Annotated in this window: 92 protein-coding genes and 3 tRNA genes; 28 read left to right on the forward strand and 67 right to left on the reverse strand. The window is 57.5% G+C overall.

Features of this window, described 5'->3' with window-relative positions:
- The coding region (locus BGLCM_RS00875; RefSeq protein ID WP_044084516.1) for an RNA-guided endonuclease InsQ/TnpB family protein at nucleotides 1-422 on the reverse strand (422 nt) is incomplete at its 3' end.
- 260 nt (nucleotides 423-682) lie between these two features.
- Here BGLCM_RS00875 and BGLCM_RS00880 point away from each other — a divergent pair.
- The 4 genes from BGLCM_RS00880 (at nucleotide 683) to BGLCM_RS00895 (ending at nucleotide 3353) form a co-directional block, all read left to right on the forward strand.
- Nucleotides 683-985, forward strand: coding sequence for a hypothetical protein (locus BGLCM_RS00880; protein ID WP_006294982.1), 303 nt, complete (start codon nucleotides 683-685; stop codon nucleotides 983-985).
- 262 nt (nucleotides 986-1247) lie between these two features.
- Nucleotides 1248-1574 (forward strand): putative quinol monooxygenase, encoded by a 327-nt coding sequence (locus BGLCM_RS00885; RefSeq protein ID WP_044084517.1) that lies wholly within the window; start codon nucleotides 1248-1250, stop codon nucleotides 1572-1574.
- Between the two features lie 328 nt (nucleotides 1575-1902).
- Nucleotides 1903-2580, forward strand: coding sequence for a Pr6Pr family membrane protein (locus tag BGLCM_RS00890; protein WP_006294985.1), 678 nt, complete (start codon nucleotides 1903-1905; stop codon nucleotides 2578-2580).
- Between the two features lie 248 nt (nucleotides 2581-2828).
- Nucleotides 2829-3353 (forward strand): NAD(P)H-dependent oxidoreductase, encoded by a 525-nt coding sequence (locus tag BGLCM_RS00895; RefSeq protein WP_006294986.1) that lies wholly within the window; start codon nucleotides 2829-2831, stop codon nucleotides 3351-3353.
- Between the two features lie 111 nt (nucleotides 3354-3464).
- On the opposite strand, the gene tuf is transcribed toward BGLCM_RS00895, so the two are convergent.
- The 8 genes from tuf to BGLCM_RS00935 form a co-directional block, all read right to left on the reverse strand.
- Nucleotides 3465-4664, reverse strand: a complete 1200-nt coding sequence (gene tuf / locus BGLCM_RS00900; RefSeq protein WP_006294987.1) for an elongation factor Tu — start codon at nucleotides 4662-4664, stop codon at nucleotides 3465-3467.
- Between the two features lie 241 nt (nucleotides 4665-4905).
- Nucleotides 4906-7035, reverse strand: a complete 2130-nt coding sequence (gene fusA / locus BGLCM_RS00905; protein ID WP_006294988.1) for an elongation factor G — start codon at nucleotides 7033-7035, stop codon at nucleotides 4906-4908.
- A 43-nt stretch (nucleotides 7036-7078) separates the two neighbouring features.
- A complete protein-coding gene (gene rpsG, locus BGLCM_RS00910; RefSeq protein WP_006294989.1) occupies nucleotides 7079-7549 on the reverse strand; it encodes a 30S ribosomal protein S7 in 471 nt (156 codons plus the stop codon).
- Between the two features lie 5 nt (nucleotides 7550-7554).
- Nucleotides 7555-7926 carry a 30S ribosomal protein S12 gene (rpsL, locus tag BGLCM_RS00915; protein WP_006294990.1) on the reverse strand — a complete coding sequence of 124 codons (372 nt, stop codon included), beginning with the start codon at nucleotides 7924-7926 and terminating at the stop codon, nucleotides 7555-7557.
- A gap of 352 nt (nucleotides 7927-8278) precedes the next feature.
- On the reverse strand, nucleotides 8279-8605 hold the full coding sequence (locus BGLCM_RS08395) for a hypothetical protein (RefSeq protein ID WP_006294991.1): 327 nt from the start codon (nucleotides 8603-8605) through the stop codon (nucleotides 8279-8281).
- A 371-nt stretch (nucleotides 8606-8976) separates the two neighbouring features.
- Nucleotides 8977-10146 carry an MFS transporter gene (locus BGLCM_RS00925; RefSeq protein ID WP_044084519.1) on the reverse strand — a complete coding sequence of 390 codons (1170 nt, stop codon included), beginning with the start codon at nucleotides 10144-10146 and terminating at the stop codon, nucleotides 8977-8979.
- Between the two features lie 332 nt (nucleotides 10147-10478).
- Nucleotides 10479-11390, reverse strand: coding sequence for a carbohydrate kinase family protein (locus BGLCM_RS00930; protein WP_044084521.1), 912 nt, complete (start codon nucleotides 11388-11390; stop codon nucleotides 10479-10481).
- A gap of 522 nt (nucleotides 11391-11912) precedes the next feature.
- A complete protein-coding gene (locus tag BGLCM_RS00935) occupies nucleotides 11913-13112 on the reverse strand; it encodes an ROK family transcriptional regulator (protein ID WP_044084432.1) in 1200 nt (399 codons plus the stop codon).
- Nucleotides 13113-13922: 810 nt separating this feature from the next.
- Here BGLCM_RS00935 and BGLCM_RS00940 point away from each other — a divergent pair.
- The 3 genes from BGLCM_RS00940 to BGLCM_RS00950 all read left to right on the forward strand — a co-directional run bounded on the left by BGLCM_RS00940 (nucleotide 13923) and on the right by BGLCM_RS00950 (nucleotide 17010).
- Nucleotides 13923-13995 (forward strand) — tRNA-His (locus BGLCM_RS00940).
- A 195-nt stretch (nucleotides 13996-14190) separates the two neighbouring features.
- Nucleotides 14191-15888, forward strand: coding sequence for an MFS transporter (locus tag BGLCM_RS00945; RefSeq protein ID WP_148401437.1), 1698 nt, complete (start codon nucleotides 14191-14193; stop codon nucleotides 15886-15888).
- A gap of 96 nt (nucleotides 15889-15984) precedes the next feature.
- Nucleotides 15985-17010, forward strand: a complete 1026-nt coding sequence (locus BGLCM_RS00950) for a threonine aldolase family protein (protein ID WP_044084435.1) — start codon at nucleotides 15985-15987, stop codon at nucleotides 17008-17010.
- 127 nt (nucleotides 17011-17137) lie between these two features.
- Here the strand turns inward: BGLCM_RS00950 and BGLCM_RS00955 are convergent, their stop codons facing one another.
- Nucleotides 17138-18406: a glycosyltransferase gene (locus tag BGLCM_RS00955; protein ID WP_006294999.1), complete on the reverse strand. Its 1269-nt coding sequence runs from the start codon at nucleotides 18404-18406 to the stop codon at nucleotides 17138-17140.
- A 103-nt stretch (nucleotides 18407-18509) separates the two neighbouring features.
- Between BGLCM_RS00955 and purT the strand changes: the two genes are divergently transcribed.
- The 3 genes from purT to BGLCM_RS00970 all read left to right on the forward strand — a co-directional run bounded on the left by purT (nucleotide 18510) and on the right by BGLCM_RS00970 (nucleotide 24835).
- Nucleotides 18510-19931 (forward strand): formate-dependent phosphoribosylglycinamide formyltransferase, encoded by a 1422-nt coding sequence (gene purT / locus BGLCM_RS00960; protein WP_238548605.1) that lies wholly within the window; start codon nucleotides 18510-18512, stop codon nucleotides 19929-19931.
- A gap of 223 nt (nucleotides 19932-20154) precedes the next feature.
- Nucleotides 20155-20904, forward strand: a complete 750-nt coding sequence (gene purC / locus BGLCM_RS00965) for a phosphoribosylaminoimidazolesuccinocarboxamide synthase (RefSeq protein ID WP_006295001.1) — start codon at nucleotides 20155-20157, stop codon at nucleotides 20902-20904.
- A gap of 181 nt (nucleotides 20905-21085) precedes the next feature.
- On the forward strand, nucleotides 21086-24835 hold the full coding sequence (locus tag BGLCM_RS00970; protein WP_044084439.1) for a phosphoribosylformylglycinamidine synthase: 3750 nt from the start codon (nucleotides 21086-21088) through the stop codon (nucleotides 24833-24835).
- 370 nt (nucleotides 24836-25205) lie between these two features.
- Here BGLCM_RS00970 and BGLCM_RS00975 read toward each other — a convergent pair whose 3' ends face one another.
- Nucleotides 25206-25850: a DUF6591 domain-containing protein gene (locus BGLCM_RS00975; RefSeq protein ID WP_006295004.1), complete on the reverse strand. Its 645-nt coding sequence runs from the start codon at nucleotides 25848-25850 to the stop codon at nucleotides 25206-25208.
- A gap of 450 nt (nucleotides 25851-26300) precedes the next feature.
- On the opposite strand from BGLCM_RS00975, the gene BGLCM_RS00980 reads away from it, so the two are divergent.
- From BGLCM_RS00980 to BGLCM_RS00995, 4 genes are all read left to right on the forward strand, one after another.
- Nucleotides 26301-27908, forward strand: a complete 1608-nt coding sequence (locus BGLCM_RS00980; RefSeq protein WP_052295109.1) for an alpha/beta hydrolase — start codon at nucleotides 26301-26303, stop codon at nucleotides 27906-27908.
- Nucleotides 27881-29332: a phthiocerol/phthiodiolone dimycocerosyl transferase family protein gene (locus tag BGLCM_RS00985; RefSeq protein ID WP_006295006.1), complete on the forward strand. Its 1452-nt coding sequence runs from the start codon at nucleotides 27881-27883 to the stop codon at nucleotides 29330-29332. The genes BGLCM_RS00980 and BGLCM_RS00985 overlap by 28 nt, the downstream gene beginning before the upstream one ends.
- 8 nt (nucleotides 29333-29340) lie before the next feature.
- Entirely contained in the window at nucleotides 29341-29988 is a 648-nt protein-coding gene (locus BGLCM_RS00990) for a DUF6320 domain-containing protein (RefSeq protein WP_148401439.1), read from the forward strand.
- Between the two features lie 253 nt (nucleotides 29989-30241).
- Nucleotides 30242-30499, forward strand: coding sequence for an ATP-binding protein (locus tag BGLCM_RS00995; protein ID WP_148401440.1), 258 nt, complete (start codon nucleotides 30242-30244; stop codon nucleotides 30497-30499).
- On the opposite strand, the gene BGLCM_RS01000 is transcribed toward BGLCM_RS00995, so the two are convergent.
- The 4 genes from BGLCM_RS01000 to BGLCM_RS01015 all read right to left on the reverse strand — a co-directional run bounded on the left by BGLCM_RS01000 (nucleotide 30490) and on the right by BGLCM_RS01015 (nucleotide 33786).
- Nucleotides 30490-30903: a hypothetical protein gene (locus BGLCM_RS01000; RefSeq protein ID WP_006295009.1), complete on the reverse strand. Its 414-nt coding sequence runs from the start codon at nucleotides 30901-30903 to the stop codon at nucleotides 30490-30492. The genes BGLCM_RS00995 and BGLCM_RS01000 overlap by 10 nt on opposite strands.
- Nucleotides 30900-32552, reverse strand: a complete 1653-nt coding sequence (locus tag BGLCM_RS01005; RefSeq protein ID WP_044084442.1) for a Y-family DNA polymerase — start codon at nucleotides 32550-32552, stop codon at nucleotides 30900-30902. Before BGLCM_RS01005 ends, BGLCM_RS01000 begins: the two co-directional genes overlap by 4 nt.
- A gap of 149 nt (nucleotides 32553-32701) precedes the next feature.
- A complete protein-coding gene (locus tag BGLCM_RS01010; RefSeq protein ID WP_006295011.1) occupies nucleotides 32702-33424 on the reverse strand; it encodes an Ltp family lipoprotein in 723 nt (240 codons plus the stop codon).
- A 122-nt stretch (nucleotides 33425-33546) separates the two neighbouring features.
- A complete protein-coding gene (locus tag BGLCM_RS01015) occupies nucleotides 33547-33786 on the reverse strand; it encodes a hypothetical protein (RefSeq protein ID WP_148401441.1) in 240 nt (79 codons plus the stop codon).
- Nucleotides 33787-34107: 321 nt separating this feature from the next.
- Here BGLCM_RS01015 and purF point away from each other — a divergent pair, with 321 nt between their 5' ends.
- The 3 genes from purF to purD all read left to right on the forward strand — a co-directional run bounded on the left by purF (nucleotide 34108) and on the right by purD (nucleotide 38218).
- The gene (gene purF / locus BGLCM_RS01020; protein WP_006295014.1) at nucleotides 34108-35646 is read left to right on the forward strand and encodes an amidophosphoribosyltransferase; all 1539 of its coding nucleotides are present in this window, start codon (nucleotides 34108-34110) and stop codon (nucleotides 35644-35646) included.
- 101 nt (nucleotides 35647-35747) lie between these two features.
- Nucleotides 35748-36785 carry a phosphoribosylformylglycinamidine cyclo-ligase gene (purM, locus tag BGLCM_RS01025; protein ID WP_006295015.1) on the forward strand — a complete coding sequence of 346 codons (1038 nt, stop codon included), beginning with the start codon at nucleotides 35748-35750 and terminating at the stop codon, nucleotides 36783-36785.
- Nucleotides 36786-36937: 152 nt separating this feature from the next.
- On the forward strand, nucleotides 36938-38218 hold the full coding sequence (purD, locus tag BGLCM_RS01030) for a phosphoribosylamine--glycine ligase (RefSeq protein WP_006295016.1): 1281 nt from the start codon (nucleotides 36938-36940) through the stop codon (nucleotides 38216-38218).
- Between the two features lie 92 nt (nucleotides 38219-38310).
- Here purD and BGLCM_RS01035 read toward each other — a convergent pair whose 3' ends face one another.
- On the reverse strand, nucleotides 38311-39888 hold the full coding sequence (locus tag BGLCM_RS01035; protein WP_238548606.1) for a basic amino acid/polyamine antiporter: 1578 nt from the start codon (nucleotides 39886-39888) through the stop codon (nucleotides 38311-38313).
- A gap of 117 nt (nucleotides 39889-40005) precedes the next feature.
- Nucleotides 40006-40956 carry a histidine decarboxylase, pyruvoyl type gene (gene hdcA, locus BGLCM_RS01040; RefSeq protein WP_006295018.1) on the reverse strand — a complete coding sequence of 317 codons (951 nt, stop codon included), beginning with the start codon at nucleotides 40954-40956 and terminating at the stop codon, nucleotides 40006-40008.
- A 283-nt stretch (nucleotides 40957-41239) separates the two neighbouring features.
- Between hdcA and BGLCM_RS01045 the strand changes: the two genes are divergently transcribed.
- Nucleotides 41240-42151, forward strand: a complete 912-nt coding sequence (locus tag BGLCM_RS01045) for an SPFH domain-containing protein (RefSeq protein ID WP_006295019.1) — start codon at nucleotides 41240-41242, stop codon at nucleotides 42149-42151.
- A gap of 94 nt (nucleotides 42152-42245) precedes the next feature.
- Here BGLCM_RS01045 and BGLCM_RS01050 read toward each other — a convergent pair whose 3' ends face one another.
- Both BGLCM_RS01050 and uriH read right to left on the reverse strand, forming a co-directional pair.
- Entirely contained in the window at nucleotides 42246-42563 is a 318-nt protein-coding gene (locus BGLCM_RS01050; protein ID WP_148401442.1) for a hypothetical protein, read from the reverse strand.
- A gap of 226 nt (nucleotides 42564-42789) precedes the next feature.
- Entirely contained in the window at nucleotides 42790-43734 is a 945-nt protein-coding gene (uriH, locus tag BGLCM_RS01055) for a uridine-preferring nucleoside hydrolase UriH (protein ID WP_044084447.1), read from the reverse strand.
- 516 nt (nucleotides 43735-44250) lie between these two features.
- Here uriH and BGLCM_RS01060 point away from each other — a divergent pair.
- The 4 genes from BGLCM_RS01060 (at nucleotide 44251) to BGLCM_RS01075 (ending at nucleotide 52259) form a co-directional block, all read left to right on the forward strand.
- A complete protein-coding gene (locus BGLCM_RS01060) occupies nucleotides 44251-46359 on the forward strand; it encodes an alkaline phosphatase family protein (protein ID WP_006295023.1) in 2109 nt (702 codons plus the stop codon).
- 202 nt (nucleotides 46360-46561) lie between these two features.
- Nucleotides 46562-47920: an alpha/beta hydrolase gene (locus BGLCM_RS01065; RefSeq protein WP_006295024.1), complete on the forward strand. Its 1359-nt coding sequence runs from the start codon at nucleotides 46562-46564 to the stop codon at nucleotides 47918-47920.
- On the forward strand, nucleotides 47917-50709 hold the full coding sequence (locus BGLCM_RS01070; RefSeq protein ID WP_006295025.1) for a bifunctional lysylphosphatidylglycerol flippase/synthetase MprF: 2793 nt from the start codon (nucleotides 47917-47919) through the stop codon (nucleotides 50707-50709). Before BGLCM_RS01065 ends, BGLCM_RS01070 begins: the two co-directional genes overlap by 4 nt.
- Nucleotides 50710-51104: 395 nt before the next feature.
- Nucleotides 51105-52259: a zinc-ribbon domain-containing protein gene (locus BGLCM_RS01075; RefSeq protein WP_081450396.1), complete on the forward strand. Its 1155-nt coding sequence runs from the start codon at nucleotides 51105-51107 to the stop codon at nucleotides 52257-52259.
- A 98-nt stretch (nucleotides 52260-52357) separates the two neighbouring features.
- Here the strand turns inward: BGLCM_RS01075 and BGLCM_RS01080 are convergent, their stop codons facing one another.
- From BGLCM_RS01080 to purE, 3 genes are all read right to left on the reverse strand, one after another.
- A complete protein-coding gene (locus BGLCM_RS01080) occupies nucleotides 52358-52768 on the reverse strand; it encodes a Fur family transcriptional regulator (RefSeq protein ID WP_006295028.1) in 411 nt (136 codons plus the stop codon).
- Between the two features lie 73 nt (nucleotides 52769-52841).
- Complete coding sequence (gene purK / locus BGLCM_RS01085) at nucleotides 52842-53990, reverse strand: 5-(carboxyamino)imidazole ribonucleotide synthase (protein ID WP_006295029.1); 1149 nt, start codon at nucleotides 53988-53990, stop codon at nucleotides 52842-52844.
- The gene (gene purE, locus BGLCM_RS01090) at nucleotides 53974-54468 is read right to left on the reverse strand and encodes a 5-(carboxyamino)imidazole ribonucleotide mutase (protein ID WP_006295030.1); all 495 of its coding nucleotides are present in this window, start codon (nucleotides 54466-54468) and stop codon (nucleotides 53974-53976) included. Before purE ends, purK begins: the two co-directional genes overlap by 17 nt.
- Before the next feature lie 303 nt (nucleotides 54469-54771).
- Here purE and BGLCM_RS01095 point away from each other — a divergent pair, with 303 nt between their 5' ends.
- Together BGLCM_RS01095 and BGLCM_RS01100 are read left to right on the forward strand one after the other, a co-directional pair.
- Nucleotides 54772-56691: a 1-deoxy-D-xylulose-5-phosphate synthase gene (locus BGLCM_RS01095; RefSeq protein ID WP_006295032.1), complete on the forward strand. Its 1920-nt coding sequence runs from the start codon at nucleotides 54772-54774 to the stop codon at nucleotides 56689-56691.
- 14 nt (nucleotides 56692-56705) lie between these two features.
- A tRNA-Arg gene (locus BGLCM_RS01100) sits at nucleotides 56706-56778 on the forward strand.
- Between the two features lie 50 nt (nucleotides 56779-56828).
- On the opposite strand, the gene BGLCM_RS01105 is transcribed toward BGLCM_RS01100, so the two are convergent.
- The 13 genes from BGLCM_RS01105 to BGLCM_RS01165 form a co-directional block, all read right to left on the reverse strand.
- On the reverse strand, nucleotides 56829-58022 hold the full coding sequence (locus BGLCM_RS01105; protein ID WP_006295033.1) for an SLC13 family permease: 1194 nt from the start codon (nucleotides 58020-58022) through the stop codon (nucleotides 56829-56831).
- 169 nt (nucleotides 58023-58191) lie between these two features.
- A complete protein-coding gene (locus BGLCM_RS01110; protein ID WP_006295034.1) occupies nucleotides 58192-58857 on the reverse strand; it encodes a hypothetical protein in 666 nt (221 codons plus the stop codon).
- A 193-nt stretch (nucleotides 58858-59050) separates the two neighbouring features.
- A complete protein-coding gene (gene dnaG / locus BGLCM_RS01115) occupies nucleotides 59051-61132 on the reverse strand; it encodes a DNA primase (protein WP_006295035.1) in 2082 nt (693 codons plus the stop codon).
- Between the two features lie 129 nt (nucleotides 61133-61261).
- Nucleotides 61262-62614 (reverse strand): deoxyguanosinetriphosphate triphosphohydrolase, encoded by a 1353-nt coding sequence (locus tag BGLCM_RS01120; RefSeq protein WP_044084451.1) that lies wholly within the window; start codon nucleotides 62612-62614, stop codon nucleotides 61262-61264.
- A gap of 121 nt (nucleotides 62615-62735) precedes the next feature.
- Nucleotides 62736-64127 (reverse strand): alanine racemase, encoded by a 1392-nt coding sequence (gene alr / locus BGLCM_RS01125; RefSeq protein WP_044084542.1) that lies wholly within the window; start codon nucleotides 64125-64127, stop codon nucleotides 62736-62738.
- 62 nt (nucleotides 64128-64189) lie between these two features.
- Entirely contained in the window at nucleotides 64190-64795 is a 606-nt protein-coding gene (locus BGLCM_RS01130) for an N-acetyltransferase (protein WP_006295038.1), read from the reverse strand.
- Entirely contained in the window at nucleotides 64785-65273 is a 489-nt protein-coding gene (locus tag BGLCM_RS01135; RefSeq protein WP_006295039.1) for an S-ribosylhomocysteine lyase, read from the reverse strand. Before BGLCM_RS01135 ends, BGLCM_RS01130 begins: the two co-directional genes overlap by 11 nt.
- Nucleotides 65274-65420: 147 nt before the next feature.
- Nucleotides 65421-67343, reverse strand: coding sequence for a DNA helicase RecQ (recQ, locus tag BGLCM_RS01140; RefSeq protein ID WP_006295040.1), 1923 nt, complete (start codon nucleotides 67341-67343; stop codon nucleotides 65421-65423).
- A 106-nt stretch (nucleotides 67344-67449) separates the two neighbouring features.
- A complete protein-coding gene (locus BGLCM_RS01145) occupies nucleotides 67450-68250 on the reverse strand; it encodes an ATP-binding cassette domain-containing protein (RefSeq protein WP_006295041.1) in 801 nt (266 codons plus the stop codon).
- A complete protein-coding gene (locus tag BGLCM_RS01150; protein ID WP_006295042.1) occupies nucleotides 68243-69067 on the reverse strand; it encodes an ABC transporter ATP-binding protein in 825 nt (274 codons plus the stop codon). The genes BGLCM_RS01145 and BGLCM_RS01150 overlap by 8 nt, the downstream gene beginning before the upstream one ends.
- Nucleotides 69064-69933: an ABC transporter permease gene (locus BGLCM_RS01155; RefSeq protein ID WP_006295043.1), complete on the reverse strand. Its 870-nt coding sequence runs from the start codon at nucleotides 69931-69933 to the stop codon at nucleotides 69064-69066. Before BGLCM_RS01155 ends, BGLCM_RS01150 begins: the two co-directional genes overlap by 4 nt.
- A gap of 78 nt (nucleotides 69934-70011) precedes the next feature.
- Nucleotides 70012-70962 carry an ABC transporter permease gene (locus BGLCM_RS01160; RefSeq protein ID WP_044084543.1) on the reverse strand — a complete coding sequence of 317 codons (951 nt, stop codon included), beginning with the start codon at nucleotides 70960-70962 and terminating at the stop codon, nucleotides 70012-70014.
- Nucleotides 70963-70980: 18 nt separating this feature from the next.
- Nucleotides 70981-72684: an ABC transporter substrate-binding protein gene (locus BGLCM_RS01165; RefSeq protein ID WP_044084454.1), complete on the reverse strand. Its 1704-nt coding sequence runs from the start codon at nucleotides 72682-72684 to the stop codon at nucleotides 70981-70983.
- Nucleotides 72685-73021: 337 nt separating this feature from the next.
- On the opposite strand from BGLCM_RS01165, the gene BGLCM_RS01170 reads away from it, so the two are divergent.
- On the forward strand, nucleotides 73022-73786 hold the full coding sequence (locus BGLCM_RS01170) for a type III pantothenate kinase (RefSeq protein WP_148401454.1): 765 nt from the start codon (nucleotides 73022-73024) through the stop codon (nucleotides 73784-73786).
- 243 nt (nucleotides 73787-74029) lie between these two features.
- On the opposite strand, the gene BGLCM_RS01175 is transcribed toward BGLCM_RS01170, so the two are convergent.
- From BGLCM_RS01175 to prfB, 15 genes are all read right to left on the reverse strand, one after another.
- Nucleotides 74030-75457: an ABC transporter substrate-binding protein gene (locus tag BGLCM_RS01175; protein ID WP_044084455.1), complete on the reverse strand. Its 1428-nt coding sequence runs from the start codon at nucleotides 75455-75457 to the stop codon at nucleotides 74030-74032.
- Nucleotides 75458-75561: 104 nt separating this feature from the next.
- Nucleotides 75562-76326, reverse strand: a complete 765-nt coding sequence (locus BGLCM_RS01180; protein ID WP_044084456.1) for a pseudouridine synthase — start codon at nucleotides 76324-76326, stop codon at nucleotides 75562-75564.
- A gap of 4 nt (nucleotides 76327-76330) precedes the next feature.
- Nucleotides 76331-78223 carry a glutamine--fructose-6-phosphate transaminase (isomerizing) gene (gene glmS, locus BGLCM_RS01185; RefSeq protein WP_044084457.1) on the reverse strand — a complete coding sequence of 631 codons (1893 nt, stop codon included), beginning with the start codon at nucleotides 78221-78223 and terminating at the stop codon, nucleotides 76331-76333.
- A gap of 5 nt (nucleotides 78224-78228) precedes the next feature.
- A complete protein-coding gene (locus BGLCM_RS08205) occupies nucleotides 78229-78576 on the reverse strand; it encodes an ATP-binding cassette domain-containing protein (RefSeq protein ID WP_006295050.1) in 348 nt (115 codons plus the stop codon).
- A 473-nt stretch (nucleotides 78577-79049) separates the two neighbouring features.
- Nucleotides 79050-79253 (reverse strand): hypothetical protein, encoded by a 204-nt coding sequence (locus BGLCM_RS01190; protein ID WP_006295053.1) that lies wholly within the window; start codon nucleotides 79251-79253, stop codon nucleotides 79050-79052.
- 33 nt (nucleotides 79254-79286) lie between these two features.
- Complete coding sequence (locus tag BGLCM_RS08400) at nucleotides 79287-79523, reverse strand: hypothetical protein (RefSeq protein WP_006295054.1); 237 nt, start codon at nucleotides 79521-79523, stop codon at nucleotides 79287-79289.
- A gap of 119 nt (nucleotides 79524-79642) precedes the next feature.
- Nucleotides 79643-80449 (reverse strand): amino acid ABC transporter ATP-binding protein, encoded by an 807-nt coding sequence (locus BGLCM_RS01195; protein ID WP_006295055.1) that lies wholly within the window; start codon nucleotides 80447-80449, stop codon nucleotides 79643-79645.
- Between the two features lie 129 nt (nucleotides 80450-80578).
- Nucleotides 80579-81562 carry an amino acid ABC transporter permease gene (locus BGLCM_RS01200; protein ID WP_148401444.1) on the reverse strand — a complete coding sequence of 328 codons (984 nt, stop codon included), beginning with the start codon at nucleotides 81560-81562 and terminating at the stop codon, nucleotides 80579-80581.
- Between the two features lie 160 nt (nucleotides 81563-81722).
- Nucleotides 81723-82646 (reverse strand): ABC transporter substrate-binding protein, encoded by a 924-nt coding sequence (locus BGLCM_RS01205; RefSeq protein ID WP_006295057.1) that lies wholly within the window; start codon nucleotides 82644-82646, stop codon nucleotides 81723-81725.
- Between the two features lie 689 nt (nucleotides 82647-83335).
- Nucleotides 83336-84271 carry an ABC transporter substrate-binding protein gene (locus BGLCM_RS01210; RefSeq protein WP_006295058.1) on the reverse strand — a complete coding sequence of 312 codons (936 nt, stop codon included), beginning with the start codon at nucleotides 84269-84271 and terminating at the stop codon, nucleotides 83336-83338.
- A 273-nt stretch (nucleotides 84272-84544) separates the two neighbouring features.
- Complete coding sequence (gene smpB, locus BGLCM_RS01215) at nucleotides 84545-85039, reverse strand: SsrA-binding protein SmpB (protein ID WP_006295059.1); 495 nt, start codon at nucleotides 85037-85039, stop codon at nucleotides 84545-84547.
- Nucleotides 85040-85064: 25 nt separating this feature from the next.
- Nucleotides 85065-86486, reverse strand: coding sequence for a CHAP domain-containing protein (locus BGLCM_RS08535; RefSeq protein ID WP_006295060.1), 1422 nt, complete (start codon nucleotides 86484-86486; stop codon nucleotides 85065-85067).
- Nucleotides 86487-86764: 278 nt separating this feature from the next.
- Entirely contained in the window at nucleotides 86765-87688 is a 924-nt protein-coding gene (gene ftsX / locus BGLCM_RS01225; protein ID WP_006295062.1) for a permease-like cell division protein FtsX, read from the reverse strand.
- Nucleotides 87685-89073: a cell division ATP-binding protein FtsE gene (gene ftsE / locus BGLCM_RS01230; protein WP_006295064.1), complete on the reverse strand. Its 1389-nt coding sequence runs from the start codon at nucleotides 89071-89073 to the stop codon at nucleotides 87685-87687. Before ftsE ends, ftsX begins: the two co-directional genes overlap by 4 nt.
- Before the next feature lie 43 nt (nucleotides 89074-89116).
- Nucleotides 89117-90247, reverse strand: a complete 1131-nt coding sequence (gene prfB / locus BGLCM_RS01235) for a peptide chain release factor 2 (protein WP_006295065.1) — start codon at nucleotides 90245-90247, stop codon at nucleotides 89117-89119.
- 608 nt (nucleotides 90248-90855) lie between these two features.
- Between prfB and dapD the strand changes: the two genes are divergently transcribed.
- Nucleotides 90856-91839: a 2,3,4,5-tetrahydropyridine-2,6-dicarboxylate N-succinyltransferase gene (gene dapD / locus BGLCM_RS01240; RefSeq protein ID WP_006295070.1), complete on the forward strand. Its 984-nt coding sequence runs from the start codon at nucleotides 90856-90858 to the stop codon at nucleotides 91837-91839.
- A 113-nt stretch (nucleotides 91840-91952) separates the two neighbouring features.
- Nucleotides 91953-92432 carry a 23S rRNA (pseudouridine(1915)-N(3))-methyltransferase RlmH gene (gene rlmH, locus BGLCM_RS01245; protein WP_006295072.1) on the forward strand — a complete coding sequence of 160 codons (480 nt, stop codon included), beginning with the start codon at nucleotides 91953-91955 and terminating at the stop codon, nucleotides 92430-92432.
- Between the two features lie 67 nt (nucleotides 92433-92499).
- Here the strand turns inward: rlmH and BGLCM_RS01250 are convergent, their stop codons facing one another.
- From BGLCM_RS01250 to BGLCM_RS01260, 3 genes are all read right to left on the reverse strand, one after another.
- Nucleotides 92500-93795: a citrate synthase gene (locus BGLCM_RS01250; RefSeq protein WP_044084461.1), complete on the reverse strand. Its 1296-nt coding sequence runs from the start codon at nucleotides 93793-93795 to the stop codon at nucleotides 92500-92502.
- 356 nt (nucleotides 93796-94151) lie between these two features.
- A complete protein-coding gene (map, locus tag BGLCM_RS01255) occupies nucleotides 94152-94928 on the reverse strand; it encodes a type I methionyl aminopeptidase (RefSeq protein WP_006295077.1) in 777 nt (258 codons plus the stop codon).
- A 203-nt stretch (nucleotides 94929-95131) separates the two neighbouring features.
- Nucleotides 95132-95761 (reverse strand): HdeD family acid-resistance protein, encoded by a 630-nt coding sequence (locus BGLCM_RS01260; RefSeq protein ID WP_044084462.1) that lies wholly within the window; start codon nucleotides 95759-95761, stop codon nucleotides 95132-95134.
- 274 nt (nucleotides 95762-96035) lie between these two features.
- On the opposite strand from BGLCM_RS01260, the gene BGLCM_RS01265 reads away from it, so the two are divergent.
- Entirely contained in the window at nucleotides 96036-98117 is a 2082-nt protein-coding gene (locus tag BGLCM_RS01265) for a M13 family metallopeptidase (RefSeq protein WP_006295080.1), read from the forward strand.
- Between the two features lie 151 nt (nucleotides 98118-98268).
- Here BGLCM_RS01265 and BGLCM_RS07905 read toward each other — a convergent pair whose 3' ends face one another.
- The 14 genes from BGLCM_RS07905 to BGLCM_RS01335 form a co-directional block, all read right to left on the reverse strand.
- Nucleotides 98269-99018 carry a single-stranded DNA-binding protein gene (locus tag BGLCM_RS07905; protein WP_006295081.1) on the reverse strand — a complete coding sequence of 250 codons (750 nt, stop codon included), beginning with the start codon at nucleotides 99016-99018 and terminating at the stop codon, nucleotides 98269-98271.
- 389 nt (nucleotides 99019-99407) lie between these two features.
- Nucleotides 99408-101216 (reverse strand): proline--tRNA ligase, encoded by a 1809-nt coding sequence (locus BGLCM_RS01275; RefSeq protein WP_006295082.1) that lies wholly within the window; start codon nucleotides 101214-101216, stop codon nucleotides 99408-99410.
- A 110-nt stretch (nucleotides 101217-101326) separates the two neighbouring features.
- Nucleotides 101327-101758: a hypothetical protein gene (locus BGLCM_RS01280; RefSeq protein ID WP_006295083.1), complete on the reverse strand. Its 432-nt coding sequence runs from the start codon at nucleotides 101756-101758 to the stop codon at nucleotides 101327-101329.
- A gap of 334 nt (nucleotides 101759-102092) precedes the next feature.
- On the reverse strand, nucleotides 102093-103586 hold the full coding sequence (locus BGLCM_RS01285) for a DEAD/DEAH box helicase (RefSeq protein WP_006295084.1): 1494 nt from the start codon (nucleotides 103584-103586) through the stop codon (nucleotides 102093-102095).
- Between the two features lie 90 nt (nucleotides 103587-103676).
- Nucleotides 103677-104573 (reverse strand): HAD-IIB family hydrolase, encoded by an 897-nt coding sequence (locus tag BGLCM_RS01290; protein ID WP_044084463.1) that lies wholly within the window; start codon nucleotides 104571-104573, stop codon nucleotides 103677-103679.
- Between the two features lie 159 nt (nucleotides 104574-104732).
- Nucleotides 104733-105392 (reverse strand): oligoribonuclease, encoded by a 660-nt coding sequence (gene orn, locus BGLCM_RS01295; protein ID WP_006295086.1) that lies wholly within the window; start codon nucleotides 105390-105392, stop codon nucleotides 104733-104735.
- A gap of 553 nt (nucleotides 105393-105945) precedes the next feature.
- Nucleotides 105946-107487 (reverse strand): IMP dehydrogenase, encoded by a 1542-nt coding sequence (guaB, locus tag BGLCM_RS01300; RefSeq protein ID WP_044084464.1) that lies wholly within the window; start codon nucleotides 107485-107487, stop codon nucleotides 105946-105948.
- Between the two features lie 180 nt (nucleotides 107488-107667).
- Nucleotides 107668-108825: an MraY family glycosyltransferase gene (locus BGLCM_RS01305; RefSeq protein WP_006295088.1), complete on the reverse strand. Its 1158-nt coding sequence runs from the start codon at nucleotides 108823-108825 to the stop codon at nucleotides 107668-107670.
- Between the two features lie 37 nt (nucleotides 108826-108862).
- Nucleotides 108863-109498, reverse strand: coding sequence for an L-threonylcarbamoyladenylate synthase (locus BGLCM_RS01310; protein WP_006295089.1), 636 nt, complete (start codon nucleotides 109496-109498; stop codon nucleotides 108863-108865).
- A 126-nt stretch (nucleotides 109499-109624) separates the two neighbouring features.
- Nucleotides 109625-110614, reverse strand: a complete 990-nt coding sequence (gene prmC, locus BGLCM_RS01315) for a peptide chain release factor N(5)-glutamine methyltransferase (RefSeq protein ID WP_044084551.1) — start codon at nucleotides 110612-110614, stop codon at nucleotides 109625-109627.
- A gap of 76 nt (nucleotides 110615-110690) precedes the next feature.
- Complete coding sequence (gene prfA, locus BGLCM_RS01320; protein WP_006295091.1) at nucleotides 110691-111779, reverse strand: peptide chain release factor 1; 1089 nt, start codon at nucleotides 111777-111779, stop codon at nucleotides 110691-110693.
- A gap of 743 nt (nucleotides 111780-112522) precedes the next feature.
- On the reverse strand, nucleotides 112523-112735 hold the full coding sequence (gene rpmE, locus BGLCM_RS01325) for a 50S ribosomal protein L31 (RefSeq protein ID WP_006295093.1): 213 nt from the start codon (nucleotides 112733-112735) through the stop codon (nucleotides 112523-112525).
- 211 nt (nucleotides 112736-112946) lie between these two features.
- Nucleotides 112947-114845 carry a bifunctional aspartate transaminase/aspartate 4-decarboxylase gene (locus BGLCM_RS01330; protein WP_202961056.1) on the reverse strand — a complete coding sequence of 633 codons (1899 nt, stop codon included), beginning with the start codon at nucleotides 114843-114845 and terminating at the stop codon, nucleotides 112947-112949.
- Nucleotides 114846-115158: 313 nt separating this feature from the next.
- Nucleotides 115159-115235 (reverse strand) — tRNA-Ile (locus BGLCM_RS01335).
- Nucleotides 115236-115343 lie beyond the last annotated feature (108 nt).

A 115343-nucleotide genomic window follows, 5' to 3' on the forward strand; every position in this document is an offset into this window, starting at 1 on the left:
ATGTCGAGCGGCTTGTCCATCTTGGCGAGCCTGAGAGTGCGGCCGTCCCATGTGAACGCGCTACGAACGAACGTGGCGGCTCCGCCACGGGACTTCTTCTTGAACCTCGGATAATCCGCAGTACCGTCGAAGAAATTGGAGAACGCCGCTTGCAAGTGGCGCAACGACTGCTGAAGCGCAACTGAAGACACTTCCCTGAGGAAGGCCAGCTCTTCGGTCTTCTTCCATCCGGTAAGCATGGTGCTGGTCTGGTTGTACGAGACACTTTCCCGACGCGCAGTCCACGCCTCGGTACGTGCCGCCAAAGCCTTGTTGTAGACCAGACGGCAACACCCGATGGTACGCCGCAGCAGGTTCTCCTGCCCGGGCGTTGGATAGAAGCGGTACTTGTAGGCCCGCTGGACCATACCATCGGCACCCATGCCTTACATTATAACATGAAAGAATGTAAAATATGGCCGTGCGCCTTACATCCCCCCCCCTGCGCTCCGCCAAGAGGCGGGGGTCTTACGGCGCAATCGATAAAAAATTCCCAAACCCAGCCAAGGCACAGATTCTTGAAAGAAAGCTGGGAAATTGCCTGAGCGAAAAACTCAGACTTTTTCAGGTTTCATGTGTTCCAATAATCGTAAAGCAGCCCAAGCGCGCGCTTGGTTGTACACATACGGGGAAAGGAACTGCGATGGCAGATCTGAAGGAACACATCGAAGAGATGGAAATTCGTCACGACGAGCACGTGGCCGAGCGTAAGGAAGATCGTGCTGACATCCGCGCCGAGCACATTGCCGACCAGATGCAGAAGGAAGAGGAAGACCTGAACAAGGCCGACGAAGCCAAGCACGAGTTCGAAGCCAAGCACGACGAGCACAAGGCTGAGCGTGAAGAGCGCCGCATCGAGCGCGAGGGCGAGCGCATCTTCAAGGATGACGCGAAGGCCGCTGAGGAAGACGAGAAGGCAGCAACCAAGGGCGTCTGCGGCTGCTGAGCCTGTCCATTGCGGTTGGTCAGCGTAGCCGACCGCAATCCACAAGAATGCCGGAATGGTGATTACACTGTTCCGGCATTCTTCTATATTGTTGGCAAGATTCTTTCCCCAAGATTGCCTGCCCAATATTCAACGCGGTTCATTGCGCTGCGTGGTGCGTATGGCACTGCACAGCACTACCCTCGCCACACGCAAAACCGGCGGACAGCACTCGGTGATTGCCGTAACGTCACGCATAACCAACTACAACAAAAGGATTGACATGAGTATCACGATCAACTTGTATTACATAGGTCGTGATGGCCAGGCGCAACAGTTTGTGCAGGCTATGGAGGAGTCGGGCATCGCCGATGCGATCCGCCAGGAGCCAGGTAACGAACGCTACGAATATTTCCAGCCGCTCGACCGGCCCGACACGGTGCTGCTGATTGATCAGTGGTCCGACCAGCAAGCGCTTGACGCCCACCATGCGAGCGCGATGATGGAGCAGCTTGCGCAGCTACGCGAGCGTTTTGACTTGCACATGCAGGTGCAACGCTTCACCGAACTGCCTGACGAGACGGCGGACGCGCAGTTCATCCGTTCATAACATGCTGTTGTGCCGGCGCTGCGGTTCCGGCACAGCAAGTTCTTCTTGGCGTGCGTTGTTGGACCAACATGTTCCCCGCCGTTCCCCAACCATTTTCAGCTCTTCTTGGCGCGCGTTTTGTTTTCTTCTCTCAACGGTCTCCTGTTGTATTGATTCCGCAATCCGGTTCCTAAGCGTGCTGTACTGTGCATAGGCACGCTCAATACAGCGAAACGTGCATTTGTGCAACACTGAAATTTGTGGAAAGCTCCAAAGCGCGCGCTCTCCTGCTCTCCTACGATGACTGCCTGACTGTATCAACACCATTCCAGTTCATTCAGGAGAGTCCATGTCCACGAATCGCACCGCACAGTTGATTGTGCAAAGCATGTATGTTGCGCTCGGCGTTGTCGCCATATTCGGCAGTTTCGGTCTGTATGATGCCGATTTCGACGGCACGTTTTACACGTATTTCACGAACCTGTCAAACTACTTGTGCGTCGGCGTGATGTTCGCCGAGCTTGTGCAGACGGCCCGCCGCAAGGGCAACGGATTCGTCACTCTCTCGCCGCTGCTCAAATTCATCTGCGTTATCGCAATCATGCTCACGTGCTGCGTGTTCAATTTCATTCTTGCCGGCGCGCCTGATCGCGATCCGCTTGACAATTACAAGGTCACGTGCATCCTGTTCCACACAGTGCTGCCGTTGCTGTTTGTGGCCGACTGGCTGGCGTTCTATCGCCATGGCGTAGTCAAGTGGACGTTCCCGCTGATTTCCACGATTTTCCCGCTGTTGTTTGTGGCGTTCGTGTTCATTCGTGCGGCGATCTTCCCATCCGCCGAGAATCTCTATCCATATTTCTTCCTTGATCCGGGGCAACAAGGCGTTGACGGTGTGATTCGTTGGATCGTGATCCTGCTTATCACCTTTATCGCGTTCGGTTACCTGCTCATGGCACTCGACCGTGCGCTGGATCGCCGCTCGGCTACCGTGGCCACCTCGCTGAAAGCTGCCGCGCTGGACTGAGACTGGGCGACTGCAAGCTCCAGTACCGGGTTTTCTTGCTTCACGCAAGAAGACCCTTTTTATTCCCGCATTTCGCTGCATGGCAATCCCACCATACTGTTCACTACGTTTCGTCGTGATGCGTTCACCGAGTCATCGGTAAATATACAGGCGCAACAATTAGGGTTGTAAGTACTGATGGCACCGGCGATTGCCGTTTGCCAGACAATCTGACTAATTGAACATCAAGTCCCAAGCAAAGGAACGTAATGCACACTGCTGTAATGGTATTCCACCCGAATATGGCCCAGTCCGTCGCCAACAAGGCGCTGATGCAGGCCGCACAATCCATTGGCGACCAGGTGACGGTGCGTGACATGTATGCGCTATACCCGGATTTCCACGTGGATGTGGCACACGAGCAGCAACTGGCGATGGCAAGCGACCGTATTGTTTTCCAGTTTCCGCTGTATTGGTACAGTTCCCCGGCGTTGCTTAAGCAATGGCAGGATGATGTGCTGGCCCCTGGCTGGGCTTACGCAGGCGGCCATGAACTGGCTGGCAAACATTTGATGCTGGCGGTAACAACCGGAGGCCCAGAAGAAACCTACCAGTTCGAAGGCCGCCAAGGCGTAACCATGGCGCAGCTGCTTACACCACTGCAAGCTGTGGCCAATCGCGTTGGCATGATCTATGATGAACCGTTCATCGTGCACGGCGCCATGGATGGCCTAATGACCGACACGCGCCTCGAAGAAGCCCGCACCGCCTACGTGCAGCGTCTCGGTGACTGAGTTCTCAGCCTCAATCTTTCACGCCACAACGCAAAGAACCCCGGCTCCCAAACAGGAACCGGGGTTCTTTTCTACGCTAGTTCAGCGTGTCAAATCGTCGCGTGATGAAAATCAGGCGAGGATCTTGGTGACACGGCCCGAGCCGACGGTGTGGCCGCCTTCGCGCACTGCGAAGGTCAGGCCTTCCTCCATAGCGATCGGCTGGATGAGCTCGACCGTGAAGGTGGCGTGATCGCCAGGCTGCACCATCTCGACGCCTTCCGGCAGCGTGATGACGCCGGTGACGTCGGTGGTACGGAAGTAGAACTGCGGACGGTAGTTCGAGAAGAACGGCGAGTGACGGCCACCCTCGTCCTTGGTGAGCACGTAGACTTCGCCTTCGAACTTGGTGTGAGGAGTCACGGAGCCCGGAGCAGCCACAACCTGGCCACGCTCGACGTCCGTACGGTTGATGCCGCGGAGCAGCAGGCCCGTGTTGTCGCCAGCCTCGCACTCATCCATCTGCTTGTGGAAGGTCTCGATGGAGGTGACGGTGGTGCTGGTGGTCGGACGGATGCCGACGATTTCGACAGCGGTGTTGATCGGCAGACGGCCACGCTCAACACGGCCGGTCACCACGGTGCCACGGCCGGAGATCGTGAAGACGTCCTCGATAGGCATCAGGAACGGCTTGTCGAGATCGTGGGTTGGGGTCGGGATGTACTCGTCGACGTCCTTCATGAGCTCCTTGACGGTCTCCACCCACTTGTCGTGGTCCGGAGCGTCGTCGTGCAGAGCGCCGTAAGCGGAGGTGTGCACGACCGGGCAGTCACGATCGAAGCCGTTTTCGTCGAGGAGGTCACGGACCTCTTCTTCGACGAGCTCGATGAGCTCTTCATCTTCGACCATATCGCACTTGTTCAGAGCGACGAGGATCTTCGGGACGCCCACCTGACGAGCGAGCAGCACGTGCTCGCGGGTCTGAGCCATCGGGCCGTCGGTGGCGGCCACAACGAGGATGGCGCCATCCATCTGGGCAGCACCGGTGATCATGTTCTTCACGAAGTCGGCGTGGCCAGGGCAGTCGACGTGAGCGTAGTGACGCTCAGCGGTCTGGTACTCGATGTGGGCGATGTTGATGGTGATACCACGCTGCTGCTCTTCCGGAGCGGCATCGATCTGGTTGAAGTCATAGGCCGGGTTGACATCCGGGTACTCTTCGTGGAGCACCTTGGAGATGGCTGCGGTCAGGGTCGTCTTGCCGTGATCGACGTGGCCGATGGTACCAATGTTAACGTGCGGCTTAGTACGCTCGTACTTTTCCTTTGCCATGTGTTTTTGTCCTCCTGGACGGTTCTCGTGTAGTGGTGCTCCCCTGCTGTTTGCCACAGCAGTGAAGCGCGTGCTACATATTACTGGGTTTCTGGGTTGTCGCCACTTGAAGAGCCCGAACCCAGTCAGCGCTTATGAATACTAGCGCTGACTGGAGACGTTGTCCACTTCGGCAGTGTCTGTGAAGAACACTTTCACACAAACCCCCCGTAAAGGGTCTATGCGGTGGCGGCCGACGACATTACTCGCCGCGCTGGGCCTTGATGATCTCGTCGGCAACAGCCTTCGGGACCTCGGCGTAGGAATCCATCTGCATGGTGAACATTGCGCGGCCCTGCGTCTTGGAACGCAGGTCGCCAATGTAGCCGAACATCTCGCTCAGCGGCACCTTGGCGTCGATGACCTTGACACCAGTGGCGTCGTTCATCGACTGGATGGAACCACGGCGGGAGTTCAGATCGCCCATGACGTCGCCCATGTACTCTTCCGGAGTACGCACCTCGACGGCCATGATCGGCTCGAGGATGACGGGCTTGGCCTTGGGGGCAGCTTCCTTGAAGCACATGGAGCCTGCAATCTTGAAGGCCATTTCCGAGGAGTCGACGTCGTGGACCTGACCGTCGACGACGGTCGCCTTGACGCCCACCACCGGGAAGCCGGCGAGGATGCCGGATTCCATGGCTTCCTGCACACCAGCATCGATCGAAGGGATGTATTCCTTCGTGATGTGGCCGCCGGTGACCTCGTTCGCGAACTCGTAAACTTCGCCGTTCTCGGTGTCGAGAGGCTCGAAGTTCATGAGCACCTTTGCGAACTGGCCGGAACCACCGGTCTGCTTCTTGTGCGTGTATTCCTGGTTCATGACGGCCTGGCGGATCGTCTCGCGGTAAGCCACCTGCGGCTTGCCGACGTTGCACTCCACCTTGAACTCGCGACGCATACGGTCAACGATGATGTCGAGCTGGAGCTCGCCCATGCCCGAGATCAGCGTCTGGCCCGACTCTTCGTCGGTCTTGACCTGGAACGTCGGATCCTCGTCAGACAGCTTGGCCAGAGCCAGGCTCATCTTCTCCTGATCAGCCTTGGTCTTCGGCTCCACGGCCACCTCGATCACAGGATCAGGGAAGGTCATGGACTCGAGGGAGATCGGGTGCTTCTCGTCGCACAGCGTGTCGCCCGTGGTCACGTTCTTCAAACCGACGAACGTGTAGATGTTGCCGGCCTCAGCCGAATCCACCGGGTTCTCCTTGTCGGCGTGCATCTGGAAGATCTTGCCGACGCGTTCCTTCTTGCCCTTCGTGGAATCGAGCACGGTGTCGCCGGGCTTGACAACGCCGGAGTACACGCGCACGAACACGAGCTTGCCGTAGAACGGGTGCGTCGAGATCTTGAAGACGAGGGCCGAGAACGGATCGTCCATGGTGGGCTTGCGGTCGATTTCGATGGACTCGTCGGACGGGTCGAAGCCCTTGATCGACGGCACATCTTCAGGCGACGGCAGGTAATCGACAACAGCGTCCAGCATCGGCTGCACACCCTTGTCCTTGAATGCCGAGCCGCACAGCACCGGGTATGCCTGACGAGCGATCGTCAGCGTACGGATGCCCTTGCGGATCTCCTCTTCCGACAGTTCGCCGGACTCGAGGTACTTCTCGAGCAGCTCTTCGTCGGACTCGGCAACCTGGTCGAGCAGTTCCGAACGGTACTCTTCAGCGCGATCCTTGAGGTCATCCGGGATGTCAACGGTGTCGTAGTGGGCACCCATGTCGTCCTTGACGTCGTTCCAGACGTAGGCCTTCATGCGGATCAGATCGACGACGCCAGCGAAGTCGTTCTCAGCGCCGATCGGCAGCTGCACGACGAGCGGGGTTGCACCCAGCTTTTCCTTGATCGTGTCGACCGAGTAGTAGAAGTCGGCGCCGAGCTTGTCCATCTTGTTGATGAAGCAGATACGCGGAACGCCATACTTGTCAGCCTGACGCCACACGGTTTCGGACTGCGGCTCCACGCCTTCCTTGCCGTCGAACACGGCGACAGCACCATCGAGCACACGCAGGGAGCGCTCCACCTCGGCCGTGAAGTCCACGTGGCCAGGGGTGTCGATGATGTTGATCTGGAACTTCTGATCCGTGTCATGGGTCTGGCGGTTCCAGAAGCAGGTGGTAGCAGCGGACTGAATGGTGATGCCGCGCTCCTGCTCCTGAGCCATGAAGTCCATCGTCGAAGCGCCATCATGCGTTTCGCCGATCTTGTAGTTCTTGCCGGTGTAGTACAGAATACGCTCGGTAGTGGTGGTCTTACCGGCATCGATGTGAGCCATGATGCCGATGTTACGGACCTGGTGAAGGTCAGTAAGCACGTCCTGTGCCATTGATGTTCCTTAACTCTTCGTTTCGAGTGATGTCCGGCTGAAATTACCAGCGGTAGTGAGCGAAAGCCTTGTTGGCTTCTGCCATCTTGTGGGTGTCCTCGCGACGCTTCACGGAAGCGCCCAGGCCATTGGAAGCATCGAGAATCTCGTTGGCGAGACGCTCAGCCATCGTCTTCTCACGACGAGCGCGCGAGAAGTCGGTCAGCCAACGCAGCGACAGCGTGTTGGCGCGGTTCGGCTTGACCTCGACAGGCACCTGGTAGGTAGCGCCACCGACGCGGCGGGAACGCACCTCGAGGGACGGGCGGATGTTGTCCAGAGCGCGCTTGAGCACGGCCACTGGCTCCTGATCCGTCTTCTCCTTGACCATATCGAGCGCCGAGTAGACGATGTCTTCAGCAATCGACTTCTTGCCGTCGAGCAGAATCTTGTTGATGAGCTGTGCCACCACGGTCGAGCCGTAGATCGGATCCGGCAGCAGCTGGTGTTTCTTAGCGGGTCCCTTGCGTGACATATCTCTTACTTCGCCTTCTTTGCTCCATACAGGGAACGACCCTGCTTGCGGTCCTTGACGCCCTGGGTATCGAGTGCACCACGCACGATGTGGTAACGCACACCAGGAAGATCCTTCACACGGCCACCGCGCACCAGCACGATGGAGTGCTCCTGAAGGTTGTGGCCTTCACCCGGGATGTAGGCCGTAACTTCGACGCCAGAGCTCAGACGCACACGAGCCACCTTACGCAATGCCGAGTTCGGCTTCTTCGGGGTGGTGGTGTAAACACGGGTGCACACGCCGCGACGCAGCGGGCTGCCCTTGAGAGCCAAAGTCTTGGACTTCTTCGGCTTTGCCTTGCGTCCCTTACGGACAAGCTGTTCAATAGTAGGCAACTTGAATTCTCCGATTCAGTGGTTTGTATTCCTCTTCGTGAGACCGCCGCACTGCAGCCCACTGTTCCCAACTGAATCGTTCCCGCGGATATTCCCGCTAGCTGTTCAAAGAAACTGGTTAGCCACTGTCCACCGGCCCGATGGCCCCCTCCCCTGACGCCGGACATTGCTGCCCCGCGCTGCAAACGGTTCAAGGGATATCCCAACGTGCGCTTCTGTTACATAAGATGCGCCGCTGGCACACACGAGTTATGAATGTACTACAGGGTGACGATAAACGACAGTTTGTGGAGACGTATACGGTGTGTCTTCACAAACCGACGTTCAACTACCCTGATCCAATAAGCGATAATCATGACTCTTCAAAACCGGAATTGTCCAGCTTGAGATTTGCGACATTGCCTTCAATGATTTGGACAACACATTCATCAAAACCGCTGGCATTATCAGCATGGATTTCCAAACTCAATGATATATCTGCTCCCACTAGCCGCAACTGGTCAAGTATGGCTTCGTTAATGCGCGCAATGTCACGATTCATTGAATCTGGATCAAGTTTCGCAGTGGCGTAGTACCGTGTCATACGTGCTGGAGCCACTACGCCCGGATTTCTCCGTTTGACCGCCCGGCAAGTCATCGCCCTGTTGTCTAGGATGCGTGGATTGATGGTCCTGTCCATCAATTTGTTCCACGCCGGCTCCAAGATGCGGTTCCAGCCGTACTGCCATCAGCTTTCGTGTAAATCACATTGATGGCATCACCTATCGGCATGACTGCGACCACTGTCACTGGTTGTTCTGCAACAACGCCAGCAATGGCAACGCCCGGTTGGATTCCATCAAGGTGCAAACTTCACGCCAATCAGGTACATGACAATCTGACCGTGGTAGTTCTATCGTTCAACTAGGAACACGGTATAACGAGAATATATTTATGAACTATAAAAAGGCTAGCGATTATTCCTTTGTGCAATCAATAACAATCCCGCCTCTGCGAAGCGAACATCGCAGAGGCGGGATTGCAGAGAAACAGGGAATAAGGAAGAGTGAGCTAGTTCTTATGGTGCTCAAGCATGCGGTAGCCCAAGCCCATCACGAGCACGTAGAGGCAGCCAACAGCCATGACGAGCACGGCGCCGATCTGGCCCATGCCGTCAGCGGCCAGACCCATGAGCGGCGGGAAGATGGCGCCGCCGATCAGACCCATGAGCATCAGGCCTGAGACCTCGTTCTGGCGGTCGGGGCGATACATCAGCGCATGCGACAGGAACAGCGAGAACACGTTCGAGTTGCCGAAGCCCACTAAGGCCACGGCCACCCAGAACAGCCATACGGGCGGATTGCTCGGCGTCATCGTGAAGATCGCGAAGCAGATGGCCGACACCACCATGATCGCACCGCAAATACGCAGGCCCAAACGGTTGCTGATGCGAGAAAGTGCGATACTACCCGTGAACGCGCCAATCATACGGGCGATGAAGTAGACCATTGTGGCCGAGGTGGCTGTGGCGAGCGCGATGTCGGTGTGCTCCATGAGGATGCGCGGCGCTTGCGCGTTGATGCCGACGTCGACGCCCACATGGGCCATGATGCCTAGGAAGCACAAGAATACGACGCGGTCCGAGAACAGCAGTTTGAAGCAGCGGCCGATGGTGGTTTCGCCTTGGTCGGGAGCCGGTTCCTCAATATGGTCGAACGACAGCCACAGGTACGATACGATGCCCACGACCAGATAGATCACGAACAGGATCCACCACATGCCATGCAGATGGCCGAAACCCCAGGCTGCGATGTATGGCGCGAACAGTGATGCGAACGCTTTGACGAACTGGCCTGTGGTCAGCGTCGAGGCCAGTTTCTTGCCACCGACAAACACGGTCAGCAACGGGTTGAGTGATACCTGCATCAGCGTGTTGCCGATACCGAGGAATGCGAATGATGCCACAATCAAGACCAGTCGCAGGTCGTCTGAGCACCACATGTAGGCCACAATTGGCAGCAGCATGGCCACGAGTGTGACGAGGATGGAAATCAGCACGGTGCGGCGACGTCCGATTTTGTTCATGAGCACGCCGGTGGGCACCGACAGGATCAGGAACCAGAAGAACACCATCGTGGTGAACAGGTTGGCTGTGGCGTCGGAGAGTTTGAATTCGCCCTGCACATAGTTCGTGGCCGTGCCTACGAGGTCCACGAATCCCATGACGAAGAACGCAAGCATGACGGGCGCGATTTTGCCGAAGCTTGCCTTGGTCTTGGCGGGTGCCGATCCTGATGGGGTCGGGTTGAGGTCTATGGATGATGCGGCGCCGGCAAGGTCCGGTTCCGTAAGTTGGTTGCTCATGATTGAGGTTCCTTCCAGAACATCGTTGTTCTACAATTTCCCAGTTGCCTTCAGCCGCTGGGGCTGATAGGAGCATGCATTGGTGTGTGTTGTGAGAGTGCAGGCGGTGCGTGTGAACGCCAGGTTGTGCTAGGGACGCACCACCTGTATGTCAGGAGTGGGATAGAAGGCCATTGGGCACACAGTCGAACTGTTATGCCACGTAACCGTTATGCCAGGTAATCGGGCATCACGTCGGGATACGTGGGCCATGCGCCGTTTTGCGTGCATACGTAGGCCGCTGTGTTCACGGCTTTGGCATGGGCATCAGCCAAGGAGTCACCTTGCAGGATGCGTGCTGTGAACGTGCCGGAGAACGAGTCGCCGGCACCGACCGTGTCGGCCACTTCCACATGGGGCGTGGCCAACGTGGACACTTCACCAGAACGCGAGAAAATTGTCGAGAAATCGGCACCTGCGGTCAGGATCACATAATCAAGGTCGTATTGCTTCATGAACCAGCGGCATGCTTCGTCATCGGACGCGTTGCGGATGCTGAACAAATCGCGCAGCAGCAGCAATTCAGCGTCGTTGATCTTGAACACGGTGGCGTAGCCGAGCAGCTCTTCAATGAGTTCCTTGGAATAGTGGTCGCCACGCAGATTGATGTCGAAGAATCGCATTGACGACGCTTTGGCATGCTTGAGCAGTTCCACAATCGTGTCGTGCGTTTCTGGCGAGCGCAATGCCAGTGTGCCATAGCAGATGGCGTCCGCTTGTTCCACGGCACGGATCAGTTCGTTGGTGAAGAGCAGATGATCCCAGGCTACGCCGCGCACGATTGTGTATTCGGGAATGCCTTCTTTGAGTGCCACTTCGACTGTGCCGGTGGGCCATGCGTTACGTTGCACGATTGCGTCGATGCCGGCTGTATGGGCTTGGCTCAGCAGTTCGTCGCCAAGGGCGTCCTCGCCTACGGCGCTGATGGCCGTACCATGTGTGCCGTTCATCATGGCGTGGTAGGCGAAGTTTACGGGTGCTCCGCCGGCTCGTTTGCCTGAGGGCAGCATGTCCCAGAGCAACTCGCCTAGTGCGAGCACATTGTGTTTGTTCGGTCCAGTGGCGTTGGCATCGGCCTGCATTGCAAGGTCTGGTGTCTGCATCGTTTCCATAGTGGTTTCAGCGGTCATCGCGCCGCACCTCCTTGTGTGGGGAGTATGAGGGACGCGACAGCGATAGGTATCGCCGTTTGGGGGTCGCGGCCACAGCTCCATGCTTCGACTGTTCCGGCTGTGTCGATATTGCGTCGTTGCGTCCGGAACTCTGGCCACTCGTCAAGCAACGAGGGTTGGTCGTGCTCAATGAGTTAACTTAGTTTATATATTAACACAGTTAATCAATTAACTGAGTTAATCAGCGTGTCTGTTGTAATAGCAACGATATGGAGCCAATGAGGGTGCGCGGAAATCAAGAAGAGCTGCCAACAGCAGCCACCACGAGCGCAAGAAAGCGGCGACAACGGCTCAAGCATGCAGCAACGCAATCGATGAACCGGAAGACACCGATGAACTGAAAGAAGGGGCCGGAAACTATAGGCTGTCCCTACTGCGACTACTCACTATCGCAGCTACCGTACCTCTAGAAACTCCAAGAACTGCAAAGAACTACAGTCCGCGCACAAATGCCGACGGATTGGCGAGAAAATGCTCCACGGCCACACCGGCGGCACCCTTGGTGGAAGCGTCGGCTGAAGCGTCGGCCAGCACAATGGTGGTCCGGGCGTTGAGTTCCGGCAGAATGCGCGCGTCCACCACGCGCCGAATCGCGCTGAGCAGCAAATCGCCACCACCCGACACAATGTCGCCCACAATGATGCGCGACGGATTGAACGTATTGATAATCGTGACGGCGCCATAGCCCACATACGTGCCGATGCGCTGCACCATGGCCACAGCCTGGCTGTTGCCCGACGCGGCCAAACGGAACAACGCTTCGCAAGCCTCACGATGCGTCATCGACTCGGAATCGGCCACAATGCCCGACTCATTGAGCTCCTCATGAATGGACACGGCCGAACAGTACCGTTCCAAGCAGCCCACATTGCCACATTCGCAAGACCTGCCATTCACATCGATGCTGACATGACCGATCTCCGTGGCCGCGCCAAGCTCGCCGTTAATCGTCTCATCACCGTCAATGACACCCAAGCCAACGCCTTCGCCGAGCAAATAGTAAGCCAGATGACGGTCCGCATCCCCCTGGCCAAACAGACGGTACGACAGCACGCCGGCACGGGCGTCCTGCTCAATAAACACAGGCACGGACAGGCTGTGCGAGAATTCGTCGATGAAGTTCACCGCCCGCCACTCCTGCATTGACGAAACCATGGCCGTACGCCCCACGGCACGCAAGTACGGCCCCGGAACAGCCATGCCGATTGCGATGATGCGCCGATCCTTGGCCAGCAACTTCTCAAGCATGGAATGCACGGTGTCTAACGTTTCGGGAATCTGTGTATGCTCCACGGCCGTTATTTCTTGCATGCTCAACTGGTTGCCGGCCAAATCGTAGACTCCAATGCACACGAGCGTGCGCGCGAACTTGACACTGGCCACATGGAACGCCGACTTGTTCATGCGCAAGCCAATCGAACGGCGCCGCCCCTCGCCTTGCATGTCGCCCGTCTCCTCAAGCAAACCCGCCTCAATGAGTTTGGCTGTGATTTTGCTAATGGCGGCCGGAGTCAACTCCAACGCTTTGGCAATCGTCGCACGCGAAACGGGCCCATGATGGTACACATGGTGCAGCACGCGCGAACGGTTGTGTTCCGAAAGCGTCGCCCGCGAAACCTGCGTGCTTGTCATGATAAGCCTCCCGTGAATTGCGATGCCGTTATCGGCCCGAACTGTGCCCACCATAGTAGGCGGCGGCCGGTCGCGACACCAGTATCCACCCGCACCAGCCGACACCGCCCGCACCGCAACTTATGCACAGAAGTATGCACATCAGTGCACAGGCACACGCAGCCGCACGCATACTCCCACCAAACACGCAGCGCAGCCACACACACAACACAACCTAACCCAACACAAAAAGAGAGGGCGACCCGGCTGTCTAGGAAATTCCGGGCCGCCCTCCAGCCTACTTATGCGCCGAAGCTCGTGCACCTCGTTATGCACCCTGCGCATGCGCCTTGCATGCGGCCCCGGCGGCTGCGGCATATCCTGATGCCGCTCATCCACACAACATTCACCACACCACTCGCATCTCTTCGTCGGCCATGCCCTGGCATCGCGGACGAGGCAATCACAGCAACTGATTATTCAAATGCCTCGAACCCAATTTCCCATCCATGGCCCTTCTGTTTCCTCAACACGCATCCCGGTGATGCGCAGATATACAGGCATCCCATATGGATGCCTCCTACCGGATCCGTAGAACCTTTGAATGTGTTACCACCAACGCCACGTTGCGTCAGCTGCACCACCTTGGTGCGATGTACTCCTTAACCTCATTGCTGCATTGCACTTCCCAGTATAGTATCCCCTCGTTGGCACCGCCAACCCCAACACGCAGCGTGTCCACAATCGCACGACACGCCGGACGCACATGGTGGCCAGGATTCGTGTATAGTTTCCATTCGTTGCTTGCAGTCACTTACTGCGAACACCATGGTGGATATAGCTCAGTCGGTAGAGCATCTGATTGTGGTTCAGAAGGTCGCGCGTTCGAGCCGCGTTATCCACCCCCTCACAAGCCCGCTGGATTCCGGCGGGCTTGTTACGTACTACAGGCCGGTCACGTGCGCAGGCCTGTCCGTTGCGCAAGCCTGATGTGTGAAGTTACGCAAGCTCAATCATCGCGGACTCACGCCCGCCCCTCCCCCTCTCCCCCGTTTCGCTTCTCGCATACCTTCCAGCCTCGGGTTTTATAGTGCGCACTATGACTCAGAGTGCGACATCCCCCAGTCGTGCAGCTTCCAGCGCCACTGCACCCTCGTCCAGCGCCAACCAGCAGCAACAGCCACATGACGGCATGATGCACGGCGGCAAACTGGCGCTCGTGTTCATCGCACTCGCGTTGGCCGTGTTTGTCGGCTCACTGTCCGAGACGATCGCGGCCACGGCGCTGCCCACGATTGTGGGCGATTTGGGCGGCGTGGAAATCATGCAGTGGGTTTCCACAATGTACATTCTCACGAGCACGATCGTCATGCCGTTCTACGGCCGCATGGGTGACCGTATTGGTCGCAAGCATCTGATCATGGTCGCCATGGCGCTCTACGCAATCGGCAAGGTCATCTGCGCAATCGCGCCCAACATGGCGTTGTTGTTGACCGGCCGCGCCGTGTCCGGCTTGGGTGGTGGCGGCGTCATCATTTTGTCGCAAGCCATTTTGGCCGATATCGTCTCGGCTCGCGCACGTGGCAAATACATGGGTGCGATTGGCGCCGTGTTCGCCGTGTCCACCGTGCTCGGCCCTGTCATCGGCGGTTGGGTGGTCCAGGATTTCGGCTGGCGCATGGTGTTCTGGTGTACGATTCCGCTTGACATCATCGCCATCACGATGACGGGCCTGTTCCTGCGCAAGGACGCTCACAAGGCCTCCGGCAACAGCATCGACATGTGGGGCATCATCATGTCCACAGCGTTCACGGTCACGCTCGTATTGGCCGCATCCTGGGGTGGCAACCTGTACGCATGGGACTCCTGGCAGATTTTGGGCCTGTTTTTCATCTCACTGCTGTGCGCGATTGCGTTCGTCTGGATTGAACGGCGCGCGCAGGAACCGGTCATCCCAGTCCGTCTGTTCAAAAACCGCAACTTCGTGCTCGTCACCGTCACGGGCATGCTTGTCTACGGCGCCGTGGCCGGAGCCACGAATTATTTGCCCACGTTCCTGCAAATTGTGGAAGACAAGTCGCCGACCATCGCCGGCTTGATGATGACACCGATGATGGCCGGTTCGTTGATTACCTCCACGGTCACGGGTTTCCTCGCATCGATTACAGGCAAATACAAGTGGATGCCGATCGCGATGGGCGCCGTCATGACGTTCGGTTTCGTCATGCTCTCCTCGATTGGCGTGGGTACTCCCGCGATTTTGCTGATGACCTACTTCTTCCTGATCGGTTTCGGTCAGGGCTTGGGTTCGCAGATCCTCGTGCTGATTGTGCAAAACGAGTTTCCGCACACTATCGTTGGCACGGCCACGGCCGGCAACAATTTCTTCCGCCAGATTGGCACGACGCTCGGCACCGCCATTGTCGGCAGCGTGTTCACGTCACGTCTCGTCTCGATTGTCACTCCCGAAATACCATCGAACGTGCACATCAGTATCGCCGATGTCACGCCGCAAATGCTCAACAAGCTGCCCGAGTCGCTGCATGGCGTGATCGCACAGGGCTACAGTGAGGCGCTGACCCCGATTTTCCGCGTGTTCGTGCCGATTTTGGCCGTGGCCACCGTGCTCATGTTCTTCATCAAGCAGCATCCGCTCGCCACCACCATCAACAACAAAGGCACGGCCGCACTCGAAGCCGCGCAGAACCAGCCGTCAACTCAACAATCGCCTCAAGCTGGCTCCTCACCCAGCGCTGCCGCCAACTCGTCACCCGCTGCCGCTCACAACGCCGCCTGACGCTGTGGGCTTGTTTCCAGCGTTTTCTCACCCGAGCGACCATAATCGGTATTGATTATTGGTATTTCCGCGCAACCAACAGTAAGGATGGAACCGATGCTGTCTTTTGAAAATGACTATTCAAGCGCTGCCGCGCCGCAAATTCTCGACCGCATGCAGCAGATCGCCAACGAACAGCATCCAGGCTATGGCAATGACCAGTATTGCCAGATGGCCGGCGACAAAATCCGCGCGGCATGCCAAAACCCTGAAGCCGACATTTGGTTCCTGACGGGTGGCACACAAACGAACGCCACCGTGTTGTCGGCGATCACACCAGCCTATGCGGGCGTCGTATGCGCCGACAGCGGCCATATCAACACGCATGAAGCCGGCGCCGTGGAAGCCACAGGCCACAAGGTACTCACGTTGCCCGGCCAGGATGGCAAGATCACCGCCGAAGCGCTGGACGATTTCTGCGAGCGCTTCGAAGCCGACGCGAACCATACGCACATGGTCTATCCGGGCAGCGTGTATGTGTCGCAGTCCACCGAATACGGCACGGTCTATTCGCGTGACGAGTTGGCTGCAATCGCCCAGGTTGCGCATGACCATGGCATGCCGTTGTTTGTGGATGGCGCGCGGTTGGGCTATGCGCTTGAATCTGACGGCTGCGACATGACGTTGGCCGATGTGGCGATGATTGCCGACGTGTTCACGATTGGTGGCACGAAGGTGGGTGCGCTGTTTGGTGAAGCCGTCGTGTTTACGAAGCGCAATACTCCCAAGAATTTCACGACGATTGTCAAGCAGCATGGCGCGTTGCTCGCCAAGGGATTCCTGCTGGGGTTGCAGTTTGACACGTTGTTTACTGACGATTTGTATTTCAAGCTTGCCAAGCATGCCGACGCCGCTGCCGACCGCATTCGCGCGGCACTCGTGAGCAAGGGCTACGATGTGGCGTTCACGTCGGTCACGAACCAGATCATGATCACGGTGTCCAATGACAAGGCGGCCGCACTGGCCAAGCAGGTCAAGCTCGGATTCATCGAGCAGGTGGACGCCGGCCATGTGATGCTGCGCATTTGCACAAGCTGGGCCACCACTGACAAGCAAGTGGATGAATTGATCAGCCTGCTCTGATGTGCGCGGAACCATGCTCTTGAGGCATGCGATTCACCTTGTTGGTGGCGGGTGGCACCGGGAACCTTGTATGGACATGCAACCGGCAGGTGCCGCCCGCCACTATGCGTTGGCGTGGGCTTGGCTGTCAGGATTCGCGATGGTGACGCAGCACCTCATGTTCCATATCCAGGAACTTGTGTACGGAAATGGCCACGCGGTAGGTTTCCTGTGTGTGTTTGGCGTAGATGCGACGCCATTGCACCAGTTCGGCAGGATGTTCGAACCACCAGTCGATGCGTTCAGCCAGTGTCTGCGCGTCCTTGACGGGGAACGAGCAATGCGGGTCGAGCGCGAAGTCGCCGGCCGCGCTCAATGGTGAATCGGCGACGACGGGCACGAGACCGCACGCCATGCCCTCGATGACGGACAGCGATTCCAGGTCCACGATGGAAGGATGCACGAGCAGGTCCTGTGAGCGCAACAATTGCGGCATTGTCGAGTTGGCATGGAAACCGATGTCGGCGGGGTTCTTGAGCAACCGTTTGGCCATGCGGCGCAAGCGGTTGCCGATAGGGCCCGTACCGGCGATTGTCAATGTGATGTCGTCGGCATGCTTGCTCAACGATATGGCTTTGATCAGTGTGCGCTGGTCCTTTTCATTGCTCAACCGTCCTGAAGCGACTATGCGCATGGGTCGGTCCGGCCCAAAGTGGATTTCATCGGCTTCGATAAGCTCCTCATCGGTCAGCAGTGCGCCCATGGACTGCTCGTCCATGGCGAATGGAGGCGTGAACCGTGTGTCATACCCATTGGAAATGACATGGATCGGCTTGCGGTAATGGTGTTTGCGCAACAGCCGGGCCCCCATGTCGCTGGGCACGTGGATAGCATCCACTTTGCTGTACATCCAGTGCCGGAACAGCCAGTAGATGAATGTGGCCACACCGGGAATCCAACGCAACGGCCCCGCCGAATAGGTGATGTTTTCGGGTTGCACATGGAAGCCCGCGGTCACGGGCAATCCCATCGAACGCGCCACACGCATGGCATGGCGGCCGAAGTTGAACGGCATATAGATGTGCACGATGTCCGCGCCTTCAAATGCGCGGCGGAACAACGCGTCGGACGGTTTGGCGAAATGCATCTGCTGTTTGCGTGAGATCCAGGATACGAACGGGATCAGGTTTTCTTGCGCCGGATACTCGGGCGCGCCAATGCCCACGAGCCGCACATGGTGGCCTTCACGTTTGAGCTGTTGCGCCCATTGCAACGCCGAATTGGACGTGCCGTTGCCGCGGTTGCCCACGGCATCCAACACCATAACGATTGTCAATGGCTTGCGCCGCCCATCCCCCGGCTGCGTGTGAGACGTCTGCTGCGTAGCGTGATCGTGTCGCTCAGTCATGCCCTCCATCGTAGCGGGACAACGCGCAACCACATGCCGGCACGTCATGATGGTTTGTTCGCACAATGTGCACACGGGCCGCTACCAGCCCCAAGCATGGCACAATGGGGGCATGACTGATACGACGCATGAAGCAATGGATGCCATCGCGAACCCGGAAACCCCCATCACACCAGCGGCAACAGCCACCGACCAGCCAACGAGCCCGCTCGTGGCCACCACGGCTGTGGATATCACGGCTGACGCCGTGGAACCAGCACCCTCATCCTCAGCCACCACATCCCGCACGGTCGGCACGCCGTTGGGCCAGCATCCCACGCGCGTGCTGCTGCTCGGTTCAGGCGAACTCGGCAAGGAAGTCGCCATCGCACTGCAACGGTTGGGCGTGTATGTGGTGGCGGCCGACTCTTACGCAGGAGCGCCCGCGCAGCAAGTCGCCCATGCAGCCAAGGTGGTGGACATGGCGGATGCGCAGCAGCTCCAGGACCTTATTACGGAAGTCAAACCAAATATCATCGTGCCGGAAGTCGAAGCAATCGCAACACAGGAACTGACTGCGGCAGCACAGCACGGCATCCAGGTGGTGCCGAGCGCCAAAGTCGCCCAAATCTGCATGGACCGCGAGCAGCTACGCACGCTGGCCGCCGAAACGCTGGGACTGCCGACCACACCTTACCGTTTTGCCGGAAGCCTCGAAGAACTGCGTGCCGGAGCCGAACAAATCGGCTATCCGTGCGTAGTCAAGCCCGTCATGAGTTCGTCGGGCCACGGCCAGTCGGTCGTACGCAGCGCCGACCAGATTGACGCGGCCTGGAAGGAAGCGCAAGAAGGGCGCCGCGCGGCGTCGGAAGGCGACACGAGCCGTGTGATCGTGGAACAGCTCGTCGACCTGGACGCTGAACTGACGATGCTGACCGTGGCCTCGTCGGCCGGCATCGTGACGTGTGAACCGATCGGACAACGCCAGGAAGACGGCGACTACCGTGAATCCTGGCAGCCGGCCGACACGGGCATGCGTGAACTTGAAGAAGCACGCCGCATCGCCACAGCGGCCGTGCAAGGCCTCGTCGACGTCTCCACCCAAAACAACGAACACGGCTGGGGCGTGTACGGCGTCGAACTGTTCGTACTCAAGGACGGCACCGTGCTGTTCAACGAAGTCTCACCGCGTCCGCACGACACGGGCATGGTGACGATGATGAGCCAGCGTTTGAACGAATTCGAACTGCATGCGCGCGCCATCCTGGGTCTGCCGATCACAGCCGACCATGTGACGCTCGCACTGCCCAAGCACACGGCGGCCGCCAGCCATGCGATCGTGGTGGAAGGTGACGGTGAAGTCGAGTTCGGCAATCTGGACGTGGCGCTCGCACATGCGGGCACCGACTTGCGCGTGTTCGCCAAGCCGGTTGTGCATGGCCATCGCCGCATGGGTGTGGCGCTGGCCGCGGGCACCGATCCGCTCGAAGCGCGCGTCAAAGCCTCCCAAGTGGCGCAAGAGTTGGCCATCACCGTGGTGCCCGCCAACAACTAATCTGACTCCCGTGCCGTTGGGCCGGTTTGCCAAGCGCTGAAGGCCGCGCCAAGTCTTCATCCCCACGTTTGTGACACATAGTGGGAAAACCGGCCCTTTCCACTCCCCCTTGGGCTGTCAAATTGCTAGGCTCGTGACTTGTATCCATTCAATTTCAACCATCATCCCCACCCAGTCGGGCCGTGCATGGTCCGGCACCGAGAGAAGGCGAGATTCAAGGTTCATGGAGAAGCTGGAGAAGCTCTACGAGGGCAAGGCCAAGAAACTGTTCGCAACTGACGACCCCGAGGTGCTCTGGGTTGAATATATGAACCAGGCCACGGCCGGCAACGGCGCGAAGAAAGCGCAAATTGAAGGCAAAGGCAGCTTGAACAACCGCATTACGGCAGTCATTTTCGACTTGCTCAAGGCTCGTGGCGTGGACTCGCATTTCGTCTCCTCGCTGTCGGACACCGAACAGCTCGTGCGCAAGATGGACATGTTCCCGCTTGAGATCATCATGCGTAACACGGCCGCCGGTTCGTTCGCCAAGCGTTACGGCGTGGAAGAAGGCACGCCATTGAAGCAGCCGATCCTTGAGTTCTGCGTCAAGGATGATGCGCTGGGCGACCCGTTCATCAACAATGACGGCCTGATCGCGCTCGGCATTGTGACCGAGGAGGAACTCGACGAAATCTCGCGTCAGGCCCGCGCCGTCAACGAAGCGCTGCTTGATATTTTCTCGAAGATCGACGTGCGTCTCGTCGATTTCAAGATTGAGGAAGGCCGCACGGCTGACGGCCGCATCCTGTTGGCCGACGAAATCACGCCCGACACCTGCCGTCTGTGGGATGTCAAGGATGGTGGCGAGACGATCGAACATCTGGACAAGGACTTGTTCCGCCGCGATTTGGGCAATATCATTCCGGCCTACGAGCAGATTCTCGAGCGTCTCGAACAGCTTGCCGACGCCGAGGGTGTGACTCGCTCCTGAATTGACTTTGTATTTCCGCGCAAGGCCCCATGACATGCCCACCCGCATGCCTGTCGCCTCACGTACTTGAAGGCTTTGGCGAGTAGCGTGTGCAAGCTCGCCACCCGCCAAGGCCACATAACTGAACATTGAACAATCAAACGAGTGACCACTTACGACCCTGAAGAAGAGAGAGCAAACCGTGGTGTATCGCGTGCATGTGGAGAAGCGTTCCGGCTTTGATGTTGAAGCGCAGCAACTAACGCATGAATTGAAAACGATCCTGGGCGTGGATGCCTTGGATCGCGTCCGCATCATCAACCGTTACGACGTGGAAGGCATTGACGAGAACCTGTTTGAACGCGTGGTGCCGACCGTGTTCAGCGAACCGCAGGTTGATGCCGTCTCGAGCGACCTGCCTGAACTCGGTGATGCGCAAGTGTTCGCTGTGGAGTTTTTGCCGGGCCAGTTCGACCAGCGTGCCGATTCGGCCAGCGAATGCATCCAGCTCATTTCCCAGGGTGAGCGCCCCACCGTGCGTTCCGCACGCGTCTATGCGCTCGAAGGCGCGCTGAGCGACGCCGATGTGGCGGCGATCAAGCGTTATGTGATCAATCCTGTGGAAGCGCGCGAAGCCGGGTTGGAGCAGCCTGAAACGTTGGAAGCCAACGTGCCCGTACCCCAGCCCGTGGAAGTCATTGAAGGTTTCCGCGAAATGCCTGATGAGGCGTTGCAATCATTCATCGATGAACGCGGATTGGCCATGGATGTGGCTGATTTGCGGTTCTGCCGCGAGTATTTCACGCAGGAACAGCGTGATCCCACAATCACCGAAATCAAGGTGATTGACACGTATTGGTCGGATCATTGCCGTCATACGACGTTCGGCACGAACCTGACCGATATCACGATTGACGATGCCGTGGTACGTGAGGCGTTCGGCCGCTATTTGGCCATGCGTGAGGAATTGGGCCGTGGGGCCAAGCCGATCTGCCTGATGGACATGGGTACGATTGGTGCCAAGTGGCTCAAGAAGAACGGCATCCTGACCGGTCTCGACGAATCCGAAGAAATCAACGCGTGCACCGTGAAAGTCAAGGTGGACGTCAACGGTGAGGATGAGGACTGGTTGTTCCTGTTCAAGAATGAGACGCACAACCACCCCACCGAAATTGAACCGTTCGGTGGTGCGGCCACGTGTATTGGCGGTTGCATCCGCGATCCGCTGTCGGGCCGTTCCTATGTGTACCAGGCCATGCGTGTGACGGGTGCGGCCGATCCCACGGTGCCCGTGTCCGAAACGCTTGAAGGCAAGCTGCCGCAGCGCAAGCTCGTGACAACGGCCGCTTCGGGCTACGCGAGCTATGGCAACCAGATCGGTTTGGCCACGGGTCAGGTCAGTGAAATCTACCATCCGGGGTATGTAGCCAAGCGCATGGAAGTCGGCGCCGTGGTGGCTGCCACGCCTGCCGACCATGTGCGCCGTGAGACGCCGGCACCGGGCGACCGCATCATTTTGCTCGGTGGCCGCACGGGCCGTGACGGCATTGGTGGTGCAACGGGTTCGTCCAAGTCGCATACGGTCGAATCGATTGAACTTGATGGCGCTGAAGTGCAGAAGGGCAATGCTCCTGTGGAGCGCAAGCTGCAGCGTCTGTTCCGCCGTGGCGAAGCCTGCCGCCTGATCAAGCGTTGCAACGATTTTGGTGCTGGCGGCGTGTCAGTGGCCGTTGGCGAGATCGCTGATGGCCTTGATGTGGATTTGAACCGCGTGAGCAAGAAGTACGAAGGCTTGGACGGCACTGAACTGGCCATTTCCGAGTCGCAGGAACGTATGGCTGTGGACGTGGCGGCCGAAGACGTCGACGAGTTCCTCAAGTATGCGCGTGAAGAGAACCTTGAAGCCGAGGTCATCGCCACCGTGACCGAGGAACCGCGCATGGTCATGCGCTGGAACGGGGATGCGATTGTGGATTTGTCGCGCGCGTTCCTCGCCTCGAACGGCGCTCCCAAGCAGCAGGATGTGCATGTGGTTCAGCAGCAGGCTTATGTGGCACCGCTGGCCCAGGATGATGCTGGCACGTTGGAAGAGCGCATGCATACGTTGCTCGCCGACATCAACGTGGCGTCCAACAAGGGTCTGTCCGAGCGTTTCGACTCGACAATCGGCGCAGGTACCGTGCTCATGCCGTTCGGTGGCCGCACGCAATTGACGCCGACGCAGGCCATGGTGGCCAAGCTTCCCGTGTTCGGCGAAACAACTACGGCTTCAGCCATGGCATGGGGTTTCAACCCATACATCATGGAACGCAACCAGTTCACTGGCGCCTACCTGTCGGTGGTTGAATCATTGGCCAAGCTCGTGGCCGCCGGATTCCATCATGAAGACGCCTATTTGAGCTTCCAAGAGTATTTCGAGAAGCTGCGTGATGAGCCTACGCGTTGGGGTAAGCCGATGGCCGCTGTGCTCGGCGCGCTCATGGCGCAGGTCGATTTGGGTGTTGGCGCGATTGGCGGCAAGGATTCAATGTCGGGGTCGTTCGAAGACCTCGATGTGCCGCCAACGCTGATTTCATTCGCTGTGGCTGTGGGCGACATGCGTCATGCCACAAGCCCCGAATTCAAGGCCGCGAACCATCGTGTGGTGCGCATTGCGCCGCGTTACCTGGCAGATGGCTTGACGCCGGACGCCGAGTCGTTGCTCGAAGTGTTCTCACTCGTCGAATCGTTGACCGAGTTCGGCGATGCCGTGGCTGTGGCCACGCCAGGATATGGCGGTACGGCGCAGCAGCTGTTCTCGATGATGGTCGGCAACCGCATTGGTGTGGCGATTGATGATGCCATTGATACGAACGCGTTGTTCGCACCGGCATATGGTTCGTTCATTCTTGAATTGAGCGATGCCGCCGTCATTCCCACGGCGTCGAACCTCGTGGACATCAGTGTTATTGGCATGACCACGAAAATCTATAGTCTGCAAGCGGGCGGCACCACGCTGGATGGTGACGCGTTGCAGCAAACCTGGGAGTCGGGCATCGAAAGCGTGTACCCGTACCGCACGGCCGGTGACGCGGATACGGAAGCACAAACCGTGGAGCCGATTACGTTCCATGCGCCCAAGAAGACCGTGTATACGGGAACGGGCGTGGCCAAGCCGCGCGTAATTATCCCCGTGTTCCCAGGCAACAACTGCGAATACGACACAGCCGCCGCATTCGAACGCGCGGGTGCGGACGTGACGACGCTCGTGATCAACAACCTGACACCCAACGATGTGGCCGAGTCCACACACGAACTGGCCCAGCAAATTAGCCAAAGCCAGATTGTGATGATTCCGGGCGGATTCTCGGGCGGCGACGAGCCGGATGGATCGGCGAAGTTCATCACGGCGTTCTTCCGCGCGCCTGAAGTGACGGAAGCCGTGCGCGACCTGATCAAGAACCGTGACGGCCTGATGCTTGGCATCTGCAATGGCTTCCAGGCGCTGATCAAGCTTGGTCTCGTGCCGTTTGGCGACATTGTGGACATGGATGAGAACTGCCCGACGCTGACGTTCAACCGCATTGGCCGCCACCAGAGCCGACTTGTGCGCACGCGTGTGGCCTCGGACCTGTCGCCGTGGCTGGCGCGCACGCAGGTCGGTGACGTGCATACGGTAGCCATTTCGCATGGTGAGGGGCGTTTCGTGGCGTCGCCTGAAATGCTCTCCTCGCTCGTTGAGCATGGTCAGGTGGCCACGCAGTATGTGGACGAGCAGGGCGTGCCAGGCATGAGCCTCGACGTGAACCCGAACGGCTCGATGCTCGCGATTGAAGGCATCACGAGCCCTGACGGCCGCATCTTCGGCAAGATGGGCCACTCGGAACGCTCAGGCAACGGCCTGTACCTGAACGTGCCAGGCAACACCTACCAGCCACTGTTCGAAGCCGGCGTGGACTACTTCCGCGCCTAAACTCGCGCGCGCTTCGCCAAAGCCGCCCGATTCCACGCGGATTCGGGCGGTTTTTTGCATTGCCGGATAGCGGATTCCAGCGGATCCGTCACCAGATGACTCGCGTTTGTACCACGGTGGTACAGGCGCGATACGGATTCCGGATGAAAATGCACGCGTCTGTACCACGGTGGTACAGACGCGAGCAAAATTGGGCGAAATCCGTAGCGTGGTTGTACCACGGTGGTACAAAAACATACAATTCCACGCCTCGATGACTCGTGGTTGTACCACGGTGGTACAACCACGAGTCATCTTCAGCGTTCAAGAGGCAATCGAGCGGCAATCAAGCAGCTATCACGAAGTAATCACGAGCCACCCGCGGCGCGAATCACTTGGATTCCTGCGAGGAATCGGATGAATCAGCAGAATCGCCCGAATCGGAATCCTCGGCATCCTTCAGCGCATCAGTGAGCTGGTTGCGGGACTTTTCGGCTTCTTCCTCACGTTGGGCCTGCAGCTTCTCAGCCTCCTCGGCGGAACGCGGGATCGCCACAGCTGTCGTGCCTGTGGCTTCAATCATGCGTTTGTTGACGCGATCAATGACATCATCGAAATAGGCTTCCTGCTCAGGAGTGAGCTTCGTGTCCGAAACGGCATCGAACTGCGCCTGAATGTCATCAAAGCGCGCCAGCCACTGGGTATACCCTTCCAGCTTGTCGGCCGGAATGCCTTCCGCACTGTTGAGCATTTCGGCATAATCAGCGTAGTCCATCATGAACTGTTCGTAATTCTTGATGACTTCCATCGGCTCGGTCGTCGATGGCGTCACCGCAGACGTCGCAGCCGCTTCTCGCGCCCGCTGCTCAACAATGGCGGGATACCAGATTGTGGCAAACAGAATGCCTACAGTAACCAGCGCAGCGACCACCACTCCAATGATGACGGTAATGATCGTTTTCTTGCGCCGCTGGGCAATCTGGGCATCCACCGAGTAATAGTCTTGCTGCAATTCCTGCTCGTCGTTCTTCCGCATTAATGGATTCCTCACCATTTCACTACAGTCACCATAGGGGGTCGCGGGTCGTGCATCAGCCATCTTGCATCATCGAATAGTGCGTGCTTAATTCGCATGGCCGCCTCGCTCATGCGGCGCAACATCACTCGATTCATCCAAGGGCGATATCGTTCCTGATTGTATCGATATTCGAACTCACTACGCCAGCCGATTCCACACACGTGCACAATCCATTTGCAATTAACCGCGGTCCAGCTCGTCCCGACGGTACGCCCCGCATGACCCGCACACCCCCACATCCCCGCACGCCGCATGCCCCGTCACCCGCCGCATTTCAGTTCGCCGCAAGGGAACCGCCACCAGCAACCCCTGGCTCGCATGTCATAATGGCGGCACCCCCAGTCCGTCCGTTTTACGATGACCCTATGGCCCTGGCCTATGGCAGCAGGGACCGTGGAAGGTGGAACTATGCCCATCAACAAAGCAATATATGCGGCAATAAGCCATTTGATGCCCAATGCCAAGCACACGTATCGTCTGCAACGCGTCATGGAGGACGTCGGCGCAAAAATGGAACGGGGACTAGCGCATATTTGCGATTCGCAAGACATCAGCATCACACTCAACGACGGCTACGACTTGCAGTTGCGCGTGTTCACGCCATTGATCAGCAAGAACGAATACCGCTGGTCACAAGACTTGCAGGCAGACAAGAAGACGCTCAAAGAAAACGCCAAAAAGCTCAAAGAAGCCCGTAAAATAAGACTGCGCGAAGACGAAGAGGCCTTGCGCATTGACGAGGCGCAAGCCAAAGATGAGCATAAGCATGGCGAAACGCTTGAAGCCCGCGAATCCGACAATGAAGCCAAAATTCTTCGCGACGTCATCGCCATGGAACGCGCCGGACAGCCCATTGATTTGCAAGGCACCATCCTGTTCATGCATGGCGGCGGTTGGGCCACCGGCAGCGCCGAACTGTACACGGACGCTTGCGCCAATCTGGCATTGCAAACACAACGTCGCGTCATCTCAATCGATTACCGTCGCGCCCCCGACCACCGCTACCCCACGCCTGTCGAAGACTGCTATCAGGCCGCCGTGGCGTTGTATCAAGGCACAATGCCAATCCCGGCCGTGCCCGACCATCCTGAAGTAAGCCAGCACATCGACCCCGATGACATCGTGCTGTTCGGCGATTCCGCCGGTGGCAACCTTGCCGTGGCCATCACACTCATGGGCCGCGACCGTGGCACGTTCCAAGTCAAGCAGCTCATGGCCTTGTACCCATGCCTGAACAACGATTACAACCCCGCCACCTCACCATACGATTCAGTACGCGAGAACGGCCGTGACTACCTGCTGACCGCCCGCGACATGATGGACTATCTCGAGATGTATCGCAGCAACATCCCCGATTTGCTCGACCCGTATTTCGCCCCGCTCAACGAACAACACCTCGAGCACATGCCACGCACGCTGATCATCAGCGCCGAATACTGCCCGCTGCGCGACGAAGACGAACATTTCGCCCACCTGCTGCAAGACGCCGGCAACGACGTGCAGTGTTACCGCATGCGCGACGGCGTGCACGGCTACTTCCTGTATCCGCGCATCTCGCCGCTCGTCAGTCGTACTTACAAGGTCATCGACCATTTCCTGGACGGCGTTCCATTCTCCACAATGGAAACGGACAAGGAAGCCAAGGCTTCAGCCAAACAAGCCGCCAAGGAAGAGGCCCAGCAGGCTCGCGAAGCCGCCAAACAGGCCGCCCAACAGGAAGCCGAGCTCATCGAACGTGCCGAGGGTGCTGCCATCATCGGCACGGCAACGGGAGCCACCGCCGGCGTCAACGAGGCAGGCGTCAACGAGGCAGGCATCACCCAAGCAGACCTCACCAAGACAGGCGCCACCTCCCGCGACGTTACGGACGCGATTGAATCCGCGGTTCGCGCTACAACAGCATCAGGAGTCACACCAGCTGACACAACAGAAGGGATCGATGCGACCGATGAATCGGCTGCATCACACGCTAAGGAGCAGGATCAGGAATGGCAGATCATTCTTGGTACCGACTAGACAACGTCGGCAAATTCTATTCCTCCCAGGCCGGGCGCTCGCTGCAGACCGTGTTCCGTTACGCGGCCGGCTTGGTGGACGACATTGACGCGGATATCTTGCAGCACGCGCTCGACCGCGCCGTGCGCCGCTTCCCGAGTTTCAACGTGCGCTTGCGCAACGGCTTGTTCTGGCATTATCTGGAGCAATCCGACGAGCAACCGCAAGTCGAGCCTGAGCATCTGCCGATCTGCTCGCCGCTGCACCACGGCCCGATGAGCACGCTGTTCCGCGTCACTTACTACCGCGACCGCATCAATTTGGAAGTCTCGCACATGATTTCCGACGGCCGCGGCGCGTTGAACTTTTTCAAGGCGATTCTGCATGAATACATTGCCGAGCGTTACGACGTGCCGGACGTGCCCAGCGAGTATCTGGGTTCCGACTCCGACAAGGCCGAGAACAGTTTCGACAAGTTCTACGACCGCAACAAGAAAACCGGCCAGCCCACCACAAAAATTTTCCGCATTCCAGGGTTCAAGGACCGCTCGGCTCCCACGTTTTTGGAATATCACGTGAGCGTGGACGCCATACTCAACCATGCGCATTTGTGTGGGGCCTCGCTCACGTCGTTCCTCATTGCCGCAATCATCTGCTCGATTCGCAGCACAATGCCAACGCGCAGCCGCAACCGTGCGATCCGCGTTGACATTCCCGTGGATTTACGCAAGTTCTACAGTTCAGAGACCGTACGCAATTTCTATGGCATGACCTATGTAGCCGTCACTCCAGGCGACGACGACATGTCACTGGAAGACATGGCGCGCGAGGTGCAGCAGCAATTGCGTAGTGCTGCTGGCCGTGAGCGCGTTGAGGGCTACATGAATACGATGGTCGGTTTGGAGAAGAACGTGGCGTTGCGTTTAGCTCCTTCCCCAATCAAGGATTGGGCGTTGGAGGCCGCGCAGCATGTCACCGAGCATTCGACCACGACGACCGTGTCGAGTGTGGGCCGTTTTGAGCTTGACGAACGACTCCAGCCGTTTGTGCATACGGCCAACTTCCTGACGACTCCAGGTGGCTTGAATTTCACGATCATTTCGTGCAAGAACAACCTGTCGATTGGCGTTTCCTCGGTATATCACACGCTCGATATTGTCAAGAATCTCGTGCGTTTGTTTGCCACGCTCGGCATTGAGGGCTACATCAATATCGCGGGCGCCAATGTGGAGCAGACCTTCCCGGCTTCCCACAAAGGTTCCGACCACCGCGCTTTGGCTGCGGAAGACCGTGAGGAAGACGAGCTCATTGACACGTCCGGTTCCGTCAATGATATTGATTCCTCTGGCGCATCCAATCCCGTCCCCACCGCCGCCACCGCCCACGATGCTGGAGCCCTGAAGCCAGATATGCGATCCGACCACACTGAAGGGAGCGAGCAATGAGACGCTGCATGGCCTGCGATGTGGATTACACGGGACATATTGAACGTTGCCCGTTGTGCCAAAGTGATTTGGTCGGTGACGCCGTGCCGGGTGTGCTGCCACGTCAGATACCATTCTTGAAACCTCGGCGTTTGGCCACACAACTGTTGTTGTTCATCACTGGTGTGGTCATTGTGCTGATTGTGTTTTTCGCCTACCAGTTCCATTGGGATTGGCCTGATGTGATTGCGTCATTGTTCTCGTGGCTTGTGCTCATGCTGCTCGTCGTCAATGCCGTAGCGCATGATGTGCGGCCATTGCGCCTATGCTTCCGGCTGCCGTATTTAATCTTGCTGGCCAGTCTCGTTTGGCTGCTGTTCACGAGGAATCTGATCATTACGCAATTTGTGATCCCAATCACGTGGCTGGCCTCGTTCGCCTATGACGCCGTGGTGCTCGTAGTGCTGCGCGACCGTGCGATTGACCGCTATTTCAAGTATTTGATATTCGACATCATCATGGGTGCCGTGCTACTCGTCATGATTCCGCTCGGCTGGGCGCCTTGGCATCTGCTGGTCGTCATCAACGCCGCTGTGGCCGCAATCATGCTGTTGAGCCTCGTCATCTTCGCCCATCGCCAGATCGGCGACAACTTCCACCGCCAATTCAGCGCCTAACCACCCAGCAATCCCATCCATACCAAAACAAAGTCCCCATTGACTGCATGCCAATGGGGACTTCTCGTATCCACGCACCGCACTCAGACTATGTTCCAGCGCATGTACTCTCTCAAATATGCAATATACTTCATATCCATCCAGATTTCGAATGAGATATGAAGTATACTTCATATTTGACAGAGGCCAGCAGCTGGAAGGCATCGTTTTCATTGAGCTGCTCCGGCGCGGCTATCAGGTCCATGTGGGTCGCATGGGTTCAACGGAGATTGATTTTGTGGCCGAACGCGGGCAGCAGCGTTGGTATATCCAAGTGACGTGGAGCATGGCCAATGAGGTTACGCGGGAGCGTGAACTCGCGCCATTGCGCCAAATCACCGACGCGTTCCCGCGCTTGGTGCTCACGATGGACCGCACCGATGTGGGCACTGGTGTCACCGCTGACGGCATTCAGATTATGCACGCGGTGGATTGGCTGTTGGGAGAGGGGACGCTCCCGGGTCAGTACTGAATATCGACGATGTTGGTCAGGGCGATGCGGGAGTCGTCGTCCATGATCAGGACTTTGGCAGTTTGGTCAAAATGGTGGATGATGCCTTCGGTCACGAGATAGTCGCCGCCGTCTTTGCGGCCGTCAGGCTCGAAATGCGTGATCGTCACCCACGGCTGCGACGCCAACTGGCCGAGTACGGCGATAAGTTTCTCGTTGAGTTCAAGTTGCTCGTCAGGACCCAGCGTCACCCGCACTTTGGTACGGCGCGCGGTTTCGTCAATCGTGGCTTCGAATCCTTTGAGCGCGGCAAACGGCATGAATTGTGCCGCACGGTTGTGCATCGTCATATGTGGATGTTTGCGTGATTGGTGGTGGGGCAGATTGATGATGTCGTCATACCGGTCGCTATGTTCCAGGCTCATGCGTGGTGTCCTCCAATCTGCGTATTGCGTTCCTTCGTGCGTGCGGCTGCATCCAAATCCATGCCTTTGAGCACGGCGTTGGCGCCAAATCGTTGCTTGACGTCCAGCAGCGCACGCTGCACGCGCGTCTCAACTTCGTCTTGTTCGCGATGTTGGCGCTGCCGCTCAGCTTCGGCATCGTCGAGACCTTGAGCCGTGAACAGGTCGGGCTGTTCATACTCGGCGGTGGATAAGGGCTGCTCGACAACACGATCCGTAGGTGAGGCGGCGGCATGGTTGGGGTGGTGAGTTATGGAAGGTTCGCGGAACTCAGTATGGTCGCCCTGCTGCGGACGCGTACGCAACGCAACGAGACGCAGACGGCGAACCTGCAGATCGGGATCGGTGATGGAGCGGAAGATGCTGAGCATCGACTCGCGGATGGCCGACGCGGCCGCGGTGAACCGGCCCAAATTGAGTGAGCCGTGCACGCCTTTGGGGCGCAAACGGCCGTACCGGTCGCGAGACACGGCACCCGCTTCACCCCCTGAACCAGCCACGCGGAACGAGCCTTCCATGGCGATTCCCTCACCGGACCCTGCGAACGTTTCATAACCAATGGCCAGCTCCACACGGTCCGTAACCCAGCCTTTGTCGACCAATGACAACGCGAGTTCGTCGGCCATTTCGGCCACCACGAGGCGTGCCTCATCATGCGCGTATCCGCGCGGCAGCACCTGACCGACGCTCAGCGAGGAATCGGCGGGACGGTAGGCCTTGATATCAGCGATTGTGCACGGTTCCCACCCCCAGGCATGGTCGATCAGCAGTTCGGCGTTGACGCCGAACATGCGGTACAACAAGTCCTCGTTGTAGTAGTCGTTGGGCCCACCCAACGAACAGCGCGCAATATCGCCCATCGTACGCAAACCCAAGCGTGCCAAACGGCGTGCAATACCGTTGCCCACACGCCAAAAATCAGTCAACGGACGGTGGTCCCACAGCAGATGACGGTAGGAGGATTCATCGAGCTCGGCGATGCGCACGCCGTCTGCATCCGCCGGAATGTGTTTGGCCACAATGTCCATCGCGACTTTGGCCAGATACATGTTCGATCCCACGCCAGCCGTGGCTGTGATGCCTGTTTGACGCGCGATGTCGGCAACAATGCGTCGCGCCAGTTCATGCCCCGTGCACCGGAAATACGTCAGGTAACGCGTGGCGTCAATGAATACCTCATCAATCGAGTACACATGCACATCATCAGCTGACGCATAGTGCAAATAAATGTCGTAGATGCGTGCGCTCATCTGCATGTAATAGGCCATGCGCGGCTTGGCAATGATGAATGACTCACGCAACGTCGGGTCGGAAGCCAGCTCGGTGGCGTTCGCGGAAACGTTGGGGCTCAACCGCCTGGACGGCGCGCGCAGGCGGCGTTGCTCGTTGACGAGCTGCATGGCCTGCTCAACCTCAAACAGGCGTGCACGGCCTTTGATGCCATGGGCTTTGAGCGATGGTGAAACGGCCAGACAGATTGTTTTGCTCGTGCGGGCCGCGTCGGCCACCACAAGATTCGTATCAAGCGGGTCCAAACCCATGGCGACGCACTCGGCTGAAGCGTAAAACGACTTCAAATCGATAGCCAGATAGGTGCGTTCGCGTTGCATACCCTCCATCATACCCGCGTTATCGAACATATGTTCGACTCAGTGTGGCGGCCGCAAGCACACAAGTCCACATACACAGCACCCCATATGCGGCGCATATGCCACATATGGGGTGCGACGGATGGTTCACAAGCCTTTCGGTTGAACCGTCACTCGATCACGTCAAGCGGCTGCTCGTCCACATGCTCGATCGCGTAATCAGCTTGGGACTTCGTATACAAGTCGTTGCTGATCAGGTACTGCTTGATCTCATCATTCGTGTACGACGACCACTGCTTGTAGGACTGGGCGGCCCGCACGGCGTTCTTGTTCCAATCCACACTAATGTTCTTCATTGCGTAATCGGCGTCAGCACGCGAGAAGTGGTCGACGGTCACAAGCTGGTTATAGGTGCCGGCCTGGCTCAAATACAGCACGTTGGCATACAGCTGGGCGGCTTCAAGCGCCTGCTGCTTGTCGCTGGTTTGCGAGCGCACGTCCTTCTGCCGTTCCTGGCGGTCCAGGAACTGTTCGATGCGTTCACGCTCGATTTCAGTGTTTTGCGAGCGCTCCTGCAGTTTGTCATCGCGCTGTTGCGGCGTGAGCTGCGTGGTACCGTCCGCGTTCGGCATGTCATGCGCGTCACGTTCTTGCAAGTGGACGTTCAAAATGGTGGCCAGCACGAGGATGACGCACACCAATGCGACGATGATCCAGAACCACGGCGTCTTGTAGACTTTTTCGCCCGAACCTTCCGGCTTGGCGTTGTCCACAAACGACACGGGTGGTTGCGTATTGGCTGGCACAGGCTGCGTCGGCTGTGTTGCCGGCTGTGCGGGTTGTGCCGGTTGCTGCGACTGCGGCTGATTAGACTGCCCAACATTGTTTTCCATCGGGAAACCTTCCTTCAATCACGAATACTGCAATATCCCAACTATCCGAGGCTGATTGTAGGAAGCGAATCACAAGGAATGCTGATTACGCCTGCAAGCTAAAAATTGTGTGGCGTGCCGCCTCAGCCCGACTGGCGTGCCGAATGCGTGGCCAGTTCAAAGTCGCGCGTGAACTGCGGCACTTGCACATGTTCATCAAGTTCAGGCTGCACGTTTTCTTGTGACATTTCCGCTTCGGGTACGTAGACCGGCAAACCGTCTTCCACAGGGCACGGTTGCTCGTTTTGCGGATCTGAGGCCTGTCCCGCAACAGCTGCTGCCGCCTGCTTCATCTCGTCATCAGTATCGTGATCGATCATCACATCCCCGCTTCCCCTTGTAGAGCTATCCAGAAGCTATCCCGATAGGTACGCATGTGCGTGCACGCGTCACCTGCAGCGCCCCTCACGTTTGCCGGGTTCGCGCTGTTTGCGCCATGCCGCACACGTTGTTGCTTGCACGCTATGCCACCAAGTTGGGAAGTTCATGGGAACGCAAGCCGCGGCCGCACCCATCATGTGAGATATCTGTGCTGATTTGGCCCCCTAAATCAACAAATGTTGCTAGGGTTTATCTGGTAGCGAATCCCTTGACTCTCCAGTGAGACATCCGGTGAAATTCCGGTTGATGGAAGGAGCTTTGGCTTGTCGGCTGAACTCGAAGAGATCCATGAAGAGTGCGGCATCTTTGGCGTATGGGGTCACCCCGATGCGTCGCGCCTGACGTATTTTGGACTCCATGCTTTACAACACCGAGGTCAGGAGGGTGCAGGCATCGTCTCCAATGACCACGGCAATCTGATCGGCCATCGCGGCCTTGGTCTGCTCACACAAGTTTTCTCCGATGAGAAAGACATCACGAAACTCAAAGGCGACGCCGCCATCGGTCACGTGCGCTACGCCACGGCCGGTTCGGGCGGTCTTGACAACATTCAGCCGTTCGTCTTCCGTTTCCATGACGGCGACATTGCGCTGTGCCACAACGGCAATCTGACGAACTGCCCGTCCCTGCGCCGCGCACTCGAAGACGAAGGCGCCATTTTCCACTCGAACTCCGACACCGAGGTGCTCATGCATCTGGTGCGCCGTTCCGTACGCAAAACGCTGCTCGACAAGTTGCGTGAGGCGCTCAACACCGTGCACGGCGGTTTCGCCTACCTGTTGTTGACGGAAAACGAGATGATCGGCGCGCTCGACCCCAACGGCTTCCGTCCGCTCTCGCTGGGTCGCATGAAGAACGGCGCGTACGTGCTGGCTTCCGAAACCTGCGCGCTCGACGTGGTGGGCGCCGAACGCATCCGCGACATCCGCCCCGGTGAAATTGTCATCGTCAACGACGAAGGCTACCGCATCGTGCGTTACACGGGACTGACACAGCTGTCAATCTGCTCAATGGAGTTCATCTATTTCGCGCGCCCCGACTCCGACATTTACGGCGTCAACGTGCATTCGGCCCGCAAGCGCATGGGCATGCGTCTGGCTCAGGAGTCACCTGTCGAGGCCGACATGGTCATCGGCGTGCCCAACTCGAGCTTGTCCGCCGCAGCCGGGTACGCCGAGGTCTCCGGTTTGCCCAACGAAATGGGCCTGATCAAGAACCAGTACGTGGCCCGCACGTTCATCCAGCCCACGCAAGAGTTGCGTGAGCAAGGCGTGCGCATGAAACTGTCCGCCGTCAAGAGCGTCGTCAAAGGCAAGCGAGTCGTCGTGCTTGACGACTCGATCGTGCGCGGCACCACGTCACGTCACATCGTGCAACTGCTCAAGGAAGCCGGCGCTGCCGAAGTACACATGCGCATCAGCTCGCCGCCGCTCAAATACCCGTGCTTCTACGGCATTGATATTTCCACGACGCAGGAACTCATCGCGGCCACGAAGTCCGTGGAAGAAATCCGCGAGTTCATCGGCGCCGACTCGCTGGCCTACCTTTCGCTCGACGGTCTCGTCGAATCGATCGGCTTGCACGAGGACGCCCCGTACGGAGGCCTGTGCGTCGCCTACTTCAACGGCGACTATCCGACCGCGCTCGACGACTACGAAGAGGATTTCCTCGCCTCACTCTCCCCCGACGACCGTCTGCGTTTGGCCCGGTTCGCCGAGGAACACAGTGATTACATGGACAACGAGTTCCACACGGTGCAGATCCCGCGTCACGCCGCGAACATCGTGCCCGTCGACGGCTGATATTTTTTCTATTTCCGCCAACCCACCATCCGCTTTCAACCTTTGCAATACGAGCACCCCGGTGCCGAACAATTGGCAGGAAACTGCCGGAAAGGACCAACATGCCTCAGGCCTATGAAGACGCTGGCGTCAGCGTCGAAGCAGGATACGAAGTCGTGCAGCGCATCAAGCAGCACGTCGAACGCACGAACCGTCCCGGAGTGGTGGGCGGCATCGGCGGATTCGGCGGCCTGTTCGACCTCGCTTCGCTCGGCTACAAGGAACCGGTACTCATCTCGGGTACTGATGGCGTGGGTACCAAACTCGTCATCGCCAAGCTCATGGACAAGCACAACACGATCGGCGTGGACTGCGTGGCCATGTGTGTCAACGACATTGCGGCCCAAGGCGCACAGCCCCTGTTCTTCCTCGACTACATCGCCTGCGGCAAGAACGAACCGGCCGTACTGGAACAAGTCGTTGCCGGAGTGGCCGACGGCTGCGTGCAAGCCGAAGCCGCGTTGATTGGCGGCGAAACAGCCGAAATGCCAGGCATGTATGACGCCGACGAATACGATTTGGCGGGATTTGCGGTTGGTGTGGCCGAGCGTTCGCAGATTGTGGACGGTTCGGACATCACGGCCGGTGACGTGCTGATCGCGTTGCCGAGCACAGGCGTGCATTCCAACGGATTCTCACTCGTGCGCAAAGCGCTGTTCGAGCAGGCCGGATACACCGTGGACACCGAGCTGGAAGCGTTGGATGGCGCCAAGCTTGGTGATGTGCTGTTGACACCCACGAAGATTTACGTCAAAGCATTGAAGCCGTTGTTCGCCGCGGGCGCCGTCAAGGGTGTGGCCCACATCACGGGTGGCGGGTTCATTGAGAACATTCCGCGCATGATCCCGGACGGTTTGGCCGTGCGCATCGAACTCGGCACGTGGCCTGTGCCACCGATTTTCAAGGTGATCGAGCAAGCCGGTCAGATTGACCATATGGAAATGTTCAATATCTTCAACATGGGCGCCGGCATGGTTGTGGCTGTGCCAGCCGACCGCGCCGACGAAGTGTTGGCATTGCTCGAAGCCAATGGTGAGCAAGGCTACCGCATTGGTGAAGTCGTGGCCAAAACAGACGACGACGTGGAATTCACCGAGTAAGCGTTCCCTGCCATGCGCACGGACTGTATGCAGGTTTGTTGGCCTTGGCAACTCCTGTGCATGGCACACCTGCTGGCGTTGAGCCGGCAGTACGCAACCAATCCCCTACTATTCGGATCAACGCCAACAGTGGCAGAACGGAAGTCAATATCATGAAGATCCTCGTGATCGGTTCGGGAGCACGCGAGCACACGATAGCCAGCACGCTGCTGGCCTCGGACCACGTGAGTGAAGTGGCCGTGGTGCCCGGAAACCCGGGCATGGAGCGCGACGGACTGCGCGTGGTCAATCTCAACCCCAAAAATCAGGCCGGCATCATCGAGTTCGTGCAAAACAACGGATACGACTGGGTGTTTGTGGGGCCGGAAGTGCCGCTGATTGAAGGCATCGTCGACTCGCTGGCCGAAGCCGGCATCCCGGCGTTCGGACCGAGCAAGCAGGCCGCACAAATTGAGGGATCCAAAGATTTCGCCAAGCGTCTCATGGAACGCCACAACATTCCCACCGCAGCGTACGCGACGTTCTCCGAGCTGGAACCGGCCGTGGCCTACGTGCGCGAACATGGCGCGCCAATCGTGATCAAAGCCGATGGTCTGGCCGCAGGCAAGGGCGTGACTGTGGCGATGGACGAGCAGACGGCCATCGACGCACTCAACGACATTTTCCTCGACCACAAGTTCGGTATCGCCGGCGCCAAAGTCGTGATTGAGGAGTTCCTGGAAGGTCAGGAATTCTCACTCATGAGCTTTGTGCACGGTACGAAGTTCTGGCCGATGCCAATCTCACAGGATCACAAGCGCGCCTACGACAACGATGAAGGCCCGAACACGGGCGGCATGGGCGCCTACTCCCCCGTGCCGCAGATTCCACAAAGCGTGGTTGATGAAGCGATCGAGACGATTGTCAAGCCGACTGTTGAAGCGATGGATGCGGACGGCATCCCGTTCACTGGCATCCTGTACGCGGGTCTGATCGCGACCGCGGATGGTCCGAAAGTCATCGAGTTCAACGCGCGGTTCGGCGACCCGGAAACGGAAGTCGTGCTGCCGCTGCTCACAAGCGACCTGGCGATGGCGATCAACGATCTGCTCGTCGGTAAAGAGCCCGAGTTCACGTGGGACGAGTCGGCCGCAACGCTCGGCGTCGTGCTCGCGTCGGACGGCTACCCCGAGGACGTGATCAAGGGAGCCGCCGTGCCAGACATCGCCGTGGACGACGATTCGCATGTCTACTACGCGGGCGTGGCCGTGGCCGGCAAGGATGCACAAGAGAACGAAACGGGACTCGTTGGCAATTCGGGCCGCGTGATGTTTGTGCAGACGAAAGCCCCCACGTTGGCGCAAGCGCAGCGCAAAGTCTACGAGCTGATTCCCGAACAGGTGCCCGGCATGTTCTACCGTCACGACATTGGCGCCAAAGCGCTGAAGGGCTGAACGCAACAGTTCTGTTGATAGTTGAAAGGGGTCCCGCGATAAGCGCGGAACCCCTTTTCTGCTATCAACAGCACAGATACCAACAGTGCAGTTCAGTGGACAAAGTAGAGGATTGTCACGACGATGCCGGCCACTGCGGCCACGAGTACGATGACGACGAGAATCTTCTCCCATTTGGTAAACAGGTCAAGCAATTTCGTACCTTTGGCGTGTTCACGACGGCTCACGATGAACAGTGGCAGACCGATTGCGTACAGGATGCAGGCGATCATTAAATAATGCAGACCGGCTGAATACACAAGATACAACGCGAACACGGTGCCGAGGACGCCTGTGATCAGGCCGTTACGCTTGGAGAAGCGGATGGTGGTGGGCCATGGTTCCTTGAGCGCAATCTTCCAGAGGAACACGCAGCACAGCAAATAACATGGCATCGCCATGACTGAAGTGATGGAAATCAGCGTGTTCCAGGCACTGCCTTTGACGAACAGGCAGATCACAAAAATGACCTGCGTAATAATGGCCGTCCAAATCAACGCTGTGGACGGGGCGCCATGCTTGTTCTGCTTGGCGAACGACTCCGGGAAAATGCCGTCGCGGGCCGCATACATCGGCATCTGGCCGAGCATGATCATCCATACGAGCCAAGCCGACAACACGGAAATGATGATGCCTACATTGACCAAGTCGGATCCCCATTGGCCAACCTTCTGTGCCATGAGCACGGCCATCGACGGATTCTGCATCGCGCCAATGTCACGGTAGCCATCCACGCCCAACGGCAACAGTGAGACGAGCACATAGACGATGAGCACTGTCAAATACCCGATGGTGGTGGCTTTGGATACATCCTTTTGGCTGCGTGCCTCCCCCGAGATGACCACAGCGCCTTCAATGCCAAGGAACAGCCATAACGTGACGAGCATCGTGCTCGACACTTGCTTCATCACATTGCCGAATTCAAAATGCAGCGGCACGCCCGACTGGCTCACACCCCAAAACCCGATGACGAACTGTGAGAACTTGAACACCGTCATCATTGCCACAATGAACACGAGCACGGGCGCAATCTTGCAAACGGTGCCGATGAGGTTCAGGAATGCGCCTGATTTGGCGCCGCGCAATGCCAGCAACACCATGATCCACAGAATCAATGAGCCGCCAATGATTGATGCCAGGTTGTTGCCGCCTGTGAACTTGCCCGGGAAGAACAAGTCGAGTGTCGACATGATCAGCACGCCATAGGCCACCAACGAAAAACAGTTGCATAACCAGTAACCGTAGGAAATCAGGAAACCGACGTACTTGCCAAACCCGTGGTAGGCATAGGCGTACAAACCGTCTTTCATGTCTGGGCGTGCGGCCGACAGGATGCGGAACGTGTTGGCGATGAACCACATGCCAATGCCCGTAATCACCCAAGCGATGATCTGTCCGCCAGCCGATGCGTCCGCCGACATGTTTTGCGGCAGGTTGAAAATGCCACCACCGACCATGGCCGATATGACAATGCCCACCAACCCGATTAGGCCGACTTTCTTCGTCTGGCCAGGTTGGGCCGAAGCCTGGGTTTGCCGTGTGGCGGTCGGTGACGCTCCAGCGGCCTGTGTATGTGCGAGTTCGCCACTGGATGTGCTGGCATGTGATGCTGCGGATGATGGCATGGGCATGATCTGCCTTCCTATCTGCTGTCCAATGGACGAAAATATGGCGTGTGCGCATGGGTGGTGCGAGCGGTGCCTAGTGATGGTAACGCGATGGGCGACCATATGGTGCTGTGGCGGCGCTCACTGCAATCCGGTGAGCGATGCAAAACCTTGGGTCTGGAGCCATTCGTTGATTGTCATCGAGTTGAGTGCGCTGAAGCCTGCATCGGGTACGGCGTTGCGGGCCAATGTGACGTATGGGCCTACGGTGATTGCGTTGCCGATTTGGTTTGGTTTCATCATTTTGTAGCTGTAGCCCACATACGTACGTTCGAATAGCACGCCCGAGTCGCGGCCGCATTCGACGACCGACCAGACGATTTCTTTGCGATGCTGATCCAGATAGGCCTTGAGGTCGTCTTCGTTGTCGTTTTCGGTCCACACGCCAGCGTCCTCAATGAACAGGTCGGCGCAGTAGTCGCGGTCGTTTGACAGTGAAATCGCGATGAACGACCATACGCCATAGCCTTCGCCCTCTTCGAGCGCACGGTCGTTCTTCGGCCGGTAGGCCGTTACGCCTTTGTTGGCGCAAATGACATGGGCTCCGGGTGCCGGATGATAGCGGCGTTCCTGGTCCGTGCCAAACAGTTCGATGCCGGCGTCGATCAATGGTTTGGCGTCGTAGACGGGCAGTTCGGAACCGTTGAATTGGCGTGCGGTAAACAACGGCGTGATGCGGTTGTTGCGGATATCGTCATGCACGGCCAGGTCATGCCCCCAGATTTGGCCCATGATGCCGCAGAATGACGATGCCGTCAACATGTTGATTTGGCCCACATAGGCGTCGGCACATTCGGCTTTGTCATAGGTCACGATGCCGTCAATCAGCGCGTCATCGGTTTTGTCGACCACGCCGCTGCTGACTTTGAGGATGTTCACGTAACCGTTGCCATAGGCTCCTGGCATGCCGTAGCCGTCGCAATAGCAGTCGTAGGGACTGATGGCCGTGCGGTCAAGATGCGCATGGCGCAACGCCCCGTGGTGATGCGGGCCAATGGCGATCGTATGGCTGTCGCGGACCTCAGTATTCATTGCGCACTCTTTTCTGGTTCCATGCGTGGCGTCCGGCACTCTACCGGTGGCTGTTGCTATGCGGTGAGCGCTACGGATGGTGAATCATGATTGGTATGGCCAGTCTAAAGCGCTGAATCCTCTTGTGCCGTGCGCCAAATGGCGTTATGAAGCCGTTTGGAGGAACCGCGGTCCGGTTCCGGGAGCTGAGACACCATCACCCCGAACCTCCTCCTATCTCATATAGTGAACTTTTGTGAGTGTCTATTGTGGGCTCACGAGTTCTTCAGAAAGGAACCTCATCATGGTCGCCTCTGTGATTTATGTGGCCATCATTCTTCTACTGATTATCTGGCTTCTCGCCTCATCCATCTTTGTGGTCCAACAGCAAACAGTCGATATCATCGAACGTTTCGGCAAGTTCCACCGCATCGTTGGAGCGGGTATCCACGCGCGTATTCCGCTGATTGACCGCATTGTGAAACACGTCGAATTGCGCACGATGCAAGACAAATTTGATTTGTCGGCCAAGACCAAAGACAACGTCACAATCACGATGACCGTGGCCGTGCAGTATCGCGTGTCCCAGCAGCCGGGACGGCACATTATGGATAGCGGCATTTACCGCAGCTATTATGCGCTGGCTGATCCTGAAGATCAGATGAAAAGCTACATCGTTGACGCGCTGCGTTCCACAGTGCCGCAGTTCAATCTCGATTCGGTGTTCGATGAGAAAGACGCCATCGCCGAGAGTGTGCGCCGCCAAGTGGCCAACCATATGATCCAGTACGGCTATGAAGTGGTCGGCACACTGATCCAGTCGATCGGCTTGCCTGCGGATGTGGAAAACGCGATGAACTCGATCAATGCGGCTGAACGTGAGAAAATCGCGACACAATCGCGTGCCGAAGCGGAGAAAATCCGCGTGGTCACCGAAGCCACAGCCCGTGCCGACGCGATGAAGGAAGCGGGCCGCGGCATTGCCGAACAGCGCAAGGCCATCGCCCAAGGCATCAAGGATTCACTCTCGACAATCCAGGAAGCCGGGGTGACCTCGCAAGAAGCCAATGAGCTGTTCGCATTCACACAATGGACCGACATGATGGGCGAATTCGCGCATAACGGCAGGGCCTCCACTGTGGTGCTGCCCAGCGATTTCCAGCAGACGAGCTCCATGTTCGACCAGATGCTGGCGGCTGGTAAAGCCGTGAAATGACGGCATCATGGGCGTACGGGGCCCGACGTGATAACGCCACCCGATACCGTAAGCGTGCCGCCCAATTCAATTCCTAGCTTCCAGCGAACAGTTGTCACCGGATAGGCCGTTGAGGTGGGTAGCGGTTCAGCAGGTCGGCGCTTTCCTCGGCTACGCGCAGTATCCACTCTCGCGCGGGAGAATCCAGTCGTTGCAGATACTCGCCCACGGCATGCAACTGTTCTTCACTCCATTGTTGAGCGAGTTGGGCCTGTTGAGCGCTTGGTTCGACTTGCGCATATTGTGCGAGCGCCAGCCACAGTTGCATGCCATCGAGCACGGCGGCAAACTGCTGGTCGCCGATGAGCCCTTCGGGGCTTTCAATGTCAATCGATTCACGGTTATTCGCCGGCTGTTCTGCGTCCATATTCATCGCCCCTGCCAATGTCATGCATGCCACGGATGCATCACATGCTCATACCTACCTCTTCCACTGTATACAGTTACAACACATCTCGCATCGCATACAGCCCACGCTGAAAACGGCATCTGAAGCAGCAAACGGCAAAGCCCCGAGAAATGCGACAACAACAAAAGCCGGCCACGGGACTTTACCGTGGCCGGCGTATCAGGAGGGAAAGTAAGTGTGATGTTTATAATCAGCCGATGCGCTTCACGGCATCGATGACGAGGTTCCAGAACTTGTCAAAGTCAAGCTTGACGGCCACCTGCGTGTTGCATTCTTCCGGTGAAGGCTCGAGTCCACGCAAATCGGCCACGGTCATGCCCACTGTCAGGTCACCGCGCAGCTCGACTTCCACAGGAGCGCGACGCGTCGTGATTACCGACGGGTCAATCAGATAGGCCACCGTGCACGGATCATGCACAGGCGGATCAGTGAACTCTTCGGCGTCCTGGTACGACTTGCGGAAGAAGTCCATGAGCTCGGAGACAAACTTGGCTGTAGGCGTGCCAATTTCATCAATGCGGCCCTGCACCGCAGGTGTGCACAACGCTTGGTGTGTCAGGTCAAGGCCAATCATCGTAACTTTCCAACCCTTTTCGGCAAACACGATGTGCGCGGCCTCAGGATCAGTCTTCACGTTGAATTCGGCTACGGCGCTCCAGTTGCCCGTGTGGTAGCCGCCGCCCATAAGCACGACCTGCTTGACGCGTTCGACGATACGCGGTTCCATGCGCATGGCCATTGCGATGTTTGTCAGCGGTCCCGTCGGCACGAGCGTAATCGTGCCGGGCTCGTTGTTCATGATTGTGTCAATGATCCAGTTGACGGCATGGCCCTTGTCCAACGGACGCGTCGGCACAGGCAGTTCAGCACCGTCCAAGCCAGTCTCGCCATGCACGTAATCGGCGACCTCGAGCGGATGCACGAGCGGACGGTCGCAGCCGGCATGTACGGGCACATCGGTGGCGCCGTACTGCTGCAGGCAGGCGCGTGCGTTATACGTGCACTTCTCCAATGCAGCGTTGCCGCCAACTGTGGTCACGCCCAACAAATCAATGTTCGGGTTGGCAACAGCCAGCAAAATGGCGACCGCATCGTCGTGGCCCGGATCGCAATCGAGGATAATCTTCTCTGCCATGTCGTCCTCCTTTGGACTGTGCAAGTGGACTCGAAGGAAGTCTCTGTCGTGACACACTATAGGCTTCGCTATCTGGGAAACACGCCGCTCCATACCCCCGTCAAACAAAATTTCCACGATTCGCTAAAACGTTTTTGCAAACGGGTTTGATGCTATGATGTCCCCAACGGCAATCCGGGCGGCAGCCAGCCCAAGCAACCGCGCAGAACAGCAGGCAACGCGCCCGCCCAATCAAGGTTCATCATGTCACCCGTGCCATCGCCGTGCAGCTTCCAGCACCCGCAACCACACAACCACTGACCCGCTTTACCAGCGTTGCAGCTATGAGCCAATGTCGGCTTATGTAGGACAATGGTGTTGTTTGACCCTTTACGCTTTCCACCATACGGAAAAGCCCTCGCGCGGCATAGGCAAGCAGCCGTCGCACGAACCACACAAGGAACAAGACCGGTCATCCCCCGAGCATCCCGGCCCCACGAACTGATAGAGAACTGATAGAACACCAAGCAGGACGATATGCAACACCAGCCCACCGAGTCGAACACCTCGCACGAATCCAGCGGACGCCGCGCCGCGCAGTCGCAGTCGCAAGGCGCCAGCGCGCGTCGCCAGCGCCGCCCTTTCCCCGGCTGGCTCTATGCACTGTTGTTCATTGTTGTTGACCTCATCACGGTAGGCATTGTGCAATGGGGTGTGTCGGCAGCCGCCAGCAACGCGTCGCTCGACCGCGTCACGCTGTGGGACATGATTGCCAAAATGGGCAACGGCAACATGGTGTTCCTGTTCAACATCATTGTGGTCGCACTGATTTATCTGGTGTTGCTAATGGTCACGAACCGGTTCTGGATTGCCACACCCATACTGCTGTCGTTGGCCATCGTGCTGGCCGTGGTGGAGCGCATCAAAATCGAGGTGCGTACCGAACCGCTGATGCCGTCCGACTTGAGCTTCCTCAAATCCGACACGGGTTCGATCATGAGCTTCCTGCCGCCGGGATCAGGCTTGATGATCGGTATAGCCATCGCCCTGATTGCCGTCATTATTGCGGGTGCCATTGCGCTCAGCATCATTGACGGGCGCCATGGCTCCATGGTGCGCGGCCGCACCAAACGCACCAACGCGTTGGCCGCCATCACGCGCATTGTGCTGACCATCTTGCCCTTGGGTGCATTGTATGGGTATGCGATGCAAGTCGGTACTGTGGATTCCTGGGCCTACCATGTCTCGCGTGGCATGGGAGACACGCCAAGCATGTGGGATGCAGTCTACGATGCACAGCGTAACGGCCCCGTGATTTCGTTCCTACGTCAGATCAACCCGAAAGTCATGGATGAGCCCCAGGGGTATAGCGAGCAGACGATGCGCGACGTGGCGGCACGCTACAGCAACGTCGCCACGGAAATCAATAAAAACCGTGTCGCCAACCTCAACGATTCCACAGTGATTTACGTGCTCTCCGAATCATTCTCGGACCCGACGCGAGTGCCGGGCGTGCAGCTCAACGCGGACCCGATGCCGCAGATCCGCGCACTCAAGGGCGAAACCACAAGCGGACTGATGCTCTCGAGCGGATACGGCGGCGGCACGGCCAACCTCGAATACATGGGGCTAACGGGCATGTCGATGTGCAATTTCGACGCGTCGCTGACGAGCCCGTACCAGCAGCTCGTGCCGGGCGCAAGTTGGGTGCCGTCCGTCAACCAGTTGTGGGGTAAGCCCGTGGATTCGATTGGCTTGCACCCGTATGAAGCCTCGATGTATTCGCGCGCGCAGAACTACAAGAAGATGGGATTCTCGCACTTCTACACGCTGTCTGGGGAAAACGGTAAGGACATTATCGCCCACCAAAACAAGATCGACCACTCCCCGTACGTGTCGGACGAGGCCGCCTACCAGAGCACGATTGAACAGGTCAAGGACGTCAAGGGCGGCCAGTTCATCCAGCTGATCACAATGCAGAACCACATGCCGTATAACAACTGGTACAACAACAACACGTTCAAGGCCACGAACACGCCGGGCTCAGCCCAGCTGCCGGCCAGTGAACGCGAGTCGATCGAAACGTACGCCAAGGGCATGCAGCTGACAGACGACGCGACAATCGAGTTTTTGAAGCAGCTTGACTCGATTGACAAACCGATTACCGTCGTGTTTTACGGCGACCATCTGCCCGGCATTTACAAGACGGCCGGAGCGGACGAGAAGAACTCGATTGATTTGCATTTGACGGACTATTTTATTTGGTCAAACAAGGCCAGCGAAGTCAACGGCAAGCCAATCCAGGGCACGAAGCTGGATGACGCGGCCTACACGTCGCCGAACTATTTCATTGCACAAGTCGCAGCACAGACGGACGCGAAAGTGTCACCGTATTTGGCGTTCCTCACGCGCATGCACGCGCATATCGCCGCGATGGAACCGCCCGTCGTCAATAAAATCCAGGGATGGGACCGTATTCCTGAAGGGCAAGCAATCTATTTGAATGCCCAAGGTGAGCCGATGAGCGTGGCTGACATGAGCAAGTCCACGCAAGACATGCTGCATGATTACCAGCTGATCCAGTATGACATCACCGCCGGCAACCACTATCTCAGGGACACGGATTTCATGACGTTGCCGCGCTAACGTGCGCAAGTTGGGCGCAACTGAACGTCACTGGACGTCAGTTGCGCCCTTCCTTTTCTCCCCTGTTCCTCGCTCCTTCCCGGCGCGTTCTTACGCCGAGGGACCACTCGCCGACGAAACGCTATGGTAGGGACTGTAAACGTTTCGTCGCGCCTGTTCTTGCAAGCGGCGCGACGGTTGGGAGAGTATCCGGGAGGCGATCATGGTGGCTTGGCATGCCGTGCGCATTGTGGACGGTTGGCTGCCGATCACTGTGTATACCGTGTGCGTTGTGCTGATGATTGTACTGGCGGTCAGTCAGTTGTCCACGCAGCGGCGAGGCCGGCTGGGACGGCAGATTGTGGCGGCGCTGGTCACGGGAGTCGTCGCGTTCATCGCCGCGTATGTGGTCTCTGACGTGCGCATGTCGTTCGGCGTGAGCTTGGGATGGTATGTGATTTCGTCGTTCGCCGTGGGTATGGCCGTATTCGGCTGGGCCGTGGCCGCGTTGATCAGCGCGGCCGGGTGGCGCAAGATTGTGGCGGGACTGCTCGTGCCCGTCAGCTTGCTGTCGACGGCCGTCATGATCAACTCGTTGTACGGCGAGTATACGACGCTCGGTTCGGTGTTCGGCTACGACGATGATCTTAATTTCTCTTCCGTGCAACTTTCGCTCAGCCATACGATCAGCGTGGCCGAATGGAAACAGCAACAAGCCTCGGGCCATAGCCAGCGCATGCCCGATGAAGGACGCCAATACACCGTGGAAATTCCGGCCACCGATTCGGGATTCAAAGCGCGCCCGGCAATAGTGTGGTTGCCGCCGGCCGCATTCGCCAAGCATCCGCCAAAACTACCGGTCATGGTCATGCTGGCAGGAAACCCGGGCTCTCCAGGGCGCTATTTTGGCGCAAGCAACACGGTCGAGGTGTTGACGAAGTATGCCGAGCAGCACGGGGGTTTGGCACCGATTGTGGTCTCGCCCGACCAAAATGGCGCGGACGACATCAACGCGATGTGCGCGAACACAAAAACGCACGGGGCTGCCGAAACGTATCTGACCGTGGACGTGCCCCGTTGGATCCGCACACATTTGCCTGTCCAAACTGAGGCATCTCAATGGACGTTGGGCGGGTTCTCACAAGGCGGCACCTGCGCCGTATCGCTGGGCCCGAACCATGCGAACCTGTTTGGCACGTTGGTTTCCGTGGACGGTGAATTGCAGCAGACCAGCGGCAGCGTCGACAAAATGATCCGCGAAGACTTTGGCGGCGACCATGCAGCCTACGAGCGCCAAGTGCCGCTCAACGCGATGCGCGCCCACGCACCCTCGCATCAAACGCTGATTCTTGCCGCAGGCAGCCAAGACAAGGATGCCATACAAGTGCTCGACCCGTTGGCCCAAGCCGCGCGTGAAGCCGGCATGCACGTGACACGCATCATCTCCAAGGATGCAGGCCACAACTGGAAAGCCGTCAACCAAGTGTTTGAGTGGGCGTTGCCGTGGATCGCAGCACGGCAAGGGCTGTCCGACAACCCTCAACCTATCAGTGATTTTCCCGCTTTGGAGGTGGAACAATGAGCGACACGACACATGCAACCAGTGGGCCGGCGGAACATGACACGTCGGCAAACCGCGCGGACGCAACTACTGCGGCAGCCAATAGCGTGCAGGCCGCGGTGATGGCGGCCACCACCGATGATTTGCCGGCACAGGATGCCAAGCGGGAACAACACCAGGACCATTCCGCACGCACGTCGCAGGCCACACAGCATTCCACGCAGTCCAGGAGCCCTAGACAGCCTAGGCGCCCCAGGCGCGGCAAAAGTTTGAGCCCCGCGAGTTTGCAGCTGATCAGCGACCTCAAACAATGGGGTCACGAACAGGCGTTTGCGCTGTGGACCACGGCCGGGTTCATCCTGATCAACATCGTATGGTTCATGTCGTTTTCCATGCGGCATCGTGTCTTGCCATACCGCATGCTGTCCACCACGCTGAGCGATTTTGACATGGCGCGCTTGCTGCCGTCGTTGATACTGACGCGCACCGCGTTCCAGCTCGTAGTGGATGCGCTGCTCATTTTGCTCGTATTGTGCATTGCCGAACCATTGCTCGGCAAGATCCGTACCGTCGTGGTCGGCATTGTGGCCGCTGGCGTTGGCACCGTGCTGGGGTTGACATTGTGCGCCGGTATCAGCATGCTGCTGGGCGACACCAATTCAGTCAACGGCATCCACTTCACACTCAACCCCGTTGTGCTCGTCATTGGCACATTGATGGCCGCTTCCGCATTCGCAGGTCAATTGTGGCGCCGGCGCATCCGCATCATCGGCTACGTCGCCATCCTCGTGGTGTTGCTCTACGGCGGCAACCCCGGCGACTATTGCGCGTTGATGGCCGCCATTGTCGGCCAGATTTTGGGCCGCATCATGGCCGGGCCTCCCAAGGAACGCGACCAATGGCATTGGCAGCATTCGAGCAGCTACGAAGTGCGCCGCATCTTCTGCGCCATCGGCATCATCCTTTCGCTTGGCCCGATTGTGGCCACGACTTCACGCTCGCATGCCGGTCCGCTCACGGCCATGGCGTTGATCATGGATACTGATGACATCAGCCATACGTTGCTGCGCGAATGCTTGCTGGGCGAACGATTGCAAGGATGTATGACACAATTTGAAATTGTGCGCACCTCGATGCCTGGCAACATTGTGCATTCGTTCCTGCCACTCGTGGTGCTGTTGATACTGTCGTGGGGATTGCTCAAAGGGCGCCGCACCGCCGCGATTTTCACGATCACATTGTCATCGTGCGCGGCGCTGGCCACGTTGTATTACTATTTGCTCGCACCATTGTCAATGCAGCAGCCCGGAACGCCGGTCGATCTGCAATTGACGCCAACCGCAATCAGCAATTGTGTGATCAATACGATTGTGCCGTTGGCATTTGCCATCGCGTTGTGGATTGAACTGCGCCATTTCAACATTCGCACGGACCGCAAGGCATTGCGATCCGGCGCGTTGATCACCATAATCACGTTTGTGGTGTGTGCTGCCGTGTATCTCGTATATGGCGCGATTTGGAGCGATACGTTCTTCCCGCAACCCAGTTTCGCCCGATTGCTTGCGGATTTGCCGAGCCGTTTCATGCCGTTGGGATTCCTGACGCATTCACGCTTGAGCTTCATCCCGGTCACTTGGTTTGCCTCATTGCTGTATCAAGGCATTGGCGTGGTGTTCTGGGTTGTCATGGTCATTGCCGCCGCGCGCTGGATGCATACATCCGACGAATCCGACCGCAAGGCGCGCGACTTGGCTGAGTCGCTCGTGGAGCAAGGCGGCGAATCAATGAGCTTCATGACCACCTGGGAAGGCAATGACTACTGGCTTTCCCCGACGCGTCGCTCTGCTGTGGCCTACCATGCACTCAACGGCATTGCATTGACCTGCACCGGACCGTTTGGCGACCCGGAAGAATGGATGGATGACCTCGATGAATTCGCACGGTTCAGTTCAGACCATTCATGGGCTCCCGTGTTCTATTCGGTCCATCAAGAGGCCCGCGACCATTTGGCGTTGCAAGGCTGGCATTCGCTCAAAGTCGCTGAGGAAATGATCATTGACCCCACCACGTGGAAAACCACGGGCAAGAAATGGCAAGATATCCGCACGGCCATCAACAAGGCCAAGCGTGAGGGCATTGTCGATGAGTTCACCACATGGGATGAGTGCGATGCGGATGTGCAAGATCAGATTGTGGAAATTTCCGAGCAATGGAGTTCCGGCAAGGAACTGCCCGAAATGAAGTTCACGCTTGGCGGCGTTGAGGAGCTCAAGGATCCGCGCGTGCAAATCCTGTATTGCATTGATGCTGACGGCGTGGTGCAAGGTGTCACAAGCTGGCTGCCCACCTACCGTGATGGCCAAGTCATCGGGTGGACGTTGGACTTTATGCGCCATCGCACCGATTCACCCAATGGCATCATGGAATTCCTGATTGCACGCATGGCCCAGCGCATGCATGATTGGGATGAAGACAACCCCGATCAGCTCATTGAGTTCGTCAGTCTGTCTGGTGCCCCATTGACAGGGTTGGACTCCCCTGCCGATGCGACGAGCGACGACGATTCGAACATGACGGGTACCACGATGCTGCAGCATTCGTTGGCGTTTGTGGCCAACATGCTCGAACCGGCTTATGGGTTTAAATCACTGTATAACTTCAAAAAGAAGTTCCAGCCCATCAGCAAGCCCGTGTATTTGTGCTACGCCGATTCCGCCGCATTGGCCAATATCGGCATCGCCATTTTGCGCGCCTATCTGCCAGGGCTGAAAGCCAGCCAAATCCCCTCGATGCTCAGTTCGCTGAAATAGTGCAGCCAATAGCTACCGCATGCATGGCGCCCGATCCTGCGCCGATGACCGCTCTCACCATGTGGGCTGCCATGTAATTTGGCCGCCCACATGCAGAGCAATTGTCCCCTCGGCATGGCGAGGTTGGATACTGCTGCCTCAATTATGCATTGGCGCAACAGAACAGGATTATTCATGCGCACATTGAAGACAATAGCGTCCTCTTTGCTTACTGCAACACTACTTGCCGTAGCGGCACCTGCCGCACAAGCCCACACCGTCACCGAATCCGACGAAACACAAGCTGCACAGAGCGCACCATGTGCGTTATGGCATGCTACGACCGGTATGGAGCATCACAAGAACTAGGGAAAGCAACCACTACGGGTCCGTTGATTTTTCTACAATGAAAAATTATGAGCAGAGGACCACAGTTTTGTACGCAATGCGGCCAACCCGTCGAGGAAAACGCCCGGTTTTGCACAACATGCGGTGCTCGGCTCACCTATGACCACACTGTGGTAGCGCAAGCCTCATCCAATGAGCCGTATCCACCTGCTGATTGGCAAACCCAAACTGCACCGCCATCGACGCAGCCGTCATCGGTTCCCTCGTCATCGTTCCAACCGACAGCACCTTCGCCCGGTGCCAGCAAGCGCCTGCCTACGCGCATCATTGCTGTCATTATCGTGGCGGCGCTCGTAATCGTCGGCGCCATCGTTTGGGCTGTGGTGCAAACCACGCAAGCCCGCAAACATACGGAACAAATGACGGCTTGCACCACGGCGCTGCAGACGTATACGCAAACTTATAATGACAACGAGTCGCTGGTCAGCAAAGTCAATGACCTGCTCAATACCAAGTCGGCAGACAGCGCGCCCCAAGCATTTGCAGCGTTGCAATCCTCACTGGATTCCTACAATGATTCCGTGGCCGTGCCCACAAGTTTCCAATGCCTCGCCGACGAAACTACCGCACAATTGAGTCAGACTGCGTGCACACTTGACAATGAGCGTACGGTGCTCAACAACGCCCACGAGCAGTTGCAATCCGCATACACCACAGCAAAAAGCGCATACGACGACACCAAGAAGCAAGCCCGTGCCGAACGTCAAGAAGCCGAAGAGCAAGCGCGGCACAAAGAACAAGAAGAGGCTGCCCGCAACGCCAAACCATCGTCCACGACTACCACATACCGCAATACGAGCGACGGATATTCCATCGCCATTCCTGATGATTGTTCATGGGGAGTAGAAGATGCTGGCCTTATGTCATTCACAAACAGTGACCATGACGTGCTGATTACCGTGTCGGCCCGTACCACGCCACAGTCGCCCAAAGATATCTTGCATACATTGCAAGCGACCCACGCGGTGACATATTCGTATCTTGGGGACGACATTGCTGTCGCTTCCTGGAATGACGGCAATGACTGCGTGTATGAACGCACGCTGGTTCACAAGGGCACGGTCTACACGTGCATATTCCGTTATCCTCAAGACGAGTCGGAGTACGGCAGCGCTCTTGTTGATCAGGTGGCTCCCACCTTCAATTACGATGGCCGCAAGTAGTGCAACGGCCATATAAACAATAAACATATAAAGAAGTGCGCGCCACATGCATCCCTCACATGGCACGCACCCGTCACATGGCCGCCACAGTATCGTGGTTATGCAGCATTGGCTGCGTTGCCGCCACCATGCTGCTGGCATTCAGGGCATAGCCCGAACACTTCCAGCGTATGCGACTCGACTGTGTATCCCGTGCGTTGCGCAATCGTTTGCAGCCACGCTTCACTCGGCGGTTCAATCTGCACGGTGCGACCGCACCTCGTGCAAATGATGTGATGATGGTGTTCCTCACTTTGACATAGCCGGAACAGCTGTTCACCAGCCAATTGCACACTGTCCACATCCCCCGATTCCACGAGGTCATTGAGTTGGCGATACACCGTGGCCAGTCCGATTGTCTGACCAGCCTCCACGAGCTGGTCATGCAATTCCTGCGCCGAAATGAACCGGCTGTTGCCCTGCAGCTGTTGCACAATCGCATCACGCTGCTTCGTGCGCCGTACTACCATTCGCATTCCTCCGCCATATGACGCCGTTCACTGCCGCAGCCGCACACCGTCGTTCACCGGCAACGCTGCGGGGCTACTGCCAAATGCCCGTGTTGTCCAACTCGTGCGCTGCAGTCTGTGGATTATCACACAGCACAGTGACATGGCCCATCTTGCGGTTCGTGCGACCTTCAGCCTTGCCATAGTCGTGCACATGCCATTGCGGTTGTTCGGCCGCAGCCTGTTGCACACCTTCCACATGCTGGCCCAGCACATTGACCATTACGGCCGGCCGCAGCAACTCAGGCTGTGCCAACGGCCAGCCCGCAATGCCGCGCACATGCGTGTCAAACTGATCAAACGAGCAGGCTTCAATCGTGTAATGGCCTGAATTATGCGGCCGCGGTGCCAGCTCATTGACGAGCACACGACCATCCGGAGTCACAAACAGTTCAATCGCCAACGTTCCAGCCAACTGGAATCCTTCGGCCAACGCGAGCGCCAACCGTTCGGCTTGGGCCGCCACGGCTTCATCCACTTGGGCTGGAGCCAAGGTCATATGCAAAATATTGTTGCGATGAATATTGCGCACAATCGGGAACGTCACATAACGTTCGCCATTGCCCGACACGAGCACTGACGCTTCGAATGCGAAATCCACGAATCCTTCAAGAATCGCTTGCGGGAACTCGTCATCCGCCCATACCTGCGCCAAATCATCAGGTCCGCGCAACACGATCTGGCCGTGGCCGTCATAGCCGCCCTCGGCCGTTTTCAATACGGCCGGATATCCGAGTTCGGCGAGCGCTTCGTCGAGTTGCGCCCGGTTGTTTACGGCACGCCAGGGTGCCGTCTCAATACCGTGTTCGTTGATGAACGTTTTTTCGGCGATGCGGTTCTGGGTTACCCTGAGCAGGTCCGTGCCTTGTGGGATCGCCACGATGTCGCGTACGGCGTCGAGAGCGTCGGCGTCGACGTTTTCAAATTCGTAGGTCAGCACGTCGCTGCGTTCGGCCAGTTCGCGGATTGCGGCATGGTCGTCGTAGTCGGCGGTGACTTGGAAATCGGCGACTTGTGCGGCTGGGCAGTTCGGTGTGGGGTCGAGCACACCCACGTTCAGTCCCATGTAGCGTGCCGACAGCGCCATCATGCGGCCCAGTTGTCCGCCGCCGACGATGCCGATCACGGCGCCTGGTTGCAGCATGGTCACTGCGCCGTTCGTTTCTTCAGACAAGCTCGGCATTCGATTCATCCACTTTCCGCTTGAGTTCTTCACGATATGCGTCCAGTTGCTGCGCGAGTGCCGTGTCCGTCATGCTCAGCATGCTGACGGCCAGCAGGCCCGCGTTTGTTGCGCCCGACTTGCCGATCGCTGTGGTCGCTACGGGAATGCCGCCTGGCATTTGCACAATCGACAGCAGCGAGTCGAGTCCCGATAATGCTCGCGATTGTACGGGCACGCCAATCACGGGCAGTGTGGTTTGGGCGGCGACCATGCCTGGCAGATGGGCGGCGCCACCGGCTCCCGCAATGATTACTTTGATGCCGGCTTGGCGTGCACCGTGGGCGAATTCGGCCATCAGTTCCGGCGTGCGGTGCGCTGAGACCACTTGTTTCATATAGGGCACGCCGAATTGGTCGAGCATCGCGCATGCGTGCTTCATCGTTTCCCAGTCACTTGCGGATCCCATGATCACCGCGACTTCGGGCTTGGCCTCCATGTACGTACCTCCGTAGGTGGGTGTGCTTCAACCGTCCCCACCCTACCGCACAACCGCTCGTCATCCGCCTGCTTGTCCACCATCACCCACTGTCAACCCGCGTTTCTTTTTATTGGTTTCCGTGGCCGCCACAGATTGCGCCACTATCTTTCCAGTCTCCGCGATACGGCCGGCCATGGCACATGCCCATCGCCTTGACCACACGAGTTTCAGTTGCGAATACCAAGGTGGTGCCCGTGCGCTAGACTCGATACGCACGTTTGGTGTGGGATTGCCTGAAGAGTATAAGGATTGTGACTGTCGATGACCGTTGATCTGCTGGGAACGTTGCGTTTGCCTGATGAGGTGCGGATGCTTGACGCTGATCAACTGGAACAACTGTGTGCACAAATCCGATTGGCCTTGGTGCGTTATGGCAAACAGCATGGCGGCCATATCGGCTCAAATCTTGGGTTGGTGGAAGCGTGTGTGGCGTTGCATGCCGTGTTCGACTCCCCTCGCGACCGCATCGTGTTTGATGTGTCCCATCAAAGTTATGTGCACAAGATATTGACGGGCCGTGCCAGTGCATTTGTCAATGAGGAGCAATTCGACACGGTGACAGGCTTTACGAATCCGCAAGAATCCGAACATGACCAGTTTGTGCTTGGTCACACGGGAACGGCCGTGTCACTGGCTACGGGGTTGGCCAAAATGCGTGACATGAACCATGACGACTACCATGTGGTCGCTGTGCTCGGTGATGGCGCGTTGAGTTCAGCTGTGGCGTTTGAAGGGTTGAACAATGCGGCTGAGCAGGGCGGCAACATCATCATCGTATTCAATGACAACGAGATGAGCATTGCTGAAAACCATGGCGGCATGTATGGCCAACTGGCGCGTTTGCGTGAGTCGCAGGGCACGGCACAACCGAACCTGTTCGAGGCGTTGGGCCTCGATTACCGTTATGTGGAGCATGGCAACGATGTGCACGCGATGATCCAAGCGTTGCGCGAGGTCAAAGATACCGACCATCCCGTGGTATTGCATATTCATACATGCAAAGGCTTGGGGCTGGATCAGCAGGATGCTCATTATGGCGTGCTCGAAGGCCGTTGCGAAGCGAATCATTGGCAAAACCCGCTGGCGCAAGCCAATGCGCCGTTGGGCTCACGCAAAACCTATGGCCGCGCGATCATGGCCATGCTGGAACAGCGTTTCGACGAGGAACCCGGTCTCATGGTCATTTCCCCGGCCACTCCAGGTTCCAATGGCATCACACGTGAATTCCGTGAGCGCGCGGGCGCACATTACATTGATACGGGCATCACCGAAGAGCATGCTGTCACATTCGCTTCAGGCGTTGGCAAAGCCGGAGGCCGGCCTGTGGTGGCCACTTCGGCCACGTTCTTCCAGCGCACGGTCGACCAGTTGCAGCAGGAGGTTGCGCTCAACCATACGCCTGTGACGCTGCTCGAGTTTTCGGGTGGATTGTCTGACGCCGACAACACGCATTCCGGCGCGTTTGACATTGCGATGTTTGGCAATATTCCCGGATTGCTCGGGTTGGCGCCCACGAGTGGCGAACAGTTGTTGGCCATGGTGGATTGGGCCACAAGCCAAGCCAACGATGGTCCCGTGATGATTCGCGTGCCCGGTCCGCAGATTCTTGACGCTGACCGCGCTCAGGGATTGTTTGTCAGTGGTGAACCGGAACGCGAAGGCCTGCAGTATGCGAGAAACCACACGTTGGGGCGTGATGGCGATGAGGCGGGTGCGGAAATAACAATAGTCCCGCAGGATTTCCGTACCTCCCGCGTAATCAAGCAGGGTCGCGGCGTGGCCGTGCTGGCGTTGGGCAACACGATGCCGCTGGGACGTGACGTGGTGGACATGCTGGCGGCAGATGACGCCAACGCGATTGAAGCGACGCTGGTGGACCCCGTCATGTTTTCCGACGTGGATGAAACGTTGTTGCGCCAGCTTGCGCACGATCACAGCGTGGTCGTCACGCTCGAGGACGCGCAGCTGGAAGGCGGCTGGGGCGCCAAAGTGACGCGGTTCTACGAGCAGTTGGCTGAACAAACCGGCACACAGGTGCGCGTGGTCAACGTGGGAGCCGAACGCGAGTTCACGGACCGCGTTGCGCTGTGCGAACTGAACGAACGATATGGTTTGACAACCCCCGCGATCGTTCATACAATTCGTAACGTTGCCATGCAGACAGGTCTGCAAGCCTGCTGAATCAACAATTCTTTGCCTCCGTAGCTCAATGGATAGAGCAACAGCCTTCTAATCTGTCGGTTGCCGGTTCGAGTCCGGCCGGGGGCACTTTACTGCTCAAGTATGGCCGAACCAGTGTGCGGCCACGGAGTGCGCCACTACTCGATGAAGACCGAAAGGCCGACGAGCACAATCAGAAACGCGAAGCTGACAGCCGTGTAGGCACCCAGATATTTGGCCTTTTTGGTGGGGAACTTCTTCGTCACGTACTTGTAGGTGATCAGGGACGCCATCGACGCGATGATTGTACCCATGCCACCCAAGTTCGTACCAATAATCAACGGTACCCACTTGTCACAGAAGCCGGAGAGCAACAGCGTGGTCGGTACGTTGGAAATGAACTGGCTGAAGATGACGGACACGCCCAACGGATGCTGCCCCACAAACTCCTGAGCCAGCACGGTGAATTCAGGCACACGCTTCATGTTGCCAATGAAAATAAAGAACATGATAAACGTGAGCGGCAACGCCCAGTCAACATGGCGGAACGCACGCCGGTCTGTGAACACGAACGTACCGAATGTGACAACGACCATGACCCAGAGCGGAATCAAATCACTGACCGTCAGCACGCAGACAATGAACAAAGCCAAGTACACCCAGGAACGCCATCCGCCATGCGCCGAACCATAGCCCGTGACACGAATCTCATCCGGCCGCGTCGCATCATCGGAAGGAGCGAGCACGCCTTTTTCAATGCCTTCGCTATCGAGCCCGCGGAATTCGGACACGGGTTTCTTGCCAAATACGAACCAGCTGATCGCCACGAGCAACACGGCGGCAAGACCCGAATAGGGAGCCATGATTTCAAGGAAGCGCCAAGTCGACATGCCGGTAAGCGCCTTAAGATACAGGTTGTGCGCATTACCAATAGGCGTGAGCATCGAACCGCAGTTCGCGGCTACGGTCAGCAACGAACACACGAGAATCGATTTGCTTTCCATATGCGCCATCGTCAACACAGCCAGGGCGAACGGCACAAACGTCACCAGCGCCACGTCGTTCGTAATGAACATGGCTGAAACGAACGTCAAGCCCAACAAGGTGATGACCAGGCCTCGCGCCGTGGACACGCGGCGCAACAGTTTGGAACCGATGATGCGGAACACGCCAATGCGCTGCAATCCCACCACGACGAGCATCAAACAGCACAACTGGGCGATGGTGCTGACATGCACATAGCTCCAATACTGGCCGTCGGGCGGTACGATGAAGCACGATACCAACGCCAAGATCGTAGCGACAATGAGAATGGTCTCGTTCTTGAGCCAATATTGCAACTGTTGTCGCATCAGTCCTCCGTGCGCGTTGTTCAAACGGGCATAATTCTACTGGAAATCATGCCCTTTTGGGGTTGAGGCGTGGTGAAATGCCGGCCGTTCGGAACATAAACCATCTCTTGTCTTACGAATCATTGGGTTTGCTTCCCGACGTTTGCATATCTCGCCGGAACAAACGCTGTCACATACCACCCAACCTGGCCACCGATTCCACGCGGAACCCCGCAGCGGCACGCGTCTGCCCTTGTGGAATGAAACGCACCGCAATATGCTCGCCCGGCTCATTGACCGGTACTTCAATAGTCGTCGAGGATACTTCGTCAGGCTCGCATTGCACGATGCCATCATTGACTTCGCCACCATCGGCCATCATGTCAATCGTGAAATATCCGGTGCCCACACACACGGCATCGAGCACATAACTGCCCGATTTGAGAGGGCTCAACCACATTGCATCAGTGTTTTGCGAGTTGACGGTTTGCCCCGAATCATTCACTCCCGTCTGCGTCCACCACGAGACTGTGGCCAGAGTGTTGTTCACGTTCTTATGGAACGCATGGGGACGTCCGTTGGCATCAAGGCCAAGCGACGTGTTGACTTTGTTCATGATTGTGCGGTCATGGACGGTCATAGGGGTTGCCGGCACATTGTTTTTAGTGGCATCGTTGAGGTCCGGATGCAACCGTGAGGCATCATCATTGCGAGAGGTATACACATCGGTTTGCATCCCGGCGGCATGGGCTCCCACCTCACCATAGGTCGTGTACAGGGCAAGCAAGACAGCAATGATGGCCATCACCACCATCCATGGGCCCAGATCAGCCCCTTCTCTCTCGTCCTTCACCATCACTGCTCCTCCCGTTCCCACAGTGAAGTGCCGACACACTCATCCCTTCTGACGTTGGCGTCTGAAAGGGTCCCAATCCGCTCCTTTTCCAATAAAAGTGTACGCGCTTAACGAGGGGCAATTCCCCGCTTTACCCCTCGGCTTGTAGGTGACGGAACATCCTCGGCAATCACAAGCGTTACTTAGGCACAGATTAGACCAATGACCCATTTCCATAAATCTGTTCCTTAAGCTGGGCCCGCTTGCGCTCAAGGTCGGCAATCGCACCCAGCATCGCAATCTTGTCGGGTCCTTCAACCATATGCGACATTTGCAGTTTCAGACCGCCAATCTGGCGCATATACCCCAAATCGAGCAGCCTGGCCGTCAACTGCCGTGCAAACGCACGCTCCGCTTCCGTGGCCGGACGCAATTGGATGGCGGAACGGTCAGCGTTGGGGTCAGCGGCGGCCATGTCGGCTTCACTGGCCGGCAACGGCAGATCCTGCACAGCCAGTTCATTGATCACGCCAGCGAGCACAGGGCCTCCGGCCTTGCTCAGCTCATGCAGCCACAGACCTTGCGGCATGGACGGGTCAGGCAGGCCTCCCGCCACCGCAACCGCCTGGAACATCGTGCGGAACACGCTCGTCATGAAACTGTTGATAGTCAGTTCACCAAACTGTTGCGGGTCAATGGCGCGAGGAATTTGCACGAGTGTGGCCATGAACTGTTGCTCGGTCATAAACACGGCGTCATCAACCAGGTAATAGCGTTGGTTGACGGCCGTTTCATGCATCTGCTGACGCCGTGCGGCAGCCATGTCCTGATACGGCCCTTGTGCCATGCCCGCAGCCATCTGGCCGCCATCGGGGAACGGTTTGCGCTCGGGCGCATACACGTCCACATCGCGCACATGCTGGCGACGCCGTTCGGTTTTGACCAGGTCGCGCATCTGGTCCACGGGCACGCCGATACGGCCGGCCGCTTTACGCGTATACATGTCGAGCATCGACTTGTCACGGATCTGCGCAATCAACGGCGCCACAGCATGCATGGCACCGACTTGGCCCGGCGTGTATGACGTGTCGAACCGGCTGATCGCCGTGTTGATCACAAAGTCATAGAGCGGTTCGGCATGCGCCACGAGCGAGCGCAGCGCCTCGTCACCATGTTCAATGCGCAGGTCGCACGGGTCAAGATTGTCTTGTGCCACGGCCACGAATGTTTGCGACAGGAAACGCGCGTCAAGACCGAACGCGTGGATTGCGGCTTTCTGCCCTGCCGCATCACCGTCAAACGTGAACACGATGCGTGAGCTCAACTGTTCGCCGTCCACGCGCATGGGGCCCACGAGGTTCACGGCTCCCATGGAATCGTCACGAATCAGACGGCGTACTATTTTGGCGTGTTCGGCACCGAATGCTGTGCCACAGGTGGCTACGGCCGTGTCGACTCCGGCCAAATGCATGGCCATCACATCGGTGTAGCCTTCCACGACCACGACCTGGCGTTTTTTGACAATCGACGGTTTGGCCAGGTCAATGCCATACAACACTTGGGTTTTGCGATACAACTGCGTGTCTGGCGTGTTGATGTATTTGGCTTGGATCGTGTCGTCGTCGTAGAGTTTGCGCGCGCCAAATCCGAGCGTGCGGCCTGTGGAGTCACGGATTGGCCATGTGACGCGACCACGGAAATAATCATAAATGCCGCGCTGTCCTTGACGGGCCAGACCGGCGTCCAGCATTTCCTGCTGCGTGAACCCTTTGCCAGCCAAGTGACGCACGAGATTGTCCCAGCCGCGCGGCGCATATCCGCAGCCGAACCGCTCACAGTCAGCCTGCGAAAAGTTGCGTCCGCCGAGCATCTTGCGGGCCGGAAGCGCTTCTTCCGTGACCAGTTGGGACGTGAAAAACCGTTGGGCCTCCTCATTGGCCTGCAACAACCGGGCGCGCGTGGAGCCTTGCGTTTCGGGATGTTTCGAACCCGCTTCATAATGCAGTTCAATGCCGTACTTGTCGGCCAGCAGTTCCACAGCTTCACGGAAGTCGATGTTCTCGTGTTCCTGCACGTAGCCGAACACGTCACCGCCACGGCCGCAACCGAAACAATGCCACATGCCCATGACCGGACGCACGTTGAAACTCGGCGTTTTCTCGTCATGGAACGGGCACAGGCCCACGTAGGAGCCCATGCCTGACGGCTTGAGCGTGACCGACGAGGAGACGATGTCGTAAAGATCGGCGCGTGCGCGCACCTGTTCGATATCTGCTTTGCTGATCATGCCGGCCATACCGCACCAGCTTAGTACAGTCCGGCCGTGAGGCGAGTTGCTTGGCTTGACCACGCCGCTGCCGACTCCCCCGACGGCACAGCCGCGGCCGGCAACATGCTGGGACACGCCGTTGCAGCAGTCCACCGGTTACGAGCACAACAGCGTGTGCATCGTCATGGCTGAGCCGTCCGTCAGGCTCGCCACCTGGTCGATGGCCACGCGCAACCGCTGCCCGGCCGTGCGCGCCGCCTGCCAGTCCTCGAGGAACACGGGTTCCAACGCCAAGGATGGTGCGGGCGAGTCGGCCATCATCACGCCGACCAGGTCTTTGACAATCTGCTGTTGGTGGTCGCGTATGGCCACGCTCTGGTAGGGCTCCATCACGTAGTGCACGGCCAGGCCTTTGAGAATCAGGATTTCGTAGCGCGTGCGTTCCGGTACGACGAGCCGCGCCGCATAACGGGCTAGCGGTCCGGGTCCGTGCTGCTCGCGCGTGGCTTGTTCCGTGGAACTGGCGAATCGGCCGATCAGCGTGCTTGTCACGTTTTTCAGTTGTGCCAAGTCACGGCGTGTGCCCGTAAACTCATGGGGGAACGCGCCAAGGCCGTCCAGACGGTCGAACGCGGCATACAGTTTGCCGGGTTCCCACTGCGTGCCGTACCACTGGCGCGTCTGCAACACAATCTCGTCCAATTCATGCGGGTTGCGCAGTGTGGTGGGATCCAACGCGCCCGTGGCCACGGCGTCTTCAAAATCATGCACACTGTAGGCGATGTCGTCCGACAGGTCCATGACTTGGCATTCCATCGGTGTCGCCGTTTCTGAGACGCCTTCCGGCAGTCCCTGCTTGAGCCATGCGAACACGGGTTCGTCGTCCGGATACACGCCGAATTTGGCACTGCGCTCCCCTTTGGGATGCAAAGCCGCTTGAGCGTAGCCCCACGGGTATTTGACAGCCGCATCCAACGCGGCGCGCGTCAAGTTGACTCCGGCGCTGCGTCCCGTAACAGTGATCGTGTCCCCTTCACGATGATCAGGGAAGAACACTTTGGGTTCCAGCCGCGTGAGCACGCGCAACGTTTGCGCGTTGCCTTCAAATCCGCCAATATCGGTGGCCAGTTCGGCGAGCGCCGCCTCCCCGATGTGTCCGAACGGCGGGTGGCCCAGATCGTGGGCCAGGCATGCGCAGTCGACCACGTCGGGGTCGAGGGCGAGCATGCGCGCCATTTGCCGGCCGATTTGCGCGACTTCCAGCGTGTGGGTCAGGCGCGTTCGCGCAAAATCGTCCGTGCCGGCCACGAGTACCTGGCTTTTGGCGCCCAACCTGCGTAACGCTGACGAGTGGATCAGCCGCGCCCGGTCGCGCGCGAATGCTGAGCGTTGCTCGGATTTGGGTCCTTCCGGCGCCCAGCGTGCCACGTCATGCTCGTTGTAGCCCTGTTCAATTTGGCGCGGTGTGGGCCGTTCACTGCTGCGTCGCTGTGCAAAGATTTCGTTCATGCTGATTTCCCCCGCGCCCACTGGAAGCACTCACGTTTGCAAGTGCCTCCCCGTGCATACGCTGGCTGGCGCCTTCGCGGAAGGTCTCCAGCGCATGCACGATGTTCGTTGCTATTGGAGCTTAGATTAGGGCGTTTTGGTCAAGCATGGCAAGGTCATCGGCGTCCAATACGCTCGCCGCGTTGCGGTAGAGCCTGGGCACGCGGTTGCGCAAGCAGGTGAAAATCTCGTAGCTGATCGTGTCCGCGGCTTTCGCCCAGTCGTCGGCTGTGGGTTCGCCGTAGGCTTCGCCACGGCCCGGTCCGAACAGTTGCACAGTGTCACCAATGTCAATGCCAAGTTCCTTCGCATCACCGTGAAGGTCCACAATGAACTGGTCCATGCATACGCGACCCGACACGTGGCGCACTTGCACGCCATCACGTGTCATGAACGCGACCGGACCGCCCTTACGGTCTTCGTGGCGTGAACCGCAGCGGTCGAATCCTGATGCGGAACGGTGGATGCCGTCGGCGTATCCGACGGGAACAATGGCGACTGAGGTGGGTGCGTCGGTCACATAGACACGGCCATAGCTTAATCCGGTGCCTTGTGGCACATGTTTGACGGAACTCAATTGCGCTTGCAACGTCATGGCTGGTGTCAGCCCGTAGTCTTGCGGTGTGCCCATGGCTGGATCTGGTTCATAACCGTAGAGTGCAACGCCTGGGCGTACGAGGTCGTAATGGATTTCAGGGCGGCTCAACGTGGCGGCCGTATTGGCCAGATGGCGGATGCGCGGCTCAATGCCGGCTTCCTGCATATGACGCGTGAACTCTTCAAACCGTGCGACTTGTTCGTCGGTTTCATGCACGAATTCGGGCACGTCAGGCGCGTCGGCCACAGCCAGATGGCTCCACTGCCCGGTGATTTCAAACAGACCGGCATCCTGCAATTGTTTGAGCCGCGGAGCTATGAGGTCAAGCTGGTTGAGTGTGAAGCCGTTGCGTCCAAATCCCGTGTCGACTTTGACATGCACATGCGCCACAATCGGATCTGCGCCGCGTACGAACCGTTGTACGGCTTCGGCCGCTTTGGCGAGCTGTTCCACCGCATCCGGTGTGCCGACCGACACATCAATGTGCTGGCGCAGCAGCTCATCGTATGGCACTTCATACGGGTCGTTGACCCAGGTCAGGATGCGTGCACGTTCAGGACCGATGCCGGCACGGCGCAGTTCCAACGCTTCATGGGCTTGAGCCGTGCCGAGCCACGTGGCTCCTCCGGCCAATGCGGCGAGCGCGGCAGGAACCAGACCATGGCCATAGGCGTCGGCTTTGACGACACCCATCACCTCGGTACGATGCGGTTTGGCGGGGTCGGCGTTGACGATCTCAACGAGATGGCGCATGTTGTCGCGCAATGCGGCCAGGTCAACGATGGCTTGTGCCGGGTATCGGCGGCATGCGCGCTCATAGTTCGCTTGAAGGTTCGGATGGTCGAAGCGGGTCAGGCCCGCGGCGTCTACAGTCATGCCCACCATTGTTGTCCGCTTCAATGACAGGCATGTGACAAACCGGGGGCCTGCCATGCAATTCACCATTCATGACGCTGGTAGGCGATGCGTGTGGCATCATACTCGCGGTCCGACACCTGGATGAGGCCGCAGCGTGCAAAACCCATGGTTTCCAACGTATGTTGCATCGCATGGTTGTTCGGATGCGTGTCGACGCGCACGTTGCCGTGATGCTCCACAACCCAGGCGATTGCGTCACGCGCCGCATGTCGCACCAGCCCTGCGGACGCCACGCGATGGATTGCCACATACGGGTCGTCGTCCAGCCATGCGCCTTCAATGTGCGCATAATCCGGGTCGGGTCCTGGGCACAGTGCGAATTGGGCGAGGATGCGTTCCTGTGGCACGGCATGCGGCATGGTGCCGTCGCTGTCCGCACCATTAGATGCGCTGGAGCCGGCATTATCAATCACATCGTCGACGAACAGCATGACCTGATGATGGCGAATGTCCTGTTCAATCACGTCACGCGTCGGATAGGACATCCCCCATTGTGTGGGATTGCCTCGTGCACTCATCAGTTCACGCGCACGAGCATAGATACGCTGCATGGCATCAATATCGTGGATTGTGGCCAAGCGGAACCGGCGCAAACTGGCTGCCGGCGTTACCGGTTCACACGACATGGCGTTCAAACGGGTCGGAGCTGATGCCCTGGGCCAGAATGTCACGGCACCACTGCTTGGCCGTAAACAGGCTATGGTCGCGGTAATTGCCGCAACTTTCCACTGTGGTGGCCGGCACATCATCCCATGTGGCTTCTTCGGCGATGAACGTCAATGATTCTTTGAGCGCACGCGCCACGTCTTCGGTCGAATGTTCACCCCAGGTCAACAGGTGGAATCCCGTGCGGCATCCGAACGGGGAACAATCGATGTATCCGGGAATACGTTCGCGCAGCAGCACGGCGATCGTGTGCTCAATCGTGTGCAAGCCGCCCGTGGGAATGGCTTGCTCATTGGGTTGGACGAGACGCAAATCGTAATTGGAAATCACATCTCCGTTGGGGCCGGTTTGCGTGTCGATGAACCGCACGTACGGCGCTTTGACTTTCGTGTGGTCGAGCTCAAAACTTTCGGGCATGGGTCGTGCCTGGTCGCTCATCTGATATTCCTTTCCTCAGCTGTTGTGCCAACGTGGAAAACCGTGCCTGTATGCGGGTCGCAATCAATGTAATACGCCATATGCCACACTAGCGCGGCGTGTGCTCGGATGAGTCAGGCGTCCGTGATGGGTGCGACTTGCTGTTGTTCATTGTTCGAACGTGCGAATGGCCTCGAGGAATTCGTCGCCATAGCGTTCCAGTTTGGCCGCGCCCACGCCTGATACCTCAAGCATCGCATCGGGTGAATCAGGACGCCGATGGGCCATGTCATGCAAGGTTTTGTCGGAGAACACGATGTAGGGCGGTTTGCCCAGGCGGCGTGCGATTCGCAACCGCAATTGCCGCAACACTTCAAACAACCCGTCGTCACCGGTTCCTTGAACGCCGAATACAGCCGTATGCTGCGCGGGCATGTGTTCTGGCGCGTTGGCCGAGGGTGCCGCTTTGCGCACCACACGCGTGGTTTTCATCACGTAATGGAAGTCGGGTGCCACGGTTTGCGCGGCTTTGGGGCCAAACATCACAATGGGCAAGCGTCCGTCTGTAATCGTCAAATAGCCGTCGGACGCCATTTGGTTGAGCACGTCACGGATCATGGCTTCGGGCTTGTCGGCCAGCATGGCGAAAGTCGGTAAGCTTTGCGCACCCATCTGCACAATGTCTTGCGCTTGCGAACCGCGCAGGATGCGCACAATTTTGCCAGATCCCACACGTTGGCCCACATCATGCACACACCGGCTGATCGCACGCGCAATGGCGCTCACATCACTACTATGCACATCACCATCACAGTTCACGCAGCCGCCTTGGCATGCCTGCGTACCTTCATCCGCAATGATGCTGTTTTCACCGAAATACGCGGTGATATACCGGTGCAAACAGGTGACCGTACGGCAGTAGCCGATCATCGTGTCGAGCAAATGCCGTTTGGCCGTGTGCACCACATCCATTTCTTCAGCGCTCAAACGTTCATTGTCAGGGCCCGTATCCAGCAGACGACGGCGCGTAACGACGTCACCGTCATTCCACAGCAATGTGCATCGGCTGGGCTCACCATCACGACCCGCTCGACCGGCTTCCTGATAATAAGCCTCGATACTTTCGGGCATGTTGTGGTGGATCACGAACCGCACGTTCGATTTGTCAATGCCCATGCCGAACGCGTTCGTCGCCACAATCACAGGTGTGGCATCGTTGACGAACGCACGCTGTACCTCGTCACGCGCCTGCCCATCCATGCCGCCATGGTATGCGGCGGCCACAGGTTTGCCACTGGTGCTCAAGGCCGCGTTGATTGTGTCAGCCAACTGTTGCGTTTCTTTGCGCGTCGCACAATACACAATGCCTGACTGGTCCGCATGCGTGCGCAAATAGTCAATAATCCAAGCGGCTTTGTCTTTGTTGGCCAATCGCAGCACATCAAAATACAAGTTCGTACGATCAAAACCCGTCACCGTCACATGCGGATCATGAAGCCCCAACAGCCGCACAATATCAGCGCGCACACGCTGCGTGGCCGTAGCTGTCATCGCCGCCACCACAGGACGCGACGGCAACGAAGCGATGAATTCGCCAATGCCCAAATATGACGATCGGAAATCCTGACCCCATTGCGACACGCAATGCGCCTCATCCACAGCGACCAAAGCAATGTCACAACGCGTGGCGAACGCCTGGAACCGACTGGTTTCCAAGCGTTCAGGTGCCACATACAACAGTTTGATCTGGCCTGCCAAGGCTTGCTGGAACACGAGCGCCTGCTCATCGGGCGTCTGTGACGTGTTGATGAACGCCGCGGGAATGCCATTGTCGTTGGCCGCATCCACTTGGTCGCGCATCAACGAAATCAACGGTGAGACCACAATCGTCACACCATGCAACAGCATGGCCGGAATCTGATAGCACACGGATTTGCCAGCGCCCGTAGGCATGACGCCCAACACGTCCTGACCTTGCAACAACGCGGTGATAATGCCCTGCTGGCCTGGACGGAATGACGGGTAACCAAACGTGGTGTGCAACATGCGTTGCGCATCGTCAATCGTCGCATCAGGAATCATCACGCTCATGCCCACCACTGTAGCGTGCGCCCAGCGTCATGAACATACCGTTACAGCAAGCCGTGACGATTTGACCACATATGCGTATGCGCGCTCGCGCCTGCACCATCCGCATTCAGAGTGTGGCGGCCGCAATCAGTTCACGCGTGTACGCATGCTGCGGATTGTGAATCACCTCATCAGTGGGACCTTGCTCCACGATGGCACCATCCACCATCACCACAATGCGGTCAGCCAATTGCTGCACCACGCCCAAATCATGCGACACCATGACGATGGCCATACGCGGATTGCGGGCGCGGGCCGCTTGCAACGCGTCAATAATCTGCAAACGGGCCGCCACATCAATCGCACTCATCGGCTCATCAGCCAACAACACCTCGGGATGTTTAACAATGGCACGTGCAATCGCCGCCCGCTGGGCCTGGCCACCAGACATATCCACAGGGTATCGCCATACGAATTCATCAGGATCCAATGCCACGGTGCGCAATGCTTGCGCCACCGCCTCATCCACAGCAGCATCAGTCACACGATCCGCATCCAAACGATGCAACAGCCGCAACGGTTCAGCCACTGATTTACCCACCGTCCAACGCGGATCAAGCGAATCAAACGGATTTTGGTACACAATGCCCGACTCGGCACGCAACTGGCGCAACGCGTCACGACCAGCCCTACCCAGCACGCTGCGGCCACGATAGCGCACATCCATGCCTGCCACGGACGCATCAGGCTCATCCAAACCGAACACGATGCGCGTCAACGTGGTTTTACCCGACCCTGATTGACCGACCACAGCCACGCATTCACCCTCATGCACACGCACATCCACGCCATGCAACACTTCACTACGATGGCGTCCACGACCATAGGAGCGCACAATCCCCGTCGCTTCCAACACCACATCAGCCATCGATACCGCCCTCCTCGCTACGCACGCGGTCAACTGACGCTTCAGCAGTACCATGCAAGCTCAACGCTTGCGCCGCTTGCACCAGCGAGCGTGTTTGCTCATGCGCAGGATAATCCAACAATGCGCGCGTGGAACCTTGCTCCACCACACGACCCGCATCCAATACGACACACCGCGTCGTCACATGCGCCAACACCGAAAAATCATGCGTAATGAACAACATTGCGGCACCCAAATCATCGACGAGCGACGTCAACAACCGGCAGATTTGCCATTGCGTCGTCGAATCCAACGCCGTCGTCGGCTCATCAGCAATAATCAGCCGTGGAGAGGTAATCAACGCCGTCGCAATGGCCACACGCTGCTGCTGGCCGCCAGACAGCTCACCAGTACTACGGGCAAACACGTCTTGCGGCAGTTCCACCCGTTCGAGCATTGCGCGCACACGGCGCTCGCGGTCCTCACGCGACAACGCATAATGCAACTTCAACGGCAATGCGATTTGCTGGCCCACCGTCAGCACAGGATTCAACGCATTACGCGGATTTTGAAACACCATGCTCATCGTGGAACCACGCAACGCGGCCATCTCATGGTCGTTCAAGTCCACCAGTTCATGTCCCGCCAGTTGTATGGATCCGCTCACTGTGGCGTCCACAGGTAGCAATCCCATGACGGCACGCGAAATCATCGATTTGCCCGAACCTGAGGAACCGATCAGACCAACGCGCGCGCCCGCATCAATCGTCATCGACACGTCGTGAATGATTTGGCGGTTGCCAATCGTGATATTGAGATCGCGGATATCGAGCATCATGCCTCCCGCTCTGGTGCCGCATCGGACGACTGCACCGCATGGCCCAACTGTCGCAACGCCGGATTACGCAATGGATCAATCGCATCACGAAGGTTGTCGCCAAGCAGGTTCAATGCCACCACAAGGATCGTGGCTGTAAGTCCGGGCCAGATGACTGTGGTGGGATGGACCGTAATGAGCGACACGGAAGTAGCAATTGATCGACCCAAACTGGGTGTGCCGGACGGAACACCGATACCCAAATATGTCAAGCCGGCCTCCGCAAGCAGCGCCGTGCCGGCGGACAGTGAGAGCTGCACTATCATGACGGGCATGCAGTTGGGCACGATGTGCGTGAAGAACACACGCACAGCCGACGCGCCGTTCGCGCGCGCCGATTCCACATACGCGCTGCGGGCGGCCAACAAAGCAGCTGGGCGTGCCACACGCGCCAAATTGAGTCCGTAGCCGATACCGCACGCCAGAATCACGCCAATGACCGTGGCACCCAACGGAGCGGCCAGCATCAGCGCGATCAGCATTGTCGGAATCGAAATCAACGCGTCGACCGTCACTATTGAACCTTGCGACAACGCGACCGAACGTGACACCATCAACGACTCAACAAGCAATCCCAAGGCTGCTGTCAGTGCAACAGTCACGATCACGATGAACAGGTCGGTGCCCATGCCGGCGATCAGCCAGCTGAACATGTCAGCTCCCGTGCCATCGGTACCCATGATGTGCGTTAAGCTCGGAGCCGCCCAAACGTTGAAGCCGTCCGTCAAGCCGAGCGGGACCGGAGTCCAAAACAACGACACCAGTGCAATGGCCGTCCACAAGGCCATGACGACCAACGCGAAGCGGCCGGTACCATGCGCCCACATCGTGGCGAGCACCACGCGCCAAACGGCACGCGAACGCCCCGATCCAGGTTGGGACGAGCGAGATAGTTGCATGTCAACTCATCCTTTCAATCTCGGGTCGAGCACACGGTGTGTCACGTCGACTAGCAGGCCGATCACGAGGAAGAACGCAGCCAGCATGAACAACTCCCCTTGCACAGCCAGCAAATCACGATGGCCCACATCGTTGATCAATCCAGTGCCGATGCCGGGCAGCGCGAACAGGTTCTCAATGACCATGACACCCGTGATCATCTCCGCGAACGTCAAACCGATGACTGAAACGAGCTGCGGCAGAGCCAACCGAAGTCCCACATGCAGCACAGCCTGGGTGCGCGTGTATCCGCACGCCATCGCCATGGCGATCACATCGGACTGCATCTGCTCAGCCAAAGCGGAACGCGTGTAGCGCATGATTGACGCGCCCACAATCAAACCGACCGTCAAAGCCGGCAAAATCAGCGACATGAACGCCGCTCCTGGATTGTGCCAAGCGTTGAGCGGGAAACCTTGGCTCGGAAACAGAGGAAGCAGTCCTGAACCTTTGGCGAACAGCACAATGAGCACAAGACCCGCCCATAACGCCGGTACGGCGCCGCCGATTACAGCAATGGTCTGGAATACCGCGCGCACGCGGCGTGACCGCGCCAACACAGCGGCACAACCCAACGGTATGCCTACCACAAGCGCCACCAGCAACCCTAAACCAATCAACGGGAAGGTGATAGCGGCGCGCGTGGCCACAAGTGACGCCACAGGACGGCCTGTAAGTTGGGACGCACCCAGATCGCCATGCAACAGTGACCCTAGCCAGTGCAGGTATTGCATGCCCAGCGGCTCATCAAGACCAAGTTGTGTACGCAACGCCTCCACGCGGGAAGCGGGCGCGTTCACACCGGCCATGACGAGCGCAAGGTCACCGGGAAGCACGCGCAGCAGCAGAAAAATCACGATTGAAATGGCCACGAGTGCCACAAGAAGCGTGATAATGCGGCGTGCAAGAAAGCGGATCATGGGTGCGAGCTCACCTCACTGCTTGGTATAGGTGAAGTCCACCAGCGGCATGAACGACTGGTTCATATTGACTGGGAAACCTTCAACGCCCTTGGCCATGGCCGTGGTAACACGGTAGTTGAACAGCCAGTCGGCGGCCGCATCCTCGGAGATGATGCGAGCGGCCTGCTTGAGCTTGGCTTCGGATTCCTGTTCCGTGGGCGCTGTGCGGGCGTCGTTAATCAGCTGCTGGACTTGCTTGTTGTTGTAGTTGAAGTAATAGTCGGGATTGGCCCAGCTGCCAATGTCATGGCTCTCGTTGTGGTCCACGAGCGAAAGGTCATACTGCTTGTTCGTGTACACCTGCTCAAGCCACGTGGAGAACTCAACTTCCTGCACGTCCAGATCAATGCCGGCTTGCGCCAGCTGCGAGCGCAGCATGTCGCCGATTTCCGAGCCGTAAATGTTCGGGTAGGTCAACGTCAGTTTCAGCGGATGCTGCTCGTTGTAGCCCGCTTCAGCCAGCAACTGCTTGGCTTTGGCCACATCATGCGGGTAGAGCGCGCTCAGGTCCTCGTAGCCGGGGTCAAGTTCGGGAATGGGACCGTAGAGCGGCAGGTCGACGCCACCGCGGGCTGCAATGAGTTCATCATGGTCAATGGCGTAACGGATGGCTTGGCGCACGCGTTTGTCGTTGGTGGCATGGCCGTCGCCATTGTTCATGGCCAATGTGTATTTGTCGGTGTCATCGCCCGGTTGCACGTCATAATGTTCGGGGTCGTCAGCGAATGTTTGCATGACGTTGGGCATGATCGGGGCGAGCAGCGCCACGTCTCCCGACTTCAACGCGTTGACGGCCGCATTGTTGTCGGTGAAATATTTGATGGTGATCTGCTCGGTTTTCGCCTTGTTTTTGCCCCAGTATTCGTCGTTGCGCTTGAGTGTGATTGAGTCGTCGGCCGTGAACTGCTCCACGGTGAACGGGCCTGACCCCAGTGCTTGCGTCTTGGGATCGTAGCTGCCTTCGGCCTCTTCGTCGTAGATCAGGCCGGCACGGCCCGTCAGATTCCACAGCAGGTCGGCGTCAGGCTCCTTGAGTGTGATGATGACTGTGCTGCTGTCGGAAGCGGTAACTGTGTCGACGGCTGAGAGGAATTCCGAGCCGTGATAGCCCTGCTTGATGGCTTCGTTGAGCGACCACACCACATCTTGCGAGTCGAGCGTGTCGCCGTTGGAGAATGTCATGCCGTCGGCCAGTTCGAACGTGTAGGTTTTGCCGTCATCACTGACGTCCCAGCTTTGCGCGATGCCGGGTTGTACGCCGTTGTCGGCGCCGCGGTCGAGCAGGCCTTCGTACACATTGTCAATCAGCACCTGGTCGAGTGCCGATCCGGCCGTGTTGCGGATGTCAAGGTTTGTGGGTGCCAGTTTGACGCCAATTGTTACGTTGGATTCCTTATGGCCGGCTGGCGTGTCATTGGACGAGGTCAGTGTGCGGATTGCCGCGATGCTGCCGATGATGACGGCAAGCACTGCGAGCACCGCCAATATGATGGCCCAGACTGGCGGTTTGTTGCGCGTGGCGGCAGTGGAGGCCGCTTGTAGCGTGGGGTCAAGGCTGCCGGTTGCGCCAGGCATGTTTGACGTGCCATTGGTGGTGGCGTTGGGGTTGTTGGTGGAAGTTGGTGCCTCATGGCCGGTTGCGCCGTGTGGTTCGTGCGCTCCGTTGGAATCGGTCATCGTCTTCTCGCGATCTTTCTTCTGTTGTGTTGTTGGGGCAGACAATGGTGGCTGCAACTCGCGTCGGCCTGTATGGCAACCCAGCCAAGTACCGTATGCGGTCCAACCTGCATCCCCTGCGGGGGTTCATAATCGGCTTACTGCCCGTTGAGTCAGTTGCCATGCGTTATTGTAAAGTCAAGACGATACTTATGGCTAGGGCTCATTCACGCCATATCCATAAGTGTGACCAATGAATGGACTCAAGAAACCGGCGAATGGCTCGGCGAAGCGCCCGGTTGAACGGCGGCATAGGCTAAGAAGCCATGCCAGCGGCAGGCACCCGGCAGGAGGCATGATGATTATTGCGATGGATATCGGCAACACGAATATTCTGTGGGGTTTCCTTGAGGGCGACACCATCACAGGACGCTATCGCATCGCTACCAAAACCGCCCATACGGCTGATGAATACGGATTGATGCTTCGCCAATTCCTGGCCATGAGCGGCTACCACATGTCTGATGTGGAAGATGTGATCATAGCTTCCGTGGTGCCCAAAGTGCAGCAGACGATGATAACGATGCTCGTCAAGTATCTTGATATTGATCCGATGGTTGGGGGGCCGGGCATCCGTACGGGCATCAATGTGCGCATTGATGAACCCAAAACGTTGGGAGCTGATTGTCTTGTGGATTGCGTGGGCGCTTACTATGAGCATGGTGGCCCGCTGCTCGTGCTTGATTTGGGTACGGCCACGACGTTCAATTATGTGACGGCTGACGCCACGATCACTTGCGGTCTGATCATGGCCGGTATTCGCGCGCAGGCCCAAGCCATGTCAAGTTCCACCGCGGCATTGCCGGAAATCGAGATTGCACAACCCAAGTCCGTGCTGGCCCGCAACACGAGGGACGCCATGCAGGCTGGTGCCTACTACAGTTTCATTGGCGGCGTTGAGTACACGATCACGCAGTTCCGCCGCGAAATCGACGAGGATTTCAAGGTCATTGCCACAGGTGGCATGTGCCATATCCTCGAACAAGGCACCACAATGATCGACATCGTCGACCCCGACCTGATTCTCAAAGGCCTACGCACCATCTACCGCAAAAACAGTTGATTGCCATACCGCTGCGCTCGTCTGCTAACGGTGCCAGACCAATCGCAGCCCGTGCATCCAACGCGTCATGGGGTCTGCGCTGACAGGACCTATGACAGTTTTGACGCGTGGGCTGCAAGCGTGGTGCGGGGCCTCCTTGTTATGCAAGGATTCACAAGCAAAGCAACCCTACAGCATAATTCCGCTATGGCACAGTGCAGCGTTATTGCCTGAGATTGCACCCAGTGCGCCCATGGCATGGGTTTAATTGTCGGTGACGGTGAAACCTTGGTTGATGCCGTATTCGCGTAGGTTTTGTTGCCACTGCGACAAGCCGTCTTCAATCGTGACCATGAGGCCTGGGGATTGGGGATTGCGTGCGTTCCCGGTTTTTCCAGCGAGCATACGCTGATATTCCATGCGATAACGTTGCCAATTATTGGCCCACGTATACGCTTTGCCCACCGTAGAGCGGAAGTCGGAACGGGCATACACTTCAAACGGCAAGTACTGGTACTGCGTGGACACATGTTTGGCCGCTTCCGACAGCACACGATTGAACTGTTGTCCGCCAAAATACGGCACTTGCACTCCGTGACTGTCGGTCACGGTGGTGCGCGAAAGAAACTCTGGACTGTCCAACGTGGCCACATCGGCCGGGAATGCACCGCCTTTGACACGCGTATCAATACCCGTGCGCGAATGACATACGTAGTCAATGAACCGCCATGACGCATCGGGTTTGCGGCTCGATGTCAACACCGACAACGCCGATCCGCCATTCTCCGCGTTTGTAGCGTTGCCATTTGGTGTGGGCATTGACGCTACACGCCACAATCCGGCCGTGCCGGGCACGTCGGCAAGCAGCAATGACGGCATCCAAGCTCCGGCGAACACCGATGCGATGGTGCCATCCCCCACGGCTTTCTTCCACGCATCCGACCACATCGTGGTAGACGTGTCAATCAGGTCCTCGTCAACCATGCGCTGCCAGAATCGTGCGAACTCTTGCGTTCCCGCATCGCCAAGCAAATCAATGCCAACGTCATGCCCATCACGCGACGTGGTGAACGGTTTTCCACCCGCCAACCAGACCATCGCATCGAAGAAACTGGCCTCCCCCGCATCTGACGTGATATTCACACCGATTGTTTTCAGCTTGCGTGCCGCATCATAGTAATCCTGCCAGGTGCGAATCTTGCTTGCGTCCACACCGGCTTGTTTGAACACGGTGTCATTGTAGAAAAACGCCATGGGACCCGAATCCATCGGCAGCCCGTACACGTTGCCATCCATGCCCACGGAAGCCCATGATCCTGGCGTATAGAACGCTTCGTATCCATCGGTTCGCGTGGTCAGATTGCGAATCTGTCCGGAGACGGCATACTGCGGCAGCGCGAAATACTCGAGCTGCATGATGTCGGGCATGCCATAGCCATCCTGAATCGCCGAATTCAGCTCCTCGTAGCGCGCATTGGTCACCAACGTGATATGCACGTCCGGATTGTCGTGTTCAAAACCTTTGACCAGCTGGGGCATGCTGGGTTCCCACGACCACACGGTCAGTTGCGTGCGGCCATACGAACGCGCACTACCGCAGCCCGCTGTCAACGCCACCAGCGCCAGCACGCTCAGGCATGCGAGCAGAGCCGTCCATGCCCGGCTGACACGAGTACGCATGATGCTGGTCATTGCGGCTCCTTTCTCGTCAAGTCTCATCAAGCTGTTGTTCCAGTGTAAATTTGGTGGCCGCCCTTACCGTGTGTCGCGACGAGTTCGGCAGAAACGCAACGGTTTCAGGTGCGGTTGGCCAAGAGCGGTTGCTCGGAAATGAACATTTTTGTCTCACCGGAAACGGGGTCAACGAACTGTAATTCGCGCGCGACCAAAGCCAGCGGACGTGAGAAATCATCGTAAGGCACGTCCAGTACGCGCGGATACCACGGATCGTTGAGCATCGGCAACCCCAAACTGTTCATATGCACGCGCAGTTGGTGTGTCTTTCCCGTGCACGGATGCAACCGGTACCGGGCTACGGCGCGGCCATCCGCAACGGTGATACCGGGCGCAAGTTCCTCGCGTTCAATCAACGTCACTGCGTTGACTTGCCCACGCTGCTCGCGCGCTTGCAGCACACCGCGCATTTTGACGATGCGCGAGCGCCGTTCGAGCGGGAACGACCGCGGCGGCTCCAACGCACGCACGGTGCCTGTAGGCGGACGGCGTGCCGGTTTGAGCGGCGCGAGACATTCATATATTTTTGTGGTGCGACGTTGCTCAAACAACGTTTGATACGCCCCACGAAACTGCGGGTCACGCACGAGCACAAGCACGCCGGCTGTCAAGCGGTCAAGCCGATGAGCCAGCGTGACTTGTTCACCAAACTGTTGCCGAGCGCGCATGAGCACGGTCTGCCGATACCACATGCCGCGCGGCATCGACGCAAGAAAATGCGGCTTGTCCACCACGATGATGCGCTCATCCTCGTACAGCACTGGTAGTGTGAACGGAATGTCGGGCTCGTCAGTGACAAACCGGTGGCAGCGAGCGCTGGCAGCCAAACCGTTACTCAACAGTCACGGATTTGGCGAGATTGCGAGGCTTGTCCACGTCATAGCCCTTCTGCTTGGCCATATCCATGGCGAACAACTGCAGTGGGACCACGTCGACGAGCGGACTCATCAACGTCGGACATTCGGGACGCCAGAAGATGACGTCGGCGTAACGTTCCACATCCTTGTCGCCCACCTCGGCCACGGCAATGATATAGGCGCCACGGGCCTTGACTTCCTCAATGCCGGACAGCACTTTGGCATGCAGCACGTTGCGGCCGCGGGCCGGAGGCACGATGAATACGATCGGCTCGCCTTCGTCGACCAGCGCGATCGGGCCGTGCTTAAGCTCGCCGGCAGCAAAACCTTCAGTGAACGTGTAGGCGATTTCCTTGAGTTTGAGCGCGCCTTCCATGGCCACGGGATAGCCCACGTGACGGCCCAGGAACAGGAACGACCGTGCGTCAGCCAACTGCACAGCGGCCTGCTCAATGGTGCTCGGCTGTGTGTCGAGCACCCACTGGATCTTGCGCGGCATGGCCTGCAACTGGTCGAACGTGTTGCGAATCTCGTCGCGGAACACGGTGCCCTTAAGCTGGGCCAGATACAACCCCAGAATATAGGCGGCCGTAATCTGCGCGACGAACGCCTTCGTGGATGCCACGGCGACCTCGGGACCGGCGTGCGTGTAAAGCACGGCATCCGACTCACGGGCGATGCTGGCACCCTGCGTGTTGCAGATGGCAAGCACCTTCGAACCCTGTTCACGGGCGTGACGCAACGCCATGAGCGTGTCCATCGTCTCACCTGACTGTGAGATGGCGACAACGAGCGTACGCGGCGTCAGGATTGGATCACGGTAGCGGAACTCATGGGCCAACTCGACTTCCACAGGCACGCGTACCCAATGTTCAATCGCGTACTTGGCGACCATGCCCGCGTAAGAAGCCGTGCCGCAAGCCACCACGATAATTTTGTCAACAGCCTTGAGTTCATGCTCGTCGATGTGCACTTCATCAAGATGGATTGTGCCATCATCACTCATGCGGCCGATCAACGTGCGCTGCACGGCCGCCGGATCCTCATGGATTTCCTTGTCCATGAACGAATCCCAGCCGCCTTTTTCCGCGGCGGAAGCATCCCAATCCACCGTGTAGGTTTTCGGATGCTCCACAATCGTGCCATTGAAATCAGCGACAATGACCTCATCGGCTGTCACCTTGACGGTCTGGTCCTGGTCGATTTCCATGGCTTGCTTCGTGTAGGCCACGAACGCCGCCACGTCGGAACCAAGGAAGTTCTCTCCCTCACCCAAGCCCACAACGAGCGGGGAATCATGCCGAGCGCCCACCACCACGTCAGGCTCACGCGAATCAATGGCCAGAATGGTAAACGCGCCTTCCAACATGCGGCCCAAACGCTGGACCGCTTCAAACAGATCGGAATGGCCTTTTTCTTCGATGACGGCATCCACAATCTTGCCGAGCAGTTTGGCCGCGACTTCCGTGTCGGTGGCCGAGGAGAACCGGTAGCCTTGCGCTTGCAAATCGAGGCGCAACTGGGATGCATTTTCAATGATGCCGTTGTGGATGAGCGCCACGTTGCCATCCTGGCTTGTATGCGGATGCGCGTTCACATCCGAGGGCACGCCGTTCGTTGCCCAACGCGTGTGGCCAATGGCCACCGTGGCCGGCGGCAGCGGCTGCTGTTCAAGACTGCTGACGAGATTCGACAAGCGTCCGGCCTTTTTGCGCACAACGATATGCCCCATGCCTGGCGCAGTTTCCGCCACGCCGGCCGAGTCATATCCGCGATATTCGAGTCGTTCCAACCCTTGCAAGCACACTTCCAGAGGCTTGCCACATGCCGTGTTCGGGTTTCCTGCATATCCTACGATTCCGCACATGGGCACTAGCATAGCTTAGATAGCGCGTGTTTGCGGCAAGCAATGGAGCAGCTGGAGCCGCATGGCCGGGGAGCTGCGGACGGGAATGCGCAGCAAATCCAGCTGTCGGCATCACGTTGCACATAGCCTTGGGTGGGTTGGGTCCATCCGGCAATGATTGACAACAACGTTGATTTTCCTGAGCCAGAAGGTCCGGTTAACGTATACACATGACCCGCATACAATGGTGCCGTAACGTGCTGGAACAGCAGGTTGGAGCCAGGAAACTGATGGCTGACATCATGCAGTAGCACGCGCGGTTCATCGACAGGTGCGGCAACCGGTTCGTGCAACAGCTCACTCAGCGCAGGCATGATGACCGACCCTGCACGTTCGTAACCACTTGGGTCAACGGTGCATTATCCACTGGCTGAACCATGGTGTGCCCCAGTCGGGAGTCGACAATCACTATTTCACGCGGTCCAGTATCGCCAACCACACAACCATGATCGCTTTGTCCAATATGCGGTGTCACCGCGCGCGTCATCATAGACTTCCGGTTCAGTTGCAATGTAAGACTCCTGGGATGCCGACACATATTCACGTGGCGTTATTGCTCCGATTACAACGAACGCAAGAACGGCTCCCAGCGCTAGCGCCATGACGAAAAGCAGAGCCACGACCGGAAGCGTCACGCTACCGCCCCGGCTGTGCCGCACACCGCGATTACGGTCGGCAGCTACCGGATTTTCGGACTGTTGCGTGTCATCACGTTCATCGTGTCTGTTACGTTTTCGCAATCCCCCAAAGAATTTCACTGCACCATCCCCATTTCATAGTGTCGAGTTCACGAATTTGGATCAGCATTGCACTGTTCCATATCCTTGTCTGTGGAATCAACCAATTCAGGCGGAGACGACACACTTCCCGAACCGTCTTCATTAAAGGTCGGCGCATATCCTTTGTCAATCAAACATTGACCATAGGCTTGCTGAATCGCACTGAATTCTATTTCCGCAATCTTCTCATCCCGAATTACGCGGCGCACCAAATCAGAAGAAGTTTCCTTATAGAGCTTCTCATATCATTCCGCATGCACACTAGAAAATTGTGGTTCAGCATCAAGAATTGACCCTTCAGTATGTCCACAACCAGCACATGCAATTCCCACCATTGCAGCTACCGTAACAATTACAGCACAATCAAAACCCTTCATTGCGCAACCTCCACGGCTTGCGCCACACTCCCAGTACTGCACAATCCCATTATGCGCAGTGATATAAGGAGTGATTTTTCTACCCTTCTCATCCTCATTTCCCATCAAAATAATATGTCACCGCGTTGTGACATATTCAACAATATATCTTGATAAAAATTAGTCAATTGAGAGAGAAACGAACCATCAATCCCTAATCATTTGTCGAGAAACAATTCTGCACGTCACAGCACATGCTGCAGGAAGTCCTGGAATCGCGGTTCCTGCGGGTGGTCAATGATGTCCGGACCACCTTGTTCCACGACTTTGCCGCCGTCCATGAAGACAATTTGGTCGGCAACCTCTCGTGCGAAGCCGATTTCGTGTGTCACCACGACCATCGTCATACCACCGTCCGCCAACGAACGCATGACTGTGAGCACTTCACCCACCAGTTCAGGATCCAGTGCCGAGGTGGGCTCATCAAACAGCATGATTTCCGGCTGCATAGCTAGCGCTCTTGCGATGGCCACGCGCTGCTGCTGTCCGCCCGACAGCTGCGCCGGATAATAGTCAAGGCGCTCCCCCAGTCCCACACGTTCCAGCTCGCGGATCGCCAATGTGCGAGCCTCTTTCTTATCCATGCGCTTGACGTGCACCGGGGCTTCCATCACATTTTCGAGCGCCGTCATATGCGGGAACAGGTTGAATTTCTGAAACACCATGCCAAGTTTGGCGCGCTGTGCCGCCACTTGCTTATCGTTGAGCGTTTGCAGATGGCGCTTGGCTCCCTCACCTTCCCAGCGGTAGCCGATCATCTCGCCGTCCACGTCGATTTCACCGCCCGTCAACGTCTCCAGCTGGTTGATCAGACGCAGGAACGTCGATTTTCCCGATCCTGAGGGGCCGAGAATCACCGTCACCGTGCCGGGTTGCACAGTCAGGTCCACGCCCTTGAGCACATGCAGGTCTCCGAAGGCTTTATGCACTTGCTTGGCTTCAATGGCTGGCGTGCCTGCGCTCTGGCTTTGAGTGCTCGTTGCTTGCGTCATGTTGCGTCCTTCATCGTTCACGGGTTTCGTTACCGCGTGTACTTTCAAGTTGTATTGTTATTTCCGCCTGCTGCTCATACCACCGAGTGCCCCATCAGCTTGTCGAAACTGCTGGGGCCTTGCACGGGGTCAGGCATTTAGACCAGTGAATATCGCTTCGTTCGTCTTGGCCACATCGTCCTTGGGTTCGCCATCAGTTTTGCCCGGTAACGGGGTTTTGGCTGAGGAACCGACTGGGCGGGCTTCATATCCTTTACCGAAGTGCTTCTCCAGACGTGATTGCAGCACCATCATGATTGATGTGATGAACAGGTACCAGATCGCAGCCACCAGCAGCAACGGGATCGGCTTGTAAATACGGTTGGCGATGGCGTTCGTGGCGAACTGCAGTTCCAATGTGAACGGTACCGCCAAAACCAGTGACGTGGTCTTGAGCATGCCGATGGTTTCATTGCCTGTGGGAGGGATGATGATGCGCATGGCTTGCGGCAACACCACTCGACGCATGATTTGCGCACGCTTCATGCCCAACGCCTGGGCGGCTTCGGTCTGTCCAGGATCGACAGCCTCCAGACCGGCGCGCACAATCTCGGAAAGATAGGCGGCTTCATTCAACGCCAAACCGATCCATGCGGCGTTGAATGCCGTGATGACCGTTTTTGAATCGACACTCCAAAATTCGATTGATGTGAATGGAATGCCAAGGCTGAGCTTGGGAATCAGCACGGCGAACAGACCCCAGAACACCAACTGCGTATAGACAGGGGTGCCACGGAAGAACCAGATGAAGAACCAGCTGACACCGCGCAGCACAGGATTGACCGACTTGCGCATGATGGCCAGGATTACAGCCAGAATAATGGCTACGACCATCGAGATGACCGTGAGCAACAGCGTGTATCCAACGCCGCTGAGCACACGTTCATTAAACAGATACTTCCAAACGACGTTCCATTCAAAACGCGGATTGGTAATCAACCCATGAAGCAGCATCGCGGCCAACAGCGCCACAATGACAGCCGCCACAATCTGGCCCGTTTTGCGCACAGGCTTGGCGACAATGCGATTCGGCACAGGCAAGCCTTCGCCGTCCTCCATAACATGATGTGGCATCGTGTTCTCTCCTCTACTCTGCACAGCCGTGCTGCACAAGATGCGTAAAATCGCTATCGGTATTGTTGCATGACGTTGTGGGCACATGTGTCATGCGCCCACAACGTGGGTGGATTCGACGCGGCAAGCATGTAAAACCGCCGCGCCGGGACTACTGCGGTCAGTCCAGTTCCTTCGGATTAATCTGAGCTTTGTCAATAGCGCCCGATTCCACGCCCCAGGCCTTCAGGATCTTCATGTAGTCGCCGTCATCCATGAGCTTTTGCATGGCGGCTTGCACAGCCTTGGCCAGTTCGGTATCGCCCTTCTTGATTGCGATGCCTTGCAGCACGGTACCCGCGTTCTCACCCAGCTGTTCCAGTTGACCATCGGTCTGGGAGATCGCATAACCGCCAATCGGCGAATCGGCATAGAACACGTCGGCCTTGCCCATGACCACATTGGTGGCAGCATCGGTCTGCTGCTTCATCGATTGCACTTCCACAGCCTTGTTGCCGTCAGCAGCACACTGTTCTTTGATGCTGTTGGCTTCCTCTTCCTGCACGGTGCCTGTCTGCACGGCAATGATGTCGCCGCACAGGTCCTTCGTATCGACCTTCTCAGGATTGCCCTTCTTGACCACCCACATGGAACCGGCCTTGTAGTAGCTCACAAAGTCCACGGAATCCATCCGTTCTTGCGTGATTGTCATGGCCGTGATGCCCAAATCGAACTTGCTGCCCACCGATGGCACAATCGTGTCGAACGTGGTGGAAACAATCTTGGTCTCCAAACCGAACAAACGACCCAATGCTTGGGAAAGCTGCACATCATAGCCTGTTGGCGTCTTGCCGTCCTCAGCCAGGAACTCGGCAGGGGCATAGCTCAATTCCATACCCACGGTCAACTCGCCAGAGTCACGCACCGATGCTGGCAGCATCTTGGCCAGCGCATCATCCTTGACGATTGCCGACACATCAAACTTGGCGGCGTCCTGCGCCGAATCCGACGTGGTCTCATCGGTGGTGCCGCACGCAGCGGCACCCGCACACAGACCGGCAGCCAGCACAAATGCCGCGAACTTCTTGAACGGGTTGGCAATCATCGCTTTCCTTCCACACAATATGATGTGCCGTCCCACATGCTACGGAACGGCGAAATGGCTACATAGCGCATATTATGCACAAGCAAGCATAATATGCACCCCCGTGATATCCCATGCCATCCGTCCTCACTCACGACACGCCGTCCCAAGGGTGCATCGCCTTCCTTCCCGCACGTAAGGCAATTGCGTTACGTGCGGCCATGAGGGTTCCTACAGAAATCAATACAATCTCAACGTTTCCATAACCGCACGTAACGTAACTGGCTTACGTGCGGGAGAAAGGAGCACGGAGAGCGACGGTCGCCCTATCCCCAATCCGCACGTAACGCAATTACGTTACGTGCGGCCATCAACTTGAACAGCCCAAAGGAAACCCCGAAAACCACGGAAACCCGGAAACCACCATCCCCCTTCCCCGCACGTAAGCTAGTTACCTTACGTGCGGAGAGAGGTGTGAAGAAAACGGGACCGGCAAAACCGGACCTTCTTTCCCGCACGTAACGTAACTGGCTTACGTGCGGGAAAGAAATCCCAACACCCCCCAAAAAAACCTAGAAAGCTCAAGGACTCTAGAAAAACGGCACCCCTCCCCTATCCGCACGTAAACTAGTTGGCTTACGTGCGGGAGGAAGGCGCAACGACAGCGAAGGGCGAACGGTGATGGGGCTGAGGTAGTAGAGGAGTGTGGATCAGTTGGTCTTGGGGTTGATCTCGGACTTGTCGATGGCGCCGGACTTCACGCCCCACGTCGTCAGGATCTCTTCATACGTACCGTCATCCATGAGCTTCTGGATTGCGGCTTGCACAGCCTTGTCCATGGCTTCGTCGCCCTTCTTGACGACGACGCCCTGCACAGCCACGCCTTCATTTTCACCCAAAGGCTCGAGCACATCACCGGTCTGAGCGATCGCGTATTCACCAACCGGCGAATCGGCGAAGAACGCGACGGCCTTGCCGGTGGCCACATTCGTGGTCACATCGGTCTGCTGGGCGCTCGAGAGCACTTCCATTTCCTTCTTGCCGTCAGCCACGCACTGCTTGTTCATTTCGGTGACTTCCTCTTCCTGCGTGGTGCCCGTCTGCACAGCAACGGTCAGACCACACAGGTCAGCGGTATCGACCTTGTCGGGATTGCCCTTGCGCGTCACCCACAGCGATCCGGCCTTGTAATAGGTTACAAAATCAACGGCTTCCATACGTTCCGGAGACACGGTAAACGAGGAAACGCCAATATCGTACTTATCGCCAACAGACGGGATGATCAGGTCGAACTTGCTCGTCGTGGGCTCAGCTTCCAGACCCATGACAGCGGCCATGGCCTTGACCAGATCCACGTCATAGCCGACCGGCGTCTTGCCGTCCTCATTCAGGAACTCAGCGGGGGCATACGTCGTATCCATGCCGACGATGAGCTTGCCGTCCTTGGCATAAGCCTCGGGCACCATGGCCGCAATCTCATCGTCCTTGGCAATCTTGGACGCATCAAACGACGACGTGGAAGCCGATGAGGAAGACTCCGACTTCGCTTCATCACTCGTACCACAAGCGGCGGAGGTCACACACAGGAATGCGGCAAGCACGGCGGCTGCGCATGTGGTCAAGGATCGGGTATCACTATGCTTCATGGAATGATTCCTCTCATCTCTTCAATGTGACGGCAAACCGCCAACTGCCCCGAAGCATAAGAACGCAGTGCTACGAAACGGTATCGAACCCCCAATTCATTCCGTCATATGAGATAGAAATACCGTCCCGACCACACCTTGAGATGAAGTACAGCCGCAGACGCAGGCGCAGTAGGCAACCTCACCAGGGTCGCAGGTACAACGATGGGCCGGCGGAATCATTCCCGCCGACCCATCGTCCGCAGCGCCCTACTACGTGCACCGCAACTATGCTTAAATACCACGCGCCACTTTGTTGCGGTATCGCATCACGCGCAACGCTTCACGCTTGTCTTGTTCTTCACGCAACGCCTGGCGCTTGTCGAATTCCTTCTTGCCTCGGGCCAACGCGATCTTGACTTTGACACGACCGTCTTTGAAATACAGGCTCAACGGCACAATCGTGTAGCCTTTGGCTTGGGTCTGGCGTGCAAGCTTCTCAATTTGTGCGCCATGCAGCAGCAACTTGCGTTTGCGTTTGGGCGCATGGTTGTTCCATGTGCCATTGAGGTATTCAGGAATGTTGGCGCCTTCAAGCCAAATCTCGCCGCGCCGGTCAATCGAGATGAACGCTTCCGCCAGGGACGCGCGTCCTTCGCGCAATGATTTCACTTCCGTGCCGGTCAGTACAATGCCCGCCTCATATTCATCTTCCAAGGCATAGTCGTGCCGGGCTTTTTTGTTTTGCGCAATGATGCCATCACGCACGCCTGACGATTTTTTCGCCATGCTGTGTTCTCCTTATGAACATTGATCAGTGCACATACCAGAACTGGCCCGCTCCAGCCAGCGTACGCGTCGATGTGATGTAAGGGCCTTTCACATTCATTTCAGAAATAAGAATCGTATCGCCATACACAGCTTCCACCACAGCCACATGGCCATAGGTCAGATCAGCCCAAGCCTGTCCTGGCAGGAACGAGACGGCGGCGCCCACTTGCGGCACATGGTCCACGCGCAACCCGTAGCTCGGGGCGGTGGCCCACCATTGGCCGCCATTGCCCAGATACGAAGGCGTGTTGATGCCCATTTCCTTACGGCGGTTGTAGGCGTACCACGTACATTGGCCGGGTACATAACCGTTGCCGTAATCACCATTGGATGTGCCCTGCCCCGTGGGCGAAGGCGCCACGGGCGTTGGTGTCGGTGTCACGGGAGTCACGGGTGTCACTGGCGTCACCGGAGCCGCGGGTGTCACTGGCGTCACCGGAGCCGCGGGTGTTACCGGTTGCGCGGGTGTGGCCGGAGTCGAAGGCTGCGACGGGGTTGACGGAGTGGCTGGAGTTGAAGTTTGGGAGGATGTCGGACGCGTCGTACCCTGGGCTTGGTTGATTGTGACCTGTGCGGCGGCAGCGGCCTGTTCCTTCTGATACTGGCGGTTATAGGAGTCGACTTGGGACGAGAGCATCACCGTTTTCGCGGCTTGCTTCGCGGCATCGGACTTCAACTGGTCCTGCTTGGATTCCAGTTCGGCACGGGCCGCTTCACCTTGTACACGCAACTTATCCAACGCATCGCGCTCAGCTTGGGCTTTGGCTGCTGTGCTTTGCGCTTGCGCGGCTTTCTCGTCGGCGGTCTGCTTGAGCGTTTCGATACGCTTTTCAATGGCCTTGAGTCGCTCCCCACGATTCATCGACGTGTTGAGCTCGTCAGCGGCATCCGAAGCGGCGTTCGCTTCGTTACGAGAGATGGCGTCACGCGACTGCATCGACTGGATGAAATCTTTGGTGTCTTTGGACCCCGTCATCACGCTCATCATGTCTGACGTGTCGGAACCATGCATTGATTCACGCGCCACTTGGGCCACGGCGGCATGCGCGTCATCATAATCCTCGCCTGTCTGGGCGATCTTATGCTCAAGGTCTTCCTTGTCTTTGCGCGCGGCCTGCAAACGGTTGGCCGCCGCATCAGCCTCGCTTTGGGCAGCCGCAGCCGCATCGTTGGCGGCTGTCACCTTGCTTTGGGCCTCAGGAATTTGATTGTTCGTCAGATCATCAAGTTCCACAATCTTGTCGGCCAATGACGACTCGACACCCGACAGCTGGCTACGCAACTGCGCTTCCCTCGCCTTGCTGGCCGCGTGCTGGTTTTGCGCATTGACCAAGTTGTCGTAGGTGTCAGCATAAGCCACCGGCGTGATGGTGCCGGTGGAAGCCAGAACCAGCGGCATTCCCATGGACAAAACAGCACATGCCGTGACAATAGGCTTGATCAGTCTGACTCGAGGCATGATTCCCTTTCCATTGACTTCACTTGGCAATGCGGCTTACACATCACTCATTGTAGCGGGCTGGTTACGCCACAGCTGCAAACAGTTCCACGCTACCACCCCTGGCAGGCTGGGGCTCCAGGTTGTGCGCAGCGGCAACAACAGTTTTCACAAACCCTACAAAATCCATCCGTAATACGCAGGCACTCCGGCAGCCATTTCGGTCCGACAGCCCGGCGGTTTCGTCAAGCTTTCAGATAACGCCGCAATGCCACGCTCGAAGCGATAATCGACAGCACCACTGCTCCGGCAATCAGGATCGGCGAGACAATCCACACATCACGCTGGCCCACGTAAGGAATCCAGGTGATTGATTGCGCGAGCCAATCAGTAATGAACACTTTGACGAGCACGCCCAACGACACGCACGACAGCACGGATCCCAGCAGTGAAGCGATTACTCCTTCAAGGATGAACGGCAGTCGGATCGTCCAGTTTGACGCGCCGACCAGTCGCATGATTTCCGTTTCTTCACTGCGTGACGCAGCGGACATGCGGATCGTGGTGCCCGTCAACATGATCGCGACGAGCACCATCACAGCGGCCAGCCCGGCCGTGGCCACGGTCGCCCTGTTCAGCACGGCGAATACGGGCTCGAAGATCTGGCGTTGATCCACGACTTCCTCGACGCCTTCCTGCCCCGACAACACTTCGGACACGACCTTGTATTTTTCAGGATTCTTGAGTTTGAGCCATAGCGAATCCTGCATGTCGTCCGCCGTCAGCGTGCGGCCTTGGTATTGTCCGCCCGGATATTGCTTGAGGAACGAATCGTTATAGAACTGTTCCTTGCTCATGAACGTGACTTCCGACACGTCATCGGCCAGTTCAGTATTGATGACTTTCTGCAGATCGTTGATCTGCGCGGCCGTCGCCGCCGTTCCCGCCGCACAGTTCGCGGATGCGCTTGTTCCATCCGGGCACAGCCAGACAACCACCTCGACTTTGTCATACCAGTCACCTTTGGCCTTGGTGATCTGCGCCTGGGTCAGCAGGGATGCACCGATGAACAGGAATGAGATGAACGTGACGAGCATGACCGACAACAACATCGGGACGTTGCGACGCAAGCCCGTAGCCGTTTCGGACATTACGAACCGGAATCTCATCGTGCATCCTCCTGACCGGTCGTCTGACCGGCATCCTCATGTGGTGTGGTATCTGTTGCGCTGGTTGGGTTGTCCGTCGCCGTTTTCTTACGGCGAGCACGGTGGCGGCCGCGTGCGGCCGGTGGTGCCGGAGGTGTCGGCGGAGCCGGAGGCGCCGGACGTGACTGCGGGTCTTCCGCCTGCTCAGTACCACCCTGGGCTTGGGTTTGTTCGGTAGCCTGCTCACTGACGGCATCAGGCTCGGTCACCTGCGCGGTTTCGCTGGTGCGGTCCGTCTGCCCATCGTTATGTTCCGGCAGTGACGCGTCGGCTTGGGGTTCAGTATCGCTCGCGTCGCTGGGTGAGGAATCAGCATGATCTTTTTTATTTATGCTGTCCAAATCGAGACCTTTACCCCACGTAAACGTCTGTTCCACGGGAGCGAATGCTTCACCATAGCGGCCAGTATTGCCCGCATGGACGGACCGTGCGAGGCGGGCGATACCTTCATCGGTGTGACCGCTGGTAAGCGCTTCGGACACGGCCTGCACCATGACGGCCGCATTGCGCTCCCCCAGTGAGGCGACTTGCAAACCTTGCTGCGGCATGGCAATGGGCTGTGTGACGCCACGCACCACATCCGTCGCGTCACCGTCGTACGGATTCGTGATGGCCTCATGGGAACGCGCCTGCACTTGGGCGTCGGGGAAGAACAACGTCGAATCATAGGAACCGTGCTGCTCGTCGCGCACAATCTTGCCGTTATGCAACTCGACCACGCGCTTGCGCATCGAATTGACGATCTCTTCGTTGTGCGTGGCCATGACAATCGTGGTGCCCGTACGGTTGATGGCCTCGAGCACTTCCATAATGCCCAACGATGTGGTCGGATCAAGATTGCCGGTGGGCTCGTCGGCCAGCAGGATCTGCGGATGGTTCACATACGCGCGCGCGATGGCCACGCGCTGCTGCTCACCACCCGACAATTCCTGCGGCATGCTTTTTTCTTTGCCCGTCAAGCCCACGGTCTGCAGCACACGCGGCACCAGCGAACGGATGGCCGAACGCGGGGTGCCGATGACCTCGAGCGTGAACGCGACGTTCTCCCACACCGTTTTGTTGGACAACAGCTTGTAATCCTGGAACACGGTGCCCACGGAACGGCGATACTGCGGCACCTGCTTGTTGGGCAAGCGGCGCAAGTCATAGCCGCCAATGCGGATCTCGCCGTCCGTGGCCTCTTCCTCACGCAACATCAGACGCAGCAGCGTCGTCTTGCCTGAGCCCGAGGCCCCCACGAGGAACACGAAGTCACCCCGGTCAATATGCAGGTCGATGCTGTCCAACGCGCGACGGGTCGCACGCGGATACACCTTGTTCACCTTGTCCAACGAAATCAAAGCCATGATTCATGCTCCGTTCTTGGTGCTGCGAGCCTGGTAGCGACGATTAATCCTCGCCGTTTTCGGCGCTTTCGCGGCGCTGCTCATGACGCCAGCGGATGCCGGCCTGGATGAAGGCGTCGATGTCACCATCGAACACGGCTTGTGTCTGGCTTGTTTCCTCACCCGTGCGCAAATCTTTGACCATCTGATACGGGTGAAGCACGTAGGAGCGCATCTGGTCGCCCCAACTGGCCTTGATGTCGCCAGCGAGTTCCTTCTTCTTCTTGGCTTCTTCCTCATGGCGCAGCACCAGCAGACGCGACTGCAACACAGCCATGGCCGCGGCACGGTTCTGGATCTGCGAGCGCTCATCCTGCATCGTCACAACGATGCCGGTAGGGATGTGCGTGATGCGCACAGCCGAATAGGTCGTGTTGACGCCCTGGCCGCCCGGGCCTGACGCGCAGTAGGTGTCGACGCGGATTTCACTTTCGGGCACTTCAATATGGTCGGTTGCCTCGACGAGCGGCACCACTTCGACGGCGGCGAAGCTGGTTTGGCGGCGTCCCTGGTTGTCGAATGGCGAGATGCGCACGAGACGGTGCGTGCCGCCTTCCACGGACAGGCGTCCATACGCATATGGGGCGTCGACTTGGAAGGTGGCCGATTTGATGCCGGCTTCTTCGGCGTATGAGGTGTCCATGACTTTCGCTTTGTAGCCGTTGCGTTCAGCCCAGCGCAAGTACATACGCAACAGCATTTGGGCGAAGTCGGCGGCGTCGACGCCACCGGCGCCGGAGCGGATCGTCACGACGGCGGATCGCTCATCATACTCACCGTCCATGAGCGTCTGGATTTCCATGTCGCGCAAATCGTTGGTGATCGATTCCACTTCGGATTGCGCTTCGTCGAGCGTATCCTGGTCGGCTTCCTCACGGCCAAGCTCGACGAGCGTTTCCACATCGTCAATACGTGACGCTGCGGAAGCCAGATGCTTGAGCTGCGACTGCACAGCCGACAGTTTGCTCGTCACTTTCTGGGCGTGTTCAGGGTCGTCCCACAAGCCGGGTTCCGCAGCTTCCTGTTCGAGCTGGGCGGCTTGGGATTGCAAACGGTTGACATCAAGAGCCAGCGCGATCTCTTCATACTTGGCACGGGCTTCAGAGATGGCCTGCGAAAAATCAAATTCTGCCATGATTAACGAATATTCTCTTCCATTACTTCAACTAAGGACTCATACGGATAGGCGCATCAGGCCGGTTCATGCATAATGCCGTGCTGTGACCTGCTCAATGGCTGCATGCCTCTGTGCACAGGGCCTCTGGCACGGGCGTGGGGCGGCATGTTCGCCAACCGCCAGCGGCAAATGCCTCAATCACGCGTCAAGACATTCGCAAACACGGTCACCTGATTGAATTGCACACTTTTGCATGATGCAACAACGGCCATCATGCGCGTCAAAGTCCCGCATGGTTCATATAAGCGCTCATATTGGGTTAGTGTACGCCACACGGTAGTCGCGCGCACGGGCGTTCGTTGCATGGCGCACGGCTTTACACGGTGGTTGACGATGTTCCACCACCCCCGTCACCTGAACAACGAACTGTGAGACCATATGCATGTCGCGGTCGCATGCCGAACAACACTTTGCATTACAGTAGTGGCGGAATACGCATTTGCATATGCAGACATAGGGACTTGAAGCTACTGGCGCATGGCTCTGGCCTGCGTTGCTGCAAATGCGACCAGCACCGCATACATCGCTGGCTCTTGGCCAGTGATCATTGATACAAGGAGCTATCCATGAGCGAACAACGAACTGCATGGGGATGGGGTTTGGCCAGCATTGACGCCGCCGAACGCACCCTTGACGTATGGTATCCCGAACTCACCTTGGGCCCAGCCCCCGCGCAGCGGCCCAACCACGGGTTTGGCGACCTGATGCATGATGGGCCGGACCTACGTGGCGTGCGCCGCGTGCCCGTGTTCACGGTCAGTGATCTGGACGCCCCGATTGCCGACGCCGCTGACGCCTACTTGCGTTTGCATCTGCTGAGCATGCGTCTGGCCAAGCCGAATACGCTCAACTTGGATGGCATCTTCGGCAAACTCACGAATGTGGTGTGGACGAATTACGGTCCGTTCGCCGTTGAGGATTTTGCGATGCGCAAGATTGCTGTGGAATCAGCCAATATGCAAGACGGCTTGCCCGGCATATCCACGCCGGTGGAAGTGCGTGCCATCGACAAGATTCCGCGCATGCTCGACTATGTGGTGCCCACTGGCGTACGTATTGCCGACGCCAACCGTGTGCGCCTCGGCGCCTACCTGTCGGAAGGCACCACCGTGATGCACGCGGGCTTCGTCAACTTCAACGCCGGCACACTTGGCGTCTCGATGGTTGAAGGCCGCATTTCACAAGGTGTGGTCGTTGGCGATGGTTCCGACATTGGCGGCGGCGCCTCAATCATGGGTACGCTGTCCGGTGGCGGCAAGCTGCGCAATTCGATTGGCGAACACTCGCTGCTGGGCGCCAACGCGGGCATCGGCATCTCCCTGGGCGACCACTGCGTTGTTGAAGCGGGCCTGTATGTCACGGCTGGCACCAAGGTGGAAATCGTCGACAAAGAAAAGCTCAACGCCGGCGAAGACCTGGACGTGGTCAAGGCTTCCGAACTGTCGGGCAAAGACAACATCCTGTTCATCCGCAATTCCATTACGGGCGCCATCCAAGCCCGCCACCGCAAGGTTGGCATCGAACTCAACTCGGACTTGCATAAGAACTAATTGAGTCCCAACCATGCGTCCCACAACGCCTGCCATCATCATGGCAGGCGTTGTTACGTGAGGCGTCCGTCATGGCATGATCGAACGCGATTGGAACGAAACGGGAAATACCAATGAATATCACGATTCTTACCGTCGGCAAAATCAAGGAACGCTACCTGCGTGACGCGATTGACGAATACGCCAAACGGATGTCACGGTTTTGCAAGCTGCAGATTATGCAAGTCAACGACGAGAAAACGCCAGAGCATGCGAGCGCGGCCGAAGAACTGCAGATCAAACAGCGTGAAGGCGAACGCCTGATGGCCCATATCAAACCGCAGTCAACGGTCATTGCGCTCGCGATTGAAGGCCGCATGCTGACGAGTGAACAGCTCGCCCACGAAATTGAGGAATTCGGGCTGCGCGGGCATAGCAACCTCGTGTTCGTAATCGGAGGATCACTGGGCCTTGACCCGCGCATCCTCAAGCGTGCCGACATGCTGTTGAGCTTCTCACGCATGACGTTCCCGCACCAGCTCATGCGCGTGATTTTGCTTGAACAATTATATCGGGCATACAAAATCAATGCGGGTGAACCGTACCATAAATGATAATGTGCAAGTGTATGCACCCACAGCGGTAGCGCCTACGCTTGCACCATCATCGATTCCCATGTGTTCAGGAACGTTCGCTAAACGGGATGTAGTCACGCTTGCCGCTGCCCACATAGACTTGGCGAGGGCGGCCGATTTTGGTCATCGGGTCATTGAGCATTTCGGTATACTGGGCGATCCAACCCGGAATACGGCCCAATGCGAACAGCGGTGTGAACATCGATTCGTCAAAACCGATGGCGCGATAAATCAGACCCGTATAAAAATCGACGTTCGGATACAGATTACGTGAGACGAAATACTCATCGTGCAATGCAATGTCTTCAAGCTCGGTCGCCACCTTGAACAACCGGATTTCATCGTCGCTGAGCATGAGTTGCTGCGGTTGCTCCATGATTTTCGTCAAATACTGCTTGGCGATGGCTGCGCGTGGATCATACGATTTATAGACACGATGCCCAAGACCGGAAATGCGACGGCCTTCCGATTTCGCCTGTTCCACATATTGTTTCACGGTCAATCCTGATGAAGCGATGTCACGCAGCTGACGCAATGCGCGTTCATTGGCGCCACCATGCAACGGACCCGAGAGCGCATTGATACCGGCTGCAACTGCGGAATACAAGTTTGCGTGGGCGGAACCGGCGATACGCACGACCGATGTGGAACAGTTTTGCTCATGGTCGGCATGAATAATCAGCAAACGTCCCAACGCATGCACGTGCAGCGGATCGGGATTGTAGCTTTCATAAGGAATGGCGAAGCACATGCGCAAGAAATCATCAATGTATCCGCGTGAATAGTCGGGATACATCATGGGTTCATCCAGACGACGCCGCATCACATAACTGACAATCGTACGGGCTTTCGCCATGATGATTGTGGCGGCTTCCGCCAACTGTTCAGGGTCGGACACATCAGTGGTTTCCGGATAAAACGCAGCCAGACCGTTGATTGCTGAGGCAAGCACGCTCATAGGGTGCGCAGTGTGAGGGAAAGATCCCATCAGCGTACGAAAATCCTCGCCAACCATCGTGCGATGGTTGATTTTCGTGACGAAATCATCATACTGTTCACGCGAAGGCAGTTCACCGTATCGCAGCAACCAGGCGACTTCAAGGAAATCGGACTGGTCGCACAATTGTTCAATCGGATAACCGCGATAACGCAGAATTGAATTCTTGCCATCAATATACGTGATGGCTGACGTGCACTGCGCCGTGGTCAGGAATCCCGGATCAAGCGAAACAACGTCGTCATTGCGCATGGACGACATGAGCACACCATTGGGACCTTCAGTTGATTCAATAACCGGCAGTTCCAAGTCCCTGGAGTCCAGTTCCAGATGTGCATATGTCATAGCGCCATACCCTCTCCGCTCATCCTGCATCATGCAACAACCATACGTTTCCTAGGCCATTGGTGATGCCATGTGCAGCTCCTCCACATGATTGCGCTGTCGGTAGGTGATCCCGATCAATCGGGCACAACCTGCCATCATGGCGCAATATGCCAAACATTGTGCCCACTATACGAGTGGCGCGTCACACTAGCCGCAAGCGTCTCATTTTGTGCGAGCACAGCTGAGTTGACAGCGCCACAACGCATGAATGCCCAACGGCATCAAGCGTTGGGCATTCATGATCATGCACCAGTGGTCGTGCCGTTTCCGATCCGTTGACTCCTGTATGGCAACGGGAGGAAACGGCCCATCCACTAGTCGCGCACCGTCAAAATTTCCGGTCCATGTTCGGTGATCGCGATCGTGTGCTCACTATGTGCGCCACGGGAGCCGTCTTCACTCTTGAGCGTCCAACCGTCGTCAGGATCCTGGTAAATCTCATCCGTGGTCTTGAGGAACCAAGGCTCAATCGCGATGACCAGGCCTTCACGCAGCTTATAGCCGTGATGTGCCTTGCCGTCATTGGGCACGTGCGGATCGCCGTGCATGATGTGGCCCACACCATGGCCGCCAAAATCAAGGTTGATCGGATAGCCGTATGCACGAGCCACCTCACCGATGGCGTGCGACACGTCACCCAAACGGTTGCCAGCGCGCGCGGCGTCAATACCGGCTTCAAGCGCCTCTTCCGTGCATTTGATGATGCGCAGATCTTCCGGGTCCTGATGTTCACCGACCACGAAGCTGATGGCCGAGTCGGCGACCCAACCGTCAACGTTGATGGCCAAATCAAGGCTGACCAGATCGCCATCTTTGAGCGCATAGTCGAATGGCACGCCATGCAACACGGCATCATTGACCGAGGTGCAAATGTAATGGGCGAACGGACCCGTGCCGAAATCAGGCGCATAGTCGACATAGCACGACGTGGCACCCTTGCGGTCGACAATCTTCTTGTGCACAAACTCATCGATTTCCAGCAGGTTCGTGCCGACTGTGGTCGTTTCACGCAATTCCCGCAGAATACCGCCAACAAAGCGGCCTGCAGGCTTCATTTCTTCGATTTCCTTATGGGTTTTCAGTTCGATCATCGTACGGTCTTTCTACCTTCGGATTGGTGGTTCCCAACCTACCACCGAGCTTGCCCGTGGCATCCTCCAAGTCCGCCACGCTTTCTCGGTTCATCAGCGTTGGGATGATTATTGCGATATCTATGCAACAAGGTCCTTACGGCACGTATGCAGTAAGGACCTTGTATGGCAATGATGCAAGATCAGAAATAACTGTTCCTTGATCAGGCGTTCTTGGAGGCGCGGCCGAACGTGAAGGCACGCACTACCGAGAAGATGCCCATGACCACCAAAGCGCAGCCGCCGAAGATGATAAGCCACACAGTGGAGGCCAACGGCATGCACAGCAGCACGAAACCGGCCAGAATCGAGATGATGGCGTATGCGATGGCCCAACCCGAGCTCGGCATGCTCCACGATTCGGTCAAAGCCATGACACCCTCAAGAATCCAGCCGATGCCGACAATCAACGTGAACATGATGGCCAATAAACCTTCGGACAGCGTGGCGTTCTTGAGCACCACAATGCCGCCGATGACCAGCAAGATGCCGATGATCACGCCAAGCACGCGCCAACCGGCAGGAAGTCCGAGCTCAACAATGGAGCTGACGATGCGCACCACGCCGGAAACAAGGAAGTAGATACCCAAAATAATGGTGGCCACGAACAGTGTCTTGCCTGGCCAAACCAGCAGGCAGATACCGCAGGCCACTGCAGCCAAGCCGATGATGCCGTATGCGGCGCGCACCAGGTTCTTCGCGCCAGTAGGCAGATGCTCTTCTACCAGGCGGAACGGGCCGTAGCCCATGTACTGATCCTGATAGCCCGCATTGTTGTAGTTACGGTCAGACATGCTGATTCCTCCACTCTCATTAAGGTGCATTCCCATGGCCAACCATATGGCGGCATCGGCAATACCCTCGGATGTTCACATGGCGGCCGCTGCTTGCCACAAACACTGGTCACCACAAAAGCATTACAAATCAACCCTAGGCAGCGCTTTCTGGATGTATGCTGAATGCCTCGTCCGAACACGCCTAGGACACGGGGGTATGCGATGAAGCGCGCTGTTCGCCATCAGGGAGCGCGCCAATAACCATGTCAATAAAAATGGATAGGGTGGTGCCATGAGTGCTGATTTGAAGTCCGGCCTTGATCCGGCATCATTCTCGTCCGTTACTACGGCCAATACCGATTTATTCCGTTACGTCAATGGTCCTTGGATTGACACGTATCGCTTGCCCGATGACCGCTCCCGCTACGGTTCGTTTGACCGCTTGGCGGAAAATGCCGAGGATCAAATCCGCGACATCCTCGAATCTGACGATGATGTGGCAACCAAATCCAAAGCGTTGTACCGTTCATTCCTTGATGAGCAGGCCGTCCAGGATGCCGGCATGGAACCCATTCGCGTTGATTTGGGCATGATTGACGCTGCCGGCACGAAAGCTGAACTGACGCGCGCGTTGGGCACGCTGAGCCCTACGGGGGGCCCCGATCTGATTGATTTCAGCATCTATGGCGACCCCAAGGACCCTGATATCAACGTTTTGCATGTGGGACAAGGCGGCTTGGGCCTGCCGGATGAAGCCTACTATCGGCAAGATCATTATGCGCCTATTCGCGAAGCGTATGTGGCCATGGTCGCCAAGCAATTGCAGCATGCAGGCTACGCTGATGATGATGAATCGGCTGCTGCCATGGCGCAACGCTATCTGGCAGTAGAAACGGCTATCGCCGCTCATCATTGGGACAATGTGGCCACGCGAGACCCGCAAAAAACGAACAATCCCATGACATTCGACGAGTTGAATGCGAAACTCTCCCATTTCGATCTGGCTGCATGGATTGATGCGATGCAACAGTCCTATGATGCGGCACCAGCATCCCAAGCACAGCCTGTGGATGTGCGCGGCGCGTTCAACCGTTCGATTGTGCATGAGCCGTCCTTCATTGAAGGGCTCGACGCCTATTGGAATGATGCCGAATTGGACGACTTGAAGCTTTGGGCTCGCGTGCATGTGATTATCGGCCGCGCCAGCATGTTGAGCTCCGATTTTGACACCACGAACTTTGAGTTCTATGGCAAAGTGCTGTCGGGCGCCAAGGAACAGCGTGCTCGCTGGAAGCGTGGCGTATCGCTCGTCAACGGCATTTGTGGTGAGGATGTGGGCCAAGTCTATGTGCACAAGCATTTCCCCGAGTCTTCCAAAGCCCACGTGACCAAGCTCGTGCACAACCTTATTGAGGCGTATCACGTGTCGATTCTCAACAGCCCCTGGCTGGGCGACGACACGAAGCGCAAGGCCCTTGACAAACTCGACAAGTTCGGCGTGCGCATCGGCTACCCCGACCAGTGGCGCGACTACGCGGCGTTGGACGTGCACGACACCCAAGGCCTTGTGGACAATATGCGTGCAGCCGCATTGTATGAGTTCGGTTTCCAGTTGGCCAAGTGCGGCAAGCCGGTTGACAAGAACGAATGGCTGATGAATCCGCAGACCGTGAACGCCTATTATGAACCGTCACTCAACATCATTGTGTTCCCAGCGGCTATTTTGCAGCCTCCGTTCTTCGACCCCGATGTTGAGGATGCGGCCAACTACGGCGGCATCGGCTGCGTGATCGGCCATGAGATCGGCCACGGGTTTGACGATCAGGGCTCGCAGTACGACGGTGAAGGCAAACTTAACGACTGGTGGACCGCCGAAGACAAGGCACGCTTCCAGGAGCTCACCGCCGCGCTTATCGGCCAGTACAACGAGTTCGTGCCGCAGCAGCTGCGTGACAAATATGCCGATGATCCGGAACATATGCCACATGTCAATGGCGCATTGACCATCGGTGAGAACATTGGTGATCTGTCTGGGGTGAACATCGCGCTCAAGGCCTATGCGTTCGCGTTGGATGAGCGCGATGGACGGCCGATTGATGGCGATCCACGTGCTGTGGAAGCCTCGCTGGACACCGCCCCGGTCATTGACGGATTCACTGGTTTGCAGCGGTTCTTCTTGAGCTATGCGTCGATTTGGCGCAGCAAGAATCGTGACGAACTGGCAGAGCAGTATCTGCAGATCGACCCGCATTCCCCGGCAGAGCATCGCGTCAACGGCATCGCCCGCAACGTGGACTTGTTCTACAAGGCGTTTGGCGTTACCGCTGACGACCGCATGTGGCTCGAGCCTGAAGCGCGTGTGCATATCTGGTAACCAGACGCTTGGCACCAAGGTGGCCGTGGCCAGCCTAAGACGGTGGGCATGGTAGGCATGTACCCGCCTGCCGGATTGACAAGTACAGGGATGCCAATGAGCGATGTGCTCGGCGGCATCCCTGTATTTGTTGTCACTGGCGCGCGAACCGTCACATGTTGGTTGGCGCGGCAAACTCTTCTTCGACGATTTCACCAGTGCGCGGTTCCACAGTCACGGTGGACGGCACCGCCACCGGTTCAGGTGTTGTTACCGGTGTTGTTGCCGCTGCTGACGCCACTGACGTTGTCGGTGCCGAGATGGTTGCCGGGGCTGTGGCAGGGGCAGATGATGGCGCATTCAGGACTGTTGTGCCCGCATTCGCTGCTGCTGTTGGTGCTACAGGCTGTGAATTTGTGGCCGTCGTGCTTCCCAGACTGACTAGCGAGGCCGGATCGGTACGCCCATCCACAGTTGCTGGCATTCCTGGACGCGAACCAGCAGCGCCTTCGTCACGACTCTGCGGTCTTGCATCGGTGGCATGTGGTGCTTCTTTGGTACCAGGACGCTTGAAGTTGGAAATGCCAAAACTCAAATCATGACCAATGATTTGGGCATCTAATACCATGCGTGAGCGTCCGCTACCATCCGGTCCTTGCCAGTTTTCCGTACTCAATAATCCGGTCACCACCACGGGGTCGCCTTTGCGCAACGACATGGCTGCGTTCTGGCCCAACGTGCGGAACGCCTTGACCGTGATCCATGTTGTGGGCAGGTTGCGCCACTCCCCGCTTTTGTCTTGATACCGGCGTGTGCTGCCCAATCGGAACATGCTGCCGCTATGCGACGGCTCATTGCCAAACTCCTGCACATCGGAACCCAGAAAACCGTTGATTGTCACCAACGCTTGCTGCAATGCCATGATTATCCCCTTCCCATAGAGTGTCCGTTGGTTTACGGTTGGTCTACGGCGTGTTTTTCCGCGCCGTCATTGCATCCACCGCATGGTGTTGGTACTGCTCCGATGCAGTGTCTACAACTACGTGCCTCACTATGACGTATGGCGTTACCCCCGTGCAACTCCACCCGATCATTGTGGAGAACTCAGTTGCGCAACCTTGACAATGTGGATAACTCATTCAGAAACGCGCATCATCCAGTGGCATGACATGCCACTGCCCGTAGCATGCGGAAATACAAAAAACTCCCGTTCCGTAGGCACTTCATTGAAGTACCCACAGAACGGGAGTTTGATACATAAGGAGTCAGTCAGTAACGGGTCAGCTCAGTGACGGGCCGACCCAGCGCAACTCACAGGTTGGCGACGCGGTCGGCAATCACCTGAGCGGCGGTTTCCGCTGGCACGGCCTGCTTGTCGGAACCGTCACGCAAGCGAACCTCAATCGTGCCGTCGTTCACGGTGTCACGACCGGCCACAGCAATAAGCGGCACGCCAATGAGCTCGGCGTCCTTGAACTTGACACCAGGCGAAACCTTCTTGCGGTCATCGAAAATCACTTCCACGCCACGGGCTTCAAGTTCGGCCACGAGCTTCTCAGCGGCCTCAAACGCCGCCTCATCCTTACCCGTGGCGACCACATGCACCTGAGCCGGAGCGATGTTGGCCGGCCACGCCAAGCCGCGCTCGTCGTGGTGGGATTCGGCGATGCAGGCGAGCACACGGCTCACGCCGATGCCGTAGCAACCCATCCACACGGGCACACTCTTGCCGTTCTGGTTGAGCACGTTGAGTCCAAGCGCCTCGGAATATTTGAGACCCAGCTGGAACACCTGGCCGATTTCCACGCCGCGTTCAAAGCTCAGCGGTCCCGAACCGTCAGGACTCATGTCGCCGTCACGCACCACGACCGCTTCAACCGTGCCGTCAGCAGTGAAATCACGGCCGTAAACGAGGTCGTAGTAGTCCACATCTTGCTCGTCGCCGCCCGTGAACCAAGCCGAACCCTTGGCGATATGGGCGTCCACAAAGTAGCGCACGGCATCCTCGTTGCCTTGCTCGCGAGCCTGCGGGCCGGCAGCCATCGGTCCGATGTAGCCAATCACGAGTTCCGGATGGGCTTTCAAATCCTCCGGAGTGGCTTCCTCAAGTTCAGCCGGCGCGAACTGTGCTTCCAAACGCTTCATGTCCACATCACGGTCGCCGGGAATGCCCACGACGATGAGCTCACGCCACGGTTCGTCATGCTCATCATCCTCAGCATGCTTGATTGTGACGGCCACGTTCTTCAAAATGTCGGATGCCTGCCACTCGCGACCGTCCGAACGCGGATATGTCGCGTTCGCGAACGCCACCATTTCGTCAATCGAACCGGCGTTCGGCGTTGGTTTCTTCGAGGCTGCCGGAGTGCCGGACGCGTCGATTTCCTCAACTTCAGGGGTCTTGAGTGCCTCAACGTTCCACGCCTTGCCTGAAGGGGCGAGCGCGAACGTATCCTCACCAATGGCCAACGGCGCGAGGAACTCTTCCGAAGCCGAACCGCCCATCGGGCCCGACATGGCGAACACGGGCACGTACTGCAGGTCCAAACGCTGGAAGATACGCTCGTAGGCCGCGCGTTCCTCCATATAGCAGCGCTTCATGCCTTCCTCGTCGAGTGTGAACGAGTAGGCGTCTTTCATGATGAACTCGCGGCCACGGATCAGGCCTGCGCGTGGACGGAATTCGTCACGGTACTTGGTTTGGATCTGGTAGAGCGTGACAGGCAGGTCCTTGTATGAGGAGTACATGTCTTTGACGAGCAGCGTGAACATCTCCTCGTGCGTGGGCGCAAGCAGATAGTCGGCTTCGTGACGGTCCTTGAGACGGAACAGGTTCTCGCCATATTCCTCCCAGCGGTGCGTGGCTTCGTAAGGCGCGCGCGGCAACAGCGCCGGGAAGTGCACTTCCTGGGCGCCAATGCCGTTCATTTCCTCACGGATGATTGCCTCGATCTTGTTGAGCACGCTCAATCCGAGCGGCAGCCACGTCCAAATGCCGGGTGCGGCCTTGCGCAAGTATCCTGCACGCTGCAGGAGCTTGTCGGAATCAACATCGGCATCAGCTGGGTCCTCGCGCAAGGTGCGCAGGAACAATGAAGACATACGAAGAGCTTGAGTCATGTGTCCCAAACTACTCAGCTGAGCAGACGTGCTTCACGCGCGCAAAACCGTCACCATTGCCACCACTGGCTTCTGGTGTTATGTGTTGCGCCAGATTATTCCTGCCGTGGTTAGTGACGCGCGCTGTCTTCCTGCACGTCGTCGTCCACCTGATCTTCGATCATGGCTTGTTCGGCCGCGTTGATCGGATAGAACGGTATCAGCAGCAACAGCAGCACGCCAACAAGATAGAAGCAGTCAGGCAGCGTGAACAAGCCCCAGACGGACGGTCCGTTGGGCAGCAGCAAACCCACCACAATGAGTACCATGCCTACGGCTGGCAGTCCTTGCCAAATCCAGGCGTTGGCCACGCCATCCTTGCGTTTGCGGCGCACCGATGCCGCATACAGCGGCCACACAAACATCAGTCCGCCAATAATGGTCAGCAAGTCGGTGGCTTTGACGGTTCCCCACGATGCGTTCCATGCGGTGCCGTACACAAGGAACGCCACGAACAGCACGAGTATGCCCAGTGCCGAGACAATCGTCTCCCAAACTTTCATGATGAACTCCCATCCTCCTCACGGCTATCAGCATCGGTCCGGTGGCCGCCGGTTGGTTGCCCTGCCGTAGACCGCCGTGTGGCAACGCGTTCGTCCGCCCCGCCTGCTGCCGCCTGCTGCCGCTTGTTCCAGTACTGCAGCCCAGTCTAGCCACGGCCGCAAGGTCATGACTGCGTGTCGGCGCGTTTCGCGCGGTTGGCGGAAGAGGATCGAAAATGGCACGGTGGGTAGCACAGAAATAACAATCGTCAACTGAGCCCGCAATGCGGAACAGCACCGTTCAGAACAACGCAACAACCTGGCCGTTCAAATGACGTGGGGCCGCTCAACAATTTCAGAATAGTTCGTCGATACCCAAATCAAACTCGTCAACAACCCCACCGCCAGAAAGCCCACTTTTTTCTGCTGTATTATTACTTGCCGACTGTGGAGACCTCGAGTTGTGTGGGTCACGCTGGCGCGTCCGTTCGAGCGGATCGAACGCTATCGCACCACTCTCAGTGAGCTGACGGGCGGCTTCCTGAGAGGCGAGCTGCAGCTGGCCGTCCGTCACCACCGCTTCAGGTGAGATCATGAACATGCGGTTGCTGACGCCTTGCAAATACAGGCCGTCCATCGTTCCCACGCGTGAGAGGGCCACGTATCCCATACCAGGCGCGAACGTGCGACGCAAATCCATGACGGCCCGATCAATTGTCATGCCTTGCGATTTATGAATCGTGATAGCCCACGCACACCGTAACGGCACTTGGTTGACGGCGGCCAGCGGCGTGTCGCCATCGAGCATTTCCCACCCCGCGGGGCGAATCGTGACCCGATTGCCGTTCTCAAACTGCACTTTCGGCCAACCGCCACGCGCTTCACGTTCGAATCCCACCACAGTGCCGATCGAACCGTTCGCATACTGCCGTTCCGCATCGTTACGCACAGCCATGACCACGGCGCCTTTTTTGAGCGTGAGCGTTTCGGGAGCCAACATCGTACGCAACAGCCGGTCGACGAGCATTTTCGGACCCGACGTTTGCGCAACAAACACGTGCTCATCCTCGTCGATACCCGCCAACTCGCGATCATTGAGCACGTCAGACTGCTTGTTGGTCGGAAACAGGTGCACTGCGGGCTCCTCAGCGTCCGGCAGCTGGCCCAGACGCGTGACGAGCAAATCTTTATCAGCTTGCGTCACTTTGCTCATCCGGATATCCGTCAAAATATTGAGCAGCTTGCCGTCATCTTGACGATGCTGCTCCGTCAAATAACAGATGACGGGATCAAGCTCGTCCCAAGCGAACGATTCGGTGACGAACCCCTCGGGATTGTGATGTGCGTTCGTATATCGGGCGCGTTCAGCTAGCAATTCCGGACTTGGCATCACATCACGCGATCCCGCGCCGCCCTTGCTCACGGGAGGAAGCTGGAACAAATCTCCCGACATGACCACTTGCAGTCCACCAAATGGACGCGGATCTCGCCGGACGGCACGGCATACCTGGTCAACAAGGTCGAACAGCCACGCGTGCATCATGGAAATCTCGTCAATGACCAGCACGTCAGCGTAACGCAACTGCCGTCCGCGACGTTTGCGAATCTGCTCAATCATCTTGTCAGTCAGCACGTTCGCCAGACCCACGCCACTCCACGCATGAATCGTCTGGCCGTTGATATGTGTGGCGGCGATGCCCGTCGAAGCTGTTGCGGCCACCACGCGCCCCTCCTGGCGAGACTGCTGAATAAACTCACTCAACACGTATGTTTTTCCCGCACCTGGCGCGCCTGTCAAGAACACGCTCGCTCCAGCCTTCATGATGGCAAGGGCTTGAGTTTGCAGCATTGTTGCGTTCCAATCTCGTGACGTGCCGTGAGATTACGGTACGACCATATCCCTGCTGTAGTCGGGAATATTGTTACTATGTATTTCCGCTTACGCGACCAGACGATCCACAACCTTCATCACGCCCTCCTCAGTGTTGGCCGGGGCGAGATAGTGAGCGGTCTGTTTGACCTGATTGTGACCGTTGGCCATGGCGAACGACCACGTAGCCGATTCAAGAATACCCAAATCGTTGAGATAGTCGCCAAACGCCATCGTCTGATCGGCAGTGATATGCATGGCGCGCTGAATCGCCTCCACTCCCGTGCGTTTGTCAGTGTCGGCACGCATGATGTCAACCCAATGCTTGGCTGACACTTGCGCCACATACTGATCGGGCAAATCAGTGAACAGAGCGTGGGCCATGCTCTCCGCGTCGGTGAAATCAAAAATGGCGAGTTTGAGGATGGTTTCCGAATCATCCTCAAGCACCTCATGCAAATCATCCACAATGCGCAACGCATGGTAATACTTGGCGCATTCATCAAGAAACTCCTGATCAGTGCGCTGCACGTAAGCCGATTGCAAACCACAGATCACGAGGCCGATATTGAAATACGGTGAGTTTGCGGGATTCGAAGCCTTATCCACAATATCAATGATGCGACGGGCGAAGTTGAAATCAATGCCTTTCACATCAATGATGTCGCCATGATAGCTGACCACGTTGCCGTTCTCGGCAATCAAACTCAGCGAATCGGAACGGTCCACACCATCAGCTGCGCCCCGACCAAACATGTCCTCGAGTGTCTGGAACTGACGGCCACTCGCCGGAACGAACGCGATGCCCCGCTGCTCAAGACGTGCCAGCATCGGCCAGAAGGAAGACGGAATATTCGAGTCGCCATCCAGCAACGTGCCATCCATGTCGGCCACAATCAATCGAATATCAGGCCGTTGACGATCCTGACCTCCAAGTTCAATCTCGTCCCATTGCTGCTTGGCCATGCAGAATTTCCTTTCACGATTCATATTGATGGTGTTGCCATTGCTGAAGGTATTGATATTGCCCAATAGTGCCGATGTTGCCGGAAATCGGTGACCGAAATTAGTGCCGGAAACCGGTACTAGAAACCGGTACCGGAAACCGGTGAGATGTAGAGCCGTTCAGGCGTTGCTGTCCTTGTTCAGTAGGCTGGTGCGCTCAATCTGCTCAGCCAACGCCTTGGCCTGTTCAGCATCAGGTCCCGGTTCGGGAGCCATGAACGCCTCACGGTAATAGCGCAATTCATCCAACGATTCAATAATGTCGGCAAGCGCGCGATGGCCACCATTCTTGGCCGGACGGTTCATATACACCTGCGGATACCAGCGGCGTGCGAGTTCTTTAAGCGTGCTCACGTCGACCACGCGGTAGTGCAGATGCTCCATGAGGCCAGGCATATAGCGGTCCAGGAACTTCTTGTCGGAACCGATCGAGTTTCCAGCCAGCAACGGCTTGACCCCTTCAGGCGTGAACTTCTTGACATAGTCAATGACCGCCAATTCGGCTTCCTTGACGTCCATGCCCGTTTCCCATTCGGTAATCAGTCCCGAACGCGTATGCATGGCACGCACAAAATCATTCATGTGATCCACGGCATCCTTGCTTGGCTTGATCACGAAATCAATGCCCTCATCGAGCACATTGAGTTCAAAATCCGTGGGCACCACCGAGACTTCACACAGCTCATCATGGAAAATATCAAGCCCGGTCATCTCGCAGTCAATCCAAATCAACCTCGACTGTTGTGCCGAATACGTCAAATCATCATGTGCGTCGACCATGCCAACCACTCTTCCTTGTTGTAAACACACTCGTCAATTCCTCATTGCCCCACCCTACTCCCCTCACCCAACCCGTCTTCCCGCACGTAAGCTAGTTGCGTTACGTGCGGGAAGGGTAGCAAGGAACAACAGCACCTCACTCAGTTCCTAAGTTCCCGTACAGCCGCACTCGCCTTCCCGCACGTAAGCCAGTTGCGTTACGTGCGGGATAAGCAGGACGGAAAGCATGGTCGTCATAGTTATCGGGCCCTATCCACCTCTCCTCACCTTCCGCACCGCTCCCCGCACGTAACGCAACTGGCTTACGTGCGGGATACGTAGGAACGTTGGGCACGATTATTATGCCTATCCCGCGCCCGTAACCACACCTGCGCCAGCAGCACCCCCCTCTTTCCCGCACGTAACGCAATTGCGTTACGTGCGGGAAAGAGGGGGGGTGAGGGAGCACGAGGGCAACGGCGACAACTCTAGAAATAGCAACTCCAGAAATATGAAAAGGCCCAAACCGTTTCAGGTTCGGGCCTTACGGAGTTGCTCGCTGGGGAGCGGAACGTCAGCGCGTCGAGTAGTTCGGGGCTTCTGCCGTCATGACGATGTCGTGCGGATGAGACTCACGCAGGCCGGCATCGGTGATGCGGATGAAACGGCCCTTCTCGCTCATCTCAGCGATGTTGTGGGCACCAATGTAGAACATCGACTGGTGCAAGCCGCCAATCATCTGATAGAGCACAGCGTTGAGCGGTCCGCGGTATGGCACTTCGCCTTCCACGCCTTCAGGCACGACCTTGTCGGACGAGGTGACATCAGCTTGGAAGTAACGGTCCTTCGAGTAGCTCTTCTTGCCGCGCGGAGCCATGGCGCCGAGCGAACCCATGCCACGATACAGCTTGTACTGCTTGCCGTGCAGCAGCACCTTCTCACCTGGGGCTTCCTCGCAGCCGGCGAGCGTGCCGCCGAGCATGACTGAGGACGCGCCGGCAACGAGGGCCTTGGCGATGTCGCCCGAGTAGTGGATGCCACCGTCAGCGATGCATGGAACGCCAGCGGCACGGCAGGCCTGTGCGGCTTCATACACTGCCGTCAGCTGGGGCACGCCAACACCGGCCACCACGCGCGTGGTGCAAATCGAGCCTGGGCCCACACCAACCTTGACAGCGTCCACGCCGGCATCGATCATGGCTTGCGCGCCTTGACGCGTGGCGATGTTGCCACCAATCACGTCAACGTTCTTGAATGCCGAATCGGCCTTAATACGGCGGATCATGTCGAGGGCCAGCTTGGCCTCACCATTGGCCGTGTCCACCACGAGCACGTCCACGCCGGCTTCCAGCAAGGAAGAGGCACGCTGCCATGCGTCGCCAAGGAAGCCGATGCCGGCGGCGACACGCAGACGGCCCTGCTCATCCTTGGTGGCGTCCGGGTACTGCTCGGTCTTAACGAAGTCCTTGACCGTGATCAGACCTGTGAGCTTGCCGGATTCATCAACCAGCGGCAGCTTCTCGACCTTATGCTTGGCGAGCAGATCATGCGCGTCTTCCTTGGAGATGTTGGAAGGGCCCGTAATCAGGTTGTCGCGCGTCATAATGTCGCGCACACGCAGGTGGTCGTAATCTTCAGAAGCGATGAAACGCATGTCACGGTTCGTGATGATGCCGACGAGCTTGCCTTCGTTGTCGACCACAGGCAGCCCCGAGATATGGAACTTGCCACACAGCTTGTCAAGATCAGCCAACGTCACGTCGGGGCTCACGGTCAGCGGGTTCGTGATCATGCCGGATTCAGAACGCTTCACCACGTCGACCTGCGCGGCCTGGTCATCGATGGAAAGGTTACGGTGCAACACGCCGATGCCGCCGTTACGAGCCATGGCAATAGCCATCTCAGCTTCAGTGACGGTATCCATTGCAGCGGAAATGGTGGGCACCTTCATCGTGATGTTACGCGTCAGATGCGTGGTGGTGTCCACTTCGGACGGAATCACATCGGTTTCGTTCGGCAGCAGCAGCACATCATCATAGGCAAGGCCCAGCTGCGCGAAGATAGGGGGAAGAGGAGCGTACGAGTTATCGGGATTCATACCAGGATTTGTAGCCATAACAGTAATATATGAATCCGCCGTGACGAACCCCCCTGACTATCTCAGAAACGCCGGCAGCCATCTCACGTTACAGTCCCAGTCGTCCCACTTACTGAACATCGCCACTCGACTGCCGGGGCGCCCCTCATTCCCGCACACCGCCCTTCCTTTTATATTTATTTCCGCAGCCGTGCCCTATCACTTGCGCCGACGCATATGCTGCGCCACGGCCGTAATCGTGGCCTTGTCGGCGTCATCAAAATCACCTTCGTTCCAACGGCGCCGGAAGTACGGATACAACGTGGCAATCGTGAGCAACGTTCCCGCCACCACGAAACCGATGAGCACGTTGACAGGCGGATAAAACAGCAATAGCACGGAACAGAACGCAATCAGCGCGGCCCAACCCCATAAAATCAGCACAGCCCCCTGCACACTGTGCCCGATACGCAACATGCGGTGATGCAAATGCATGCGGTCGGGATGCATCGGCGACTGGCCCTTCGAAAGCCGGCGCGTGATTGCCAAAATCATGTCGAGCACCGGCAAAAACAGCACCAGAATCGGCAGCAGAATCGGCATGAACGCAGGCAAGTAAATGGAAGCATGCACGGAAGCAGGATCAATGCGACCGGTCATCACAATGGATGCGCACGTGATGAGGTAGCCGAGCAGCATCGAACCCGAGTCTCCCATAAACAGTTTGGCCGGATGCCAGTTGTGCAGCAGAAAACCGCAGCAGATACCGACCATGGCAATGTCGATGAGCGTGGCCAGCGACGCGTATGACGGGGACGTACGCGCCAATATATATGAGTAAATGCCGAACGCGATACCGCCAATAGCCACGATGCCTGCGGCGAGGCCATCCAGACCGTCCACAAAGTTGACGGCGTTGATCGACACCACAATCAACAATGCCGTGATGGCGATGGACAACGTTGGCGAGGCCGTGATCAGCGTGCCCAACGGCAACGTGATGATTTGCAAACCGCCCCATGCCACAAAAACTGCGATCAGAAGTTGTCCGGCGAGCTTGAGCATCCAGTCCAGATCCCACACGTCATCAGCCACGCCTAGCAGACAGATCAGCACGCCGCCAGCCAACACCACCCATGCTTGCGCATTGGCATGGAACACCGATTTAAGGAATGGGATGTGGGATGCGAACAACATCGACACCACGTAACCGCAGAGCATGGCGACGCCGCCCATGCGGGGCGTCGGAATCGTGTGCACATCCCTTTTGCGTACTTGGCCCACAGCACCCAGCCGAATGGCCAGATGCCTGATGAGCGGTGTGAACAAATAGGTGGCACACGCGGCTACGGCCGCAATGAACAGATAGATTCGCACATCTTGAGTGTAGCGCTGAGCCTATGCAGCAGCCGGCTCACCGCAACGCGGCGCGCACACTCGCCTCGTCAAGGCGCCCTTCACGGATGATCCGGATGCCATCCGCGTCGTTTGGATCGGCTTCAACCACCGTACTGGCCACATGGCTGACCGTAGGACCGCCATCTACATACAAGTCCACCTCGTCACCAAATGCCGCAACCGCTTCTTGCACGCTGTGCGCGCTTTGCTGGCCTGATTTGTTGGCACTCGAACATGCCAAGGGACCCGTGACACGCAATATGGCGCGGCATGCGTCACTGTCCGGCACACGCACCCCTTGCGTCAGCACACCGTCTGATGTTTGTTTGAGTGTTTTGAGGCCGCGATCGTGCACCATCACAGCAATCGGCGAGAAAGCACCAGGCAAGAAGCGCTCACCCAAGCGGTCCAGCGGAGTCGGCAATGCCAAGCCAAGCTCGTCAAGAGCCTGCACATCAGCCATTAGGATTTGCAAGGATTTCGTTGCTGGCCGCTGCTTGACAGCAAAAATGCGTGCGATGGCCTGTTCGTCATGCGGGTTGCATGCCACGCCATACACGGTATCCGTCGGAACCACGACTATGCCGCCGCGGCTGACCACATCAGCCACCAGCGTCAAGGATTCTTCATTGATTGGCAGTATCTGCACCATCACGTTCTCCTTGTATCAGCACTTTGTATGAGCACGTGTCTCAACACTTGCCATTGCGCCGACATCCAACTCGTCCAATTCGTCCAACTCGTATTATCGTGTCCCTTGAGCCATCAACCAGGGCTACTACTTTGGTTTGATCGCCGTGAGGAACCGTGGACGTCCTGTCAAATCCTCATGTGTGGCGGCTTGACTAAACCCGATCGCCGTCGCAAACGCCCGTGTGCGCACAGGTTGTGAGATGTCGTGTTCCATGACGAGCAAACCGCCTGGTTTCAGCAATGCCCACGCGCGTGAGATGATGCGTTCAGGAATCATCATGCCATCCGCAGAACCGCCATACAATGCCATATCAGGGTCGTACTCGCGCACTTCGGTCTGCTCAGGCACATCATGTTCAGGAATATACGGCGGATTGGAAATAACTACATCCACAGTGCCATCCAAATCAGCCAATGTCAGCTCACAGGTGGCATCCGCGCGCATCAGGCGATAGCGCGAAGCCAGGTCCGGCATTGTTGCGCCAACCCGGTCAAGGTTGCGGCGCGTCCATGATGCGGCCGTCGCGTCCATCTCCACTGCCCATACGCAGCTATCGGGCACTTCCGTAGCCACAGACAATCCGATAGCCCCACTTCCCGCGCACAAATCGACCACACGCGGCGATTTCATGCCATGCTGATCCATCCAGTCCAACGCCGCCTGCACCACGCTTTCCGTTTCAGGACGCGGGACGAACACACCGGGACCGACCAGCAGATCAAGATACCGAAACGGCGCATGTCCCGTAATGTGCTGCAGCGGCTCCCTGGCTTCACGCCTTGCCAGCATCGCGGTGAATTGTGCGGCTGCGTCGGGCTCGTGGGGTGTTGAGCAATCAGTATTGAATGCCGCAGCAGTGTTGTCTGATGAAACCGTAACGTTGCGCTGGGACTGAAGCTGCGCCAACGTGCGCCCCATAAGCCGCGCCATGTCCACGTCAGAAAGCGACACTTGGGCAGCATGAGCAAGCAACAGCTTGGCGTCGTTGAACGGCGTGTCAATACCGGCCGCCTGCAGACGAGCCTCAGCATTGTCAAGCAGCTCAGCCACGGATGAGTCAACTGTGAACCGCATGGCGGAATCGAATGCCGGCGAGAGACCGGTCGCACATGCAGGCATAACAGATACTGTCACCACAGCCTCCTCACGCTTACTGCTGACGGGCGAGACGATCAGCCTCATCAGCCTGCACATCGCTGTCAATCACAGCCTGCAGATCACCATCGAGCACAGCGTCGAGATTGTAAGCCTTGTAATTCGTACGATGATCAACAATACGATTTTCCGGGAAGTTGTAGGTGCGGATACGTTCGGAACGGTCGAGCGAACGCACCTGGGAATGACGCATGTCAGCGGCCTCAGCGGCCTCCTGCTCATGCTTCATCGCAAGCAAACGGCTCTTGAGCACGCGCAACGCGGCCGCACGGTTCTGAATCTGCGACTTCTCATCCTGCATACTGACCACAATGCCCGTCGGAATATGCGTCATACGCACAGCCGAATAGGTTGTGTTCACCGACTGTCCACCCGGACCGGAAGACATGAAAATATCAATCTTGAGATCTTTCGGATCAATCTCGATCTCATCATCGTCTTCATCGGCTTCCGGAAACACGATGACGCCAGCGGCCGAAGTCTGGATGCGACCCTGCGACTCGGTGACGGGGATGCGCTGCACGCGGTGCACGCCGCCCTCATACTTCAAACTTGCCCACACGCCATCTTCAGGCGCAACCGTACCCTTGGCACGGATGGCGAGTTGCACATCCTTGACTCCGCCAAGTTCCGTGGAATTCTCACTCTGGATAGTCACGCTCCAGCCGCGCTTTTCCGCGTAACGCGTGTACATGCGCAACAAATCCCCGGCAAACAGTGCGGCTTCCTCGCCACCAGTACCAGCCTTGATTTCCATAATCATGTCACGGGCATCGTCAGGGTCGCGCGGAATCAACGCCGTACGCAACGCTTCGGCAGCGTCATCAAGCTGCGTTTCCAAACGCTTAGCTTCCTCAGCGAAATCAGGATCCTCAGCCGCCATCTCACGCGCCGCTTCAAGATCGTCAATCATGCTGCGGTAACGCTGATAGGGACCCACGATACCGGCAAGCTCGGCATGACGACGCCCCAACTTGCGCATGGCGTTCGGGTCGGAAGCCACATCCGGCTGTGCCATGCGCTGCTCGATGTTCCGATATTCTTCCAACGCCGTCTGGGCCGCAGGAAACTGTTCGTCTGCCACTGCTTCGTCCTACTCTAACTGTCTCTTACTGTTGTACTGCTCACGCCTGTTGCGGTCGAATCCGGACGCACCGCGCCCGACCCGTCATTCTACCGCCGCATCCCTACACCCCACCGGCCTACACCCTCCTCCTACCGCTTCCTCACCTCACCTTCCTCACCTCGCCTTCCTTCCCGCACGTAAGGCAGTTGCGTTACGTGCGGGAAGAAACAGCAGTCCCCCCACTACTCCCGCACGTAAGCCAGTTACGTTACGTGCATGGAGCACGACAAGCCAAGGGCAATAATCAAAATTCCGGCCATCCTACGCAAACACCGATGCCCACCTCGCGCCGCATCCCCTTCCTCTTTCCCGCACGTAAGGCAGTTACATTACGTGCGGGGAAAGAAAGTATCGTCACTCTCCCCTCGCCGCACGTAAGCCAGTTACCTTACGTGCGGAAACCAAGACGAATGGAAGATCAAAACCCGACCATCCTACGTAAACTTCCGCGACCACCTCCGCCCCACTGCTCCTTCCCGCACGTAAGGCAGTTGCGTTACGTGCGGGAAGAAGAGAATGGGAATCATTATCAAAAACAATCAAAGTCAATCAAGGACCAGCAGAAACCAGCAAGAGCCAGCAGGAACATTGATATGGCAGCAATTACAACGACGCTGTCTGCCCCACTCCAGCATAAAAAACAGGCGCCGACCTCTTAAGGTCGACGCCTGTCCAGCAATATGCTTACGCGAGACTTACGCTCACTTGGCCTTCTTGCCGTAACGCTTCTCGAAACGAGCCACGCGGCCGCCGGTGTCAAGAATCTTCTGCTTGCCGGTGTAGAACGGGTGGCACTTGGAGCACACGTCCACAGTCATATGGTCCTTGGAGGACGTGGAACGGGTGACGAATGTGTTGCCGCACGAGCAGGTGACCTGCACGGGCTGATAGTTAGGATGGATATCCTGCTTCATGGTTTGTCTCCTAAAGATACAGGCGACCCGGGTCGCCTCGCCCCAATGGCGGACGTGAACCGGACCTCAAGGAGTATACCGTACGCAGCAGACAGCGCGAGTCTTCAACTTCCGCCATCGCCGCGCACGTGCGCTCCACTGGATTCAACAGAACAGCGCCACCGTTATTCCCGATCGGACACGCTGGTGCAACTTCAGTTTGCGTCTCGTATTATTGATTTCCGCCTGATGCGACACTGGCTTTCCACACCGCCGCATACTCATCCATCATGGCTGTCAAATGGGTGCCAATCGTTTCATAGTCATCGATGTAGAGGTTGGCAAGCGACACGCGCACACTCCACTCCGGAGCGTCGAAGCCGCCGCCGTCCATCAACACAATGCCCGTGTCTTGGGCCAAACGCACCACAAAATCCAGCGGGTCGTAATGCTGCTGCAGCCACTGCGCAAAATCCTCACCCACACGTTGACGCGCCCACAAGCCCAGGTCGATCACAGCATAATAGCCGGCACGCAGGGGATCAGGGTCCGGTTTGATGTCCATGCTCTCCCATAGTGCGTCATAACGATCAGTGATGAGCTGCTGCATCTTGGTCTGATACACACCATGCGTATCAAGCAATGACGAAAGCGCAAACAAGCTCATCTGCACCTGTTGCGGAGTGCTCAAGCCCGCAGTGCCGTTGAGGGCCACCAAGCGCGAATCGGCAACCATGCGGTCACAGAACTTGATTGCTGAAACATCGGGGCCCAGCGACGAGTAACGGGCAGCCAGCACTGATTTCTTGTCTTCAGGTAGTGCAGCGATCAATTCGTCGAACACATTGCGCGGAGCCGTGGCTGTTACAGCCAAACGCCAGCCCGTGGCACCAAAGTATTTGGAGAAGGAATACAGACTGATTGTGTTATAAGGCAAATCATGCAGAATCGAGTGGTATCCCGGCACAAAAGTGCCATACACATCATCAGTGATGATCATGAGGTTTGGATTGATGTTGTGCACAATGTTAATGAGCTTGGCACGGTCATCCTCACACATCGCATAGGACGGCGGATTGGACGGATTGACCAGGCACAGCAGCTTGACCTTGGGATCAGCGAGTTTCTCAAGCTCCTCATCAGGATACTGCCATGTATGGGTACCATCGCCGTCCGTGGTGGAAGCGTTAACATTGATGACATTGAGCCCATAATCATCGAGATGCGGAATCTCCAAGTATGGCGTGAAAATCGGTGTCATCAGCGCCATCGTGTCACCAGGCTGAATCAGGAAGTTCGACTTGAGGCAGTAGAAGATGTAGCACATGGCAGCCGTGCCGCCTTCAGTAGCGAACAGGTCGAACGGACCATACGGCGCGTCCGGTTCCCTGCCGCCGCACAGTTGCGTCGACAAATAATCGTTCACAATGCGCTGCGTGTAATCCAAAATGCGTTCCGGCATCGGATACAAGCAGCCGGTAATGCCTTCAGTCCATTCATGCACGAGCGCGTCGGCATCCCATCCTCGCCCATGTGCGTATTGCAGGCACGACTCCAAGAACCGTGCCGCGCGTTGCGTCTCATCATTGAGATTGTTCTCATGCTCGCTGCCGCCCGTATGGGCCGCGTGATGGTGCAAAAACATGCGGAAACGTTCTGCGCAACCGCGTTGGCTCGGCATGCCGCCCAACGAAATGCCCGGTTCGTTCAACGTGCTGCGCGACTCGGTCATTGCAAACAATCCCAACAAGAAAAACGCTTCACGTGGCAACGTCGCCACCCAGTTTGGATTACCGCGGCCAGCGTTGAGCAACGCGTGCGTAGTACCCTCGTCACCTTTACGAGCAAATTGCATCAACAAATTTTTCCGCTCGAACGGTGACATCTTTCCTATGGACTGTTCATATGAACGCTCACCATTGCGCTCAATTTGCAGTTCCTGTGGGTTCAATATCATCGGCTGCGACATGTTTGCGGCTGCCGGCGCGACAACCGGCATCGTTGCCGATTCAGTTGCATTGCCCTGTGCCGGGAGCGTCGGCTGCGCCGTCTGATCTGACGTTGTGCCCTGTGCTGCGTTCGATGGAGCGGATGGAGTGGATGGAGCGGTGGTTGATGGTTGAGTAGCCATGAGTCCCCCTCAGTAACACATATCTCGACTATTTTCAATATCCGCGCTTATTGTCGATATGCAAACTGGAGGTTCGCTGGAATCCACGCTCTCGGTGAATTTGCAGCCGTCTGAAACTCTCTGCCACCCTCCCGCTTTTACAGATTCCAATCGCACGCATCTCCTGTAGGCATGCTTCAACACCCACTGCGCCGCCTCGCAGCCTCGCCACCGCGACGCCCTTTTTCAGACAACCGCCCCAACCATCCGCACGCCGCACACAACGCACTATCGCGTCTCGCTCCAGCGAGTACCCGGCGATAGTGCTAATTAATGGTGGGACGGCAGGGGCTTGAACCCTGGACCGGCGGATTATGAGTCCGATGCTCTAACCGACTGAGCTACCGTCCCGTCTGTGCCGCATTCATAGTTGTGTTCATTGAGATCAAGTCATTACCCGGCTCAACACTCACGGACATTCGATACAGCTTGGCCACTGTATCAGGTTTGGGCGACGTG

The organism is Bifidobacterium gallicum DSM 20093 = LMG 11596 (genome assembly GCF_000741205.1).
GTDB lineage: Bacteria > Actinomycetota > Actinomycetes > Actinomycetales > Bifidobacteriaceae > Bifidobacterium > Bifidobacterium gallicum.

What these genes read in the sequence shown, in the direction of transcription:
- BGLCM_RS00880 (WP_006294982.1), top strand. Translation starts at nt 683, where the DNA reads ATGGCAGATCTGAAGGAACACATCGAAGAGATGGAAATTCGTCACGAC.
- BGLCM_RS00885 (WP_044084517.1), top strand. Translation starts at nt 1,248, where the DNA reads ATGAGTATCACGATCAACTTGTATTACATAGGTCGTGATGGCCAGGCG.
- BGLCM_RS00890 (WP_006294985.1), top strand. Translation starts at nt 1,903, where the DNA reads ATGTCCACGAATCGCACCGCACAGTTGATTGTGCAAAGCATGTATGTT.
- BGLCM_RS00895 (WP_006294986.1), top strand. Translation starts at nt 2,829, where the DNA reads ATGCACACTGCTGTAATGGTATTCCACCCGAATATGGCCCAGTCCGTC.
- tuf (WP_006294987.1), bottom strand. Translation starts at nt 4,664, where the DNA reads ATGGCAAAGGAAAAGTACGAGCGTACTAAGCCGCACGTTAACATTGGT.
- fusA (WP_006294988.1), bottom strand. Translation starts at nt 7,035, where the DNA reads ATGGCACAGGACGTGCTTACTGACCTTCACCAGGTCCGTAACATCGGC.
- rpsG (WP_006294989.1), bottom strand. Translation starts at nt 7,549, where the DNA reads ATGTCACGCAAGGGACCCGCTAAGAAACACCAGCTGCTGCCGGATCCG.
- BGLCM_RS08395 (WP_006294991.1), bottom strand. Translation starts at nt 8,605, where the DNA reads ATGGACAGGACCATCAATCCACGCATCCTAGACAACAGGGCGATGACT.
- BGLCM_RS00925 (WP_044084519.1), bottom strand. Translation starts at nt 10,146, where the DNA reads ATGCTTGCGTTCTTCGTCATGGGATTCGTGGACCTCGTAGGCACGGCC.
- BGLCM_RS00930 (WP_044084521.1), bottom strand. Translation starts at nt 11,390, where the DNA reads ATGCAGGCCGATGCCAACGCCACTGGACCGAACAAACACAATGTGCTC.
- BGLCM_RS00935 (WP_044084432.1), bottom strand. Translation starts at nt 13,112, where the DNA reads ATGACAAGCACGCAGGTTTCGCGGGCGACGCTTTCGGAACACAACCGT.
- BGLCM_RS00945 (WP_148401437.1), top strand. Translation starts at nt 14,191, where the DNA reads ATGACTCAGAGTGCGACATCCCCCAGTCGTGCAGCTTCCAGCGCCACT.
- BGLCM_RS00950 (WP_044084435.1), top strand. Translation starts at nt 15,985, where the DNA reads ATGCTGTCTTTTGAAAATGACTATTCAAGCGCTGCCGCGCCGCAAATT.
- BGLCM_RS00955 (WP_006294999.1), bottom strand. Translation starts at nt 18,406, where the DNA reads ATGGAGGGCATGACTGAGCGACACGATCACGCTACGCAGCAGACGTCT.
- purT (WP_238548605.1), top strand. Translation starts at nt 18,510, where the DNA reads ATGACTGATACGACGCATGAAGCAATGGATGCCATCGCGAACCCGGAA.
- purC (WP_006295001.1), top strand. Translation starts at nt 20,155, where the DNA reads ATGGAGAAGCTGGAGAAGCTCTACGAGGGCAAGGCCAAGAAACTGTTC.
- BGLCM_RS00975 (WP_006295004.1), bottom strand. Translation starts at nt 25,850, where the DNA reads ATGCGGAAGAACGACGAGCAGGAATTGCAGCAAGACTATTACTCGGTG.
- BGLCM_RS00980 (WP_052295109.1), top strand. Translation starts at nt 26,301, where the DNA reads ATGCCCATCAACAAAGCAATATATGCGGCAATAAGCCATTTGATGCCC.
- BGLCM_RS00985 (WP_006295006.1), top strand. Translation starts at nt 27,881, where the DNA reads ATGGCAGATCATTCTTGGTACCGACTAGACAACGTCGGCAAATTCTAT.
- BGLCM_RS00990 (WP_148401439.1), top strand. Translation starts at nt 29,341, where the DNA reads ATGGCCTGCGATGTGGATTACACGGGACATATTGAACGTTGCCCGTTG.
- BGLCM_RS00995 (WP_148401440.1), top strand. Translation starts at nt 30,242, where the DNA reads ATGGGTTCAACGGAGATTGATTTTGTGGCCGAACGCGGGCAGCAGCGT.
- BGLCM_RS01000 (WP_006295009.1), bottom strand. Translation starts at nt 30,903, where the DNA reads ATGAGCCTGGAACATAGCGACCGGTATGACGACATCATCAATCTGCCC.
- BGLCM_RS01005 (WP_044084442.1), bottom strand. Translation starts at nt 32,552, where the DNA reads ATGCAACGCGAACGCACCTATCTGGCTATCGATTTGAAGTCGTTTTAC.
- BGLCM_RS01010 (WP_006295011.1), bottom strand. Translation starts at nt 33,424, where the DNA reads ATGGAAAACAATGTTGGGCAGTCTAATCAGCCGCAGTCGCAGCAACCG.
- purM (WP_006295015.1), top strand. Translation starts at nt 35,748, where the DNA reads ATGCCTCAGGCCTATGAAGACGCTGGCGTCAGCGTCGAAGCAGGATAC.
- purD (WP_006295016.1), top strand. Translation starts at nt 36,938, where the DNA reads ATGAAGATCCTCGTGATCGGTTCGGGAGCACGCGAGCACACGATAGCC.
- BGLCM_RS01035 (WP_238548606.1), bottom strand. Translation starts at nt 39,888, where the DNA reads ATGCCCATGCCATCATCCGCAGCATCACATGCCAGCACATCCAGTGGC.
- hdcA (WP_006295018.1), bottom strand. Translation starts at nt 40,956, where the DNA reads ATGAATACTGAGGTCCGCGACAGCCATACGATCGCCATTGGCCCGCAT.
- BGLCM_RS01045 (WP_006295019.1), top strand. Translation starts at nt 41,240, where the DNA reads ATGGTCGCCTCTGTGATTTATGTGGCCATCATTCTTCTACTGATTATC.
- BGLCM_RS01050 (WP_148401442.1), bottom strand. Translation starts at nt 42,563, where the DNA reads ATGAATATGGACGCAGAACAGCCGGCGAATAACCGTGAATCGATTGAC.
- uriH (WP_044084447.1), bottom strand. Translation starts at nt 43,734, where the DNA reads ATGGCAGAGAAGATTATCCTCGATTGCGATCCGGGCCACGACGATGCG.
- BGLCM_RS01060 (WP_006295023.1), top strand. Translation starts at nt 44,251, where the DNA reads ATGCAACACCAGCCCACCGAGTCGAACACCTCGCACGAATCCAGCGGA.
- BGLCM_RS01065 (WP_006295024.1), top strand. Translation starts at nt 46,562, where the DNA reads ATGGTGGCTTGGCATGCCGTGCGCATTGTGGACGGTTGGCTGCCGATC.
- BGLCM_RS01070 (WP_006295025.1), top strand. Translation starts at nt 47,917, where the DNA reads ATGAGCGACACGACACATGCAACCAGTGGGCCGGCGGAACATGACACG.
- BGLCM_RS01075 (WP_081450396.1), top strand. Translation starts at nt 51,105, where the DNA reads ATGAGCAGAGGACCACAGTTTTGTACGCAATGCGGCCAACCCGTCGAG.
- BGLCM_RS01080 (WP_006295028.1), bottom strand. Translation starts at nt 52,768, where the DNA reads ATGGTAGTACGGCGCACGAAGCAGCGTGATGCGATTGTGCAACAGCTG.
- purK (WP_006295029.1), bottom strand. Translation starts at nt 53,990, where the DNA reads ATGCCGAGCTTGTCTGAAGAAACGAACGGCGCAGTGACCATGCTGCAA.
- purE (WP_006295030.1), bottom strand. Translation starts at nt 54,468, where the DNA reads ATGGAGGCCAAGCCCGAAGTCGCGGTGATCATGGGATCCGCAAGTGAC.
- BGLCM_RS01095 (WP_006295032.1), top strand. Translation starts at nt 54,772, where the DNA reads ATGACCGTTGATCTGCTGGGAACGTTGCGTTTGCCTGATGAGGTGCGG.
- BGLCM_RS01105 (WP_006295033.1), bottom strand. Translation starts at nt 58,022, where the DNA reads ATGCGACAACAGTTGCAATATTGGCTCAAGAACGAGACCATTCTCATT.
- BGLCM_RS01110 (WP_006295034.1), bottom strand. Translation starts at nt 58,857, where the DNA reads ATGGTGAAGGACGAGAGAGAAGGGGCTGATCTGGGCCCATGGATGGTG.
- dnaG (WP_006295035.1), bottom strand. Translation starts at nt 61,132, where the DNA reads ATGGCCGGCATGATCAGCAAAGCAGATATCGAACAGGTGCGCGCACGC.
- BGLCM_RS01120 (WP_044084451.1), bottom strand. Translation starts at nt 62,614, where the DNA reads ATGAACGAAATCTTTGCACAGCGACGCAGCAGTGAACGGCCCACACCG.
- alr (WP_044084542.1), bottom strand. Translation starts at nt 64,127, where the DNA reads ATGACTGTAGACGCCGCGGGCCTGACCCGCTTCGACCATCCGAACCTT.
- BGLCM_RS01130 (WP_006295038.1), bottom strand. Translation starts at nt 64,795, where the DNA reads ATGTCGTGTGAACCGGTAACGCCGGCAGCCAGTTTGCGCCGGTTCCGC.
- BGLCM_RS01135 (WP_006295039.1), bottom strand. Translation starts at nt 65,273, where the DNA reads ATGAGCGACCAGGCACGACCCATGCCCGAAAGTTTTGAGCTCGACCAC.
- recQ (WP_006295040.1), bottom strand. Translation starts at nt 67,343, where the DNA reads ATGAGCGTGATGATTCCTGATGCGACGATTGACGATGCGCAACGCATG.
- BGLCM_RS01145 (WP_006295041.1), bottom strand. Translation starts at nt 68,250, where the DNA reads ATGGCTGATGTGGTGTTGGAAGCGACGGGGATTGTGCGCTCCTATGGT.
- BGLCM_RS01150 (WP_006295042.1), bottom strand. Translation starts at nt 69,067, where the DNA reads ATGATGCTCGATATCCGCGATCTCAATATCACGATTGGCAACCGCCAA.
- BGLCM_RS01155 (WP_006295043.1), bottom strand. Translation starts at nt 69,933, where the DNA reads ATGTGGGCGCATGGTACCGGCCGCTTCGCGTTGGTCGTCATGGCCTTG.
- BGLCM_RS01165 (WP_044084454.1), bottom strand. Translation starts at nt 72,684, where the DNA reads ATGACCGATTCCAACGGAGCGCACGAACCACACGGCGCAACCGGCCAT.
- BGLCM_RS01170 (WP_148401454.1), top strand. Translation starts at nt 73,022, where the DNA reads ATGATTATTGCGATGGATATCGGCAACACGAATATTCTGTGGGGTTTC.
- BGLCM_RS01175 (WP_044084455.1), bottom strand. Translation starts at nt 75,457, where the DNA reads ATGACCAGCATCATGCGTACTCGTGTCAGCCGGGCATGGACGGCTCTG.
- glmS (WP_044084457.1), bottom strand. Translation starts at nt 78,223, where the DNA reads ATGTGCGGAATCGTAGGATATGCAGGAAACCCGAACACGGCATGTGGC.
- BGLCM_RS08205 (WP_006295050.1), bottom strand. Translation starts at nt 78,576, where the DNA reads ATGCCTGCGCTGAGTGAGCTGTTGCACGAACCGGTTGCCGCACCTGTC.
- BGLCM_RS08400 (WP_006295054.1), bottom strand. Translation starts at nt 79,523, where the DNA reads ATGGGAAATGAGGATGAGAAGGGTAGAAAAATCACTCCTTATATCACT.
- BGLCM_RS01195 (WP_006295055.1), bottom strand. Translation starts at nt 80,449, where the DNA reads ATGACGCAAGCAACGAGCACTCAAAGCCAGAGCGCAGGCACGCCAGCC.
- BGLCM_RS01200 (WP_148401444.1), bottom strand. Translation starts at nt 81,562, where the DNA reads ATGCCACATCATGTTATGGAGGACGGCGAAGGCTTGCCTGTGCCGAAT.
- BGLCM_RS01205 (WP_006295057.1), bottom strand. Translation starts at nt 82,646, where the DNA reads ATGATTGCCAACCCGTTCAAGAAGTTCGCGGCATTTGTGCTGGCTGCC.
- BGLCM_RS01210 (WP_006295058.1), bottom strand. Translation starts at nt 84,271, where the DNA reads ATGAAGCATAGTGATACCCGATCCTTGACCACATGCGCAGCCGCCGTG.
- smpB (WP_006295059.1), bottom strand. Translation starts at nt 85,039, where the DNA reads ATGGCGAAAAAATCGTCAGGCGTGCGTGATGGCATCATTGCGCAAAAC.
- BGLCM_RS08535 (WP_006295060.1), bottom strand. Translation starts at nt 86,486, where the DNA reads ATGGGAATGCCGCTGGTTCTGGCTTCCACCGGCACCATCACGCCGGTG.
- ftsX (WP_006295062.1), bottom strand. Translation starts at nt 87,688, where the DNA reads ATGAGATTCCGGTTCGTAATGTCCGAAACGGCTACGGGCTTGCGTCGC.
- ftsE (WP_006295064.1), bottom strand. Translation starts at nt 89,073, where the DNA reads ATGGCTTTGATTTCGTTGGACAAGGTGAACAAGGTGTATCCGCGTGCG.
- prfB (WP_006295065.1), bottom strand. Translation starts at nt 90,247, where the DNA reads ATGGCAGAATTTGATTTTTCGCAGGCCATCTCTGAAGCCCGTGCCAAG.
- dapD (WP_006295070.1), top strand. Translation starts at nt 90,856, where the DNA reads ATGAGCGAACAACGAACTGCATGGGGATGGGGTTTGGCCAGCATTGAC.
- rlmH (WP_006295072.1), top strand. Translation starts at nt 91,953, where the DNA reads ATGAATATCACGATTCTTACCGTCGGCAAAATCAAGGAACGCTACCTG.
- BGLCM_RS01250 (WP_044084461.1), bottom strand. Translation starts at nt 93,795, where the DNA reads ATGACATATGCACATCTGGAACTGGACTCCAGGGACTTGGAACTGCCG.
- map (WP_006295077.1), bottom strand. Translation starts at nt 94,928, where the DNA reads ATGATCGAACTGAAAACCCATAAGGAAATCGAAGAAATGAAGCCTGCA.
- BGLCM_RS01260 (WP_044084462.1), bottom strand. Translation starts at nt 95,761, where the DNA reads ATGTCTGACCGTAACTACAACAATGCGGGCTATCAGGATCAGTACATG.
- BGLCM_RS01265 (WP_006295080.1), top strand. Translation starts at nt 96,036, where the DNA reads ATGAGTGCTGATTTGAAGTCCGGCCTTGATCCGGCATCATTCTCGTCC.
- BGLCM_RS07905 (WP_006295081.1), bottom strand. Translation starts at nt 99,018, where the DNA reads ATGGCATTGCAGCAAGCGTTGGTGACAATCAACGGTTTTCTGGGTTCC.
- BGLCM_RS01275 (WP_006295082.1), bottom strand. Translation starts at nt 101,216, where the DNA reads ATGACTCAAGCTCTTCGTATGTCTTCATTGTTCCTGCGCACCTTGCGC.
- BGLCM_RS01280 (WP_006295083.1), bottom strand. Translation starts at nt 101,758, where the DNA reads ATGAAAGTTTGGGAGACGATTGTCTCGGCACTGGGCATACTCGTGCTG.
- BGLCM_RS01285 (WP_006295084.1), bottom strand. Translation starts at nt 103,586, where the DNA reads ATGCTGCAAACTCAAGCCCTTGCCATCATGAAGGCTGGAGCGAGCGTG.
- BGLCM_RS01290 (WP_044084463.1), bottom strand. Translation starts at nt 104,573, where the DNA reads ATGGCCAAGCAGCAATGGGACGAGATTGAACTTGGAGGTCAGGATCGT.
- orn (WP_006295086.1), bottom strand. Translation starts at nt 105,392, where the DNA reads ATGGTCGACGCACATGATGATTTGACGTATTCGGCACAACAGTCGAGG.
- guaB (WP_044084464.1), bottom strand. Translation starts at nt 107,487, where the DNA reads ATGGCTACAAATCCTGGTATGAATCCCGATAACTCGTACGCTCCTCTT.
- BGLCM_RS01310 (WP_006295089.1), bottom strand. Translation starts at nt 109,498, where the DNA reads ATGGTGCAGATACTGCCAATCAATGAAGAATCCTTGACGCTGGTGGCT.
- prmC (WP_044084551.1), bottom strand. Translation starts at nt 110,614, where the DNA reads ATGCGGTTCACAGTTGACTCATCCGTGGCTGAGCTGCTTGACAATGCT.
- rpmE (WP_006295093.1), bottom strand. Translation starts at nt 112,735, where the DNA reads ATGAAGCAGGATATCCATCCTAACTATCAGCCCGTGCAGGTCACCTGC.
- BGLCM_RS01330 (WP_202961056.1), bottom strand. Translation starts at nt 114,845, where the DNA reads ATGGCTACTCAACCATCAACCACCGCTCCATCCACTCCATCCGCTCCA.